This window comes from Salininema proteolyticum (genome assembly GCF_042685645.1).
Lineage (GTDB): Bacteria > Actinomycetota > Actinomycetes > Mycobacteriales > Micromonosporaceae > Salininema > Salininema proteolyticum.
This window is the reverse complement of sequence record NZ_JBHUNX010000001.1, coordinates 2,095,477-2,209,406: the sequence shown is the minus strand read 5'-3', so window position 1 is coordinate 2,209,406 and position 113,930 is coordinate 2,095,477. Positions and strand designations below refer to the sequence as shown.

Genomic DNA, 113,930 nt, shown 5'->3' with positions numbered 1-113,930 from the left:
CTTGGAGAGCGCCGGCAGGGTCTCCATCATGGCGGTGAGGCTGTCCTGCTGGCTGGCGATCAGGTTGTACAGCGCGGACTTGGGGCTGCGCGGGTGGAGCCGCCCGTCGCGGACCTCGATCAGCTCGACCGATGCGAGGTGGGCGACGGCGGCCGCGAACTCCTCGGGGTCCATCTCCGCCGTCTGGCAGGCCTCGTCGGCGTCGACGGGCGCGGGGAGGTGGACGAGTGTCCCGTAGAGCTGCTCGGCGGCGGGCGGCAGTGCAGGACTGTGCGACATGGGTGACCTCTCGACAGGGCGGACGGCGAGGGGGAGTCGAGGGGCGGGTGGGGGAGGTGAGAAGTCATCCCATACTAGACTGCTGCTCAGGGGAAACGGAAGTCGACTCCAACACTGTGAAATTTCTGGATATCATGGCGCGTCCCGGAGGCGGCGAAAGCGGAGTCTGGCAGGCGTCCGGACGTGCGGCGCGACGGTGCGTCCCCCCTGATCTTGACGGGAGGATCCGGGGCATGTGTCCGGACGTGCGGCGCGTCGAGCGGCCCTGGGACTCGCCACCGTCCCCCGCCTCCGCGCGTCCGGACGCGCGGCGAACCGATCGTGTGTCACTTGGCGTGTCGTCCTGCGCGCCGTCCTCCGGGGCCGAATAATGTCCGGTATGGACTACACAAGGATCCGACGTTCCATCCTGGCCGCGCTGGCCGCGGCCTCCATCGCCCTGGTCGCCTCCGCCTGCGGCGGCGACGGCGACAGCGACTCCGGCAGCGGCTACGGCGCGCCCTCCACTCCGAAGGAGACGGACAGCCCCGACGAGACCGCCCCGGACTCCACCGCGGGCGCGGCGAGCCTGGAGGTCGCCGACTCCGACTACGGCCCCATCCTCACCGACGGGGAGGGCATGACCCTGTACCTCTTCACCCAGGACACGGGTGAGGAGTCCACCTGCTACGACCAGTGCGCCGAGAACTGGCCGCCGCTGCTGTCCGACGAGGACGCCGAGGCCGGGGGCGACCTGGACGGGGAACTCGTCGGCGACACCGAGCGGACCGACGGTTCCGAGCAGGTCACCTACAACGGCCACCCGCTTTACTACTGGCAGGGCGACGAGGAGCCCGGCGACGTGAACGGCCAGGGGGTCAACGACGTCTGGTACGTCCTCAACGCCGACGGCGACGCGGTCGAAGAGAAGATGTAGACGACGGCGACGCGTGGGGGCGGGCTCTGCCCGCCCCCACGCCCGCTCATGCCCCGGGCGTGGAAGTCCGGACGATCATCTTGCCGATGTTCGCTCCGCGCATCATGTCGAGGAAGGCGTCGAGGGTGTTCTCCAGCCCGTCGACGACCGTCTCGTCGTAGGCGACCTTCCCCTCGGAGAACCATCCGGTCATGAGCTCCTGGAACTCTCCCGCCAGGTTGAGGTGCGAACCGACCGTGAAGCCCTCCAGAGTCAGGCTCTTCTTGATGAGCTGGACCATGTTGTCCGGTCCGGGTTCGGTGCCGGTGGAGTTGTAGACCGAGATCGCCCCGCAGAGGGCCGCCCGGCCGCCGTCGTTGAACGCGTCGAGGGCGGCCTCCAGGTGGTCCCCTCCGACGTTGTCGAAGTACACGTCGATGCCGTCGGGAGCGGCGGCGGCCAGCTGCTCGCGCACCGGCCCGTTCTTGTAGTTGAAGGCCGCGTCGTAACCGTACTTCGAGGTCAGCAGCTCGACCTTCTCGTCGGAGCCGGCCGAGCCGATGACGCGGCCGGCGCCCAGGAGCTTCGCGATCTGCCCCACGGCGGTGCCGACGGCCCCGGCGGCGCCGGAGACGAACACCGTGTCGCCCTCCTCGAGCCGGGCGATCCGGGTCAGGCCGGCGTAGGCGGTCAGCCCGGTCATGCCGAGCATGCCCAGGTACAGCGACAGCGGAAGGCCCGGGACCTCGGGAACGGCCTTGAACCCGGAGGCGTCCTCCTGGACGACGTCCCTCCACCCGTACTGGTGCAGGACGACGGTGCCCTCCGGAAGATCATCCGAGGCGGACTCGACGACGCGGCCGATGGCCCCGCCCGTCATCGTCTCGCCCAGGACGAAGGGCGGGACGTAGCTCTTCTCGTCGCGCATGCGCCCGCGCATGTACGGGTCGACCGACAGGAACTCGTTCTCGACTCGCACCTGTCCGGGTTCGAGGTCGCCGTACTCGACGGACACGGTGCGGAAGTCGGAGGGCTCGGGCCAGCCGTGCGGCCGGGCGACCAGCTGGATCTGGGTGCTGAGAGCGGTGGACATGGGATCCTCCCTGGGCGGCGGACGCTCGGAGTGGCCGAGGCGCGCCGCTGCGGCTATTGTAGTGAACTGACCGGTCCACAATAATTCTGGATCGGTCAGTCCGCAAATCCGCAGGAGTGAGGAGAGCGCCACATGGGCCGGAGCCAGCAATTCGACACGGACGAGGCCGTCCGCGCCGCCCGTGCCCTTTTCTGGGAGCGCGGCTTCGAGGCCGCCTCGCTTCCCGAGCTGCAAGAGGCCACCGGACTGAGCCGGTCGAGCATCTACCACGCCTTCGGCAGCAAGCGCGGCCTCTTCGACGCCGCCGTGGAGAACTATCTCGACGAGGTCATCCGCCCCCGCCTGCGGCCCATGGCAGGGGACGAGCCCGACCCGGAGGCCGTCCGCGACTACTTCGAGGGCCTGCGAGCGGCCGTGCAAGAGGCCCACGCCGACCGGGCCGGCAACGGATGCCTGCTCGTCAACGCCGCCTGCGCGCCCGTGTCCCATGACCCCGCCCTCCGGGAGAAGGTCGCCGAGTACCGCGCCGAGCTCCACGCCGCGATCGCCTCCGGCGTGGACGCCCGCCTCCCGGGCAGGAGCGCCGCCGAGCGGGCCAGGACGGCCGAGGTCGCCACGGCGCTCAATATCGCCGCGCTCGTCATGACCCGCATCGACGTCGACGAGGCGCTGCGGATGGTCGACGCCGCGATCGCCATGCTCGATTGAGCCGGGGCCTCCGGCCCGCTGGTCCCGGCCCGACAGGCCCGGCCCGACGGCCCCGAACGGCGGAGAGGGGTCCGGGGCGGCGCCCCGGACCCCTCGTTCCCCCTGGGTGTTCGGATCAGTGCTTGAGCGATCCGGCGACGTAGTCGCCGCCGGGGTTGTGGACCACCGCGTTGATGCGGTTGAAGGCGTTGATGAGGGCGATCTGGGAGATGATCGCGGCCAGCTCCTCGTCGGAGAAGTGCGCGCGCGCCTCGGCCCAGGTCTCGTCGCTGACGCCCTCGTAGGCGTCGGCCAGGCGGGTGGCCTCCTCGGTGACGGCGAGGACGGCCCGCTCGGCGTCGGTGAAGCAGTTCGCCTCCTTCCAGGCGGCGATCATGGCGAGCCGAACCGGCGTCTCGCCGGCGAGGGCGGCGTCCTTGACGTGCATGTCCACGCACACCGAGCAACCGTTGATCTGGCTGGCGCGGATCATGGCGAGGAAGGCGAGCCCCTCGTCGAATCCGGAGGCCTTGGCGATGGTCCCGGCGACGTTCACCAGCGCGCCGACGGCGGCCTTGCCGGTGGAGGTGGCGTAGAAGTCCATACGAGCTTCAGGTTGCATCGTTCTGCCTTTCGTTGTGTGTTCGCTGTGTTCGGGTGTCGGGTGTTCACTTCTCCGGTCTGGGGCGCAGGCCGTGGAACTTCGAGGGGTTGCGCACCGCGTCGACGGTGGCGATCCGGCCGTCGGCGATGCCGAGGTGGAAGACCGTGTTGTTCTCGCCCCCTTGGACGACGGCCAGGGCGGGTTCGCCGTTGATCAGGGTGAGGCGGTTCTCGCCCCCGGGGTACTTCGCGGCGACGCCGGCGAGGAAGCGGGCGATGTTCGCGGCGCCCTCGATCGGATTGAGGGCGGCCCGGACCACGCCGCCGCCGTCGGTGGTGAGCACGGCGTCGGGGGCGAGCAGGTCCATGAGCGCGTCGAGGTCGCCCTCCCCGGCGGCCCGCGCGAAGGCCTCGGTGATCCGGCGGTGCTCGCCGGGGTCGACGTCGAAGCGCGTCCGGCGCTCCCGCACGTGGGCCCGGGCCCGCGCGGCCAGTTTGCGGCAGGACTCGGTGGACCGGCCGAGCGCCTTGCCGACCTCGGGGAACGACAGGGAGAAGACGTCGTGGAGGACGAACGCCGCCCGCTCGGCGGGGCTGAGGGTCTCGAGGACCACCAGCATCGCCCAGGAGAGCGAGTCGGCGAGGCTCAGGGAGTCGGCCGGGTCGGGGGCGGTCTCCACCGGCTCGGGGAGCCAGGGACCCACGTAGGACTCGCGCTTGCGGCGGACGGATCGGAGCATGTCGAGGGCGAGGCGCGAGGTCGTGGTGACCAGCCAGGCCGTCACGTCCTCGATCCGCTCGGCGTCGCTGTTCTGCAGGCGGATCCAGGCCTCCTGGACGGCGTCCTCGGCCTCGGTGACGGTGCCGAGCAGGCCGTAGGCGACTCCGACGAGGCGGGGCCTCAGGCTCTGGTACGTCTCGGCCAGTTCGGCTTTCGCGTCATGCTTCTGTTCGTTCACACAAGGAGGACGGGACAGCGCCGCGAAACGTGACACTCGGGGCCGAAAAGTGTCCGCTGTCACCAAACGGGGGCGGGGCGCGAATGTGCCGTTCGCGCCCCGCCCCGGGGTGTTGTGCGGAAAGTACTCGGCCGGTCTACCGGACGCCGACCGGCTGTCGCTCCGGTTCGGCCTCGGGCTCCCTCTCGACGGTCACGTGCGGCAGCACGCGGTCGAGCCCCTTGGGCAGCCACCAGGCGGCGCGTCCCATGAGCCGCATGAGGGCCGGCATGGCGAACGAGCGGATCACGAAGGCGTCCAAGAAGATCGCCACGGCCATCCCGATGCCGAACTGCTGCATCATCCGCACGTCGGAGAGGATGAAGGAGGCGAACACCGCGATCATGATCGCGGCGGCGGCCGTGACGACCGAACCGGTGGACGCCAGCCCCTTGCGGACGGCGTGCGCCGCGTCGCCGGTGCGCGCCCACTCCTCCCTCATGCGGGAGACGAGGAAGACCTCGTAGTCCATCGACAGGCCGAAGATGATGGCGAACAGCATGATCGGCACGAACGCCTCGACCGGGCCCGGCTCGATCCCGAACAGCCCCTCCTGGAACACGAGCGTGACCACGCCGAGGGAGGCGCCGATCATGAGGACGTTGAGCACGGCGGCCTTGAACGGGATCAGGATCGAGCGGAAGACCACCAGCAGGATCAGGAACGACAGGCCCACGACGAACAGCAGGAACAGGCCCATGGAGTCGGCGATGGCCTCGCTGAAGTCGAGCGCCGCCGCCGTCTGGCCGCCCAGCAGGTGCTCGCCCGGCTGGTCCGGCAGGACGTCCTCGCGAAGGAGGTGCACCAGGTCGATCGTCGACTGCGAGTTGGGGCCCTCCTCGGGGAAGACCGTCGACATCCACAGGCCCTCCTCGACCGGGAAGGCGGGCGTCACCTCTTCCACCCCGGGCGTCCCGGACAGCGCCTCGGCGGTCTCCGCCGCGTCGGCCTCGGTCCCGTCGGTGGAGACCAGCAGGGGGCTCAGGGACCCCTCGCCGAAGCCCTCGACCATGAGGTCGTGGGTCTGGCGGGTGGGCAGGTTCGGGGAGTCCGAGCCCGCGTCGGCGAAGCCCAGGCGCATGGAGAGCACCGGGTAGGCCATGGCCGCCAGGATCGCCCCGACGAGGACCACCGACACCACCGCGTGGCGTTCGACGAACCGCGACCAGCCCCACCAGCGGGACCTCTCCTCGCCTCCGCGCTTGGCGGCGCGTTTCAGGATCGTCTTCTCTAGGCGCCGTCCGAACAGGGCGATCAGCGAAGGCAGCAGGGTCACGGCGGCGGCCATGGTGAACAGCACCGTCACCGCGACGCCGAGCGCCATCGCCTGCAGAGAGGAGAGCCCGGTCGCGTACAGGCCGAGCAGGGCCACCACGACGACCGACCCGGCGAAGAGGACCGAGCGGCCGGCGGTGTCGATCGCCCTGTCCTCGGCCTCGGCGCGCGAGGCGCCGGAACGGATCTCGGAGCGGAACCGGGCGAAGATCAGCAGCGCGTAGTCGATGCCCACGCCGAGCCCGACGAGGAACATGACCGCCGACTGGTAGGTGGGCAGGGTGACGAGGTTGGACAGCAGGGCCACGACGCCGAACGCCCCGCCCACGGCGAACACGGCGGTGATCAGCGGCAGGGACGCGGCCAGGAAGGAGCCGAACATGAACACGAGGATCACCAGAGCGGCGAGCATGCCCACGCCCTCGGCCGCGCCTCCGGCGTCGTTCTCCTGCACCTCGCTGACGACCGAGCCGCCGGCGGCGGTCTCGAGCGAGTCGGCGCGGTGCTCCTCGACGATGTCGAGCACGGCCTTCGCCTCGTCGTCGCCGCCGTCGAAGGAGACCGTCGCGAAGGCGATCCGGCCGTCCTCGGAGATCTGGTAGGGGTTGTCCAGGGGGGAGTCGACCCCGGTGACGCCGTCGGCGGCCTCCAAGTCGGACACCAGGTCGTCCACCGCCGCGGACTGGGACTCGATCCCGTCGGGGGCCTTGAGGGCGACGTCGATCGACGGCTCGTTGAGGGAGGGGTCGACCTCGGCGAGGCGGTCGGCCAGTTCCTGGGACTCCGATCCGGGCAGGGAGTGGTCGTCCTCGAAGGCCGACCCCACCGCGGCCATGGAGCCCAGCAGGCCGACCAGGAGGACCGCCCACAGGGCCAGCGCGAGCCAGGGGCGGCGGCGGGTCCAGGCCGAGAGGCGGACCATGACCGAGCCCGGGCGCTTTGCGGGAGCTGAATTCTTCATGCCCACAACTGTCCTGGCCGGGGAGGGTCGGGCGCATCGGCCGAGGGCCGACACTTGCGCCGGGACCGGCGGAGTAGCCTGTGACGCCGGAGTACTCCCACGGGAGTACGCGAGTGCCCCGGAGGGGGCGGGGAACGCTGTCTCAGCCCTCGCCGTTGGCCCAGCCGGGCAGCACCATCCCCGACTCGTAGGCCGTCACCACCAGCTGGGCGCGGTCGCGGGCGCCGAGCTTTTGCATGATCCGCGAGACGTGCGTCTTGGCCGTGGCGGGGGAGATGTACAGGCTCCGGCCGATCTCGTCATTGGAGAGGCCGGCGGCCACGAGCCGCAGCACCTCGTTCTCGCGCTCTGTCAGGGACCCCAGTTCCGGACTCGGCTTGGGCTGGCGCACCTGGGCGGCGAACTCGGCGATGACCTTGCGGGTCACGGAGGGGGAGATGAGCGCGTCCCCGGCGGCGACGACTCGGACGGCCTCGACGAGGTCGTCGGGGTCGATGTCCTTGAGGAGGAAACCGCTCGCCCCGGCGCGCAGGGCGCGGTAGATGTACTCGTCCTCGGTGAACGTGGTGAGGATGATGACTCGCGATCGGGAGAGGACGGAGTCGCCCTTGATCGCCTCGGTGGCCTCCAGCCCGTCCATGCCGGGCATCCGCACGTCCATGAGGACGATGTCGGGTTCCAGTTCCCGCACCTTCCGCAGCGCGTCGGCGCCGTCGCCGGCCTGTCCCACGACGGCCAGGTCGTCCTCGTCGTCGAGGATCGAGGAGAACCCCGCCCGCACCAGCCGCTGGTCGTCGGCGATCACTATCCTGACGGTCACTTCTTCACCGGCCACGTCGCCTCCACCACGGTTCCCCCGCCCTCTCGGTTCCTGATGGACACTCTACCGCCCCGCTTGGCGGCGCGTTCGCGCATGCCCTTGAGCCCGTTGCCTTCCTGCCCCACTCCGCCGACCCCGTCGTCGAGGACGGTGACGCTCAGGTCGCCGTCCTTGAAGGCCAGGTCCACCGAGAGGAGGCTGGCGTGGGCGTGGCGGACGACGTTGGTCACCGCCTCCTGCACCACGCGGTGGACATCGGCCTCCAACTCCGGTTCCAGCGGCGGGAGGTCGCCCTTCTCGAAGCCGACGGTGAGCCCGGCGCCCTCGGCGGCGGTGAGGAGGCCCGGCAGGTCCGCCAGGCCGCCGCCGGCGGCCGGTCCGCCGGACGAGCGGAGCACGCCCACGATGGAGCGCAGCTCTTTCAGCGCCGTCTGCCCCGTGTCGGCGATGACGTCGAGCGTCTCCGAGGAGTCGAAGCCGGGGTCCTTTCTCTGCTTGCGCCGTGCGGCGACGGCCTGCACGCGGATCACCGAGAGGTGGTGGCCGACGGCGTCGTGCAGCTCCCGGGCGATGCGGATGCGCTCCTCGTCGACGGCCCTGTCGCGGACGGCGGTCATGCGGGCGTCGGCCTCCGCGCGGTACTGGCGGTTCTTGTGCACCCAGGCGCCGAAGAAGACCACCGCGGCCATCCATCCGACGAAGAGCATCAGCGTCGAGGGCGCGACGTGCGCCCAGCCGGTGACCACCTCGCCGGTGACCATGAGCGCCAGGGGGACGCTGCAGATGAGCGCCGCCGCGAGGGTGCGCCCGGAGGCGGCGACGGTGTATATCGCGGCGACGAAGGCGAGGAGGACCGGTCCGTCCACTCCGGAGAGCGGATAGTAGCCCAGGGAGGCCGCCGCCGTCACGATCCCCACGGTGACGGGGAAGGCGCTGCGGAAGTAGAGGGCGAGGCAGGACACCGCCAGGAGGATCCAGCTGACCGGTTCGTTGATGCCTCCCGGTTCGCCCGGGCCGGGGTACTGGACGGCGATCAGGGTCCAGACCACGATGAGGACGGTGAGCCCGGTGGCGATGAGGAAGTTCCCCATGCCGTCCTCGGGCGTCCGGGCCGCGGCGGTGTCCCGCTCCATGGCGCTTCCTAGGCCAGTCCCGCGCGGCGCAGCGCGTCGGCCATGGCGCCCTTGGGCTCCTCGCCGCGGCGTCCGTCGCGCTGGCGTCCCTTGGGCTGTCCGCCCTTGCCGCCCTGGCCTTTGCCGCCTTGGCCCTTGCCGCGGCCCTGCCCGCCGGCCTTGCCCCCGGCCCCGCCGGAGGGCGCGGCGTCGGCGTCGGAGCGCATGGACAGCGAGATCCGCTGCCTGTCCAGGTCGACGCCGGTGACCTTGACCTTCACGATGTCGCCGGACTTGACGACCTCGCGCGGGTCGGAGACGTAGCGGTCGGCCAGCTGCGAGATGTGCACCAGCCCGTCCTGGTGGACGCCGATGTCGACGAAGGCACCGAAGGCGGCCACATTGGTCACCTGGCCCTCGAGGACCATGCCGGGCTTGACGTCGGCGACGGTCTCGACGCCCTCCTTGAAGGCGGCGGCCTTGAACTCCGGACGCGGGTCGCGGCCGGGCTTGTCGAGCTCGGCGAGGATGTCGGCGACGGTCGGGACGCCGAAGGCGTCGGTCGCGAAGTCCCGCGGCCGCAGCGACTTGAGGGTCGCGGTGTCGCCGATCAGGTCGGCGACGGACTTCCCGGTGGCCTCCGCTATCGCCTCGACGACCGGGTAGGCCTCCGGGTGCACGGCCGAGGCGTCCAGCGGGTTGGCGCCGCCCCGGACGCGGAGGAATCCGGCGGCCTGCTCGTAGGCCTTGGGCCCCAGGCGGGGCACCTCCAGCAGCTGGCGGCGGTCGTTGAGGGGGCCGTTCTCGTCGCGCCACGAAACGACGTTGGCCGCCACCGTGGAGCTGAGCCCGGAGACCTGCGCCAGCAGGGGGGCCGAGGCCGTGTTGACCTCAACGCCCACGCCGTTCACCGCGTCCTCGACGACGCCCTCCAGCGAGCGCGACAGTTTCGACTCGGTGATGTCGTGCTGGTACTGGCCCACGCCGATGTGCTTGGGCTCGATCTTGACCAGTTCGGCCAGGGGGTCCTGGAGGCGCCGGGCGATGGAGACGGCGCCGCGCAGCGACACGTCGAGGTCCGGAAGCTCTTTGGTGGCGTAGGCGGAGGCGGAGTAGACCGACGCCCCGGCCTCGCTGACGACGAGTTTGGCGACGGTCCGCTTCGCGGCGAGGGCCTTGACCAGTTCTCCGGCGAGGCGGTCGGTCTCGCGGGAGGCGGTGCCGTTGCCGATGGCGATGAGTTCGACCTCGTGCTGGTCGGCCATGGCGGCGAGGGCGGCCAGGGCCTGGTCCCAGCGGTTCTGCGGCTGGTGCGGGTAGACGGCGGTGGTGTCGAGGACGGCGCCGGTGGGGGAGACGACGGCGACCTTGACGCCGGTGCGGTAGGCCGGGTCGAGCCCCATGACGGCCTTCTGCCCGGCCGGAGCGGCCAGGAGGAGGTCCTTGAGATTGGAGCCGAACACGGTCACGGCCTCGTCCTCGGCCTTCTGCCACAGGCGCATCCGCATGTCCACGCCCAGCTTGACGAGCAGGCGCGTGCGCCAGGCCCAGGAGACGCAGCCGGCGAGCCACTTGTCGGCGGCCCGGCCCTGGTCGCGGATGTCGAAGCGCTTGGCGATGGCGCCGAGGAAGACCGAGGCCTCCGCGTCCTCGGAGTCGGGGACGAGCTCGATGGAGAGGACCTCTTCCTTCTCGCCGCGCATGAGGGCCAGCACGCGGTGCGAGGGGAGGGTCGCGAACTCCTCGGCGAACTCGAAGTAGTCGGAGTACTTGGCGCCCTTCTGGTCGGCTCCCTCGCGCACAGTGGACGCGAGTTTTCCGCGCGACCACATCATCTCGCGCAGTTCGCCGACGAGGTCGGCGTCCTCGCTGAAGCGCTCGGTGAGGATCGACCTGGCCCCGTTCAGTGCGGCGGCGGTGTCGTTGATCTCGGCCTCGGGGTTGAGGAACTCGGCCGCGGCGGTCTGCGGGTCCCGGGTCGGGTCCTCCAGGAGGGCGTCGGCCAGCGGCTCCAGACCGGCCTCGCGCGCGATCTGAGCCTTGGTGCGGCGCTTCTTCTTGTAGGGGGCGTAGAGGTCCTCCAGGCGCGCCTTGGTGTCGGCGGCGTTGATCTGGGCGGCGAGTTCGTCGGTCAGCTTGCCCTGCTCGCGGATCGACTCGAGCACCGCTTCGCGGCGCCCGTCGAGTTCTCTCAGGTACTCGAGGCGTTCGGCCAGGGTCCTCAGCTGTTCGTCGCTGAGGCCGCCGGTGGCCTCCTTGCGGTAGCGGGCGATGAAGGGGACGGTCGAACCCTCGTCGAGGAGGGACACGGCCGCCTTCACCTGGTGCGCACCGACTGACAGCTCTTCGGCGATGCGGCGGTCTACAGATCCGTGGTTTGATTCGGTCACGTGAAGATTCTGCCAGAGGGGGCCGACTGTGACCCACCCGAACCCGAAACCCGACCCCGGTGTGGACGCCCGGATCGGGGCAGGGTAAGGTTTTTCCTGTCGCCGCGAACGGAGACGGTCACAGACCGGGTCCGGGAGGGTGAATGCGGATGTAGCGCAGTTGGTAGCGCGACACCTTGCCAAGGTGTAGGTCGCCGGTTCGAGCCCGGTCATCCGCTCTGGAACTCCTCGGAGTTCCTCCGGTCCGGGATTGACCTCCGGATCTGGGGCGATTAGCTCAGCGGTAGAGCACTACCTCGACACGGTAGGGGTCACTGGTTCGATCCCAGTATCGCCCACCACCGGCCTACACGGTGGAGTGGCCGAGAGGATAGGCAGCGGCCTGCAAAGCCGTCTACACGGGTTCGAATCCCGTCTCCACCTCCAATTCTTCGGTGAAGAAGGAAAGCGCGCTTCGGCGCGCTTTTTTCTTGCCCTCATCCGGCCCCGCCGTCCTCCTCGCATTTCTTCGCTCGCTCTTTTCCCGTTCACCCTTTCCTCGCCCCCCCCTTTCTCCTTCCCGGATTCCGCTCCCCGCCGCGCTCCGGTCGTCACCCGCCTCCTCCCCGGCGGCGGCGCCCCGGGAATAGAATGGATAATGGAAATCGTTTTCAAACTGTTCCGGACAACGGCGAACCACCCGAAGGGGGAGACATGCGAGAGGGCATCCACCCGCAGTACGACTACGTGGTCTTCCGCGACGCGAGCGCGGACTTCCAGTTCCTGACCAGGTCCACCATGACCTCCGAGAAGACCGTCGTCTGGGAGGACGGCGCGTCCTATCCGGTGGTCGACGTGCAGATCTCGTCGGCCTCGCACCCGTTCTGGACGGGCAAGAGCAGGACCTACGAGGAGCAGAGCCGCGTGGCCAAGTTCATGCGGAAGTACGGGAGGGAGCCGAAGTAGGCGACCGCCCGTCGGGGGCCGGGGCGTTTCCGCGTTCCGGCCCCGAAGCTCTCCGGGCCACTTCTCAGAACGGGTGTGCGAAACGGACATTTGCGCGTTCGGCGCCCGCACCCGCCCGATTCTGGAAAAATCCGGTGCAGGCACACCCGACCGCAGCCGAGGAGCAGAGCGATGACCGACCCGACGCGCCGATTCCAGCAGCCCGAGGACCACTACGAGGTCGGTCGCTATTCCGGCGACGGCGGCTCCAAGAGCGTCAACGCCGGACGCCTGTGGGCCGGGGGAGCGGCCGCTGCCGTCGTCGCGGCCCTGGTCGCGCTCGTGGGGATCCTCCTCATCCGCGGGGTCCTCTCCGTCGACATCCTCGCTCCGGCCGAGGCCGGCGCCTACGGCACCGCCACGACCACCACCTACGTGGTCGTCTCCGCCGCCGCGGCCCTCGCCGCGACCGCCCTGCTGCACCTGCTGCTGATCTCGGTGCCCGACCCGCGCAGCTTCTTCAACTGGATCGTCGTCCTGGCCACGCTCGCCGCCGCGATCGTGCCGTGGACCGTCTACGCGGGCTACCCGCCGAAGATCGCTACCAGCCTCCTCAACCTCGTCATCGGGCTGAGCATCCTCTCCATCCTCAACTCCGTGGGATCCTCCGCGGCGAGGGCCTTTCAAGGCAACGGGTGACGAGTGGGCCGAAACGGTCCGAATGAGGGCCGGATCATAGTCCCCGGGGTGCCTGCGAACGCCCGGAGAACGGTCCCCTAATATTGTTCTCGTTGCTCGGGGCGATCCGAAAAGGGCAGAACCGAGTACGCGGACGTAGCGCAGTTGGTAGCGCGACACCTTGCCAAGGTGTAGGTCGCCGGTTCGAGCCCGGTCGTCCGCTCCAAGGATCCCCGCCAGGGGGTTCGCAGCGATTCCGGAGGGTACGCCCTTGGGATTCGTCCCCGGACGATTAGCTCAGGGGGAGAGCGCTACCTTGACACGGTAGAGGTCACTGGTTCGATCCCAGTATCGTCCACCGATGGAAACCGGTCCTTTTGCGAGGGCCGGTTTTCTTTTCGTCCGATTTCCCCGTGCGCTTTCCCGGCAGTTCCTGCGGGCACCGACTCGGACTTCCGGTGCCGGTTCCCGACTGCGCCGGACGTCACCCCGGCCTCCACTTGCCGTCCGGCCAGTTAAGTCCGGATCATGGACTGGTGGCCCAGATCTTCGACTACTCGCGCTTCCGGAGCGTGCTCGCGATCCCCCGGTTCAAGCCGCTCGTGCTCGGCGGCTTCTTCCTCCGCCTGCCCTACTCGGCGGCGAGCATCACCCTGACCCTCTTCGTCCGATTCGGCCTGGGGGAGAGCTACTTCGCCGCCGGGCTCGTCGCGACGCTGTTCGTCCTCGGCCAGGCCGCCGGGTCCACGCTCATGGGCCGCATCTCCGACCACTTCGGACTCCGCGCCGTCCTGGCGGTCACGACCCTCTCCAGCACCGCGCTCTGGGCCGTCTTCCCGTCCCTCGGCCTCCCCCTGCTGTTCGCCGTCGCCTTCCCCGCCGGGCTCCTGTCCATACCCGTCTTCGTGGTCGTGCGCCAGCCTATCGCGGCCATGGTGCCCGAGAACCTCCGCCGCACCGCCTACGCCGCCGACGCCGTCAGCGTCGAACTGGCCTTCGCCATCGCCCCGGCCACCGCCACCGTCCTCGTCACGGCCCTCGATCCGCAGCTGGCTCCCCGCGTCATCGCCGCCGCCGTGCTCCTGTCGGGGACGCTCATCTGGCTGCTGAACCCGCCGACGGGCCTGCCCGAGAAGAAGGCGGTCGAGCCCGCCGCGCCCGAACCGCCCCTGCCTCCGCTGCGCCAGTGGTTCACCGTCCGCCTCGCCGCGCTCATGGTCATGGCCTTCGGGATGGCCTTCTGCTTCTCCGGCACCGACATCTCGATCGTCTCGCACCTGGAGGCAAAGGACCAGATCGGCATGGCCTGGGTGCCACTCGCCCTGTGGGCCCTCTACTCCCTTTTCGGCGCGCTCATGCTCGCCGGCTCCCACCGCCGGGTCTCGCCGCTGGTGCTGCTGTTCATCCTCGGAGTGTGCACCGCTCCGCTGGGGCTCAGCGGGTCGTGGTGGATCCTCGCCCTGGTCATCATTCCCTCGGGGTTCTTCACCGCCATGTCGGTGGCCGCGGCGACCGACCAGGTCTCCCGGATCGCCGAACCGCGCGTCCAGGGCACGGCGATGGGGATGCAGGGCTCCGCCATGACCATGGGAGCGGCCCTCGGCGCCCCGGTCGTCGGCTGGGTCGTGGAGACCTTCGGCGCACAGTGGAGCTTCACCGCCACCGGCTTCGGGGTGCTGTGCGCCGCCCTGGCCGCCGCGGCCCTGACCGGCGTCGGCCGGATGCGCGCCCAGCCCCGGCGCGAGCTGCAACCGGAGGCGGCCTGACCAATCGGGGACGCGATAACGCCCCCTCAGGGGGGCGAGCTATTCCGGAGGCGCCCGGGCGGAACGGCGGTCCGCCTAGACGGACTCCCGAACCCATTCGGTGCCCTCGGAGTCGGTGAGCACGTCGCCGACCTGCGGTTCCGGAGCGGACGAGCCCGGCTCCACCGTGAAGTCGACCGTCACGGCCTCCCGGTCCGGCACCGGGTACTCCAGTTCCGCGACGAAGTGCCACACCTCGTCGGTCGAGTCGTCCTGGAGCCGGACGGTTCCCTCCGGAAGCTCGGCGGCGCCCTCCGAAATGCGCACCACCGAGCCGTCCGCGTCGAACTCGAGCACCGGGTCGAAGGGGCCGTTGCCGTACTGGCCGCGCCACCGGCCCTCCAGGAAGGAGACCTCGGAACCGGAAGGCTCGGCGGCGAATATCGCCAGCGCGTTGGCCACCTCCCTCTGGTTGCCGAGGAACCACGGGTCGGTGGGAGTGTTGCGGACCTCTATCGAGCCGTCCTCGTCGGCGGTTCCCAGCAGGCTGGATCCGCCGCCGTCCAGGTTGAGCGCGTCCACCGCGTCCTTCTCCATCATCAGCGCGCCCAGCTCCCTGAGCGAGAGACCCGCGCCCTGCTCTTCGCCGACCGTCAGCATGTAGAGCTCGTCGGCGGCCTTGTTGTAGCCCACGGCGGACCTCACCGCCGTGTTCTCCGGCCGTCCGTCGTCACCGATCTCGTCCTCGGAGAGCCCTTCGACCAGGCTGCCGTCGCGCACGATGGGCATTCCCCCCACGGCCGTTTCGATGTCGCCGTCGGGGGAGACGAGCCTCCAATCCGTGGTGATGTCGTCGCCCGGCTCCAGCCCGCGGAGGAAGTCGGCGCCCGCGTCCCTGCCGAAGAGGGCGTACTCGCCCTCCCCGCCGCCCACGGCCGGCACCGTCGACTCGCCGAGGACCTTCCCGTCGCGGACCAGGAGCGTATAGGTGTTGTCGCTGCAGGGGGCGTCGCGCGCCTCTTCGTTGCCGCAACCGGCCCGCGAGAAGTGCGTGCCGCCCCACTGGTGGTCGAAGTACCCGATGCCGTCGGTCGGCAGCCCGTACTGGTTGGCCCCGTCCAGTTTCCGCTCCCCGCCGTCGGTGACGACCTTCCCGTCGAGGTCGAGGGTCGTCATGATCGGGGTCCCGTCGCGGAAACCCAGGACGCTCTCGTAGGGCGAGCTCTCGGGGCGCGTCGGCCCCATACGCTGGCCGGCCGGAACGGCTGCCTTGACGAACGACTCCCCGCCGGAACCGTCCTGCCGGGACCCGTTGTGGGCGATCATCGGCCCGGACGGCGCGTTGGTGCCGATCCAGTCATCCTCGCGGTTGTTGAAGAAGTCTCCGTTGATCACCGCGGCGGCTCCGGCGTCCTCCGCCATGTTCGACGGCTCGTCGGTCGCCGCGATGGCATCCGGAACGAGCACGTCCGCCGAGACGTGGTTCTCGCCGATGGCCACTGTTACCATGTGCACCGGCTCCCCGTTGTAGGAGAACGACTCGTACACCAAGCCCGGAGCGACCTCTTCCGTCACGTCCGGGGGAGTGGAGCCCTCGGTGAACCCGCCGCCGTCGCCCCCGTCCTCGTCGCCGAACTCGCAGGCGGCCAGGGCCAGAACGGCGGCGATGGCCGACGCCGTCCCCAGGGCCGTTCGTTTACCGTTGTGTCGCAAGGAAGTGCCTCTCGTAGCCGATGGTCCGCTCCACCATAGGAGGCCCCGTCCACCGCACGAGGCGCTACGGTGGCCGCGGCAACTGCGACGGCCCGCCTCTATTCTGGGGCCGTGGACTCTTTCTGGAACACGGTGGCCGGAGCCGTCGCGGCGATCCTCGCACTGTGGGTGCTCTTCGCCGCCGCCCTCCTCCTCTACGGCAGGCGGTACGGCGTCCCCGGACTGAAGAGCCTGCTGCGCCTCCTGCCCGACGTCCTCACCCTCCTGCGACGCCTCGCCACGGAGAAGGACGTGCCCCTGCGCACCCGCATCGGCCTGTGGGCGCTGCTCGGATACCTCCTCCTGCCCTTCGACCTGATTCCCGACTTCCTCCCCGTGATCGGCTGGGCCGACGACGTCGTCATCGCGGTCCTGGCGCTGCGCCTCATCTTCCGGAGCCTCGAGCCCGAGGGCGTGCGACGCCATTGGCGCGGCTCGGAGGACTCGCTGGCCGTGCTCCTGCGCCTAACCGGCACCGCCTGAAGGCACATCCCCAAAGCCGAACCTTCTCCAACGAAAACGAACACTCGGCATGATCCGCGATCACCCTGACACCACTATGGAAGCAGCCATGGATATTGACGCATGGGACATCATCGTGCAACAATCTCACATATTCACCCAAAATTACACAAAAACCATCATGAGAGGGAGTATCAATGTCGATGTCCCGACGCACCTTCATGGCCGCGGGCGGCGCGCTCGCGGGAGGAGCCGCCTTCGCCGATCAGAAACGGGCCTTCGCGCAGGAGGTAGGCTCGGGCCCCTCCGACGGTTTCGACGGCGACGAGTGGCGCAACGCTCCGCAGCTGTTCGAAGTGGGCCGCGAAGACCCGCGCGCCAGGCTCGTTCCCCACCGCAACCTCGGCCATGCCCGCTCCCCGATGTCCGCCACCCGCGAGCGCCCCGCGCCCCACCGCGACGAGTCCGACTCGCCGTACTTCCTCTCCCTCAACGGCGAGTGGCGCTTCCACTGGGCCGAGAACCCCGACCACCGTCCCGAGGGATTCGAGGCCGTCGAGTTCGACGACGGCGGGTGGGACACCGTCCCCGTCCCCTCCAACTGGGAGATCGAGGGCTACCGCGAGCCGATCTACTTCAACATCCACTACCCGTGGTACGGCTACGAACAGCCGGACGCCCCCGACGTCCCCCTGGCTTTCAACCCCGTCGGCTCCTACCGCCGCGTCTTCACCGTTCCCAACCGCTGGAAGGGGCGCCGGGTCCTGCTGTCCTTCCAAGGCGTGAAGTCCAACTGCTTCGTGTGGGTCAACGGACGGAAGGTCGGCTACAGCGAGGACTCCTTCACACCCTCCGAGTTCGACGTGACCGACGCCCTGACCGACGGCGAGAACACCCTGGCCGTCCAGGTGTTCCGGTGGTCGGACGGTTCCTGGCTGGAGGACCAGGACATGATCGACCTCTCCGGCATCTTCCGCGACGTGTTCCTCTACGCCGTCCCGGAGGTCGGACTCCACGACGTCTTCGCCCGGGCCGAGATGACCGGCGAGCTGAGCGCCGCCGTGGCGGTCCGCAACCGGGCCGGGGGCGAGGCTTCCGGCTACCGCGTGGACGCCGAGCTCTTCGACGCCGCCGGCGATCCGGTCTTCGGCGAGCCGCTTTCGGCGCCAGTCGACTTCGCCGGGGGAGCGGACGCGACGGTGGACCTCGCCGCCGCCGTCGAATCGCCGCGCCTGTGGTCGGCCGAGGACCCGAACCTCTACACCCTCGTCCTCTCCCTCCACGGCCCCGGCGGGCCCGCCGACGTCCACAGCGTCCGCGTCGGTTTCCGGACCGTCTCCTGGGGCCCGGGCGAGTTCACCGTCAACAGCGCACCGATCGTCCTGCGCGGCGTCAACCGCCACGAGACCGATCCCGACACCGGCCAGGCCATGACCGAGGAGCGCATGCTGGAGGACCTGCGTATCCTCAAGCGGCACAACGTCAACGCCGTCAGGACCTCGCACTATCCCAACGATCCGCTCTGGCTCGACCTGTGCGACGAGTACGGGATCTACGTCGTCGACGAGGCCAACGTCGAGACCCACGCAGTCCGAGACTGGCTGCCCGCGGGCCTTCCGGAGTGGACGGACAACTGCGTCGACCGCATGCGATCCATGGTGGAGCGGGACAAGAACCACCCCTCGGTGATCGTCTGGTCCCTGGGAAACGAGGCCGGCGGCGGCGACAATTTCGCCGCCATGGCCGACTGGGCGCGCGAGCGCGACCCCTCCCGGCCGATCCACTACGAGCAGATGAACTCCGTGGCCGACATCGAGAGCCGCATGTACGCCTCGCCGGGCTGGGTCGAGGACTACGGGAAGTCGGGAAACCCCAAGCCGTTCCTGCTATGCGAGTACTCGCACGCCATGGGCAACAGCTCGGGGAACCTCCCGGAGTACTGGGAGGTCATCGAGCGCTACGACAATCTCCACGGCGGTTTCATCTGGGACTTCGTCGACCAGGCGATCCGACTGCCCGTTCCCGGCGGCGAGGGCACCTTCCTCTCCTACGGGGGCGACTGGGGCGAGGACTACCCGACCGACGAGGTCTTCTGCTGCAACGGCCTCATAGCCGCCGACCGCGCCCTGGAACCGGAGATCCTGGAGGTCAAGAAGGTCTACCAGGCTATCGGAGTGAGCGACCGGGACGCGGGCGCCGGGCGGGTCCTCGTGGCGAACAAGAACCTCTTCACCGACCTCTCCGCCTATGAACTGCGGTGGGAGGTCCTGCGGGACGGCGAGACCCTTGAGGAGGGGGCCTTTGACGCCCCCGCCGTCGCTCCGGGCGGGGAGGCCGAGGCGTCCGTGCCGCTGAGTCCTCCGGCTGCCCCCGAACCAGGGGCGGAGTACCACTTGACGGTCCGCTTCGCTTTGAAGGAGGACGCGCCGTGGGCCGATGCGGGGCACGTCGTCGCCGCCGAGCAGCTGGCCCTGCCCTGGTCCGCGCCCTCGCCGGCCGATCCGGACGTTCCGGCGCTCGACTGGGAGGAGACAGACGCGGCCGTCACGGTCGCCGGCCCCGCTTTCCGGCTCGTCCTCGACAAGGCCTCCGGAACCATCGCCTCCTACGAGTACGAGGGCCGGGCGCTGCTGTCGTCGGGGCCGGAGCCGAACTTCTGGAGGGCGCCGCTCGACAACGACCGGGGCCGGGGCGCTCACGATTCGCTCGCCACGTGGCGGAGCGCCGGAGCCGACCGCACTGTCACCGAGGTCTCGGCCGAGGGGGTCTCCGAGGGCGAAGTGGCCGTCGACGTCGCCGCGACGCTCCCGACCGCCCCGTCGGAGTCGGTGTGGCGGACCCGGTTCACGATCCGCGGCGACGGCGAGGTCCGCGTCCGCCAGGTCCTCGAACCCGGCTCCGGTCTTCCCGAACTGCCGCTCGTGGGAACCCTGCTGACCCTTCCGGAGGGCTTCGAGTCCTTTTCCTGGTTCGGTCGGGGCCCTCACGAGAACTACCGGGACCGCCGGTCCAGCGCGTTCTTCGGCCGATACGAGTCCAGCGTGGAGGAGCAGTTCTTCGGCTACGTCCGGCCCCAGGGGGCCGGCAACGTCACCGACGTTCGCCGGGCCTGGGTCACCGACGGAACGGTCGGACTGCTCATAGAGGCCGAACGCGGCGAGGACGGCTTCCGGCCCCTTGAAGTGAGCGCACTGCATTACCGGCCCACGGATCTGGAGGACGTGCGCCACCCGCACGAGCTCGCTCCCCGCCGGGAGACGGTCGTCGGCGTCAACTACGCGCAGATGGGTGTCGGCGGCATCAACTCGTGGGGTGCCGCGCCGCTGGACCGGTACCGGCTGTGGGCCGACCGCACCTACACGCACGTGTGGCGGTTCCGCCCGACTGGGTCCTGACGCGCCGCGCCCGGGCCCTTCCCGCGGACACCGTTTCCCGCGCGGGCCTTCGGTTCTGGACACGATCCGAATCGAGGGCCCGCGCCGGGCCATCCCGAGGGGAAAATTCGGTACCATCTATGGACCAGATCCGACCGAAGTGAGGCGACATGGCGTTGACAGTGGACATGGCCGTCATCGGGGCGGGGCCCACGGGCCTCTTCTGCGCGTACTACGCGGGGTTCCGCGGCCTGAGCGTCGCCGTGATCGACTCCCTGCCCGAACCCGGCGGCCAGATCACCGCCATGTACCCCGAGAAGATGATCTACGACGTCGCGGGATTCCCCGAGGTCAAGGGCCGGGACCTGGTCGACAACCTGGTGCGCCAGGCCGCGCCGTTCGACCCGCACTACCTGCTGGGCCGGAGCGCCCGAGAACTGGAGCACGTCGACGGCCGACCGGTCCTCACCCTCGACGACGGCACCGAAGTGGCCGCCGGCGCGCTCGTCATCACCGCCGGGATGGGGAACTTCAGCCCCCGGCCTCTGCCCGCCGCCTCCGGGTTCGAGGGCGACGGGCTGGTCTACTTCGTGCCTGAGCTGGACGCCCACCGGGACAAGGACGTCGTCATCGTCGGAGGCGGCGACTCCGCCTTCGACTGGGCACTGGCGCTGCACCCGATCGCGCGCAGCGTCACCATGGTCCACCGCCGCGCGAAGTTCCGCGCGCATCACGCCACAGTGGAGAAGGTGCGCGGCCTGGGCATCCCCATACACGTCAACACGGAGATCAAGGAGATCCTCGGGAACGGATCGGTGCGGGGAGTCCGCGCCTACTCGGCCGACGACGAGACCGAACGGGAATTCGAGGCGCACACCCTGGTCGCCGCGCTCGGCTTCATCGCCGACCTGGGACCCATCAAGAAGTGGAACCTGGAGCTGGAGGGGCGTCACATCCTGGTGGACTCGACCATGTGCACCAACCAGCCGCGCGTCTTCGCCGCGGGCGACATTGCCGAGTACACGGGCAAGGTCCGCCTGATCGCCACCGGATTCGGCGAAGCGGCGACGGCGGTGAACAACGCCGCGACGGTGATCCGTCCCGGCGCGTCGGTCTTCCCGGGCCACTCCAGCGACGAGGGGTGACGCCCGCGTCAGCGGCCGGGGACGGCCTTCTCCTCCGGAGACAGGGGCCACCGATGCCGTGACGCCCGCGTCAACTGCCGGGGCGGGCCGTTGACGTCGGAGTGTCCTCCTGCGGAGCGGCCTGGTCCTCTTCGGGGACGTCGGGATCGTACGGGTGCTCGGCGACGCACTCGGCGGACTCGGCCTCGAAGTCGGGTATCGCCTCCCCCTTGAGGAACCACCGGCTCTCGAAGCCGTACCGATCGATCTCTTCGAAGTAGCGGAAGGCCCAACCGTGCCGTCCGCTCAGGCAGTCCATTTGTTCCTGAGTGTAGGGATGGCGATCCCGCTCGGCGGGGAGCAGATGGTGGATCTGGGTGTTCTGCGATATGGCCGGAGGGGGCTGGGGATCGTCCGCGACCGGTTGGTCCGGCTCGGGCGCCTTCGTGTTCGCCGTGGCCACCCAGCCGACGACGAGGACGAACGGGACGGCGATGGCGACGAGCACCTTCCCCGCTTGGCGGAATCCGCCGAAGAACGACGCGGTGATGGCGAGGAACGCGCCCGCGACGGCTACCAGCAGAGTGAGGTTCCACAGGTCCTCGGCCCGTTGAAGTTCCCCTGCGGCAGGCGGGCCCGCAAAGCCGAGGAGCGCGGTGCCGATGAACGCCTGGCCGCCGATCATGATGAAGACCGGCGGCCAGACCGCCGCCGTGATAAGGAGAACGGCCACCGCCGTGCGACGGCGCGCGGGGCTGGGAGGTTCCGGATCGGTCATGGGGAGCCTTTCTTGGGGGAGGGGATTCAGCTCGCCCCTCCAGGGTAGCGATGATATTCCATATCTACTTGTGGAAGCCCCATCCAGTTCGTGGGACGGCGCCCGTGGGCAGATCGGGCTCCGTCGAGTCCGCCGGGCCGGGGCCGACCACGCGCCGTATGCCGGAACCGACTGTGACCGGTCCGGCGCCACCGGACACCACTGGCGGAAATGGCGAAGAACGCCATGGGATAAATGGTAGGCAGCACGCTGTCGATTCGCTCTCTGAGTTCTCTTCTTTTCTCTCAACCGGCTCATCGGCTGTCATTTTTAACGGGTTCCACCGCCTTTCTAGTGCCCAGGTCAATTCGGCCCGAACGGAAAGCCGATTAATGCCCGCTTTCGGTGAACCGCCGATCGGGCGAGGATGTTCAGTGAGGCCCGAACATGCCGACGCTCAGGCGGCCGGCGGGGACCATCTACGAGAGAGGAACCACTCGACCAGGCGAAGCACACCCTTCATCGCGGCGGACCGACCGCGGTGCCCGAGAACCGAAGCCCGTCGCCGCACGCCCGGTGCCGACACCGCCGAACCCGGCGCGCAGTCGGCATCCGGCCGGTCGACCCCTGCTCCTCTGTCCCGTTCTCGCACCCGACATGCCCGGCGATCCTCCGCCCGCTCCCGTATCCATCCTCAGTCGCGCATTCTCCTCACGGCGGGCGCGACCGAGAACTCTACACCCTGAGCACACGGCATTAGCAGTCCTTTATGGATTTGTGATTCCGCGCTGCGATTCAGAAGAAACGAAAGGAAATCCGCATGAGAAGAACGTCCATAGCGCTTCTCGCGGCGATCACACTGGCGGCCCAGATACTCGGGCTCGCCGTGTCCGCCACGCCGGCCGCGGCCGCGGACCGCGACGGCACCTGCGAAAGCGGCGAGTTCTGTTACTACTTCAACAGCGACAATCAGGGGTCCGTTTCGGACTTCACCGACTCCGTCAGCGATTATGGTACGTCGCAGCCGTCCTGTTACGACTTCAAGGGCGCGGGCAGCGGTCAGGGGGAGTGCATCAAGAACAATGCCGCCTCGGTCTGGAACCGGTCCAGCACGACAGTCCGGGTCTACTACAACACAGGCCACGGCGGCTCGTACCAGGATGTCGCGCCCGGATACAAGGGGCAGCTGAACAGCACGCTCTACAACAACAACGCCTCTCACCGGTTCCTTCCGGACTCCGAAGGAGGCAACGCTCGCGACGGTTCCTGCGACCGCGGCGAGTTCTGTTACTACTTCAACAGTTATAACGAGGGTTCGGTCTCGGACTTCACCGACTCGGTCAGTGATTACGGTACGTCGCAGCCGTCCTGTTACGACTTCAAGGGGGCCGGTAGCGGTCAGGGGGAGTGCATCAAGAACAATGCCGCCTCCGTGTGGAACCGGTCCGACAAGACCGTCCGCGTCTACTACAACACCGGCCACGGGGGCACCTATCAGTCGCTCAGCCCCGGTTACAAGGGACAGTTGAACAGCACCCTGTACAACAACAACGCCTCCCACAAGTTCACGACTGCTCCGGACGGTTCCGGCGGCGCTCGCGACGGTTCGTGTGGAGACGGCGAGTTCTGTTACCACTTCAACAGTTACAACGAGGGTTCGGTCTCGGACTTCACCGACTCGGTCGGCAATTACGGCACGTCGCAGCCGTCCTGCTACGAGTACAAAGGGTCCGGCAATGGCCAGGGGGAGTGCATCAAGAACAATGCCGCCTCCGTGTGGAACCGATCCGACAAGACCGTCCGCGTGTACTTCAACAGCTACTTCGAAGGCACGTACCAGGACATAGCGCCCGGTTACAAGGGCCAGCTGAACGGTACCCTCTACAACAACAACGCCGGGCACCGGTTCCTTACGGACTCCGACGACGGCAGCGGGGACACCGGCGGAATCGGCGCTCGCAACGGCTCGTGCGAGGACGGCGAGTTCTGTTACCACTTTAACAGCGAAAACCAGGGGTCCGTTTCCGACTTCGTCAAGTCGGTCGGCGACTACGGTACGTCGCAGCCCTCCTGTTACGAGTACAAGGGATCCGGCAATGGCCAGGGGGAGTGCATCAAGAACAACGCCGCCTCGGTCTGGAACCGGTCCGACAAGACGGTCGGAGTGTACTTCAACAGCTACTACGGAGGATCCTGCCAGGAAGTGGCGCCCGGCTACAAGGGACAGCTGACCGGTTCCCTGTACAACGGCAACGCCTCGCACCAGTTCCTCTCGGGATCCGACGGCTGCGAGAGCACCGGAGGCGGCGGCGGGGACACGGGCGGTTCCGGCTCCGAGAAGATCGAGCGGGTCATCGACGCCGCCCTCTCGCAGACCGGCAAGGGGCTGACCTACTCCTGGGGCGCCGGCGGCAAGTCGGGTCCGTCCTATGGAATCTGCTGCAGCCCCAGCGGGTACGACGACCGAAACCGTTACGGCTACGACTGCTCCGGCCTGACGCAGTACGCGTTCTGGCAGGGCGCGGGTATCGACATCGGCGGTTACACCGGTTCGCAGCAGTACAGCGGAACGGTGGTCTCGATGGGCAACATCAAACGCGGTGACATGATCTTCTGGGGCACGCCCGGCGGTGGCACCACGCATGTCGCGATCTACCTGGGCAACGGCCAAATGGTCGAGTCCTCCTGGCCCCGGACTTCGACCAGCGTGCACGTGACCAACGTGTACGGCGGCGATTTCGCGGTGCGGGTGTTCTGAAGGAAGACCAGCACGTGATGAGGTGAGACGGTGTCGCCGGGCGGGCCCGATCGAGGTCCGCCCGGCGACACCGTTCCGACTCAGCGGCCGACGCGCCCCAGCCACTCCCTCATGAGCGCCCCGAACAGTTCGGGCTGTTCGATCTGGGCGTTGTGGCCCGCCATGTCGAGGACGGCGAAAGTCGGGCCCATTCCGTCCCTGTGGACAGGCGCTCCCAGTGCATCAGACACAGCCGAACGCCATGAAGTCCGCATGCTCTTGCCCTACGCTGCGGTGCCCGCCCATCATTGACCGACGCCAGACGGACACCGATCAACTCTGTCGGCTAGAAGGGCCAGGTCGCGTTCTTTCCCTGTTCCAACAGGCTGATCATGGCGAACGCCTTGTCCGAGAGGCCGCCGAACGTGTGCCGGTTCCGCTCACCGGACGGAGCATGCCCGACGCGATGCCCTGCGAGGTTCCACGTGTACACCGGTACCCTGGCCGGAACGGCAGCGGTCACGTCACCCGCGTGCGACCAGTGGGCCTGCTCGTCGGTGAGGATCACGACGCGATCGTGGCCGTTGTAGTGGCGTTTCACCGCCCCGGCCGTGTCGGTCCCGCCGTTGAGGAAGTAACCGTCCGAGGTCCAACGTTCGACGCCGGCAAGGACGGATTCCCCGGCCTTGTGCGGGAAGACCAGCGAATCAGGACCGCGATGCCACCCCGAAGAGAACGACACCACGTCGGCCGTGTCGCATCGGGTCGCGAGCGCGAGCGCGAAGACGACGGCTGCGTCCCATCGCATGAGCGATCCGTCGCGGGAGAACGGAGAGTTCATCGACCCTGACGTGTCCACGAGGACGAGCGTCCGGCCGGATAGGGCGGGGATGTTCGCCACGGAGGCGTCGAGGGCTTGCTCCAGCGGCCAAGACCAGCGGAGGCTGGGTGCGGCGCGGTAGGCCGATAGGAACCGCATCGGCATGAGTCTGGATCGGCGTACTTGCTCTGAGTCGGTCAGGCGTTCGGCGGCGGTTTCGGCGGTGGTGTCGCTGACTCCGGCCTCGTCGAAGTTCCTCAGGTTGCGCAGGAGTGCGAACAGACCCATTGACGGGATGGCCGCTTCCCACAGGCGTGCCTTGTCGAGCCGGTCTCCCGCTAGTGAGAGCGTGTCCTCCCAGGTGAATCCGGCTTCTTTCAACCGGTCGGCGTTGAGGAGGACACTCGGGTCGCTTTCGGCTTCCTGGCGCAGTCGCGCGTTCGCGGCGACCATGGCCAGGTTGGCGGGGGTCGCGGCGACGTTCCCGAATCGTCGGTCGAGGGCGTGCTCGAACAGGGATTTCTGCCAGTCCTCGTCCGTGGCCGGGTGGGTCAGGTTGAGGACGTCGCCGAACCGGAACGCCTTGGAGGCCGTGTCGTACTTGAGAAGCGAGTACTCGCTGTAGAGCCGCTTGGCGGCATCGGCGATACCGCGCTTGACCGGCTTCGGCATTTTACGGCCGTAGCGGTGAGTCCAGTAGGCGAGCGCTTCGCCGGGCTCGTCGGCGCGTTTCAACGCGTCGGCGACGATCTGGCGGCCGCCGGGAACATCGGCCTCGACCATGGCACGGGCGGCCTCTAGAGCCGCGACGACGGAGGCCGACCGCATGCCGGCCTCCGACCGGAGCCATGCGGTGAACCGTGCCGTCCAGTCCGGATCGGCCACGGCGACGGCGGCGATGAGGTCGCGGTAGCGTTCGTCGCGTTCCCCTGCGGCCTCGTAGAACGTGTCCTCGCCGACCATGTTGGTCACGGCGAGGAGGAACAGTTCGGACTTCGCGTCGCGGGTGTGGCCGGCGCCGCCTTCGTGTGTGGTGGCGGACGGGTCGGCCTTCGAGCGAACGGGCGAGGTCTTTCCGGTCGGGAGCTTCTTGTTGAATTTCGCCATCGGGGGTGTCTTTCTCTTGGGTCGCACCGGAGGTCGCAGGCAGAGAGAATGGAGCGCCCGAGATCAGGGTGAGACGGCTTTTATCGCTCTGAAACGAGCGATCTGTCCGCAAGGACAGTGCAGGACTTGAACCTGCTGACCTAAGGGTCGTTGCCGAAGAAATCCGTCTCTTCGCACCGGGCGCTCCATCTACGATGGTGCGACCTCCCGAGATCAAGTCGACGCGGCGTCACGATGCTCTAGGCCGCTGAGCTAACCGCCTGAGGCGGTGCGGGATTTGAACCCGCGTCTTTCAGTTAACAGCTGAAGAACTCCGCGTCTGCGCACTGGGAGGTACGACTCCATTGTACGGCAACGAGAGACAGGCGGCATCTGATTTGTGTTCGTAGATTTCACCTGCGGCCGATGAATGCTGAGGCTGGTCGTCTGTTGTCGGCAAACGGTGTCGTCACCATGGGCGCCGTGGCCGCACGCGCGGCGACACCGACCCCGGTCGAGCGGACCGGCCGTCGACGCCGGTCCGCTCGACCGGGGCCGTCCGCCTCAGCTCCGCAGGATCATTGCGATGCCCTGTCCGCCAGCGGCGCAGACGGAGATCAGGCCCAGCCGCCCCTTCTCGCCGGTCCCGTGCAGCATCTTGGCGAGCGTGGCGACGAGGCGCGCGCCGGTGGCCGCGAAGGGGTGTCCGGTGGCCAGAGAGGAGCCGTTCACGTTGAGCCTGTCGCGGTCGACAGTTCCCAGGGCCCCGTCCAGCCCTATCCTCTTGCGGCAGAATTCTTCGTCTTCCCAGGCCTTCAGCGTCGCTAGGACCTGGGAGGCGAAGGCCTCGTGGATCTCGACGAAGTCGAAGTCGTCGAAGGTGAGGCCGTTGCGCTCCAAGAGCTTCGGCACGGCGTAGACGGGGGCGGTGAGCAGTCCGTCGGGCCCGTCGACGTAGTCGACGGAGGCGGACTGGACATCGTGGACGTAGGCGAGGACCGGGTGCCCGTTCGCCTTGGCCCACTCCTCGGACGACAGCAGCGCGGTGGCGGCGCCGTCGGAGAGCGCCGTGGAGTTCCCGGCCGTCATGGTCCCCTCGGCACCGCCGAACACGGGCTTGAGGCGGGCGAGCTTCTCCAACGTGGAGTCCGGGCGGAGGAACTGGTCGCGTTTCTGGCCCTTGAAGGGCGTCAGGAGGTCGTCGAAGAAGCCCGCCTCGTAGGCGGCGGCGAGCTTCCGGTGACTGGCGAGCGTGAAGGCGTCCTGCTCTTCGCGGGAGACGCCCCACTCCTTCGCCGTGAGGGCGGCGTGTTCGCCCATTGAGAGGCCGGTACGAGGCTCGGCATTTCGGGGGATGTCGGGAACGAGGTGGCCCGGCCGGAGCCGGAGGACGGTGCCGAGGCGCTTGCCGACCGTTTTCGCGTTGCGGGCCTTGATGAGGAGCCGGCGGGCCTTGTCGTTGACTCCGAGCGGCGCGTCCGAGGTGGTGTCGCTCCCGCCGGCGACGCCGACCTCGATCTGGCCCAGTGCGATCTTGTTGGCGACGCCGACGGCGGTCTCCAGGCTGGTGGTGCAGGCCTTCTGGACGTCGTAGGCGGGCGTGGCCGAGTCGAGCCCGGAGCCGAGCACGGTCTCGCGGGCGAGGTTGAAGTCCCTGGAGTGCTTGAGGACCGCTCCGGCCGCGAACTCGTCGAGGCGGCGTCCCTTCAGGTCGAAGCGCTCGACTAGGCCGTCGAGAGCGGCGGTGAGCATCTCCTGGTTCGAGCTCTCGGCGTAGGGGCCGGCCTCCTTGCCGAAGGGGATGCGGTTGCCGCCCAGGACGGCGACCGGCCGGACGGTTCGGGTGGATGTCAGTTCCATGGTTGTTCTCCCTTTGAAGGGGCCTGAGCAGTGTCTTCGTCAGGGGCGAACCCCTGCTTCGCCCCTATCTTACTTGCGCGTAAGATTACTTCAAAGTAATGTTACATTGATACTGAAGCATCTCCCACTCGGGAGGATACCCTTGACAGACGCGGGAGGGGACATGGCCGACCGATACGTACGCTTTGTGAACTCGAAGACGGGCAAGGGCCTGGCCAAACGCCTCGGCCTGCCGCCCGCGGCGCCGCTGCGGCGGTTCCGCCCCGGCGAGGACGAGTTCATAGCCACCGCCGCGATCGGCGGCGACGGCCGCGCCCGGGCCGCGATCGAGAAGAGCCTCAAAGGCCGCGGCATCGCCGTCCCGGAGACCGGAGACGGGCGCCTCGGAGGCCTGGTCTTCGACGCCACCGGTCTTCGAAACGGCGCCGACCTGGACGAACTGTACGACTTCTTCCACGGGCGGCTGTCCCGTCTGGAGAAGTGCGGGCGCGTCCTCATCCTCGCGGCCGGCCTGGAGGACTCGGACGACACGGACTTCCAGGTCGCCCAGACTGCGTTGGAGGGCTTCACGCGCTCGCTGGGCAAAGAGGTCGTCCCCGGCGCCACCGCGCAGCTGGCGCGGATCCCGCGCGGCGCAGAGGCGCACGTGGACGCGGTCGTCGGCTTCTTCCTTTCACGACGCAGTGCCTTCGTGTCCGGTCAGATCCTCGCGCTGGAGGCCCGTGAAGAGACCGCCGGCGGCGGCCTCGAAGGGCAGACGGCCGTGGTGACCGGCGCGGCCGGCGGCATCGGGAGGGAGACGGTCAAAGTCCTGTCGAACTACGGCGCCAGGGTCGTCTGCGTGGACATTCCCGCGGCCGAGGCGGGTTTGAAGGCCGTGGCCGAGGAGCACGGCGGAATCGCCCTCCCGCTGGACATCACCGACGGCGAGGCGGGGGACAGGATCGCCGCGGCGGCGCCCGACGGCATCGACGCCCTGATCCACAATGCCGGAGTCACCCGCGACAAGACCCTCGCGCGCATGGACGAGAAGCGCTGGGACTCCGTCCTCGCCATCAACCTGAAAGGCCCGCAGGCGATCACGCAGAAGTTCCTCGACGACGGAGTGCTCAACGACGGCGCCCGAGTCGTCGTGCTCTCCTCGGTGTCGGGCATCGCCGGCAACCGGGGCCAGACCAACTACGGCGCCTCCAAGGCGGGCCTCGTGGGCCTGACCAGGGCGCTCGCCCCGACAATGCGCGAGCGGGGCGGATCGTTCAACGCCGTGGCCCCCGGGCTGATCGAGACCCCGATGACGGCGGCCATGCCCGCCATGACGAGGGCCGTGGCCCGGCGCCTCTCATCGCTCGGGCAGGGCGGGCAGCCGGTCGACGTGGCCGAGGCCGTCTCCTGGCTGGCACTGCCCGGGACCGCCGCGGTCAATGGCCAGGTCCTGCGCGTCTGCGGACAGAACCTGATGGGAGCCTAGGAGGGACCATGGTCGAAGCGACGGCGCCGTCCAAGGCGTGGATGCTCTGGAAGGGCGCGCGGGACCTCGCGCGCCGCTACCCCGACCCCATGGACGCGGGCCTGCCGGGGGAACGGCTCACGCTCAGGGATGTCACGGTCAACCGAAGCGCGCTGCGGGACTACAACGCCGTCTGCGGCTTCGCCGACTCCGAACGGCTCCCCTTCACCTATCCTCACATCCTCGGATTCAAGAGCCAGATGGCGATCATGATGGACCGCGCCTTCCCCATGCCCGTGACGGGCATGCTGCACGTGTCCAACGAGTGCCGCCAGTACAAGGCCATAGGGCTCGCCGAGCACTTCGACCTGGAGGTGTGGGCCGAGAACCTGCGCCCCCACCACAAGGGCGTCGTCGTCGACCTGCGGACCGAGGCCCACGTTGCCGGAGAGGCGGTGTGGAGCGAGACGAGCACCTATCTGCGCCTGATGAAGCGTCCGGGTCCGCGTCCGCCCAAGGAGAACGGCGAGGAGGACCCGGTCGAGGGCGAGGTGGCGGAGTGGTTCGTCCCGCCCCGGCTGGGGCGGGACTACGCCGCGGTCTCGGGGGACTACAACCCCATCCACGTCTCCAAGGCCATGTCGAAGGCCATGGGCAACAAGGACGTCATCGCCCAGGGCATGTGGGGCCTGTCCCGCGCGGCCGCCGAGCTGGTGCCCGACGGCGCCGCCGACGGCATGAGGGTGGCCGTCGACTTCCGCCGCCCGATCCAGCTGCGGCAGAAGATAGGCTTCCACTCCCGCGACGGCGACGGGCCGCGGGAGTTCGCGCTGGTGCGCCTCAGGGACCGCAAGAGGTACGTCCGGGGAACGGTCTCGTTCGACCTCTGAGCGCCCCGTTCAGGACGCCTTGCGGGGCGCCTCCTCGCGGTCGGCCCTGAACAGGTGCGCCAGGCCGGGCCACATGATGGCCGTGAACTGGTCGCCGATCTCGTCCACGGAGATCTCGGGCCGGTCGATCAGCCAGTCCGACAGGGACTCGCAGGCTCCCACGAGGGTGTGCGCGGCGACGCTGATATCGGTCCCCTCGGTCTCCTCGCCGTGGCTGAGAAGCGAGGTGACGAGGCCGATCATGTTCTCGCGCAGGTGGCTCACCTCGGTGGAGACGGGGTCGCCGAGGTAGCGGGCGCGCCGGTACAGGACCGACCAGGCCCCCCGGTTGGCGTCGACGAACTCCAGGAATGCCCGCAGGCCGTTCCACAGCTGGTCCTTGGGCTCCTCGTGCCCGGAGACGGCCTCGCTGATCCGGGTGGCGAGCCTTTCGGACTCGCGCTTGATGCAGGCGATGAACAACCCCTCCTTCGACTCGAAGTAGAGGTACAGCATGGGTTTGGAGACGCCGCAGCGGACGGCTATCTCCTCCATGCCGGCGGCGTGGAACCCGTCCCGTGCGAAGACGGCCACGGCCGCGTCCATCATCTGCTGTTCGCGTTCGGCGCGCGGTACGCGCTTCCTCTGTTTCACCACAAAACTTTCTCCCGATAGGCTCTTGCACACTATCTTACCCTAGGGTAAGGTTACGCCCAAGTAAGAAAGATATTGCCGTTCGGCAATATTCAGAACTGGAGATTACCATGAGTGACAATCCGATCGCCGAGGTGGACTTCGCCTCGATCTCCCCCAAGGACTTCGCCCAGTTGGTCAAGAGCACTCCCAAGGACCAGATCCGAGAGCTCATGGCCGACACCGAGATCCGCACCGCGGTGCTCGACGCCGTCTTCGACCGCATGGGTAGCCAGTATAAGGGCTCCCGCAAGACCGAGGCCGTCATCCACTGGAAGATCCTCGACCGGCCCGACGGCGGGTACGACCTCTACGAGACGACCCTCTCCGGCGGAGACTGCGGCGTCACCAAAGAGCCCGAGGTCGACGAGCCGCGGGTGACCATCAAGCTCGACGCCGAGCAGTTCCTCAACCTGGCCAGCGGCAACGGATCCCCGCCGATGATGTTCTTCAGCGGCAAGATCAAGCTCCAGGGCGACATCGGCTTCGCCGCCTCCCTCGGCGGGCTCTTCAACATCCCCAAGGCCTAGGCCCCTTCCCGGGCCCCGGACCGGACGCCCGGCGCCCGCCGCCGGGTCGGGGTACAGTGCGATCTAAGAAATAGGAATGTGGAAATTCTATAATGTCTGATTCGTTCAATCTCGAGCTCTCCGAAGAGCAGGAGGATGTGCGCGACTGGGTCCACGGCTTCGCCGCCGACGTCATCCGCCCCGCCGCCGCCGAATGGGACGAGCGCGAGGAGACGCCCTGGCCGATCATCCAGGAGGCCGCCAAGATCGGCCTCTACGGACTAGAGGCCCTCGTCCAGTTCTGGGGCGACGACTCCGGCCTCCAGCTGCAGCTGGTCAACGAGGAGCTGTTCTGGGGCGACGCCGGCATTGGCATGGCCCTCTTCGGCACGACCCTGGCCGCCGCCGGCATCTACGCCAACGGCACCCCCGAGCAGATCGTCGAGTGGATCCCCCAGTGCTTCGGTGACGAGGCCACGCCCCAGGTCGGCGCGTTCTGCTCCTCCGAGCCCGAGGCCGGCTCCGACGTCTCCGCCATGCGCACCCGGGCCCGCTACAACGAGGCCGACGACACCTGGACCCTCTCGGGTCAAAAGGCCTGGATCACCAACGGCGGCATCGCCAACGTCCACGTGGTCATGGCCGTCGTCGACCCGGACCTGGGCACCAAGGGCCACGCCGCCTTCGTCGTCCCGCCCGGCACCGCCGGAGTCGAGAGCCCCGGCAAGATCAAGAAGCACGGCCTCCGCGCCTCGCACACCGCCGACGTCTTCTTCGACGACGTCGTGATCCCCGGCTCCTGCCTGCTCGGCGGCAAGGAGAAGCTCGACGCGCGGCTCGCCCGCGCCCACGAGCGCAAGGCGAACCCGGAGAAGGGCAAGGTCAAGAACCCGTCCATGTCGACCTTCGAGGTCTCCCGCCCGACGGTCGGCGCGCAGGCCCTCGGCATCGCCCGGGCTGCCTACGAGCACTCGCTGGAGTACGCCAAGGACCGCGTCCAGTTCGGACGGCCCATCATCGCCAACCAGGGCATCAGCTTCGCCCTGGCCGACATGAAGACCGAGATCGACGCCGCGAGGCTCCTGGTGTGGCGCGCCGCCTGGATGGCCCGCACCGGACAGCCCTTCGCCGCTGGCGAGGGCTCCATGGCCAAGCTCAAGGCCTCCGAAGTGGCGGTGAGGGCCACCGAGAAGGCGATTCAGATCCACGGAGGCGCCGGCTACAGCCGCGAGTACCCGGTCGAGCGCCTCTCCCGCGACTCCAAGATCTACACGATCTTCGAGGGCACCAGCGAGATCCAGCGCCTGGTGATCGCGCGGGCGATATCGGGGATGGAACTGCGATGAGCCGCAGCGGTCTGGTCCGAGCCCTCGGTGTGGGGCTGCACGTCCCCTATACGCTCGTCAAGAGCCGCGTCCTCCTGCCGGGACGCCCGGTCCGCATGGCCAGGCAGCTGTACTCGCTGGCCCGCTGGGGCATCTCCCCGGCGGGCGCCTTCCGGGCCAACGCCGCACGGGTGCCCCACCACACCGCTGTCATCGACCCCAGGGGGCACCTGACCTACCGGGAGTTCCAGGACCGCGCCACCCGCCTGGCGCACGCGCTCCCCAAACTTCACCGCCGCCCCCGTGTCGGGCTGCTGTGCCGCAACCACCGGGGGTTCCTCGAAACGGTCGTCGCCTGCTCCCAGCTCGGAGCCGACCTGGTCCTCCTCAACACCGGCGCCTCCGGCGCGCAGCTGAAGAGCGTGGTCGAACAGCAGCGGATCTCGATCGTCGTCGCCGACGCCGAGTTCGCGCCCGACCTGCACCTGCCCGACGACGTCCGCCTGCTGGTCGCCGACGAGTCCGACGAGCACCTGACCATCGACGAGGTCATCGCCCCGGAGAGGGCCGCCGTGATTCCGCCGCCGGCCGAGAAGGGGCGGACGGTCGTCCTCACCTCCGGCACGACCGGCACGCCGAAGGGAGCCAAGCGCCCCCACCCGAAGATGCGCTCCCTGACCGCGATGCTCTCGCGCATCCCCATGAAGACCGGATACCGGGTCCACATCCCTGCCCCGCTGTTCCACACCTGGGGCTACGCCGCCATGCAGCTGACCATGGCCGTGCGCGGGACCTTCGTCTTCACCGGGCGGTTCGACCCCGCCTCGTCGCTGCGGGCGATCGCCCGGCACGACTGCGACGCGGCCTTCGCGGTCCCGGTGATGCTGCAGCGCATCCTGGAACTGGACGAGTCCGAACTGGACCGCCACGCGCCGGAACGCCTGAAGGCCGTCGCCGTCTCCGGATCACGCCTGCCCGGCGAGCTGGCCACCCGCTTCATGGACCGCTTCGGGGATGTCCTCTACAACCTCTACGGCTCCACGGAGGTCTCCTGGGCCGCCATCGCCGCGCCCGGCGACCTGCGCCGCTCTCCCGACTGCGCCGGACGGCCGCCCTTCGGCACCGACCTGGCGCTCCTGGGCCCCGACGGCCACCCCGTCGCCGACGGCGAGCGCGGACGGATCTTCGTGTCCAATGAGATGCTGTTCGAGGGCTACACCTCGGGAGGCGGGCCGACCTCGCACGAGGGCATGTTCCAGACCGGCGACTACGGCCATTTCGACGCGCACGGCTCGCTCGTCGTCGAGGGCCGCACCGACGACATGATCGTCTCCGGCGGGGAGAACGTCATGCCCCGCGAGGTGGAAGACTGCGTCTGCGACATGGACGAGGTGGCCGAGGCCGCCGCAATCGGCGTCGACGACGAGCAGTTCGGGCAGCGCCTGGTCGCCTTCGTCGTCCTCAACCCCGGCTGGGACCTCGACGAGGCCACCCTCAAGCACCGAGTGAAGACCCGCCTCGCGGCGCACAGCGTGCCCCGCGAGGTCCATTTCATCGAAGGCCTGCCCCGCAACGCGACGGGGAAGGTCGTGCCCGGGGAATTGAGGCGGCTCCTGTCCGAAGCCGCGTGAGGAGAACAAACGAATATGAGCGACAAAGACGTCGCCCACTACGACGTCGTCGTAGTGGGATCGGGGTTCGGGGGCTCGGTGTCGGCCCTCCGCCTGACGGAGAAGGGGTACAAGGTCGCCGTCCTGGAGGCCGGCGACCGCTTCGACGACCCCTCCGAACCCGATCCGGCCAAGCGCCACGACAAGCTGCCCAAAACGTCCTGGCGTCTGCGCCGCTACCTCTGGGCCCCGTGGATGGGGTGCAAAGGGATCCAACGCCTGCATCTGCTGCGCGGCAAGAAGGGCAGCCGCGTTCTCGTCCTCGCCGGAGCCGGCGTCGGCGGAGGCTCGCTCGTCTACGCCAACACCCTCTACCGGCCGTTCCCCTCCTTCTACCGCGACCGGCAGTGGGCGGACATCACCGACTGGGAAGCGGAGCTCTCACCGCACTATGACACCGCCGAACGGATGCTCGGCGTCGTCGACAACCCGGTCCGCACCGAGGCGGACGCCGCGATGAAGCGCGTCGCGAAGCAGATGGGCGCCGAGGACACCTTCCGGTACACCCGCGTCGGCGTCACCTTCGGCAGGAAACCGGGAGAGTCGCTCGGCGACCCGCACTTCGGCGGGGAAGGGCCGCAGCGGCGCTCGTGCACCGAGTGCGGAGCGTGTATGACCGGCTGCCGCGAGGGCGCGAAGAACATGCTGACGGAGAACTACCTGCACCTCGCCGAGAAGGCCGGTGCCGAGATCCACCATCTGACCACGGTGCGGGACCTGCGCCGCGTGGACGGCCGGTGGGAGGTCCACACCCGCAAGACCGGGCCGTTCCGGCGCTCGCGCCCCTCGTTCACCGCCGATCACGTCATCCTGGCGGCCGGCACCTGGGGCACGCAGAGCCTCCTGCACAAGGTCCGATCCGAGGGTGGCCTGCCTAAGCTGTCGAAGGCGCTGGGCAGGCTGACGCGGACCAACTCCGAGGCGCTCCTCGGTGCCGAGCGGTTCCGACTCAAAGGGGAGGACCATTCCAAGGGGCTGGCGATCACCTCGTCGTTCTACCCCGACGAGCACACCCATATCGAGCCGGTGCGCTACGGCAAGGGCTCCAACGCCATGGGGCTCATTCGCACGCTCCTGGTGGAAGGCCCGACGCCGGGGGACAAGCGGCCGCGCGCGGTCAAACTCCTGATGCAGCTGGTGCGCCGACCATGGCTCCTGGCTCTCGTGCCCAAGATCCGCCGCTGGTCCGAGCGCGCTGTCATCACCCTCGTCATGCAGCACCGGGACAATTCCATCACCGTCGACGGCGCCAAGGGGAAGATGCGGGCGGAACCCGGGCACGGCGAGCCCAACCCGGTCTGGATACCGACCGGATACGAGGCCACTCGGCGCCTGGCCGACGAACTGGGCGGCGTCGCCGGGGGAACCTGGCTGGACCTGGCGAACATCCCGACGACGGCGCACTTCCTCGGCGGTTGCGCCATAGGCGACGATCCGGAGTCGAGCGTCATCGACCCCTACCACCGGGCTTGGGGGTATCCGAGCCTGCACATCGTGGACGGCTCGGCCGTCAGCGCGAACCTGGGGGTGAACCCGTCGCTGACGATCACCGCGCAAGCGGAGCGGGCGATGAGCATGTGGCCCAACAAGGGCGGGGCCGACCCCCGGCCGGAGCCGGGGGAGGGCTACCGCAGGACCGATCCCGTTGCGGCGGCGAATCCCGTCCTGCGGTGAGTCCGGGTCACTTTCCCGCGAGGATGTTGCGGAAGACCTCGGCCTTCTGCTTGGGGTCGTAGCCGTCGGGGACGCCGTCCACGAGGAACACTTCGCCGTCGATGTGGTCGGTGCGGTAGCGAAGGATGGCCTGGTAGGCGTCGGAGTAGTACCAGCCTTCGGCCTTCTCCTGGTCGGCGAACTCGATGACGACGACGTCCTTCGTCCACTCCTCGCCCTCGATGGTGCTGGTCTTGCCGCCGTGGATGAGCATCTTGCCGCCGTAGGGGGCGAGGGTCTCGCCCAGTTTGTCGAGGTACTCGACCATGTCGGGGTGCATCTCCCGCATGGTGAAGAGGCCGATTCCGTAGACTGCCATAGTCTGCCGCCTTTCCGCGATGTTACTTACGGGTAAGTGTAGACCTCCGGTCCCCTCCCATGCCAAGGTGGCGCGACCCAGTACTGGTATCTATAGGTTTTTACTGGTTGTACCGGTTACCGGTGGACGGGTGAGAAATCTTGAAAAATCTCCGAGCGGACCGTAACCCGGGCCGCGTCCCGATCGTTGAACCCAGATAAGCGTAGTCGGGTGGCGCGGCGGAACCTCCCCGCCGCGCTCCCACAGATCCGGACGTGACACTCTCGCGTCATCCGGCTCCTGCAACACCGGTCAGCGTGCCATTCTCGTCACCCAACGCCAATGCTCGAAATAGGCGGGGTACTCCTCGACGACTTGACACCAGCGGCGGATAAACCGCTTCCAGCTCCGAAACCGTCGATACTTTTTCCTCACCCACTTCGCCAGCATCGCGTTCAACTGTCCCAGAAGCGGATAGAGCTCGGAGCGACCGAATGACCCGTAATAGTTCATCCAGCCCCGAACGATCGGGTTGACCAACCGGGCGATCTCATCGAACCCCCGATCGGTTCGCCTGCCGATCCGCCAAGACCGCATCACCTGCGACATCCGTTTACGCGCCGCTCTACTGACAGCAGGCGAAAACGTCGTCATCCGCTCCCCGTCCCGGCGCCATCCTCCCGGCCTGCACCGGAAATCGAACCCCAGGAAAGTAAACGACCGCGGGCCACTCCATCGAACGTCGCGGTCATTTCCGCAGTAGACGATACGAGTCTTCTCCGGATGGAGCCGCAAACCCACCTCGGTCATCCTCACCTCCAGCGAAGCCAGGACTTTCTCCGCCTGACGCTGCGAAACGCAGTGAATCACCACGTCATCGGCGTAACGCTCGAACATGACCATCGGATGGGCACGTTCCAGCCAGGAATCCAGCGCCCAGTGCAGGAACAGGTTCGCCAACACCGGCGAGACCGGTCCCCCTTGCGCCAGCCCCCGTTCACGCGGTGCAACATCCCCGTCGGCATCGATGACCTCGCAGGCCAGCCAGCGGCGCACATAAAGCACCACCCAAGACGGAAGCCCAAGGGCCTCCACCGCCTTCACCAGCAGGTTCCAGTCCACCTCGTCGAAGAACGAGGCGATATCAACATCGACCACCCAAGACCGTGACCAGCACCGATCCCGGCAAACCTTCACGGCCTCCTTCGCTGAACGGCCCGGTCGAAACCCGTAGGAGTCGGAGTGAAACAGAGGTTCCACCACCTCCTCAACACGCTTCGCCACCACCGTCTGAGCGATCCTGTCGGCCACAACAGGTATGCCGAGAACCCGCCGACCACTGCCTGCGGGCTTCGGTATGGACACCGACCGAACCGGCTTAGGGAAATACGATCCCGACGCCATGCGATTCCAGATCTTGTACAGGCCTCCCTGCAGTGTCTTCGCATCACGACCGAAATCGTCGATCCCCACGCCGTCGGCTCCGGCGGCTCCGCCGTTACGGGCCACCGCCAACCAGGCGGCCCATACCTCCTCCCGGGACACGTCAAAAGGCTTCCCGGTCGCTGACCGTGATTCACTCACGGGGTTCCTCCCATCGCTGGTTGACCCAGTAATCTGAATCTGTATTGCCGGTCCCCTTCGCTCCACTCCCACCGCGCCAGCAAGAGGTTCGCCACTACTACGAGACCGTCCGCAATCCCCTGCCCGCATCGGTACTCGATTCCTCGCCGGCTAAGGCTCGGAACACTCCCTTCGCATCGAGCGAGGATCTTCCCACGTTCCATGCAGCCGCAGCAGACTGCGTTCACGCCCCCTTTACGCCGGATGCCGCCTGGCCAGTAAACGGGTTTCTGCCAGACTCCTCCCAGCCTCTTTTCGACAGGCCGGTTTTGACATCAGTTCAACGCTTTTCGACGCTTCAAACAGGGCCCCAGCCAGAGTCTCTGACACTGGATTTCACGCAACGTCTCCGCAGTCCCCACCTGACAGCTCAACGCTGCCTTCTAAACGTATCGCTCACCACAGTCCCGTTACCGGTCATGCAGCATACGCCGGTTTGAGACCCCCTCCCGAAAGGCGATCTCGGAGGGCCAACCTCCATCAGCTACACAGCACCTCGAAAACAGTTACATCACCACCTTCGAGTCCGTGGCACACCGAAAAAGGGCGCCCAGGCTCCTGTCGCCAAACTAGATCCTGGACGCCCACAAACACCTATCACCGCACCGAAGTGCGGTAAAGGAGGTTCCAGGCTACCATGAACTCCCAGCTCATCGCCGCATGCCGTGATCATGTCCTGAAGTCCCGCGAGAAGGTCGTCCTGCTGGTCCTCGCGACCTTCGCCGACGAGAACGGGGCTGTTGCCAAGGTCTTCGTCAACAACCTCGTCGAACTCACCGGCGCTTCCCGGCGCACCGTTCAGCGGGCCCTTCGCACGCTCGAAGACGCGGGTCTCGTCCAGCGCCACCGTCATCCGGGCGGCCCAAGCAGTTTCACCATTTCGATCGACACTCCAGCCGCCGCACCCGCACCCGCACCCGCACCCGCACCGTCACTCTCACCCGCTCCTGCTCCCACACCCGAGCCCGCACCGGCGCCCGAGCCGGAACCGGAGCCCGAAGTCGATTCCGACGCCCTCGAAGAAGCCTTGCTCACCGTCGGGAACTACTGGCGGATCTACAACGGCGGCCTGAAGTACATCCGCGATCATGTCGCCCGCCTCGTCGCCAAGGGCTGGGACGGGGATCAGATCTGCCAGGGACTCGGGCCGCGCACTGACGATCTCAAATCGCCGTTCGGCGTCATCAAACACCGCATGGACAACCTCATGCACTGGCATCCGCCGACCGGCGGTAAAGCCGCTCCGAAACGCCATTACCGTTGCTGGGCCTGCCAGACGCCGACCGACAACGAAAGCCGCTATTGCGATGCCTGCACGGCTCGCAAGGCGGAACCGCGAACGGTCACGAGCTGGAGAATGCTGCAAAAGTCAGAATCTTGACTGGACACCGGCGCGCCGACTCGGCGTGTCGCCGTTGACTCCCGGCGAGTCCCTACGCGACACTGAGCACTGGTCGAGCAGTCCCTATGGTTGTTCGAGGCCCACGCGGACCTCCAGTTCGCGCTGGTGTAGCGGCTCGCCAGACGAAGTTTGGCGACTGTGGCTGGCGAGCCGCCCTGTTAAACAAACGATCTCCCCGAAAGGAGAACCGCGTTCTCACACATCGTAGTTCATCCGCCTGCGCTCAGCCAGCCGAGAACACGCCGATGGAGGACGCCGGCTCTCGCGATGAGGGGAGGGAACGGTGAAAAGTCATGCCGATAATTCTCGACACCCTCATGTGGGATTCCTCTGTCGTCACGATCGTCAAAAGCTCCGGGCGCCAGACATTGTGGGTGCACGTGGACGGCGAGCGGGCCGCACTTGTGCACATCGGCGGGCGGTTCCTTCTTCCGCACCGGGGCTGGCAGCTCCCCGGCCTCGTCCGCGACTGGATGCTCGACGTCGCCCTGCGCGCCCACGCGATCGCCAACCTGATCGGCGGCGCCGACCACTACCTTGAGCGCCGCCCGATGGAGATGGTGGCCGGCGCATGAGCATCCTCTACATGCCCCGCGAGGCGATCCAGCTCCAGCCGCTCCACGTCGACGGAACCGAATTGGAGGCCTACCTCGATAAACGGACCAGCAATGTTTACCTTTTCGTCCCGGATAGGAACGAAGCGCCGCCCCATGAACGCCCTCCGGGTATCATCGCCAACTGCCACCGCTGGGCATGGCCAAGATTCGTGATCTATGACGAGGTTCTGTTCATGCGCTCACGGTCCGTTCCGGACTGGAAGCGGGAACTGAGCGACGCCATATCCCTGGCGGTAAGGCCGCTCCTCAACAGTGGCGAAGGAGGGCAGGGCTGGTGCAAGGAATGAAATTGGGCCGTGCCGACTCACGTCCTGCACGGCCCCTATCCCACCTTTGGAAGCGTTTTGCGCACCCGATCGGTGGAACTGGCCGCCGATGGTGGGGAAATCCTTGACAGGATCTCCCCACCAGGCTTAACATACTTGCGGTTTTTGTTTTTAGCGAGCCCGTGGGCTCGCCATGATGGCCTCGGCCGTCTGGATCGTTCCCGTCCCGCGCGGTTCCGATCGTCGGCCGGGCAATTTCCACCGGCCAAACCCACTCGCGTAAGCTGCGGCTGGTGTTCTACATGTCGGCGCAGAAAGCCATGGTGCGCCCGCCCCAATCAGCCGTTCTACCAGAAGAAGCGCAGCGAAGGCTGTAGGCATGTCCAGCGGGTCGACGTTTTTTGGGATCTGCTACGCGACAACAGTGCTTTCGCTTCCAAACCGCCGTGCGCCGCAACGTGGCCCGAAGGTGGCTATGGTACTGGATCTGGGCTTGACTTCCTCATTGAGACTCCTTGCAGCAGGCGCGCATTGAACACCTGTATGTTCACAAGGGGCCTTCCTGATGTCTGCCGAGATCTCTCGTAGCCCTTCGTAATATGGGAAGGAATAGATATCGACGATCATCTAGTCAGATGAAACGAGCTCATTCATTTAACATCGCGTACGGGAAATGATTGGTTCCTGGGTTCCTGCCGGTATTCCGTCCCGTAGGTAGGGGCACAATAGCAGGGCATTCAGTCGTGGTTTCATCTCCGCTACTGCCTTCGACGCCGGAAGTAACCGCTTCCCAAGGTCGGCTATCGTGAAGGGGCACATCCCGCCTCGCCTCAAGAGGGAAGGACCGACCTTGATCGCCAACCACACAGGACTTCGGATTCAACCATCATATCTCCTGACGATGGTCGTGGTTTCAGCGCTGCTTGTCTTTGCTTTCCCTAAAGCCACGATGGCTCAGAACGAGGAGTTCGCAAGTGGCAACTCCTGGGTTGTCGACCAGATCAAGGCTGGCAGCGCATGGTCCCAGACGAAAGGCAATGACGTGACGGTTGCCGTCCTAGATACTGGCATCATGGAGCACCCGTTTTTCGAAGGGAAGGATGTGCTCCCCGGCCATGACGTCTCGGGCGCTAGTGAAGATGGAACGGCTTATAGCCCCGTGGCGGACCACGGCACTCAGGTAGCAGGTGGCGTTCTCGCCATCGCGCCAGATGCGACGATCATGCCGGTTCTAGTGTGGAACTCATTGTCCGAGGACAACGAGATCTCAGCCAACCCACAGCGGGAGGCCGATGCGATCAGGTACGCGGTCGACAACGGCGCTGACATTATCAACTTCTCGATCACCGGGTCTCCCAGTGAAGTGGTTACGGAGGCGCTGCAGTACGCGATCGACAAGGGAGTGGTTGTTGTCGCCGGCGCTGGGAATGATCCGGGATCAGAGGTCGGGGCTCCTGCCAACGTCGCGGGCGTAGTTGCCGTGGCTGGCGCAGGCAAGGACGGCCGTCCGTGGAAGGACTCGACGGTGGGACCTGAGATTGCGGTGGCGGCTCCCGCTGCGGACCGTACATGTCTGGTTGGGCAGCCGCAGGAGGAGGTCTCCTGGGCGCCGGATTCTAGCAAGAGCGACGAATTGTACGAAGATTGCGAAGGCACTTCCCTCGCTGCGGCCAATGTCTCTGGAGTGGCCGCGCTGGTCAAGGCGGCGAATCCTAAACTAACAGGAAACGACATTGTCCAACGGCTGATCTCGACTGCGTCGGGGGATGGAACACGCGACAGTGAACTGGGCTATGGAATCGTTGACGCTGAAGCAGCCGTGAACAGCGACATCAGCGGAATCGAGGAAAACCCACTTGGCTACCCACTTGGTGGACCTGGTGAAAGCGGCAGTAATGCTCCTGAGGGTTCTGCTGAAGAGGGAAAGCAGGACGAGCAGGCTTCTGCCGACGCGGAAGACGCCAATTCGTTCGCCACGTCGTTCTTGCCATGGGCTTTCGGTGGGGTCGTCCTCTTGGCAGTCGCTGCCGTTGTGATCGTAGTAGTTGTCAGAAAGCGCACACAGTCAACCGGTCTCCTTTAATCGTCGTACTCCTCGGGGTCCAGGTACACGCCGAACGAGAACTGGTCCTCGAACATGCGCCGGCGCTTTTTCTGCTCACCGTCCTCGTCCTCCGGATCGGTGTGTGGTCGGCGGCCTGACGCTGGCGCGCTTCTTGAGGGGGCCGCTTGACTGGAATTTCGGCTGGGCCCTGCATTTCGATCATTCCTGGCAGCGGCTTGGGGATTGCGACCACCAGGTTGCCCTTGCCCACCGGCTTGAGTGCCCACTGACGGCCTCAAGTTGTTCGTGGCAGTATTTCCGGTTGCAAACGAACCTTCGACTGGACCTGGAATTGTTGGGGCACCGCCAGCAGGGTTCGGAGTAACGATGTTCCCGAAAAGCCCCATTTTCGGCGGGGCCGGCGTCGCACTCGCTAGACCGGCCGAAGGGTCGGTGTCCAGGTCGTCGTATGTGGTGAAGTCCCACGCTTGAGGCATATCGTCGTCTTCGTCGTTTCGGTCGTCCGTTTGGCTGGAATCAGCGGTGGGAGTCTCATCGCTTTGAACGGGTTCATCACGATTAGTCTCCTGATTGGGTCGCCGATCGTCTGTGACGAGGCCAGAACCCGGTCGCTCATAGGGATTGCGAGACGCCAGACCAGTCGGCTTTACATCGTCCTCTACTCGTTCTTGGGAGATTGTAAACTTGTACTCTGCATAGACCGATCCCAAGTCGGCTACGATCTGGGCCACCCGATCATGGCGGTCGCTCTTGTAGGCTTCCCACTCGCCAAGGGCCTTTGATTCCTTGAACTGCTTCTTCTTCTGGTAGTCGTCCCCATATACGCCGGTGCAGAAGTCGTGGAAGCCAAGGTTATACGCCGGGTTCAGACTGAACTCTCCGTAATCGCCCTGTTCTTTTGCTTTGGAATGCGCCTCGGTGATCGCGGATTGGATGCGGTCGAATTTGTCGGTTTCCACCCCCTTGAAGTACCTAGCCTTCCGGCCCAGGTAGTCGTAGAACTCGAGCATGGCCTCTGCGAACGAGTCAGACGCGGTGCCGGTCCAGAACTCACGAAGCGTGGCCATGTTCTGGTTCAACTCGTTCGCGAATCCTTCGATGCCTTCTCCCGCACGCCGCCACATGAGGCCGGTATGAGCGATCGCTTCAGAGTTGGCGGACATGAGTTGGTCCCATAGCTCTTCGTGGGAGTAATTCTCGCGGTAGTGGTCAAAGCCGTAGCCGGATCCTGAGCTTTGCTCTATAGTCATCGCTGTCGTGCTCTCTCGCGGGGGTCGTCAGTCAAATTCGTTGAACAGCTTTGAGAAGTCGGCAGAGATCGCCTCATCCGTCTCGACGTATCGGTCTCGAGCCTCCGCCGCCGCGTTCGCCGCTTCGGTCCCGTAATGCCGGATCTCGTCCAGTTCCTGTGTTCTCGGCTGGTACAGGTCGTCAAAGTAGGTTGTGCGAAGGTCCATGGCATCGTCAAACGAGCCGAGTTCCGGATCATCGCCCTGATACGTGACCGTTTGGCCCAGAAGTCCGTTTCCATTTTCATCGAACCGAGGACCCTCGTAAGCGATCCCTGTAGCCAGCTCATTGACGACTTCGACGAACTCATCTACTGAACGGCCGGTTTTTCGGCAGAACTCGTCTATGGCGTCTTCATCGACTTCCACGACCCGCTGGTCCCCGAGGTAAATGGCAACGCCGGAAGACGTCTCAGCTTCTTCGGTACGAAAGATGGTGGGGACATCGAATTCATCGTGGTCTTCAGATTCGCTGCTATCGTATCGATCGGTCATGGGGGAAATGTCCTATTGCTGGTAGAGCGCAACTTGCATTAGTCGTCGTAGGGGTCGTCCTTCTTGAAACCCCACATGTCGCGAGCGTCCGGATCTACCCATGGCTCGTCATGTTCAAAATCGAACTCTTCGTCGTAGTCAGGGTCCCGAGGCCTCCAGAACGAGTCCGACTTGGCTTGGGAGTCCGGCACCTCGACGGTATGTTGAGCGCTGGTGAGCACTTGCTGTCCCCCGTACTCCTCGCCGGCCAGACCCCAGTCATCTGGCTTCTCTACCGGTTTGGCGGTGGGAGCGGCATGCTGAGCAATGATTCGCAAAACTTCGATCGTGGTCGGGTCACGGTTATCGAAACCGGCTCGCACTTCCACATCCAATGGCACGTCCCAGAAAGAGATGGTGCCGGATTCGAGTTCATTGCCGATTCTGCGCCACATCTCATCGTGGTGGGTGCGCAGGAGGGTAATCAGGCCCCAGTGAACTTGGGTTCCATCGTCGTCAGCACTCCGTTTGAGCAGGTACGCATGAAGAGCTCGCGGGGTGAAATTCTTCTTGAAATCGAAGGTCTCAGGTTCTCGCTGGTGGCGGAGAGATTGATCGACCTGGTGAGCCGGGTCGAAGTCAGGGTGGTTTTCTCGTTCCCGAGAGAGGACTGTCGGCTCGCCGGCCACATGGCTGTAGATCAAGGCAAGGATGTCTTGAGTGTCTTCGCAGTACAGCCGGAGGCTGCGCTTAACAAATGTACGGTTCTCCTCGGAGGCCAGGACTTCCCACAAGTCCATCCGGCCATCTTGCAGCTTCTGGCCGATCTCCTGCCACCACGGGTCAGGGTGATCGACAAGAACTCGTATCAGAGCCCAGTGGCGGTCAGGGTCGGCCGACACAGAAAGATCGGTGTGGTGTCGCTTCAGTAGCTCAGCGAGACCGTCCACCGACATGGCTTCCGAGCCGTTTGAGGTACCGGCCACCATGTACCTCCTCTCCGCGCTGTCGAACGGTCATTGATCATTCTGAGGGAGTGTCTGACGGAATTCCCTCGGGGAACCATTTCGACACCGCATCTTGGTCTTCTGGAACGTCTCCCACAGGCGGGACGTAGGTCAGTTCATCGCTTTCCGTCACGCATTTCGATTGGAACCGGAACCCGGCAGCTCCACCGACTGCGTACCAGACGTTGAAGTCTCCCTTGTCCGCTTGCAGGTTGTGGAACTTTCCTGACTTGGATGGCTCGTCCCAGGTGATCTGGTATCCGTTCTCATCGAAATAACCGCGCAGAACATCCAGGTACTGCTTCTGTACGAGATCAGACTCCCACGTTCCTTCTGGGAAATCGTAGGCTATTTCCATCTGGACGAGTCCGGCGCCTGGTTCGCATTCACCTGTGTCCGACCAGGACCGAGTCCCAAAACCGGGAAAATCTGGAAGCTCACTGGCGATGTCGGAAGCTATTTTCTCCATCTCGAGGATGGATTCAGCCTGGGTAAACTCACTGTCCGGATCTGCTGTCGAGCTCTGTGTGTTTGAACTGTCGTCATCCATGGGCTCTCCGTTTGTGGTGCAACCGGCAACGGCGAGCACTGAAATCAAGGCCAATCGCGCTGATTTCGTTGCCCACGTTGATGGTTGCATCTGTTGCGTTCTCATAGTTCCCTACCCACTGACCTCGTCGGACTGTCCAGTCATGATCATGGCCATGTTGAACCGAGCCGGATTACCATCGTCCCAATATGTGCTGTGGTTATCCGTTCTGGTCTCGCCGGGAGCAGACGATTCGAATGTCTGCCCGCCGAACCCGTCTGTTGTGGGGTCAGTGCCGTGGATCATCTCGTCGCCCACCAAGCCTTGTAGGATGCTCAGGCGGAAATCATCGGTTGGTATCTCGTTGAGAACTCCGCCTCCGGCCAATCCGATGATGTCCTCGTCATTGCGTGTCGACCACACATTGTCCGGGTCGATTCCGAGTTCCGAAGCATTGTCTACTCCGGTGCCAGGCGAAGCGACCATAATCATATTGTCCACATCCAGGCCCTCTTCTTTGGCCGCCGTACCCACTACGGTCGTACCGTAGGAGTGCCCTGTGGCAGTGACATTCGCTGGGTCCCCTTCGCTCGTCGCCCGCAGGCCGTCAAAGAAGCCGCTAAGGTCGGCAGTCGCGTCTTCTGCGTATGAAGCGGACATCGCATTGGTAACTTCATCGGGCGCATCGTAGTCGAGCCACATAATTGATGCGGTGGATTCGTCCGGCGCATACCGATCCGCGTCTGCTGCCATTTTTTCTGTTCGGTCCATGAGCGTATCGAAGGTATCCGTGCTCACGTCGGAGCTGGTTCCCGGGACGTAGACGTTCACGTTGTCGGCAGTATCCGGGTTGCCGACTGAAACTATCGCCTTTCCGTCGTCTTGGGAGTCGAATCCAAGCAGGAAATATTCTCCCTCAACGCTGTTCTGGGGGCCGCCTTCCAGGCGTCCGGTGAGGGTGTTCAAGTTTTCCTTGCGATTCTCGAGCGCAACGATCTGCTCGTACAAATCCTGAGCTTCAGGATTGGGAATGTCGATGTTCTGGTCGGTCCCATGGTTGTAGATGGACATGTCAGAGTCCTCCATGCTCGCCAGTTCGGCCGAGAGTTGCTCGATCTCCTGATCGATTTGCTCCGTCTCCTTCGCCAGCATGTCCCGATTGGCCTGATCTCGAATTTCAGCTGGTACCCCATCGACTTGGGCAACCAGCTCAGGTTGATTTTCGAGAACATCCTGTCGCTCGTCGTACCCGAGCGAGTCCCACCACTCTTTGGCTTCTGCCGGAGAGGAATTCTCGTCAATCCCGTCAGCCAGTTGCGCGCGTTGGGCGGGTGGAAGCTCACGGACCCAGTAGGACGGAGCTTGCTCGACCGGCAACGTAAGGTAAACGCCTCCAGGTCCTTTTGTTCCCTGAGAGCTGGTTGTGTCGGTCCCACCGGGCGTTCAGATGTCACTCATCGAGGATCCTTTGACGTTGTTCTCAAGGTCTTCGAGAACCGACAGGATCTTCTCTTTGGTGTTGTCCCTCACTTCGGCGATGTCGTTGGGCGTGAACGGGCTCTGGCTTCCCCAGGTATCGCTGTGGGGCTTTGCTTCCTGCTTGAAGTCGTAGAAGGACTGCAAGATTTCAATGGTGGCCTCCTTCGCATTCACGGTGAACGTGGCACAGGCGAGGACACCGACTCCCATGGACTCGAAGTCGTCGGCGATCTGCGACAGTGACTCGTGGGCTGCTGTGGGTTCGGTGTACCGATCCCACCACGTGTCGATCTGGTCGTGTTCCGATTCGTCCCATACGGAGCGGGAATCGCTCTTCAGATCGCCCAGTTTGTCCCGCAGGGACTCAGCCTTCTCCTTCCAGTTCTCTGATAGCTTCTCGAGCTCGTCCTCGTCCAGGTCGATCCAGTCGACGCCCAGGCTTTTGAGCGTCGTTTGCAAATGGTCAGGGCATTCGATCGGCATCGGGGGCTCCTGCTGTCTCGGGAGGGTATTCAGTCCATGATAGGGACGAGCTCGTTGAGGTTCTGAGCCGCATTTTCGTCGGCTTCCACGATGTTCTTCACATGGATGTCTAGGCCGGCGGCGTAGTCTGAGACTGCTTCTGCGTTCAGCATGACGGACACTGAGATCGCGTCGATCGCGTTGTCGCTGATCTCGTTGAAGATCGTGCTGAAAGTACCACCGGTCGATGCTTGCTCGTCGTGATCCTTGTAGTCGGCATCGATGTCGTCGGCGTGGGCACGGATCTTATTCGCCTGTTCTGCTACGAATTCCGGGTCGATCTTCATGATGGGGATCCTTATCGCGCGTTGAGCCGCCTGATGGCATCGGTGACCGACTCGTTCAGTTCACGGGACCGGCGCCGAGCGAGTTCAACGCTCTCGTTCGTTCGTTCGATTGAAGAACGTGCTTTGGCTTCATCTTCTTCTGGAGGCTCGGGGACCGTGGACAGGACACGGTAGGTGTCGTTGACGACAGCGACGAGTTCGGTCGACAAGCCGACTGCGTCGCGTGTGGAGAAGACAGCAGGGTTGACATCGATCGCGGCTATCTCTCCGCGGGAGTGTGCGGTAATCGTGACGTACTGGCCGGGGGAAGTAAAGGTCTTCGGCCATTGTGCCGGTGGGGGCGCCGTCGAGGCGACAGCGAAAGAGACGTCGGCCGGTCCGCCGGTCTCGAACTCGGCCCAGCCGTCGTCCTCGTCGTAATCGTTGCCAGTGTGCATATCAACACGATACCGAATAGCCGCAACAGCTTCGAAGCCTGTGAGCGTTCGACCTGGCGTGTTTACCGTTGACCACCGGTCTCGATTTCAACAACGCTACTCACGAGTCAGCCCGCTCTGCCAAGGGAACGTTTCAATAGCTGAGCTCCCTTGTCCTGGTTCATGCGGGCCGTCACCCCCTGATCCCATCACCAGGCGTATGCCTTCGGCCCGGAGCTGTTCTACGGCTTCCCGGTAAGGCAGGCGAGTTGCCAAGGCTCTATTGACGAAGGGGATGACGGTGGTCGGAACTCCGGCGCCGATGGACTCGGAGACGACATCGAGGGCGTAGTTGTCGGCGATTCCGGTGGCGAGCTTGCAGACGGTGTTCGCTGTCGCCGGAGCGACGACGATGAGGCCGGCCGGTGGTCGCCCGCGGCGTGGTTCTCCTGGGGAGCGATGTTCGGATACGACCGGGTTCCCGGTGAGTTGTTCGAGGTCAGCGGTATCGATGAAGTCTCGGGCAGAGGGTGTGGTGATGATGTGGACGTCGGCGTCATGCTGGTGGGCGAGATGCACGAATGTGGCGGCTTCTGGAGCCGGTCCTGCGGCGCAGATGACGAGGTAAATGACTTTGGCGGTCATGTGTTTCCGTTCTGGGACCTGAGTCGGCCGATGGCCGGTTTCATCGTTTTCGGCGCAGTCTGCTGCAGGTGGGTGATGAGCTGTTCGACATCTTTGCGCACGGAGAATTCTTCTGGTGCGAGCTGTTTGGTGAAGAGCAGGGTGTCGATTGCTTTCTCGGTCTTGCCCCACTGTGCGAATGCCGTCGCCACGTCGATGGAGAGGCCGGCTTTGCGTTCGGTGAGCGGGATCCGATTCAAGTCAATGCTGCGGGCCTGTTCGACGGCTTTGCCCGCATTGCCGGCTCGGAGGTGGAAGTGGACGGCGTGAACGGAGGTGTTCGTCTGATTGAATCCGGTTCCTCGCACGTTATTGTCAGGGGCGACATGTTTCGCAATTGCAGTCGCGTTGTCGAGGAGATGGAATGCTGCGGAGAAGGCGCCTGTCTCGACCTCTGCGACTGCAGCTCGGAGGAGCAGCGCGCCTTGTACGGAGTGGCGATCCGTACTTTCGGGTTCCTGGTCGAGTTCGGCGGCATGCCTCTGAGCGAAGTCGGAGGCGGTCGTGGCGTGCCCTGAACGCATGAGCACATGGGTCATTGATCGGGCGCTCGACCCGATGACGAGGTGGTCTCCGGTCTGATCGGCGTGCTGGAAACTGCGTTCTGCCGCGATCGTCGCAAGTGCGCTCTCGCCGTGCTTGAGGAGGATGCCCGAGAGAATCTGGTAAACGTCGGCCAGGAGGAAGTCGCGAGTCTCGATTCCGTCCTGGCTTCTAAGGCTGGTGAGAACCCTGGCGATCGTTCGTTGGGCGCTGTGAAGGCGACACGATTGATAGTCGGTCTTGGCGCGGGAGACCAGGCTCCTCAATTCGTGAGGGTGGACCGCACGATCCTCTACGTCGCCTCTGAGATCGGCGAACAAGAGCTCTGACAGCGGTATCCCGCCGGGACGGGTCCCGGTAGCGAACAGAGCTCCCCAACCTGTTGCCCCGGTCAGTAGAGTCCGGCGGTTCATTGCGATCCCTGCTTCGTCATCTTCACCAAGGTATTCCGGCTGCGGCACTTCGGACGCGGACTTCGCCTCAGCGCGTCCGGACTCCCCAGAATTGTCCGGATGAGCTCGAACGAGCGGTAGCGCTCGGCTTAGAACACCTCCGGTGTCGAGCGCCTGGTCAAGACTTCTGGCGAGCGCTTCGGTGCAGGAGCGTTCGCCTTTTTCGATCTTGCCGATCAATGACTCGGAGACATAGATCAGGCGGGCGAGCTGGGCTTGGGAGAGGCCTGCAGCTGATCGATGATAGCGCAGCTCAGCGCCGAACCAGGCGCGAGGCCCCTGTTCCGGGTGCAGGTCTTTCGGCGGGTTGGCCATGGCTCCCTCAGTTCGCGTTCAACCGGACAACGGTGGTGTGTACGGTTCTATTCCCTTGAATGCCGGTTGGCCGTATTCGACCCTGGAATCAGGGACACCGGCAGCGCTGGGTTGTTCAGGTCTAACTGTCGGCTACGGCGGTAATACCTGAATATGAGCTCCCAGACGCAGCTTGGTGGGCCAGTGGCGTTCCGTGGAAGTCCAGTCGTCCAGCGCGGGCGACACTTCCCACCTTAGACAGCGCTCATTGGGGCGCGCAAGCACGCCGCACCGGTTCGAGTCCCACCGATGCAGGGCTGTAGCCCGGAATGGAGACGAGGATGATGGCGCGAGCCGAAATGACATCACTTGGCTGGATGTCAACGGTCTTGCGAACTTCCCCACTGGCGGACTCGTAAGGTCCCTGCTGGCGGACATCTAAGTTCCCCAGAACACGACTGAACGTTTCCGTTTAGCTACTGAAAGAAACGACTCCTTTGCCAGTAGTCGCTTCGTTCAACCGGTGGCTCTCGCCTGAGGTGACGGCGATGTGCGCGTGGTGCAGCAGCCGATCGACAGTGGCCGTGGCCAGTGTTTTCGGCATAATCTCATCGAACCCGCTGGGGTGGAGGTTGGACGAGACGGCCAGGGAGCGTTTCTCATAGGCGCTGTCGACCAGGCGGTAGAACCCTTCGGCAGCGTCGTCGGAGACTGGAAGCAGGCCGATGTCGTCGACGATGATCAGGTCAGCCCGGGCGATTCTGTTGAACGCCTTGTTGACCGTGTCGTCAACGCGGTGGCGTCGGACGATCGCTCCGAGGTCTTCGATCGTGAACCAGGAGACGGCCAGGCCGGCGTCAACGGCTGTCTGTCCGATGGCTTCGCTGAAGTGCGACTTGCCTGTTCCTGAAGGACCACAGATGCAGAGGTTCTCCCTGCGACCGATCCATTCGAGCGTGCGCAGCGCCTGCTGAGTCGGGGCGGGGATCGACGAGGCGGTCTCGTCCCAGACATGGAAGGTCTTCCCCGTGGGGAACCCTGCCCGTTTGCGTCTGGTGCGCAGGTTGGAAGACTCCCGGCCGGCGACTTCCTCGGCCAGCAAGACGCGGACGATCTCGGCCGGGTCCCAACGCTGGGCCTTGGCGGTCGGGACGACCTCCTCCAACGCTCGCCGGAAATAGGGCATCTTCAGCCGTTTGGTGAGGGCGATGGCCTCCTCGTAAGCCTGCCCGGTCGCGGCGGCGACGGCAGATGCGGGCGCCGCCATTCGAGGTGGGACCGGGGCGGAGGTGGTGTCGGTCAATGGTTTACCTTTCACTCATCATATTTGTTTGGCCTCGAACCCGGCATAGCCCAGGTTCGGGGCTTTTCTAGTTCGGTCCGAAGGACGCCCAAGCGCCAGTGCCCGGCTGTAGGGAGTGGTCCTCCGAAGCGCGTGTGACCTCGGCGCGGGCGCGGTATTGCTGGTAGGCGAGGATGTCGTCGAACGAAGCGGTGTCGAACCGCTCTGCGGTGCAGGCGGTGGCCAACGCTCGGATGACAGCGGGCCTGCCGTGGTCGCAGACAGCTTCGAGCGCTCGGGTCATGGTCTGGGAGATCCTCGAGGCGCCTGCGGCTGCGGCGGCGATCAGCCATTCCTCCGCCTCGTGCCCGAGGGCGAGGAACTGGGATTCGATCTTGTTGCCGGGTTTCGGGCGCCGGTTCCCGCGGGTCGAAGGCGGGTAGTGGTCGTCGTTGATCGATGGTTGGCCTGGTGTGGAACGCGTGTGGCGGGCGACCTCGCGGGCTCCGGCCTCGCTTGCAGCGACGATGACGACCTCGTCGCCATCATGGCGAACCCAGACAGTCTGATCGGTAAGCTGGTGCGGGACGGAATAGACGACCCGGTTGAGCGTGACCGTCGCGTCCCTCCTGACCCGCCGAGTCTCCCCGAACGCTGCCGAGAACGGTTCCTCTGGGACCAGGTGCAGACGGGTCTGTTCCTCCATCAGGGCCTCTGCCGGGACGCGTTGAGTGGCGGTATGGACGCGGAAGTTCACTTCTTCGGACCAGGCCTCGCAAGCCTCTTCCAGGGCGGAGAACGCCCCGTACTGGGCCCGCAGGTTGACGGCGGTGGGGACGAGGTCGCGCTTGGCGATCTTCACCGTGTTCTCCGACCCGCCCTTGGACTCTGGATCGGCTGGGAGACAGGTGCGGACGGTCGTGCCGTAGAACCGTCCGACCTGCGCCATGGTTGGATGGCGGACTGGGATGCCGGCGACGTGGTCGAGCGTGACGGTCTTTTCGTTGTCGGTCAAGACGTAGGTCGGGACGCCCCCGATGATGCGGAACGTCCGGTCTAGGCAGGCGGCGACGGTCGGCAACGTCTTGTCCCAGATGGGGAACACGACGCGGAAGCGTGACCAGGCCAGCCAAGCACACCACAAGTGCGTGCGCTGCCCGTCGACCTTCGGGCCTTCGCCGTAGTCGTATTGCAGCCACATGCCCGGCTCAGGGATCCAGGGACGGTAAACGCGCCGGTTCCCCGACCGCCAGGCGTGCTTCGCCGCGGCCACGGCCCGCCGTGTCGTCCGGTCAGTGCCCGTGAATCCCAGCGCGGTCAGCTTGCGGTGTACGACATCAGCGCCGATCTTGCCCTTGGAACGCTCGACGAGCTCCTCGATTTTAGGCAGGTAGGTGTCGATCATCTTCGCCCGCGGCTTGCGCGCGGTGGGGTCGACGCCCTGGCCGCGCAGCGCGACGTAGTGGGCGACAGTGTGGTGGTCGCAGCCGGCGAGTTCAGCGGCTTTGCGGTACGAGCCGGTCAGGTCGTAGGCCTCGAGGATTTCCATGATCTCCCTATCCGATTTCACAACCGGTAATCATCCAGAACACGATTCGATAACAGTGGGGAATTTTCGTGTCCGTGAGTGGGGACCCAGTCCTGTCCGCCAGCGGGGACTCTAACTGGCCACCATTGGGGAGTTTGGCACGTCCACTAACAGCTGGATAACGTCCAGCTCCGCAGCCAGGGGGCTCTCGTGAGCTACTCTTGCATGCTTTTTGGCGGAGCGCTCGGTTTTTCCGCCGGTACCGCTATTTGGACGTGGCGGTATCTCGACTTCAAGGCAGCGCTGAGGCGCGGAGCACTGACACTTGCCGTGCTCGCTGTACTGACTATTGGGTTCCAGGCTGCTTCAAGTGGGTGGCAGGCTTGACCCTCGTTGTTGCCGGCGTTATCTCGCTAGTCTGTATTCTCGCGCTCGTTGTGCTTGTCCTGGTGTTCGCGGCCCCTGATCGTCGACGCAGCGGTTCAGGGGCGACCATGGGGCCCAGGGCTCACGTAGTGGCCGGACATCGTGACTCGGTCAATTCCAGTCTTCCCGACCCGAACTGGACGGGCCTTGCTTCGCTGCTGCGCTCCGACTCGGGAGACCGATCCGGTAAAGGCCGGCCGTCAACGCGTGAGAGCGCGCCGCCATTGGACTGTCCGGTAGGCCATCGCTTGGCATTTGTGGACTTCAGCGCCCGATCGTTCGAGGTTCGGACTGTCGAGGCGGACCGTGCTCGTGTCAAGGTGATCGAGCCTGGCGGCGTCGAGGGGTTGATCGGCTTTCTCGCCTGGGACGACTTGGGTGTCGGCGCGATCGATTGGGCGGATTCCACTGTTCGGTGGAGTCTCTTTCCGACAGGGTCGCGACTTGCCGGCGCGTTGGAGTTCAAACTTCGCGCCTATGCGTCAGCGGCTTTGTTCGGGACGAAGCTCCCTGCCGAACACCGCGATGGCTGCTCGTCATTTGAAGCACCAGCTCCGTAGCCTTACCGCCCTGCTTAACGCCCGCGCCTCGTGGCGTAAAGCCCCTGTCTGGCGGGCGGGCTCTTCTCTCGCGCCCTGTCCGCATCTCCGCGCCGATTTGATTCAGCGTCGACAGTGAGGAGACCAGCAACAAGATGCCAATTGACCTTCACCTTATCGGAATTCACCAGGTTCCCGACCGGTCCCATACGGCGGATCAAGCGGAGAGAAACGGCGCCTGCCATGGCGAGTCTTGACTTCGAATTCACCGACCGCGCTGTACGGTTCACAGCAACGGCAGCGGTTCCCGTGATCTGCATCCTTCGACTGTTCCACTCGCAATCAGCGTGGCGAGCAGTCTCCCGAGTCGGCCACGTCGCTCATGCAGACACCGACCATCCAACTCTGTGGGTCTCTCCGAACCACTACGACTGGCTCACCGACGATGCCGATCGCATCGACCTGCGCAATTCGGCGGTCCGATGGTGGCGCGGCTTGAACTCGGAGGACCGATGCTAATGGGCATCGTCGACCCGTATAACGGCGACCGGGTTCTCGCCGCGCTCGATCTCGAGTACGGCGGCAGCTTCCATGTCGTCGTCCCCGACGGAGAATCCCGCGATCGGGCGGTCATAGTACTCGTGGCGCCTCCACCGACCAGCGTCGTCGGCATCGTAGACGGGTTGGATTCGTCGGCGCTGCTGACCTTTCTCGATCCGATGCCGGTCAGTGATGCCGACCGGCGCCGCCTGCTCGCCGATACCCTGCACGCCTGGCGTACACAGAGACCGCAACGATTATGAATAGAGGTGATGAAGTTGGTTGCCGACGTCGGCGACTACGATGAGACGCAGCTGGATGTATTCAACTACGACGGTGTGGCATACGAAGCGAGGCTACATAACCGCATCATGCTGTCGTTGACGCCGATCTCCGCTGGGGAGGAGCAACCAGGTGTGGCGGTGGTGGCGCAGTGCCTGCTCTGGCACTCACCACAGGTGCACCTAAATAACCCAGCACTGCAGGCGAAGGCGAATTCCGAATGGCTGGGCGATTTGAGGGACGCCATCGGGCACTTCGTCCGTCCCTACCGGGACCCCGAATGGACCATCAAGGATTGATCGGTCGGGTTCCAGACGGCGATCCACGTCGAAGACGGGGACGCTACCGGACGACGAAACCTCGTATACCTACGGAATCACTAGGGCACCTCAGTCCGGTCTTCCAACGACGGCAGCGGACGGAGGACGGCGAGCGCGTCGAGGAGGCCGCTCTCGGTTTGGAGCTTGTGTAGATTGGCCAGGCGGCCGGGGCGGGTCAGTGTCAAGAGGAGGACTTGGCGCCCCTGAGGGCCGGGGAACATTTCAGTCGCATAGCGCCTAAATTTGTCGGCGACGATGCCGGCGGCTTCAGTGCCTTGGTCGTGTTCGAGCCAGAATCGCAGGCTTCGCCCATCAAGGGCGAACGTGCCGGAGGCGTCAGGGCGTACCTGATACAGGAAGAAGCCCTGCGGTTCAGCGGCGTCCCATTCGAGAACGGATCCCCCGGACTGTGTCAGGGCGTAGGTCCAGGCCGCCAACGAAGCATTGATCGCTTCGTGGTTGCCGCGTTGGGACGAAGAGCCGATCCGGTAGAGGTTTCAGCGTGCCGCGGACTTGGTGGGCGGCTTCTTGTTGTATTGGATGAGGATAAGACCATAGTCGTTCAGCTGAGGAGTCAGGCAGACAGGTTCCGAATGAACTGACTAATAAGGCACGCCTGAGAAGCGCTTTTCGGACCGGAGCCACACCCTCAGCGCCGATGACGAGCTCCAATCGGTCGGCGACGGCAGCGACTTGTTCGGCCGGGACGTACTCCTGACGGAGGTCGTTCTCGTTCGGAGCGGCGACCATTGTCAGAAGTTCTATCAAGTCCCCGTGGAGCGCTTCGCAGTCCACGAGCTCGTGGAAGACCGGCTGCAGGTTGTCCCAGGTGGCGATCGCGGCCAGGTCGAGAACCCGTCTGCAGCGGCGCAGCACCCGCTCGTCGAGCCGTGCTGAGTTCTTGCCACGCAGTGCCGGCACATCGTTCAAGAGGAGATGTCGAAGTACCTCCGGCGCTCGATCCGGAAACTCCATCCAATCGACTGCCAGAGTGTAATCGACAGGCCATCTCAGTCGAGGAGCTTCGAGGAAACCCCGGAGGCGGTCCCACGCGAATTCGATGGCGTCGCTGTCCTCTGAGCGGAGAACAGCATATCGCAGTACATCTGATGCTCCTTGATACCTGTTCGTGAGTGCCTGCAGGCCAGAGAAACAGCGAGCACGATCAACGAGAGCGGCCCCGCGGTGGTCGAAGCTCTCCGACCACAAGTTGAAGTAGATGTCGTCCACGTCCAGGGGATTCGGATATTCCTCCAAGTCTGCCGGATCGGCCCAGAACCCGCCGTTCATCGGCGTGTATCTCTGATCGGCGAGATACCCCAGGGCGAACTCCACATCCGACTCCGATGACCGCCAGGCCCCGAAATCCCGTTGGGCGACCGGAGTCAGCGCCGCCATCGACTGGTCTTGCAGTTCGGGGGTCCATTGAGAAGAGGGGTCCATGTTGGAGAAGTGTGAAGGGATCTCGTTATCCCAGATCACCCCGAACATGGCACGCACGGAGTCGAATCGCTCACTGATCGCCTTTCTGCCCATCTCGTCCAGGACCGGTTCGAGGCGTGGCAGGACTTCTCTTGACACGAGGATCCCTGCTCCATGACAGGTGAGGCCGAACATGATGCGGACGGCGAGTTCCGATCCGGGGAGGCTGCCGTCGTCCAAAGCTCGGAGGAACACACCGACCATGTCATCGGCTACGTAAGGCTCCGCCGGATCGTTCGGATTGGTCCACATTCCGTCGTTACCAGGTTGTATACCCTGCTTTGCGAGCCAAAGAAGAGTGATGTCGAGATCGGATCCGACTGCGGGGTATGAATCAGGGGAAGGGTTCACGGGCTAAGTCTAGCGTCGGCGGCCGAGGTGGAACCCGGAGGCGGAGCCGCTCGCACTCCAAGGAATCTCGGCAGGCGGTTTTGTAAGCGTTCCGAGCTTTTGGCCCATCGGAGGTTCAAGTCAGTCCGTTATCTCGAACGGATAGCGGATCTTGGCTCCGTCCAGGGCGAACAGCGCCGCTCGGAGGGCTCCGTCGCTGACGCCCCCGAAGGTGTGAGTCCGCTTCTTGGTATGGCTAACACCCAGCGCGTGACCGCCGAAGTTCCAGACCACCAAGGACACATCCTCGCCGAGTACGTGCCTCACCGTTCCAGCGCAGTCGTACCGCTGCTGTTCATCCGTGATGAGGACGACGCCGTCGTGCCCGTCGAAGTTCTCCTGCACCGCCCGGGTCGGGTGCGAGCGCCGGTACCGGGGGAACCGTTTCCAACTCTCCCAGAGCTCTTCCCCGGGCACCTGGTCGATCCGCTCCGACCTCTCGCCGAAGGCGACGACGTCGGCCTGGACGCGCCGTTGGAACAGCAGGCCCGTCAGCGCCGCGACGCTGCCGTCGGGCAAGGTGCCGAATCCTCCGCCCCGGCCGTACATGGAGGCAGACTGGTCGACGAGGACGAGGTACCTGCCCCACGGACGGGGCAGGTTGCCGACCGACAGCTCCAAGGCCTGCTGCAAGGGCCGGGACCAGCGCTCGGCGCCCGAGTGGGTGAGGGCGGACAGGAACCGGTAGGGGAACTGCCGTGAGCCGGCCACCCGGTGCGGGTCGGTGAGGATCCGCACCACGTCCCCCCTCGCGGCAGGGGACAGGTTCGCGCGGTCGAAGTTCCGCAGATTGCGCAGAATCGCCATGTATCCCATGGTGGGGATGAGCTTCTCCCAGAGCTTCGCGCGCCTGATCGAGTCGCCCGCCAGCGAGAGCGCCTGTTCCCACGTGAAGGCGGCCTCTTCCAGGCTCCTTCGGTTGAGCAGCAGCATGGTGTTGGACCTCGCGCGCCGCTGAAGCGCATAGTGCGCCTTCAAGGTCGTCAGTGCGTCGGGAACCGGTACGCCTCGGTTCTTCCGGGCCTTGACCAGATATCGGAACAGCTCGCTCTGGCGCTCGTCCTTCGGCTTGGGGTGCACGTGGGTGATGACGTCGGCGAAACGCCAGTTCCGGTTGCGCTTGTCGTACTTGAGGACCGACCGCTCACCGTAGAGACGGACGACCGCGTCGGCGATGCCTCGTTTGACCGGTTTGGGAAGGGCGCGACCGTAGTTCTTCTGCCAATAGGCGACGGCCTCGCCGGGTTCGTCAGCGCGCTGGAGGACGCCGTCCACGAGCTGCCTTCCGCCGGTCTGGTTGGTCGCCCACAGCCCGAAGGCGGCTTCCAGCCCGCCGATCAGGGACACGGTGCGCATATTGGCGGAGTCACGCAACCAAGGGAGGAAGTGCCTGATCCATTTGGCGTCCTTGACCGTCACTGCGTAGAGGAGGTCCAGAAACCGGGCGAAGCGCTCGTCCGACTTCTCGTATGCGGTGTCCTTGCCCGAAGCGAAGTTGAGGGCGAGGACGAACAGCTCTTCCTTCGCGTCGCGAATGAAACCCATCCCGCCTTCGGGATTGGCCATGGCGGTGGGCTGCCGGGTGCGGACGCGGGTTTCGGCCTCGTTGAGTCGGGTCATGGTCTGCCTGGGATAGGTGCTCGGTCGGGAGGTGGAGATGCCGAGTAGTTGTTCGGTGAGCGCTGTGGACGGGACTTCCCGCCTCCGAGGTAAGCGAAGTAAGCGCGGCCGGCGCACCGGCACCCCCTTCCACCCGAGAATTTCGGCGCCGTGGAGGCCTTCACGGAGGAAGCGCGTCCATTGGCCCTCGCACCGGGCGGACCCGTCCATCATAGTCGGTCGCCGCACGGGCGGACGACCTGTTGCTCTTAGGGTTCCCGATGGTGAAGGGGGCGAGAAGTCTCCGGGCCGCCGGTTCCTCCTTTGAGGAAGGAACCGGCGGCCCGGAGACGACATTATGTGTTGCGTATCGGGGTTAGGCGTTGACCGTCCTCGTCACCGAGCCGGTGGCGCCCTGGTCGTCGGTGACGGTCAGGGTGACCTCGTAGGTGCCGGCCGAGGAGTAGAAGTGGTAGGTCGAGGCGCCGGTACCGGTGTTCCCGTCGCCGAAGTCCCACTCGTAGGAGACGATCGATCCGTCGGCGTCGGAGGAGGCCGAGCCGTCGAACGAGCAGATGCCGAAGAAGCCCCAGCAGTCATCGGTGAAGGAGGCCTCGGGCGGCGTGTTGCCGTCGCCCTCGCCGACCCGCAGGGCGAACGTCGCCGAGCGGTCGATGGAGCCGGAGGCGGTCACGGTGACGGTGTAGTCCCCTTCGGCGGCGTCGGCCGAGGCGCTGAGCGTCAGGGCGGAGGTGCCGCCGGTGGTGACGTTCTCCGGGTCGAAGGTGGCGGTGACGCCCTCCGGAAGTCCGCTGGCCGACAGGGTCACGTCCTGGTCGGCGCCGCGGGTGGTCTCGGTGGCGACGGTCGCGGAGACCGACTCACCGGGAGCGACCTGTCCCTCGGAGGGGTCGACCGAGACGGAGAAGTCGTCCTCGACCGGGGCCCCGTTGAGGTAGTTGGTGTTCACCAGGAGGTTCGGGCTGCCCGAACCGGGGTTGGAGATCGCGCCGGAGACGGCGTTGTCCTTCAGCGCGGACTCGACCTGGGCCGGGCTGTCACCGGGGAACTCTCCCAGGTGCAGCGTGGCCGCTCCCGCGACGTGCGGGGAGGCCATCGAGGTGCCCGAGATGGTGTTGGTGCCGCCGTTGAGCCACGTGGAGGTGATGCTGCTTCCCGGACCGAAGATGTCGGTGCAGGTGCCGTAGTTGGAGAACGACGAGCGGCCGTCGCTGCTGGTCGACGAGTTGGTGGTCAGGGCCTCCGGGGTGGAGGCCGGCGAGTAGTTGCAGGCGTCGGAGTTGTCGTTGCCCGAGGCCACGGCGTAGGTCACGCCGGAGGCGATGGAGGCGCTGACGGCGTCGTTGACCGCCTGGCTGAAGCCGCCGCCGAGGCTCATGTTGGCGGTGGCGGGCTGGACGGCGTTCTGGGTGACCCAGTCGATGCCGGCGATGACGCCCTCGTAGGTGCCCGACCCGCCGCAGTCGAGGACGCGCACGCCCACCAGGTCAGAGGACTTGGCCAGGCCGTAGGAGTCCGAGCCGACGGTGCCGGCGACGTGGGTGCCGTGGCCGTTGCAGTCGGTGGCGTCGCCGTCGTTGTCCACGAAGTCGTAGCCGTGCGAGGCGCGGCCGCCGAAGTCGGAGTGGGCGATGTCGATGCCGGTGTCGATGATGTAGGAGGTCACTCCGGCTCCGCCGGAATCGGGGTAGGTGTAGGAGTCGTCCAGGGGCAGCGAGTCCTGGTCGAGCCGGTCCAGGCCCCACGAGGGCGGGTTGGTCTGGGTGCCGGTGGCCCGCATGGTGCGGTTGGCCTCGACGTAGTCGACGGCGGGGTCGGCGGCGAGGGCCTTGGCGTCCTTCTCGCTCATGGAGACGGAGTAGCCGTTGATGGTGGAGAAGGTGCGGTCGACCGACGCGTCGTAGGTGGAGAAGGCGTTCTCGGCGGACTGCGTGGAGAGGCCGTCCTCCATGACGACGATGTAGCTGTCGGCGATGGCGTCGGAGGCCTCGGCACCGCGGATCTCGCCCTCGGCCGCGGAGGCGGAGGGTGCGAAGGCCGCGGAAGCGGCGGCGGCCGTGGCCGCCGCGGCGAAGACGGAGAGGGTCCGTCTGGCCCTATGGCGTTTCACCATGTGTTGTCGCTCGCTTTCATGACGGGGCGGGCGGTCCGGTGGGCCGTCCTGCCCGATATGTGTCCTGTTGCGACTCCGTAGGCCGTGGGCCTACGGGGTCTGCGAGCGAGTGTATTCACAGGATTTATTCATGTCAATATGTGGGATCTGTTTTACGGGAGTATCGTCGCCGTCCTGTGCGGATGCCGACAAACTCCTTCCCCCGCAAGGGATTTTGCTGGTACGGTGGAAGGTTCAAAGGTGGTCTCGACGATCGCCCTCCACGTCGGCGCGGAGCCGTGAGGCGGCCTCCAGGAGCGCCTCCCGCAGGTCCGGGCGCCCCAGGCCGAAGCCCCCGATCCAGAAGGGGGCGGGGTCGTCGCGCGCGAGGTCCAGGCTCAGCACCGGCCGGTCGTCCAGGACCGCCCGCACACGCGGAGAACCGGTCCGGACGTCCTCTCTTATGTACTGCAGCACGAACTCGACTCCGCCGTGGGCGAAGGTGGTCACTTTGTCCGGGGCCATGGGTCACCGCCGAGGTGGTCGGGCCCGCGCCGGGCGGCGCGGAGCGTGGGAGTGCGTCCTCTCCTCCGACGCTAGAGGATCGGCGCGCTCGGCGAAAGGGCCCCTTCGGGGAGCATTTTTATCCCTTTCGGACGCTCGGGGCCGATCCGCGTGACACGATGAGGCCATGCCGGACCGACCCGTCCTCGAACAGCATTGGCTCGCTCGGACCCCGCCCCTGCGAGCGGGATTCCTCGCCGCGCTCGGCGCGGCGGTCGTCGTGGTGCTCTGGATCGGAGTGGGCGAACTGGCCTCGCTCATCACCGCCCTGATCGTCGCGGGCTTCTTCGCCACGGGACTCGACCAGGCCGTCCAGGTGCTCACCCGCAGGGGACTGAAGCGCGGAGCGGCGGTCGGCATCGTCATCGGGGTGATCCTCCTGGTCGCCTGCGGCGCTCTGGCGGCCATCATCCCCACCGCCGTCACCCAGCTGGCCGGGCTCGTCGAGAAGGCCCCGGACTACTTCAACACCGTCATCCACTCCGACCTCGTCCGGCGCTTCGGCACCCTCTCCGAGATCCTGGACAAGATCCAGGCCGGCCTGAGCCCCGGCGCGATCGCCGGCGCCCTGGGCGGCATCCTCGGAGGGGCGGCCTCCGTGGCGACCGGGCTGGGCTGGTTCCTCACCACGGTCCTGCTCTCCCTGTTCATCCTCGCCGGCTACGACCGCCTCAAGGACGGGGCCATGGCCCTCATCCCCGGCTCGAAGCGGCGGGAGTACGGCGGATACGTCGACCAGATCCTGCAGCAGGTCGGCTACTACCTCATCGGCGCGATCATCATCGCCCTCATCGCGGGGACTTCGGCGTGGATCTTCATGGCCGTCGCGGGGATCCCCTACGCCGCCCTGCTCGCCATGTTCGTGGCCGTCACCGACCTCATCCCGAACATCGGCGCGACCATCGGGGCGATCGGCGTCGTGGGGGTGGCCCTGAGCGTCTCGCTCTGGACGGCCGTCGCGGCCCTCATCTTCGTCGTGCTCTACCAGCAGATCGAGAACTGGTTCATCTACCCCAAGGTCATGGGGCGCGCGGTCCAGATCTCCAACCTCGCCGCCATCGTCTGGGTCCTCATCGGAGGCGCCCTCTTCGGCCTGGTCGGCATCGTCCTGGCCGTGCCCGCCTACGCGGGGATCCGCCTGGTGTTCAAGCAGGCCCTCCAGCCCAAGATCGACGCCGCCTGAGCGGCCGCGGGGTTCCGACCGCCGCCGACGGCTAGCCCTGGTCCTGAGGCCCTTGGAACATGCGCAGGAACTCCATGGGCAGCGGGAAGATCAGCGTGGAGTTCTTCTCCGCGGCGACCTCCGACATGGTCGAGAGGATCCTCAGCTGCATGGCTCCGGAGCGCTGCTCCAGTATCCGCGCCGCCTCCTGGAGGTTCTCGGCCGCCTCCATCTCACCGATCGCGTGGATGACCTTCGCGCGCCGCTCCCTCTCCGACTCCGCCTGGCGGGCCATCGCCCGCCGCATGGTCTCGGGCAGTTCGACGTCCTTGACCTCCACGACCGTCACCTTGACCCCCCAGGGGTCGGTGACGTCGTCGATGATCTGCTGCAGGTGCTGGTTCACCTCGTCGCGCTGCGCCAGCAGCTCGTCGAGGTCGGTGCCTCCCAGCACGCGCCGCAGGGTCGTCTGCGCGATCTGCGAGGTGCCCTTGAGGTGGTCCTCGATCTGGACGATCGACCGCACCGGGTCGACGACGTGGAAGTACGCCACGGCGTTGACCCTGATGGTCACGTTGTCCTTCGTGATCACGTCCTGCGGCTTGATGTCCATGGTGACCGTCCTCAGGCTCACCCGCACCAGCCGGTCGACGATCGGGATGATGAGGACCAGGCCCGGTCCCTTCGCCCCGATGACGCGCCCCAGCCGGAACACCACGCCGCGCTCGTACTCGGGAATGATGCGGATCGCCGCGGCCAGCAGCAGTATCACCGCCACCGCCGCGATGATCCATCCTATGACGCTCTCAACCATGGTCCTCCTCCTCGTCTTCCGGCCGCACCACCAGCGTCAGCCCGTCGACGTCGGAGACCGCGACCCTCTGTCCGTCGGTCAGCGGCCCGGACTCGGACCGCACCGTCCACCACGCTCCTTCGAAGAACACCCTCGGGGGACCGCCCGCGACAGCCTCCACGACGGCCGTCCGGCCGATCATGGACGCGCGGCCCGACGAGGGCGGCAGCTTCTTGGCCTTCCACGCCAGGCGCCCGGCGAGAACGGACCCGCCCCCGACGACGGCCGCCGTCGGCAGCAGCACTCCCAGCGAGACCTGAGCCGGCCCCTCGAACAGGAAGAGCCCGGCGATGACGAGTGATATGGCTCCGCCGGTGGCGAATACGCCCATCTCCGGGGTGGCCGCCTCGGCCGCGAAGAGGGCGGCGGCCAGGATGAGCAGCAGGACTCCGGCGAGCGTCACCGGCAGCACGCTCAGTGCGAAGAACCCCAGGATCAGCAGGATCGCCCCGGCCGTGCCGCCGAGCCCCATGCCGGGGGTGGCCAGTTCGTAGATCACCGCGAGCGTTCCGATGGAGATGAAGAGGAAGGCGAGGTTGGGGTGGGCGATGACCTCCAGCAGGCCCTGCACCCAGCCGGGGTCGTACTCCTCCACCGCCGCTCCGGCAGTGGCGAGCGGGCGCGGTCCCACGGCGGTGTCGACCTCGGTGCCGTCGACGGCCTCGAGCAGGTCGGACCGGTCGCCGGCGACGAGGTCGACCGCTCCTATCTCCACCGCCTGCTCGGCGTCGACGGCCGTGCCCTCGCGGACGGCGTCGCCGGCGAACTCGGCGCTGCGGCCGCGGAGATCGGCTATGGACTCGGCGTAGGCGGCGGCGTCGTTGACCACCTTGTCGCTCGCCGCCTCCCCGGATTCCAGGTCGACGGGGGTGGCCGCTCCGATCGTCGTGCCCGGGGCCATGGCGGCGACGTTGGCGGACATGGTGATCAGCGTTCCCGCGGAGGCGGCGCGCCCGCCCGGGGGAGAGACGTAGACGATGACGGGGACCTCGGAGGACAGGAAGGACTGGACGATGTCGCGCATGGAGGTGTCGAGCCCGCCGGGGGTGTCCATCTCGACCAGCAGGGCCTCGGCGCCGGAGTCGGACGCCTCTTCCAGGGCGCCTTCCAGCAGCCGGACGGTGACGGGGGTGATCGGGCCCTCGACGGTGGCGACGAGGACGGTCTCCTGCGCGGCCTGTCCGGGGGACGCGAGGCACAGCCAGGCCAGCGCGCCCAGGAGAAGGGCGCGGAAAAGGGACGCGGCGCGGCGGACCATGGCCGTCGCCTCCCAACCGGACGAAGTTGCCTCTTCTCTCCATCCTCCGCCCGTCGCGCCCTTTTCGCAGGGGCGCGGAGCTATGGGCCCTTTGTCGGGTTCACCGGCTCATGGCCCGGGACGCCGTGTTCTCCGCAGCCGGGGCGGGAGCCCGGGCCGCCGTTTCGGCAGGAGTCGTTGCTGCGCGCTCATTCCGCCGGGGTGCGGCGGCCTCACAGCGAGCGCGGCGAGAGGCCCAGCAGGTCCGTGGTGCGCCGCGAGTCGAGCCGGACGTCCAGGGGCGAACCGGGGATCGCCTCGGCCTTGAGCCCCGTGGGCAGGGCGTCGGGGTCCTTGCCGAAACGCACGGCGAGCCGCCGTCCGAGCTCGTGGCGCGAGAGCGCGTCCGGGCCGCCGAGGTGCAGCGTTCCCTCGACCTCGCGGTCGACGGCGGACAGGACTCCCTCGGAGAGGTCGTCGACGTGGATGGGGCACCGGAAGTCGTCGGTGAACAGGGCCTTGCGTCCGGCCAGGGCGTCGTCGACCAGGCGGCGGTAGGGGCTCTCGGTGTCGTATCCGACGATCCATGACGTGCGGACCACCGTAGAGCGGGGGACCAGCCGCGCGGCGGTCTCGGCGGCGGCCTTGGCCGCTCCGTACGGGGTGACGGGGTCGGGCTCGGCCTCCTCCGCGTAGGAGGGTTCGCGGCCGGAGAAGACGGCGTCGGAGGAGATCTGGACGAACCGCGTGTCGGTGCCCAGGCACGCCAGTGCGACATGGGCCGCGCCGTCGGCCGTCACCTTCCAGCTGCTCTGGACGTAGGCGGCGTTGACCACGGCGTCGGGTCTGACGCGCGCGACGGTGTCGGCCACGGCCGAGCGGTCGGTGATGTCGACCCGGACCTCGCCGTGGTTGCGGGAGGCGGAGACGGCCTTCCAGCCGAGCGCCGCAGCGCGGCGCGTCAGGGCGGAGCCGAGGTGACCCCCGGCTCCGAACACGAGGATGGTGAAGCCGCTCAAGGGATCAGGACCACTTTGCCGGTGGTCTTGCGGGCCTCGAGGTCGTTGTGGGCGCGGGCGGCGTCCTTGAGCGGGTAGCGGTGGTTGATCCGCACGATGAGGTCGTTGCCCTCGATCATGGAGAACAGGTCGGCCGCCCGGGCGCGGTACTCCTCGGCGGTGGCGGTGAAGTCGGCGAGCTTGGGGCGCCACAGGGAGACCGATCCGGCGGCGTTGAGCCGCTGCGGGTCGAACGGCGGGACCGCGCCGCTGGCCTGGCCGAACAGCGCCATCGTGCCGCGGCGGCGCAGGGACTCCAGGGAGCCGTCGAAGGTGTCGCGGCCGACGCCGTCGAACACGGCGTGGACGCCCTCTCCTCCGGTCAGCTCGCGGGCCTTGTCCTTGAAACCCTCGTAGCCGATGACGTGGTCGCAGCCGTTGGAGCGGGCCAGCTCGGCCTTGGCGTCGGTGGAGACCGTCCCGATGACGGTGGCGCCCTTGAGCTTGGCCATCTGCGTCAGGAGCAGGCCCACTCCGCCGGAGGCGGCGTGGACCAGGACGGTCTGCCCCTCCCGCAGCGGGTGGACGTCGTTGCAGAGGTAGTGGGCGGTCAGGCCCTGGAGCATGGCCGCGGCGGCGGTCTCGGGGGCGACGCGGTCGGGGACCGGCACGAACTTCTCCGCCGGGCCCACCACCACGTCGGCGTAGGAGCCGGGCACGTGGGACCAGGCGACCTGGTCGCCCGGGGTGAAGTCGGTGACGCCCTCCCCGACGGCGGCGACGACGCCGGCGCCCTCCAAGCCGGGGGTGAAGGGCGTGGGGATGGGGTACTGGCCGGAGCGGTGGTAGACGTCGATGAAGTTGACGCCCGCCGCCTGGACGCGCACGCTCACCTGGCCGGGAGGCGGACCGGGGTCCTCGCCCTCGTGCAGCTTCATGGCCTCGGCCGTGCCGGTCTGGTGAACGACGATGGCGCGCATGTCCGTCCTCCTCGTTTCTGTCTGTGCGGATCGATTCCAGTTTGGCACATGGAAAGGGCCCGGCGGTCTCCCGCCGGGCCCCGTTCAAGCGGAGGTCATTCCTCTCCGCCGGGCTTGCGGCCCTTCTTGCCGATTCCCATGCGGATCTTGCCGCGGTTCCACTTGACCGACTCGTGCTCCTCCTGGGCGTGGAGCTGGACCTCTTCGCCGACCATGCGGCGGATGGTCTCTCGGAAGCCCATGGAGCGCAGCTGGCGCCGCAGCGGGTGCGAGGCCGGGTCGGTCCGCAGCTCCTTCATGAGCGCCACGCACAGCAGCAGCATGACGACGACGAAGGGCAGTGCCACGATGATGGTGGCCTGCTTCAGCGCGTCCAGGCCGCCCGAGATGAGCAGCACGGCGGCGACGCCGCCGATGGCCAGGCCCCAGAAGACCACCAGGGGCTTCTTCGGGGTGAGCGAGCCGTTGGAGGACAGCGATCCGAGCACCAGGGAGGCGGAGTCGGCGCCGGTGACGAAGTAGATGCCGATCAGCACCATGCACACGCCCGCGACGAGGCCGTAGGCCGGCAGGTTCTGCAGCATGGCGAACAGCGCGTACTCCTCGCCCTGGCCCATGGCCGCGGTGAAGTCGTCCACGCCGTTCTGCTGCATCCAGATGGCCGTGCCGCCCATGACGGCGAACCAGGTGAGCGAGCCCATCGACGGGATCAGCAGGACGCCGACGACGAACTGGCGGACGGTGCGGCCGCGCGAGATGCGGGCGATGAAGGTGCCGACGAACGGCGCCCACGACAGCCACCAGGCCCAGTAGAAGACCGTCCAGGTGCCCATCCAGTCCTGGTCGGTGAACGCGCCGGTCTTGAAGGAGGTGCCGACGAGGTTCTGCAGGTAGGTGCCGGCCGAGGACGGCAGGGCGTCGAGGATGAACTGGGTGGGGCCCAGGATGAACACGAACAGCATGACGAACAGCGCCAGCAGCACGTTGGTCGTCGACAGCCACTTGACGCCGCGGTGCACGCCGGAGAAGGCGGACGCGACGAACGCGAGGGTCAGGGCCCCGATGACGATCAGCTCGATCCACTCGTTGGTGTCGATGCCGACGACGATGTCGAGGCCGACCGACACCTGCAGGGCCCCCAGGCCCAGCGAGGCGGCGGTGCCGAAGACGGTCGCGAAGATGGCCAGCAGGTCGATCGCGCGCCCGGCGGGCTTCTCGTAGCGCTTGCCCCCGATGAGCGGGTGGAAGGCCTCGGCGAGGTTGTTGCCGCGGCCCTTGCGGAAGGTGGAGTAGGCCAAGGCCAGGCCGGTGATCGCGTAGATGGCCCAGGGGTGGAGGGCCCAGTGGAAGTAGGAGTACATCATCGCGCCGGCCTCGCGCTCTTCGGAGTAGGCCGGGTTCGCGGGGTTCAGCTCGAGGGGCGGGGGCACTTCGAAGTAGTGCGACAGCGGCTCGGCCACGCCGAAGAACATCAGGCCGATGCCCATGCCGGCGGCGAACATCATCGCGATCCAGGGCAGGTTGCCGAACTCGGGCTCCTCGTTGCCCCGTCCCAGGCGGATATTGCCGTAACGGCTGACGGCTATGAAGATCGCCAGCACGAGGAACACGGTCGCCGAGACGATGAAGAACCAGCCGAAGTTGCTCAGGACCCAGCTGAGAGCCTCCCCGGAGAGGCGGTCGAAGTTCTCGGGGGCGAAGAAGCCCCATCCGACCACGGCGAAGATCACGACAGCCGCGATACCGAACACGACCCAGTCGACCGGCAGGGTGGCCGGTCGCGTCGGGCGGTCGGACTCGGTGGCGGGCGGCTTCTCGGGCGGGGCTGCGGGCGGGGAATTATCCGGGTCGCTCATGGTCTCCTCAAGTTGCGGTTTTTCGGACAATCGGACATTACGACTACTTACCCTATATGTGCAAACCTGGCTGTTGTGGGGGGAACGGGAACATCATGATCGTCGTTACCGCCGCGTGACCTGAGCAGGGACCCCGTCTCAGCATGTAACGCTGAGCGAACCCGCCGATGCCGTCCGGCGGCGTCACAGGCACAATGGATCCGTGGAGGAAAGCGAAGAGCAGACCATAGCCGGACTGTCGTTCAACGCCGACGACCTCATCCCGGTCGTCGTCCAGGAGCACCGGACCCGTGCGGTGCTCATGCTCGCCTGGGCCGACGCCGAGGCGCTGCGCCGCACGCTCGACACCGGCCGGGCCACCTACTGGTCCCGCAGCCGGGGGGAGTACTGGGTCAAGGGCGAGACCTCGGGCAACACCCAGAAGGTCGTCTCCGTCAACGCCGACTGCGACGCCGACACCGTCCTGTACGAGGTCGAACAGCACGGCCCGGCCTGCCACACCGGCACCGAGACCTGCTTCACCGGCCGCTCGCTGACGGCGGGGTCGGACCGGTGAGCCCCGGGCGCGCCAAGGGCATATCGGTCCTCGCCGGCCTCGCCTTCAACGGCGCCGCCGCGCTCATCGCCGGACAGGACTGGACCAGCGAGATGGTCACCGACGACTTCGGCCTGGCCGAGAAGACGGCCTCCACCGGCACCGACTACGCCCCCTGGATCATGCCCGCCGCGCTCGTCGCCGGAGCGGCGTTCCTCGTCCTCCTGACGCTCAAGGGCACCGCGAGCCGCCGGGCCGCGGCCCTCCTCGCCGCCGCCATGTCCGCCGCCGCGGGAGCCGGGGCCGCCCTGCACCTCGACGCCGGACTGTGGTCCGCCCTGACCCTGGCCTGCGCCGTGATCGCGGTCGCCGCCGCGGTGCTGGCCTGGACCAGCGCCCCCTCCTGGCCCGCCGGGGGGTCGCGCTACGACCGCTCCGAGGCGGCCGGGGCCGGGGAACCCTCGGCCCTCTGGGACGCCCTCGATTCAGGGCAGGACCCCACATCCCCTAATATCGCAGCTAAAGCCGATCCCACCGACTCGGATGAGAAGGGGACCACACCGTGAACGTGCTTCATGAAATCGTCGAGAGTGTCCAGGCCCGACTGGAGAAGCGGCGCGAGTCCCTTCCCCTGGAACAGGTCCAGGAGGCCGTCTCCCACGTGCCCGCCGCGCTGGACGGCTACGGGGCGCTCAACGCCCCCGGAGTCTCCGTGATCGCCGAGATCAAGCGCCAGTCCCCCTCCAAAGGGGCGCTCGCCGACGTCCCCGAACCCGCCGACCTCGCCGCGGACTACGCCCGGGGCGGGGCGGCCGCCATCAGCGTGCTGACCGAGCCCGACTACTTCAAGGGCAGCCTGGCCGACCTCGACACGGTCCGCTCCTCGGTCTCCGTCCCCCTCCTGCGCAAGGACTTCATCGTCGACCCCTACCAGGTCTGGGAGGCCCGCGCCCACGGCGCCGACCTCTGCCTGCTCATCGTCGCCGCCCTCAAGCAGGAGCGCCTGGTCCAACTCCACGACCTCGTCGAGGAGCTGGGCATGACCGCCCTGGTGGAGGTGCACGACGAGATCGAGGCCGACCGCGCCATGCAGGCCGGGGCCAAGGTCATCGGCGTCAACGCCCGGGACCTGACCACCCTCGAGGTGGACCGCTCCACCTTCGAGCGCATCGCGCCGGGGCTGCCCGCCTCGGTCGTCAAGGTCGCCGAGTCCGGAGTCCGCTCCACCCGCGACCTCATCCGCTACGCCTCCTCCGGGGCCGACGCCGTCCTCGTCGGCGAGGGCGTAGTCAAGCACGGCGCCCCGAGCGACGCCGTCGCCGCACTGGTAACGGCCGGGAAGCACCCGGCCACACCTAGGAGCTGAAAGGCAGAACAGCCATGACCGAACCGGACCGACTGGGGCACTGGGGGCCCTTCGGGGGGCGCTTCGTCCCCGAGGCCCTCATCGCCGCCCTCGAAGAGCTGGAGGACGCCCACGCCAAGGCGATGGACGACCCGGCCTTCACCGCCGAGCTGGAGAGGATGAACCGCGAGTACGCGAACCTCCCCTCCCCGCTGTACAAAGCGGAGCGGCTCTCGGCGGAGGCCGGTGCGGACCTCTGGCTGAAGCGCGAGGACCTCAACCACACCGGCGCGCACAAGATCCGCAACGTGCTGGGCCAGGCGCTGCTGACCAGGCGGATGGGCAAGAAGCGCGTCATCGCCGAGACGGGGGCGGGCCAGCACGGCGTCGCCACGGCGACCGCGGCGGCCTACTTCGGCCTCGAGTGCACCGTCTACATGGGCTCCGAGGACACCCGCCGCCAGGCGCTCAACGTGGCCCGCATGCGCATGCTCGGCGCCGAGGTCGTCCCGGTCGAGTCCGGCTCGCGGACCCTCAAGGACGCCATGAACGAGGCGCTGCGCGAGTGGGTCGCCACCGTCGACGACACCCACTACCTCATCGGCTCGGTCGGCGGACCGCACCCGTTCCCGAAGCTCGTGCGCGACTACTGCCGCGGCATCGGCGACGAGGCCCGCGCCCAGATCCTGGAGGCCACCGGGTCCCTGCCCGACGCCGCCGTCGCCTGCGTCGGAGGCGGCTCCAACGCCATGGGCCTGTTCACCGCTTTCCTCGACGACGACGTGGCCCTCTACGGCTACGAGGCGGGAGGCGACGGGTACGAGACCGGCCGCCACGCCGCGACCATCACCGCCGGAGAGGTCGGCGTCCTCCACGGCGCCCGCACCTACGTCCTCCAGGACGAGGACGGACAGACGATCGAGTCGCACTCCATCTCCGCCGGACTGGACTACCCGGGCGTCGGACCCGAGCACGCCCACCTGGCCCGGACCGGGCGGGCGGTCTACGAGCCGGTCACCGACGCCGAGGCCATGGAGGCGCTCGAACGCCTCGCCAAGACCGAGGGGATCATCTGCGCCGTCGAGTCCGCCCACGCCGTCGCCGGTGCCCTGCGCCTGGCCGAGAAGAGCCCCGGGTCGACGATCCTGGTCAACCTCTCCGGCCGCGGCGACAAGGACATGGAGACCGCCGCCACCTACTTCGGACTGGCCTAGGGAGAGAAGCATGACCGTAGAGAAAGCCTTCGCCCGCGCCGCGGAGGAGAACCGCGGCGTCCTGGTCGGCTACCTGCCGGCGGGATTCCCCACTTTCGAGGATTCTAAAGAGGCCCTTCGGGTCCTCGTCGACTCCGGAATCGACCTCATCGAGGTCGGACTGCCCTACTCCGACCCGGTCATGGACGGCCCCGCCATCCAGCGCGCCGCCGTCGACGCCCTCGCGGGAGGATTCCGCACCAAGGACGTCTTCGACCTGGTGGAGACCGTGTCCGACCGGGTTCCCGTGGCCGTCATGACCTACTGGAACCTCGTGGAGCGCTACGGGGTCGGCGCCTTCGCCGCCGACTTCGCCGGAGTCGGGGGAGCGGGGCTGATCACTCCCGACCTCATCCCCGAAGAGGCCGGGGAATGGGTAGCCGCCTCCGACGAGCAGGGGTTGGACAGGATCTTCCTCGTCGCTCCCTCCTCGACCGACCAGCGCGTCCGGGAGACGGTCGAGCTCTGTCGCGGCTTCGTCTACGCGCAGTCGGTCATGGGCGTCACCGGCGCCCGCGACCAGGTCTCCAGCGTGGCGCCCGCGCTCGTCGAGCGCACCCGCAAGCACACCGACCTGCCCATCGGCGTCGGCCTGGGCGTCAAGGAGCGCTCCCAGGCGACCGAGATCGCCTCCTACGCCGACGCGGTCATCGTCGGTTCGGCCATGGTCAACTGCTACCTGCGGTCCGACTCCACGGCCGAGGGGCACCGCGCCCTGGCGAAGCTGACCGAGGAACTCGCCGCCGGAGTCCGCGACAAGTAGGACACCTGGCCCGGCCGATCGCGATGGCGGGCGCTACGATACGTCCCAGACCCGCGATCACCGACCGAGAAAGTCCTTTATCCGTGGACCTGGCATTCATTCCCAGCCCGAGCGTGTCCGAGTGGCAGCTCGGGCCTTTCACTCTGCGCGCCTACGCCCTGAGCATCATGGTCGGCATCGTCGCGGCCGTGTGGATCACCGAGGCCCGCCTGCGCTCCCGCGGCGCCCCCAAGTGGGCCACGCTCGACGTCGCGGTGTGGGCCGTCCCCTTCGGCATCATCGGCGCCCGCCTCTACCACGTCTTCACCACGCCCCAGCCCTATTTCGGCGAGAACGGCGACCCCGCCAAGATCATCGCCATCTGGGAGGGCGGACTCGGCATCCCCGGCGCCGTCCTGGTCGGAGCCCTCGGCGCCTACATCGCCTGCCGCAAGATGAACCTGCCCTTCCCCATGCTCGCCGACGCCATCGCCCCCGGGCTCCCCGTCGCGCAAGCCCTGGGCCGCTTCGGAAACTGGTTCAACCAGGAGCTGTACGGAAAACCCACCGAGGTCTGGTGGGCCCTGGAGATCGACGAGGCCTACCGCGAGCCGGGCTACTTCCAGTACGCCACCTACCACCCGACCTTCCTCTACGAGGCGCTCTGGAACGTCGGCGTGGCCGTGGCCGTCTGGGCCGCCGACCGCCGCTTCAAGTTCGGCGCCGGACGCGCCTTCGCCCTCTACGTCCTCCTCTACGGCGTGGGCCGCTACTGGGTCGAAGGCCTGCGCATCGACCACGCCGAAGTCTTCCTCGGGCTGCGGCTCAACCAGTGGACCAGCATCCTGATCGTCCTCGGAGCCCTCGTCTACCTGTGGTTCAAGCGGGGCGACGAGCGCCGCGTGTTCACCGCCGTGGACGGCAGGCGCGTCCTGACCGACTGGAACTCGGCCGACGCGAAGGAGTGCGGCTACGTCTCCGGGCGACTGCCCCGCGGCGTCCACCTGCCGCTCGACGACGAGGCCCCGGCGCACAAGCCGGAGGACGCGGAGGAGTCCGGCGAGAAGACCGCCGAGCCGGAGACCAAACCCGCCGAGAAGCGAGACCGAGACCGGAAACGCGACCGGGGTCTGGACTACTGAGGGCCCGGACCCCGAGGAAGAGCCCGCCGACGACTCTTCCGACGAGATAGAGGATAATGGCGGAAAATCGAACGATTCGGTTAAATCAGACAAAGACGGGGAGTAACGCCCCGCACGCGAAACGAACAGTCCGCTCCCTGCTCCGGGGACGCCCGCGATGGCGCCTCCGGGGTAGGGTGAGGCGGCGGCCGCGGACAGTCCCGCGGTCCAGGAGTCCTCTCCCCGAGCAGGTGTGAACAAGTGCGCCAGAGACGTGCCGTCGTAGTAGGAGCCGGCGTCGCCGGGCTCGCCAGCGCGCTCGCCTTGTCCAAGGTCGGATGGCGGGTGGCCGTACTGGAGTCCCGCGAACGCCTCCAGAAGCGACCCGTCCTCCTCTTCCTCTGGGAATCAGGCGTCAAGGCCCTGCGCCAACTGGGCATCGACGCGCGCCTCGACCTCGGCGCCCGGGCCCCCGACCGCGTCACCATCCGCGACCAGGCCGGCGCCGACGTCGGCAGCCTCGCGCTCGCCCCCGCCGACCCCGAGTCCGTCCGGCCGGTCTACGTCCGCCAGGACCGCCTGTTCGAGGCGCTGGTCGCCAAGCTCGGACCCTCGGTGGACCTCGTCCACTCCACCACCGTCAGCCGCGTCGACCTCGTCCGCCTGGCCGCAGGCGACCGGACCCGCCGCTGGGACGCCGACTTCGTCGTCGCCGCCGACGGCACCGGATCGACCATCCGCTCCCTCCTCGAACCGCGCTCCAAAGCCGTCGACGCCGGAGCGGTGGCCTTCAACGCCGTCCTCCCGCCCCACCGCGCGCCGCGCCGCGAGGGCGACTCCGCCGAGATCCACGGCGCGCACGGACGCCGCTTCTCCTACGCCGACCTCGGCGAGAACGGCGCCGCCTGGATGGCCATCGTGCCCGGGGGACTGCGCCCCGAATCCGCCCAGATCCAGCACGAACTGCTCAACCGGTGGTTCAGCGGCTGGCCCGACCCCGTCGCCGCCTACCTCGGCGCCACCCGCCCCGAGGACCTCGTCCAGAGCCTCGTGCGGACCGTCGACCCCCTCCCCACCGGCCTCCACCACAAGTCCGGCGACGGCGGCCACCTCCTCATGGTCGGCGACAGCGCCTCCGGCACCGCGCCGGTCTTCCCCGTCGGGGCGACCGTCGCCCTCGAGGACGCCGCGACCCTCGGATGGGCCCTGCACCAGGCGCCCGAGGACATGGACGCCGCCATGGACCACTACCGGATGCAGCGGCGCGGACGCCTGCAGGCCCTGCACCGCTTCGGGCGGCGCCACCTCAAGCTCTCCAGCCGCAAGAGGAACCTCATCACCTCCCTCGTCCGCGCCACCCCCGACGCGTGGCTGGAACGCTACGTCCGCAACCTCAGCCGATGGGAGCTGCCCGACGACATGTGGTGGGTCGACTATGCCTGAGCCGACGGGCGAACCCCGGATCCCCCGCCAGCGCGAGCCGGCCGCCGAACCGCGGCCCAGGGGCGCAAGACCCGCTCGAGAACCCGACCCGCTGACCGTCATGGCCATGGACTCCGTCCTCTCGCGGCTCGACGACCCCGAGCCCTACCGCGGCGACCCCCGCCTGCCGCTCCACGCGATAGGGGAGTGGGTCCTGGGCAAGCTGTGCGGACCGGACTTCCTCGACCTCGCCGACGCCCGCTTCGCCTCGTACACCGGGACCGAGCCCTCCGCGGTCGACCTCCACGTCCTCCAACTGCTGGCCGTGCGCCCCCGGCTCGGCTTCGAGATCGAGCGCACCGGCCCCCACGCCAAGGAAGAGGTGCGCGCCTCCCTCCGCGCGCTCGCCGAGGCCGGCGCCGTCTCCCCGCTGCCCAACCCCGCGTGGCGGGAGGAGCCCTCGTGGCGCCTCGCCGACCCGATCCTCGCCTACCGCTACGGATTCCTGGCCGAGAACTTCGACCGCTGGCGCCGCGGCCGCGTCAACCGGCTGCTGTGGCTCAAGACCCGGGCCCGCCTCCACCGCGCGGTGTTCCGGCCGCATTTCTACGGGCTCGCGCGCGACTGGCTGGTCGGACGCGGCTCCGGCGCCGCTCCCGCCCGGGTGGTCCTCCCCGACAGCGAACAGCGCAAACTCCTCGTCCTCGACATCGCCACAGCGGGAGACTCCGGGGAGGCCGCCGCCCTCGGCACCGGCCGGTGGCAGCTGCCGCTGCGCCCGCACCAGCGGGGCCGCATGGCCTACATCGCCGAACGGCTCGGGCATTCGGGGCCGGCCTACGCCTTCCACTGCGTTCCGCCCCCCGAACCCTCCTCGAACGACATCCCCGCCGCCGCCCTCCTGTGACCGCCCGAGTGCGCCGCGACGGCGGGGGAGTGCTGTCTCTCGACACGCATTCCCAGGTGGTTCGCCCCCGGACAGAGGAGGTAAGCTAGTGGCTCCCATACACCTATAGTGCAGAACAGTCAAGGAGTGACAATGGCGACAGGCGTTGACGCGGTGGTGGCCGGAGCCGGCGGCTTCATCGGGGGTCACCTGGTGAAGAGCCTTCTCGACGAGGGCAAGACCGTCCGTGCGGTCGACATCAAGCCCTTCGACGAGTGGTACCAGGTCCACGAGCCGGCCGATAACCACTCGCGCGACCTCTCCTTGCTGGAGGCCGCGCAGGAGTCCGTCGCCGGCGGCGTCGGAGAGTACTACAACCTGGCCTGCAACATGGGTGGCATGGGCTTCATCGAGAACAACAAGGCCGCCTGCATGCTCTCGGTCCTGCCTTCCACGCACACGCTCATGGCCGCCCGCGACGCCGGCGCCGAGCGTTTCTTCTACTCCTCCTCGGCCTGCGTCTACGCCGGGTACAAGCAGACCGACCCGAACCTGACGGCCCTCAAGGAAGAGGACGCCTACCCCGCCGACGCCGAGGACGGCTACGGCTGGGAGAAGCTGTTCAGCGAGCGCATGTGCCGCCACTTCCGCGAGGACTTCGGCCTGCAGACCCGTGTGGCCCGCTACCACAACATCTACGGCCCGGAGGGCACCTGGGACGGCGGCCGCGAGAAGGCCCCCGCCGCCGCGTGCCGCAAGGTCGCCCTGGCCGCCCTGACCGGGAACAACGAGATCGAGATGTGGGGCGACGGCGAGCAGACCCGCTCGTTCACCTACATCGACGACTGCGTCAAGGGCACCAAGATGATCACGCGCGGCGACTTCACCGAGCCGATCAACCTGGGCTCCTCCGAGATGGTCTCCATCAACCAGCTCTTCGAGCTGGTCGCCGAGGTCGCGGAGACCGAGATCAAGATCAAGCACATCGACGGACCGCTGGGCGTGCGCGGCCGCAACTCGGACAACACCCTCATCCAGAAGGTGTACGGCTGGGAGCCGTCCATCAGCCTGCGCGAGGGCATCACCCAGACGTACCGCTGGGTCTACGACCAGGCCAAGAAGTCCTACAACCTCTAGGGACATGGCCGAACCGCAACTTCGCCGCGTCGACGTCCTGGGCGTCGGCGTGTCCACCGTCAACCAGGACATGGCCCTGGACGAGGTCACCCGCTGGGTCGACCAGCGCGAGCGGCACTACGTGTGCGTCACCGGCGTGCACGGCGTCATGGAGTCGCAGCGCGACGAGGAGCTCAAGGCGATCCACAACGCCTCGGGCCTGACCACTCCCGACGGCATGCCCATGGTGTGGGCGGGCCGCGAGGCCGGCGCCGAGTGGATGGACCGCGTCTACGGCCCGGACCTGATGCTCAACGTGCTCCGCCGCTCCGCCGAGCGCGGCTGGTCGTCGTTCCTCTACGGAGGCAAGGAGGGCGTTCCGGAGCTTCTGTCCGAGAAGCTCGCCGAGCGCATCCCCGGGGTGAAGATCGCCGGGCACTACTCGCCGCCGTTCCGCCCGCTCACCGAGCAGGAGGACGAGGACATCTGCAAGCGCATCAACGACTCCGGCGCCGACCTGGTCTGGGTCGGGCTCTCCACGCCCAAGCAAGAGCGTTGGATGGCCTCGCACCGCGACAAGTTGACCGCACCGGCGCTCTTCGGCGTCGGCGCTGCGTTCGACTTCCACGCCGGACTGGTGCCCCAGGCCCCGCCGTGGCTGCAGCAGCGGGGGCTGGAGTGGGCCTACCGGCTCACCAAGGAGCCCAAGCGGCTGTGGAAGCGGTACTTCCGCAACAACCCGGCCTACCTGTGGAAGATCCGCAGGAACCCGCCTTACCTGCGCGACTGAGTCATCCGGTCCACGACGTCTAGGGCCCGCCGGGAGTTCGCTCCCCGCGGGCCCTTTCCATGTCCGCTCCCCTCGCGGAGACTTCCGGGGCCGCCTCGACCGGGCCTAGGGCGTCGTCTTCCGCCTCCGGCGCCTTCTACGGTTTCGGGTCCAGCATGCCCGACAGGAGGTCCGCGAGGTCCTTGCGCAGCCGTTCGGGCTCGGGTGCCCCGCCCGCGCCGGCGACGGCTTCGAAGGTGACCCCCTCTATATGGGCGATGATCATGAGCCCGTGGCGGACGGGCTCGCGCGAGCCGGACGCCTCCATGAGCCTGATCGCCAAGTTTCTTATGTCCCCGCCCATTCGGTCGTACACCGCTCTCAACTCCGGGCGCCTGTTGGACTCCAGCGCCATCTCGAACCTCGCCAGGGTCTGCTCGCGGTGGGCCGTGTACTGGTACTCGAGGGCGCCGGCGATGAACTCGACGAGGGCCTCCCGCGGCAGGGGCCGGATCTCGCCCGCGTGGGAGTGGGCCTCCTGCAGTTCGTAGAGGCGGTCGAGGACCAGTTCCAGCAGGGCCTCCCGCGAACGCGCGATGTTGGAGGTGGAGCCGGTGGGGAGTCCGGCCCGTTCGTCGACCGCCCGGTGTGTCAAACCTCGCATTCCGCTGTTAACCAGCAGTTCTATGGCCGCGTCGGCCACCTGTTCGGATCGAGTTCTCGCCATGGGGTTATACTACACCTGTAGTCGTACTACATCTGTAGTGAAAGGGGATTCCCATGCGTCGCGCCATAGTGGTCGGGGGAGGCATCGGAGGACTGACCGCCGCCCTGAGCCTGCGCTCCAAGGGATGGCGGGTCGAGGTCCACGAGCGGGCCGAGGCCCTGGAGAACGTCGGGTCCGGGCTCGCCGTGGCCTCCAACGCCCTGCGGGCACTGGACACCATCGGCCTGGGGGAGCGGGTCCGGGACCTCGAGGCCTTCCAGGGGTACGCCGCGGGCGTGCGCACCTGGGACGGCCGATGGCTCATGCGGACCGACCAGGAGGCGGCCGTCGAGCTGTTCGGCGACACCACCGTCGTCCTGAAGCGGCCCCGCCTCGTCTCCCTCCTCGCGGGCGAGCTCGACGACGGAGAACTGCTCCTGGGCAGCCGCGTGCGAAGCGTGGACGCCGAGAAGGGACTCGTGGCCACCGACTCCGGTGAACGCGAGGCCGACCTCGTCGTCGCGGCCGACGGCATCCGCTCCTCCCTCCGCCGGAGCCTCCTGCCCGAGCACCCCGGGCCCGTCTACTCCGGGCAGGTCACCTGGCGGACGGTCGTTCCGCACCTGCCGGAGAACCTCACCGCCACCGAGTTCTGGGGACGAGGGCGCCTCGTCGCGACCATGCCTCTATCCTCGCGCGAGACCTATGTCTACGCCTCGGCCCTCCTCCCCGAGAGAGGCAAGGCCCCCGACGAGAAGCGGCTCCTGCTCGACATGTTCGACGGCTGGGCCGAGCCGGTGGGCGAGCTGCTGGAGAAGGCCGAACCGGAGAAGGTGCTTCGCAACGACGTCTACTTCATGGAGACGCCGATTCCGCGCATGAGCGTGGGCAAGGTGGCCTTCCTCGGCGACGCCGCGCACGGCATGACCCCCAACCTCGGGCAGGGGGCGTGCCAGGCGATCGAGGACGCCGTCGTGCTCGCCCACCATCTCGACAAGGGAACCGGCCTCGACGGCTACGACCGCGACCGCAGGCCGCGCACCGCCATGGTCGTCAAACGCTCCAAGAGGACGCAGGACATGGCCCTCCAGTCCAACCCCGCCGCGGTCGCGATCCGCAACGCCGGCGTCAGGCTGGTATCCCGCTTCGCCGCCCGCTCCTCGTTCAAGAGCCTGGCGCCCGTGCTGGGATGGAGACCGCCGGCGGATTGAGGAGCGCTCGCGGGCGACGTCGAATAGTCCTCCGTCCGACATCGCCCTCCCGGGAAGGAAGGGGCCGTTCCGAATCGCTTCCCTTCCGTCTCGGCGCCGACAGGGAAGGGGCGGCCCCTCGGGGCAGGGCCCCTCCCGTAGCCGATCCGACTGTAACCCCCGCCACCGCCGCTGGACGGCCCGCTTGCCCCGCCCCCGCTGTGCTGCGATCATGGGTCGGTGCCGAGTATGACTGCCGCCCTTGCTGATCGCGGACATCCTCTGGCGCGGTGGATGCACTCTACGTTCCCTTACTACTACCGGATCACCCGCCCGGTTGGCCGGATCCTGGGCAAGGCCGCGGTCGACCCGCCGAGCGGTACCGACCACGAACTGCAGGAGTCCTCCATAGACTGGTGGATGCGGTTCCTCGTCGACGTCTCACCGGACATGAGCGCGCTCGACCGGGTCGCCGACTCCAGCGCCGCGGACCGCCCCGACATGGCCTTCCCCTCCTACTACCGGTCGTGGTCCTTCGCCGACGAGGACACCGGGGAGCGGCGGGTCTTCCAACGCTCCACCGAGGACGAACAGGCGAGGATGTGCCGGCTGCTGGCCGCGATGACGGCGGTGGACCGCACAGGCGCGATCCCCTCCGTCCTCGCCACGTCCGACCCCGGACGGCTCGAACACCTCGCCGCCCCGGCCGAGCTCACCGACCTGATCGCCCTGAAGGACCTGGCCGTGCGGGACTGGCTCCCCGTGGCGCTCACCGCCGGGGACCAGGTCGCCACCGGTCCGGCCTTCGAGGGAGCGCACTACTTGACGGCCGCGGACGACCTGATCACCGGGGACGTGCTCTGGAGGGTCAAGGGTGATCCAGGAGCTCCGCGCATGAACGGGCACCGGTTCGTCTTCTCCCGGGAGGACCTTTTCCGGCTCCTCGGCAGCTTCCTCCTCGACTTCTCCGACGCCTACGCCGTCAGGCGGATCGGTCTCTGGCCCGCCCGCTTCGGCAGGGCGGTCACCTGGGACGTCCAGGCCGTCGTGAACGCGGCCACGGGGAGGAAAGTCGACATCGCCTACCTCAGAGCGCAAGTGGCCGAACTGTTGAAGGACATCGGCCGGCCTCCGGAACCTCATATAGAAGAGGCAGGAGTCGATAGCGGATGATTCGAGGCCGTGTTCCAGGCCGGAGATCACTACTCGTCCTGTTATGAACGGGGCCTGTTCGTCAGTGTGCCGCACCGAGCGTTCCGGTGCGGCTTCCTCACCGCGCATGCGATTCCTGTATGAATTGCGGTGAGGAAGCCGTCATCTGAAGGCCTTCGCGGGCCCGGTGTATGAATGCCAGGAAGGCAAATAAGTCGAGGTAGTTCTTCACGGTGTTCCGCAGTGTGTCGGCATGCGAGTAAATGTCGGCGATCGTCTCGATGGGGTGCCTGGTCTCAGCCTTGTTCGAGTCAAGGGTGCCGAGGTGCTTGCGCCTCTTCGAGTTGAAATGAAGTCGGGCGATCGTCTTCCTGTTGTTGTCGTCTAGGAGGACGGCGAAGTAGGTTTTCGAGTCGCGGTAGGTGATGCGTTCGAGGGGGACCTCGGAGCAGACGATCGCCTTGATGACTTGGAAACCGGCTAGCTCTTCTTCTGTCGTCACGATACCGGACCCGTCGTCCTCGTCCGTGGATTCTCCGTTGTCCTGGTCGATGTCCGTCTTGTTTTCAGGGGAACTAGTGCCGGACTCCAATGCCGTTTTGAGGCGGTCATTGACCCGCTCGTTCATGTACTGGCCGGCGGCCTTCAGAACTAGGGGTGTGAACTGCTCTTTCACCTTCTTGGTGAAGGGGCCGTCGTAGACCTGCGTGGTGAAGAACCGGATCCAGTCGTCGGCGGGATTCGTGAACTGAGCGGCGAAAAGCCTTTTGATCTGCCCCAGATATTTCAGTTCTTCCGCGGCACTCACTACCGAATCCAGGTTGAAGAACTCTTTCGACAGTTTCGCGAGTTCGGGGATCAGTGTCTCATCGGTGTCCAGGAGGTCTAGGACGAGGAAGGGTTTGGCATCCATTCGGTTGGGGGCGTCGAGGTCTGTATAGAAATGATAAATGACCCCGTTCGTAAGGATTGCTATACGCGCATGCGTAGCTGCAAAATACCGAAAAAGCTGGGAGGCGTGTTCCAGGGTCAAGGGTCCATTGGACTTCTTGCACTCGACCAGAATCTGCACGTCGCCTTCGTGGAAGATGGCGTAGTCGATCTTCTCGCCCTTCTTCACCCCTACATCGGCCGTGAACTCGGGAACGACCTCTTTCGGATCGAACACATCGTAGCCGAGGACGTTGGATATGAAGGGCATGATGAAGGCGTTCTTCGCCGCCTCCTCTGTGGTCACGGAGTCGACTTGATTCTTGACCTTGTCGGAGAGTGCGGAGAGCTTTTCGGAAAAGTCCACGAAGTCTTCCTTTCGAGAGTGGGTACAGCAGTGCCTCTATGGCAATATCACTGAGCGCCAAGGTGACAGGTTGCGGCGGGGATATCGTATCAAGATATTGCGCCATTTAGAAGTCCACTGAGCTGCTTCGTAAGGTAGACAGTGTTCGAGGCGGACGTTGAGCTAGACCGTGTCGTCCGGGTAGGCGGAGCTTCGCTCTACGTTGTTCCAGAAGTCCGGGACTCCGTCACTGCCGGGCTGGGATTCATGGCCTGTCACCGATAATGCTCAACAGCAGCCTGTGGGCCTCCGCGTCGGCCGCGGCCACGAGTCCGAGACCGCCCACGCCGACGGGACCGCCGTCGAGCGCGGTCACCGTTGCCCCCGCCGCCCGGCACAGCGCGATGCCCGCGGCGAAGTGGACGCTGCTGGCGAAGTCCTCCCCGTCGGTCACATAGGCCGCGCGCTTGCCCGCCGCGACCCAGGCGAGCGCGAGCGAGGTGGAGACGACCCGGGGACGGAACAGGGCCCGGAAGTCGGGATGCCCCAGCATGCCGAGCACGCTGAAGCGCGGGGCGCCGGGGAAGGGCGGATCGAGGTTGACGTCCACGAGGCGGCTTTCGGCGGTGGGGGAGAGTCGTGAGTCCCGGCCGTCCGCGTGGCTCCAGGCGCCCGTGCCGTCGGTGAAGTAGAGGTCGCCGTCCATGGGATCGGCGACGGCGGCGGGACCGCCTCGCAGGGCGACGTTGACCGCGGCCGGTCCGGTGCCGGCGGCGTAGTTCAGCGTGCCGCAGAGCGGATCGACCAGCCACTGGCGTTCGGACTCGGCGGCGCCCTGCCGGCCGCCCTCCTCACCGAGGACGGCGTCGCCGGGGCGGTGCGCTCGCAGGACGCGGAGGATCGCCCGCTCGGCCGCGATGTCGGCGTCGGTGGCGAAATCACCGCCGCCCTTGTCCACGCGGGAGAGGCTCGCGCCGGCCATGCGGCGTACGACGTCGGCTCCGGCGCGTGCGGCGGCCACGGCCACGGCGGTGTCGGAGAGCGGGGGCGCCTCGGCAGAAGCGGGTTCCGGGGCTGCCATGAGCCCTAGGCCATCTCGGCCTGGAACATCCAGCTCTGCTTCTCGAGCTCGGCGGTGATGCCGATGAGGAGGTCCTGGCTGACGGAGTCGGTGGAGCCGAGGGCCTCGATGCGGTGGCGCATGTTGGCGATGGTCGTCGTGTAGGCCTCGACCATGAAGGTCACGACCGTGGTGTCGGGGAGCGAGCCCTCCTCGAGGGCGGGGAGGCCGGACTCGGCGGCGACGGTGGAGGCGCGTCCGTCGGCGTTCGCCCCGATGGCGACCAGCCGCTCGGCGACGGTGTCGGCCGACTGCCGCGCGAACTCGACGACGTCGTCGAGCTGCTGGTGGAGGGCGCGGAAGTTCTTGCCGTAGACGTTCCAGTGCGCCTGCTTTCCCAGCAGGGACAGGTCGATCAGCTCGGCCAGGGACTCCTGGAGCGCCGGGGCGGCGGAGGGGCGCTCCCCGTCCGACGGGGCGGTGCTGGTGGTGGACATGGGCCGTTCCTACTTTCTCAGGCCTGGGGTCTGGACTCCGGGCGTCCCGGAAGGGGCGCCTCGCCCCACTCTAGTATCGACCGCTGTCAGGTAGCTGGGAACGTACGGGGTGTGCGGCTCAGGACTCTCGGGGCACGAGAAGGGGGCCGCCGCGAGTGCGACGGCCCCCGGGTGGGACGGGGTTGAGGTCTGTCAGACGTCGACGCCCTTGCCGCGGAACCACGCGGTGGGCTCGGTGGGCTCACCGTTGACGTGGACTTCGAGGTGGATGTGCGGACCGGTCGAGTCGCCGGTGGAGCCGACCTGGGCGATGACGTCGCCGCGCGAGACCTTGTCGCCGACGGAGACGTTGATCGCCGAGTTGTGGCCGTAGTAGCTCTCGATGCCGTTGCCGTGGTCGATGATGACCAGGTTGCCGAAGCCGCCGTTGACGCCGGCGAAGGTGACGGTGCCGCCGCCGATCGCGTTCACGTCGGAGCCCATGTCGGCGGCGAAGTCGAGGCCGTTGTGCATGGCGCCCCAGCGCATGCCGTAACCGGAGGAAATGGAGGCGGAGGAGGGGAGCTGCCAATTCGGCTCTGCTGCCTTCTTCTTCTCCTCTTCGGCCTTGCGCTTTTCTTCTTCGGCTTTCTTTTTGGCCTCTTCGGCCTTTCTCTTCTTTTCTTCCTCGGCCTTTTTCTTCTCCGCGGCGGCCTTCTCGGCGGCCTTTTCCTTCTGGATGCGCTCCTCGAGGATGGACTGGGCCTCGGAGAGCTCGTCCTCCTCCGTCTGGCGGTCCTGGAGCTTGTGGGAGGCGAAGTAGGCCTCGGTGGCCTGCGGGTCCTTCTGGTCGACCCGCGCGGTGTTGGCGTACGCGACGCTTCCTCCGGTCAGGACGACGGCGGTGAGGGCCGCGGCGACGATGCGCCAGGCGTGGCGGTCGCGGCGCATGTGGCGGCGGCGAAGAATCGCACGGATCCGGAGGTTCTGCGTGTCTTCCGGCTTCGGCTCGGAATTTTCTCGGTGATTAGCCATGATGCGGGCGAGCCTAACGAACCCGATTCGGACAACAATTCTACTAACGTGCGATAGCACGTCCAATCTGGAACGCGCGATATCGAACTGTCCCTCTTCGGGCGAGCGGGGTCGTCCGAACGGCGGAAACGCCGGTCACGGTGAGTGGCCGCCTCGACGCGATGCGCCTCACTGAGGGGTGAAAAGCGTTCGACCGAGCGGCCCGGTTGCCCCTACACTTGACACTTGGCCTCGCGGCGCGAGACTTGCTATCTACCAGGAGGAATTAGTGATACAGGCCACCGATTTGCAGCTGCGTGCGGGCTCTCGCATCCTGTTGGACGGAGCGAACCTGCGCGTACAGGCCGGCGACCGCGTCGGTCTCGTCGGCCGCAACGGGGCGGGCAAGACCTCCACCATGAACGTGCTGGCGGGCCACGCCGAACCCTACACGGGGAAGGTGGACCAGTCGGGGCCGTTCGGCTACCTCCCGCAGGACCCCCGCTTCGCCGACCTGACCCAGATCGCGCGCGACAGGGTCCTCTCGGCCCGCGGCCTGGACGACATCGCGATGCGGATGAAGAAGATAGAGACGGAGCTGGCCGAGACCGCCGACGAGGTCCGCCGCGACAAGCTAGTCGACAAGTACTCGCGCCTGGAGGAGCAGTTCTCCACCCGGGGCGGCTACCAGGCCGAGTCCGAGGCCGCGCGCATCACCGCCAACCTGGGCCTGGAGGAGCGGATCCTCGAGCAGCCGCTCGAGACGCTCTCGGGAGGACAGCGCCGCCGCGTGGAGCTGGCGCGCATCCTCTTCGCCGACGACGGCGACAGTGTCCTCCTGCTCGACGAGCCCACCAACCACCTGGACGCCGACTCCATCAACTGGCTGCGCGGCTTCCTCGCGGGTCACAAGGGCGGACTGGTCCTCATCACCCACGACGTCGACCTGCTCGACGAGGTCGTCAACAAGGTCTGGTTCCTCGACCCGACCCGCTCGGAGATCGACGTCTACAACCTCGGCTGGTCGGCCTACCAGCGCCAGCGGGCCGAGGACGCCGAGCGGCGCCGCCGCGAGCGCCAGAACGCCGAGAAGAAGGCCGCCCAGCTGCACCGCCAGGCCGACAAGCTCGGCGCCAAGGCCACCAAGGCGACGGCCGCGAAGGTCATGGCCCGGCGCGCCGACGCGATGCTCGACGAGCTGGAGGACGAGGCCATCGAGGAGAAGGTAGCCGACGTGCGCCTCCCCCGCCCCGCGTCCTGCGGAAAGGTCCCGCTCACCGCGGAGGGGCTGTCCAAGCACTACGGCTCCCTGGAGGTCTTCAGCGGTGTCGACCTGGCCATCGACCGCGGTTCCCGGGTGGTCATCCTCGGGCTCAACGGCGCCGGCAAGACCACGCTGCTGCGCATGCTCGCCGGAACCCTGGAACCCGACACGGGCGAGGTCCTCCCCGGCCACGGCCTGCGCATCGGCTACTTCGCCCAGGAGCACGACACCCTCGACCACGAGGGCACCCTCCTGGACCAGATGCGCAGCGCCTCCTCTCAGGCCGGCTCGGACCTGAACGACACCGAGCTGCGCAAGATCCTCGGAGCGTTCCTCTTCAGCGGGGACGACGTCCACAAGCCGGTCAAGGTGCTCTCCGGCGGTGAGAAGACCCGTCTGGCCCTGGCCTCGCTGGTCACCTCGGGCGCCAACGTCCTCCTGCTGGACGAGCCGACGAACAACCTGGACCCGGCCAGCCGCCGCCAGGTGCTGGACGCCGTCGACGCCTTCGAGGGCTCGATCATCATGGTCACGCACGACCCGGGCGCGGTGGAGGCGCTGCGCCCCGAGCGGGCCATCCTGCTTCCCGACGGCGACGAGGACCTGTGGTCCGACGAGCTCATGGAACTGGTCGAACTGGCCTGACCGCCGTCAGACCGCGTAGACGACGAGGATCGCGCCGACGGCCGCGACCGCGGTGGAGACCAGCGGCGCGGGCGACACCGGGCTGCGCCGGCCCTCGCGGTTGGCCGTCGCCGCTATGACCAGCCACGGCGTGAGCGCGATCCAGGCCAGTCCCGCGCGGGGCACCGCCCCCGCCACCAGCGGTGTGAAGACCATCGCGGCCAGGGGGCCGACCATGAGCGGCCAGGTCGGCGCGCCCATGCGACGCAGCGACGCCACGGCGGCGGGTCCGGCGGCGGCGAAGGCGAGCGCCGGCGTGGCGGCCAGCGACCAGAGGTGGGCGGGGTGCTCCTTCAAGGCGCCCCAGGCCCCCGCGTAGGTTCCCACGAGCTCGGCCGGCCAGGAGTGGTCGAAGGCGGAGAGGGTCCCGAGCACGGCGACGCCCGCCGCCGCGCTCCACCAGATGGCGGTCGCCCGGCGGCGCTGGTAGTACACGCACAAGAGAGTCAGCCCGAACCAGGCGGCACTGTAGGACAGCAGTACCGCGGCCGCCAGCAGTGCCCCGGCCGAGGCGGCGCACGCCCGCGCCGTCCACAGGGGGACCCGCCGCTCGGAGGCCTTGGCGGCGCAGGCGACCGCGGCGGCGATCGCGGCCACCGCGATCCCGTCCATGCCCACGCTCACCCAGATCGCCCAGGGGCCGAGGATCAGCACGGGCGCCACGGTGCGGGCGGTCAGCGGGCCGGCCAGGGACTTGACGGCCACGAGGATCAGGGGAGTGGTCAGCGACCCCAGCGCGCACAGGATGAGCGCTATGCCGAACCGCGAGGCCGAGACCTGGTCTATGAACGCCAGTCCCCACCGGGCGGCGGCCGTCGAGTTGGACGGGGGCGTCGTGTCCACCTGCGTGTGGAGGGCCGCCGTCCAGGCGAAGGACCCCATGTAGGACAGGGCCAGGACCGAGTGCCAGGGCCAACGGGCCGTGCGCGGCAGCATGGCGAAGCCGAGGACGGCCACGAGGATCGCCGGGGCCGCCACCGTGCCCACCGTCGGGAACGGAGAGGCGCCCGAGGGCCACCAGCCGAGCAGGCGGCCGGACGGCGAATCGGAGGACAGCGCCGCCGCGGCGGAAACGGACATGGCCGCGGCGAGGAGGCCCAGCCACCACGCTACGTCGCGCAGTTGCCGTCGTCGGTCCTCCTCTGCCGGAATGGATTGCGCTGTGGCGGGCATGGTCTCGGCGGCGGTAGGCGGTTCTCTCACTCTGCGGGTCCTGACAGGGCACGGGCGTTACGTCTGAGACTGTCGTTCAGGCGTCCTCGGACCAGCATACGCCAAAACGGTCGAACGACCTGCGACACACGCGAATGTGACGGACCACCGGAAAACGTGAAGGCCGCGCGGTGGCCGAGATAGTCTGGACGGGTGCCCGGAATAGACGTCGCCCACCGCCCCGACCTCGTGGAAGTGACGCTCCCTGAGCACCTCTCCCGCACGGTCCTGGCCGAGCTGGCCGAGTTCGGGCGCACCCTCACCCCCCTGGACCGCACCGTGGTCCTCCGCCTCGGGGCCCCGGGCCATTGGAGCGGTCCCGCCGGCGACGACCTCGCCGCCGCCTGGACCCAGGCGACACAGTGGACCGCCAGCCCCAGCCACACCGTCATCGCCCTGCTCCCCGGAGCGGTCCTGCGAGGAATGGCCGCCAACCTGGCCTCCTGCGCCGACCTGCGCCTCGCCGACCCAGACGCCGCCCTCACGCTGGGCGACCCCGGCCTCGACGGCCGCCTCTGGCCGATCGACTCGCGCGAACTCCTCGAACGCGCGGGCGCCGCCGCCCACCTCCAGATCCTCGACGCCGACCGCCTGGCGGCCCTGGGCTACGTCCACCACGTCGGCCCCGAACCGGCGGCGGTCGCCCGAGCCACCGCCGCCGCCCACACCCCGGCGAGAGTCGAGAACAAGGCCCTCACCCGCAGGCTCGCCGCCCCCGGGCGCGAAGCCCGCCTCGCCGAAACCGAGGCCGCCGGAGCCCTCGACCTCCGGCCGGCCGACGAGTCAGGATAGGTCCCCGCCGTGTCCATGGGAATGGAGGCCCGCGAAGCGATGCGGGCCATGCGCCGCAACGACGGCGACGTAGAGTCGGTCACCATCGACGCGAGGACCCGCAAGAGGATCCTCTCCTTCGCCGCCCCCTACCGGCGCGAGATCGCCGTCTTCCTCCTGACCGTCGTCGTCGCCGCAGCGATCTCCGTGGCCGTCCCCGTCATCGCCGGACGCGTCGTCAACGAGCTGACCCTCCCCGGCGGCACCCGCTCGGGAGTCCTCGTCCTGGCCGGGATCATCGTCGGCCTGGCCGTCCTGGAAGCCGGGACCTCGCTGCTGCAGCGCTGGTACTCCGCGCGCCTCGGCGAGGGCATCATCTACGACCTGCGCCGCGGCGTGTTCAGCCACGTCCAGGCGATGCCCGTCGCCTTCTTCACCCGCACCCAGACCGGCGCGCTCATCTCGCGCCTCAACAACGACGTCATGGGCGCCCAGCGCGCCTTCACCACGACCCTGTCCGGACTGGTCTCCAACGGCATCTCCGTGGCCCTCACCCTGGCGGTCATGTTCACCCAGTCGTGGCTGATCACCCTCTTCTCCCTCGTGCTCGTGCCGCTCTTCCTCCTGCCCGCCAAGAGGGTCGGCCGCAAACTCGCGGGCCTCACCCGGGAGTCCTACGACCTCAACGCCGACATGGGCGCCCAGATGAACGAGCGCTTCACGGTCGGCGGAGCCACCCTCGTCAAGCTCTTCGGCCGCCCCGAGGAGGAACAGGGCACCTTCTCAGAGAAGGCCGGGCGCGTACGCACCATCGGCGTCACGACCGCCATGTACGCGCGCACCTTCATCGTCGCGCTCGCCCTCGTCGCGGGGCTCTCCCAGGCCCTCGCCTACGGCATCGGCGGCTGGCTGGTCTTCGACGGCCAACTCGACCCCGGAACGGTCGTCACCCTCGCCCTGCTCCTGACCCGCCTCTACGGCCCCCTGACGGCGCTGTCCAACGTGCGCGTCGACGTCATGAGCGCCATGGTCAGCTTCCAGCGGGTCTTCGAGATCCTAGACCTGCGGCCCATCATCCGCGAGAAGGACGACGCGCGGGAACTGCCCGCCGAGGCCTCCTCCGTCTCCTTCGACCACGTCTCCTTCCACTACCCGAGCGCCGACGAGGTGTCCCTGGCCTCCCTCGAAGTGGTCGCCCGCCCCGAGAGCGGCGACGGAGGGGAGGTCCTCCACGGCATCGACTTCAGTGTCGAACCCGGGCAGCTGGTCGCCCTCGTCGGGCCCTCCGGCGCGGGCAAGACCACCATCGCCAAGCTCATCCCGCGCCTCTACGACGCGACCGAGGGGGCCGTCCGCCTCGGCGGGCAGGACGTCCGCGACCTCACCTTCGCCACCATCGCCGACCACGTCGGCATGGTCGCCCAGGACGCCCACCTCTTCCACGACACGGTGCGCGCCAACATGGCCTACGCCAAGCCCGGCGCCACCGACGCCGAGATCTGGGCCGCCCTGGAGTCCGCGCAGATCGCCGAGGTCGTGCGCCGCATAGACTCCGGTCTCGACACCGTCGTCGGCGAACGGGGCCACCGCTTCTCCGGCGGCGAGCAGCAGCGCCTCGCCATCGCGCGGGTGATGCTCAAGGCCCCGCCCATCGTCATCCTCGACGAGGCCACCGCGCACCTCGACGGCGAGTCCGAGGCCGCCGTGCAGCGGGCCCTCAACACCGTCCTGGAAGGGCGGACGGCCATCGTCATCGCCCACCGGCTGTCGACGATCCGCAAGGCCGACAAGATCCTCGTCGTCGACGACGGCCGCGTCACCCAGAGCGGCACGCACCGCGAACTGCTCGACCAGGGCGGACTGTACGCCGACCTCCACCGCACCCAGAGCTGGGACGACGCCTAAAACAGTTGCGGGGGTGGCGGGTCCGCCGCATTCTTATCCCATGGAGATCAGCTATATAGAACCCGGCGACACCGCCTCCCTCGACGCCCTGTACGACGTCTACATCGCCGCCTTCGACCACGACGTGCCCCGCGGAATGAGCTTGAGCCGCGACCAGGTCCACGTCGAGTACGAACGCGGCTGGCCGATGCGCGAAGTCCGCCACTACCTCCTGCGCGACGGCAATGGGGCCGCGGTCGCGGGCGGCAGCATCTCACTGTTCCGCAATACGAACACCGAGTCGGCGGGCCTCGACATCGTCACCGACCCCGGGCACCGCCGCAAGGGGTACGGCACCGCCGTGTACGAACACCTGCTCGGAGTGGCCCGCGCGGAGGGCCGCGGCCACCTCTTGGCCGGAACCCACGCGCCATTGAACGACGCCGACGACGGCCACGACGACGCGGGGCGCCTGTTCGCCGAGAAGCTCGGATTCGACCTCGCCCTCACCGTGGTCAACCGGGTCTTCGCCGTCGACTCCCTCTCCCCGGAGCGCGAGGCCGAACTGTTCGACCGGGCCGACGCCAAGGCCTCGGCCGACTACGAACTGCGCACCTGGACCGGGCCGGCCCCCGAGGAGCTCCAGGAGGGCCTCGCCCGCATCGACTCCTCCATCATGGCCGAGGTCCCCCTGGGGGACATCGACCTCGAACCGGCCAAGATCGACGTCGACCAGCGCAAGTACACCAACGAGACCCGCAGGCTCGGCGGTTACGACCACGTCCAGACCGTCGCGATCCACCGCGGGACCGGCGACCTGGTCGCCAACACCGTCCTCCTGGCCGACCGCGAACGCCCCCTGGCCTACCAGGGCATCACGATCGTCAACCCCGGCCACCGCGGGCACCGGCTCGGACAGTGGCTCAAGATCGCCAACCTCCGCGCCCTCAAGGAGACGAAGCCGCACGTCGCGGAGGTCTACACCGACAACGCCGACGTCAACGCCCACATGAACGCCATCAACGAGGCCATGGGCTTCCGCCCGCTCGACCTGGCCCTCGAGTACCAGAAGAAGCTGTCCTGACACCCGCGGGGGAGGGGCGCGCCCCTCCCCCGAAAGGGCGGACGAAACGCCCCGAAGGGGTGTCAATACCCACACCCTGCGCATCGAACGCCCCTGCTAACACAGGCGTCCTGTAGGGTAGTCAGAAGGCCCAGCACAGAAGCCCGGCCTCATAAAGACCGCCGACCATACCCTCGGCGGCATCGACAGAGAGTTCAGGCGCGTCCCGCCCTCCACCTCAGACCCTGGTGAGAAAATCGCGGAACGTGCGTTGCGCATCCGCGAAAGGCATTACCACCGTATGACCATCGAAAACACCCTCGACGACGCTGCCCGCACACCGGAGTCCGGCTCCGAGCAGCACATCGACACCCCCGAATCCGCCGACGACGCGCCGGCCCCGCAGCCGGAGGCCGCCGCCGAAGAGGCGCAGCCCGAGACCGTCGAGGTCCCGGAGCAGGCCCCCGCCGAGGAGGAGGCCCCCGTGGCCGAGGCCCCGGCCGAAGAGGCCCCGAAGCAGGAGGACGCCCCCGCCGAGGAGGCCCCGGAGAAGCCGGAGAAGAAGGCCCTCGGATTCGACGACCTCGGCCTGCCCGACACCATCGTCGCCGCGCTCGCCTCCAAGGGCATCACCGAGCCCTTCCCGATCCAGACGGCCACGATCCCCGACGCCCTCAACGGGCGCGACGTCCTCGGACGCGGCCGCACCGGCTCGGGCAAGACCATGGCCTTCGGCCTGCCGGCCCTGACCCGCCTGGCCGAGGACGGCGTCCGCACCGCCCCCGGCCGCCCGCGCGCCGTCCTGCTGACCCCGACCCGCGAACTGGCCATGCAGGTCGCCGAGTCCCTCGAGCCTTACGGCGACGCCATCGGCATCTCCATGAAGGTCGTCTGCGGAGGCACCGCGTTCTCCCGCCAGATCGAGGCCCTGCGCCGCGGCGTCGACGTCCTCGTCGCCACGCCCGGCCGCCTGCGCGACCTCATCTCGCGCGGCGAGGCCAGCCTGGCCGACGTCGACATCGCCGTCCTCGACGAGGCCGACCAGATGGCCGACATGGGCTTCCTGCCCGAGGTCGAGGAGCTGTTCGACCAGCTTCCCGACGACGGACAGCGCATGCTCTTCTCCGCCACCCTCGAGCAGGAGATCGGCGTCCTCGTCCGCAAGTACCTCACCGAGCCGGTCGAGCACTCGGTCGACCCGTCGGCCGGCGCCGTCACCACGATGACGCACCACCTGCTGCTGATCGGCCCCCCGCGACAAGCGCGACATGACCGCCGCGATCGCCGGGCGCCCCGGCAACACGATGGTCTTCGTCCGCACACAGCTGGCCGTCGACCGCATCGCCGAGGAACTGGTCGAGTCCGGCGTCAACGCCGCGGGCCTGCACGGCGGCATGAGCCAGGCCGACCGCAGCCGCACCCTCGACCGCTTCAAGGACGGCAAGCTCGACGCCCTGGTCGCCACGGACGTGGCCGCCCGAGGCATCCACGTCGACGGCGTCGACTTCGTGCTGCACGTCGACCCGCCCAAGAACCACAAGGACTACCTCCACCGCGCCGGGCGCACCGCCCGTGCCGGAGAGTCCGGAACGGTCGCCACCCTGGTGCTGCCGCACCAGAACCGCCAGATGTTCCAGCTCATCGAGCGTGCCGGAGTAGAGGCCCAGCGCCACTACGTCCGCGACAACTTCGAGGCGCCGACCGTCGAGCTGCTGGGCGCCCGCAACTTCACCGAACTGCGCGCCGCCAAGGCTGAGCGCCAGATCACCGTCAACGACCGCGAGGTCAAGCGCCTGGAGCGCCAGATCGAGCGCCTCAAGGAGGACAACGAGGGCCTCCGCGTCAAGGGCGCCGAGCTGCGCGAGCGCGCCGAGCGCGAGATCATCGAGGGTCCGAGCGAGCGTCGCGGCGGCGGCAAGGGCCGCGGCAAGCGCGACCACGGCGACCGCGGAGGACGCCGCGACTACTCCGACCGCGGCGGCGACCGTCGCGGCGGCGGTCGCGGGGACAAGCGCGGCGGCTACGGCCGCGGACGCGACCGCGACTTCGGAGACCGCCGCGGAGGCCGCGACTTCGGCGGCGACCGCAGGGGCGGAAGGGACTTCGGCGGCGACCGCCGCCGGGGCCGCGACTTCGACGACCGCGGCGGCAAGTTCGGCGGACGCAAGAACGACCGCGGTTTCGACCGCGGTGACGACCGGCGCGGAGGCGGCTTCGACCGGGGCGACGACCGGCGCGGGGGCGGCGGCTTCGACCGTCGCGACGACCGGGGCGACGACCGCCGCGGCGGCGGTCGCTTCTCCGGCAAGAGCGACCGCGGCAACTGGCGCGAGTTCGACGACCGCGGCGACGACCGCAGGGGCGGCAAGCGCCACGGCGGTGGCGGAAAGCGCCGCTGGTAGAACCCGCATGACATGAGAAAAGGGGCCCCGAGGGGCCCCTTTTCGCGTCGGTGCGTCTCCGTGCCCGGTCTTCAGGCCGCCGCCGTCCCCTGCAGGACGGCCGTACGCGTTCCTGCCCGGTCAGTGCTTGCGGACGGAGTCCTCGACCAGCCGCAGCACGCTCTCCAACTCGATCTCGTCGCGGCCGGTCGCGAGGTAGCGCGACAGGCCGTCGTAGAAAAGCTGCAGGAAGCCGGCCAAAACCTCGATCGGGACGTCCTCCCGCAGGTGCCCCAGGTCGCGCTGCTTCCTGAGACGGGCGACGGAGGCCTCCCTGAGCGTCTCCCAGCGGGCGCCCCACTCCTCGGCGAACTCGGGGTCGGTCCGCAGTCGGCGCGCGACCTCCAGCTGCGTTCCCAGCCAGCCGCGCGTCTCCGACTGCTTCGCCTCGGCGACGAGGTCCTGCATGACGCCCACCAGGCCCCGCTCGGCCACCGTCTCCACCATCTCCGAGGCGTCCTCGCTGGCCACGGCCAGGAAGAGGGCGTCCTTGTCGCGGAAGTGGTGGAAGATCGCACCGCGCGACAGGCCCGTGGCCTCCTCCAGCCTGCGCACGGTGGCGCCCTCGTAGCCGAACTTGGCGAAAGTCGAGCGCGCGCCGTCGAGGATCTGCTGGCGACGCGAATCGAGATGTTCCTGGCTGACACGTGGCACTGTGCGAACCCTTCTTACGCCGAAAGTGGGACGCCGGTAATTTTCCCATCCTCCGTTCGGGAACGGGCCACCGCGTCGCCTATTCTGGTCGGTGATGCAGTTCAGTGACTTCTGGGACCGGATGGACTCCACCTTCGGCTCCTCCTACGCGCGGTCGATCGCGCTCGACCACAGCCTCTCCGACCTCGGGGGACAGACCATCGACCAGGCGTTCGAGCAGGGTGAGAACGCCAAGCGCATCTGGATGGCCGTCTGCCGGGAGTTCGGGGACCGAGTCCCCCGCCACCTGCGGCGGTAGAGATCACGGGCCCGTCCGGGCCGTTCGAAATGCTCATCCGCGACAATGTCGGACCCAGGTACTACGGTAGGTGACATGGCTAAGCAAACAGGTTCACGATACAGCGCCGCCGGAAGCGCGCAGGACAAGGCGAAGGCGCTCGATCTCGCGCTGGCGCAGATCGACAAGCAGTTCGGCAAGGGATCGGTGATGAAGCTGGGCGACAAGCCCAAGCAGAACATCAAGGTGATCCAGACCGGCTCGATCGCGCTGGACATCGCGCTGGGCGTGGGCGGCCTGCCCCGGGGCCGCGTCGTCGAGGTCTTCGGCCCGGAGAGCTCCGGTAAGACTTCCATCGCCCTGCACGCCATTGCGAACGTGCAGGCCGAGGGCGGCGTGGCGGCGATGATCGACGCCGAGCACGCGCTGGACCCGGTCTACGCCGAGGCGATCGGCGTCAACATCGACGAACTCCTGGTCAGCCAGCCCGACACGGGCGAGCAGGCCCTGGAGATCGCCGACATGCTGGTGCGCTCCTCCGCGGTGGACCTCATCGTCATCGACTCCGTCGCCGCGCTCGTGCCGCGCGCCGAGATCGAGGGCGAGATGGGCGACTCCCACGTCGGCCTCCAGGCCCGCTTGATGAGCCAGGCGCTGCGCAAGATCACCGGTGGCCTGAACCAGACGGGCACCACCGCGATCTTCATCAACCAGTTGCGCGAGAAGGTCGGTGTGATGTTCGGTTCGCCTGAGACGACCACGGGCGGCAAGGCGCTCAAGTTCTACGCCTCGGTGCGCCTGGACATCCGCCGTATCGAGACGCTCAAGGACGGCACCGACGCGGTCGGCAACCGCACCCGCGTCAAGGTCGTGAAGAACAAGGTCGGCTCCCCGTTCCGGCAGGCCGAGTTCGACATCATCTACGGCCTGGGCATCTCCAAGGAGGGCTCGCTGATCGACATGGGCGTCGAGCACGGCATCGTCAAGAAGTCGGGTGCCTGGTACACCTACGAGGGCGACCAGCTCGGGCAGGGCAAGGAGAAGGCCCGGACCAACCTCAAGGAGAACCCGGACCTGGCTCTGGAGATCGAGAAGAAGATCAAGGAGAAGCTGGGCGTCGACGGAGATGCCGAGGAGGCCCCCGAGGCCGCCGCGGAGGAACCGCCGGTCGACTTCTAACCGCGACTCCGGCGCCCGGTCGCGCCGCTCTGCGAAAGGGGCGGCGCCGAGGTCCCGCGCGTTGAGGGCCCGCGGAATCGGTCGCCCCGGTCCCTGACCGAGCGGTTTCGGAGATCCGTGTCCGGGAGGCGCCGACGCGGCGCTCCGGCCGGCCTGTGAACGACACTCCACAGCGAAGGAGAAGGCGGATGGCGGGAAAGATGCGCCCGACCAAGAAGCCCGACGATCCCGAGGCCGCCCGACAGTACGCCACCTGGCTGCTGTCGGGCCGTCCCCGGACTGCGCGGGAACTGCGCGACGCGATGGTCCGCAAGGGATTCGACGTGGAGATGGTCGACGAGATCGTGGACCGCTATGCGAACGTGGGCATGATCGACGACGCCCTGTTCGCCAAGATGTGGGTGGACTCCCGGCACCGCGGACGCGGCCTGTCTCGCAGCGCGCTGCGGTCGGAGCTGCGACGGAAGGGCGTGGAGGACGAGCACATCCAGGAAGCGGTCGACAGCGTCACGGCCGAGTCCGAAAGGGAGGCCGCCAAGGCCATCGCACAGCGCAAGTTCCGATCCGTGGCGCGGTTGGAGGAACCGGTGATCGTGCGTCGGCTCGTCGGTGCGCTCGCGCGGCGCGGCTACGGGCCCGGGGTGGCCATCCCCGTGGTCAAGGAGGTCTTGGCCGAAGCCGAACTGGAAGCGGCCGAGGAACTGCGGGAAGAGGACTTCGAAACCCCGCACGATTGAGGCGCCGGCGGATCTCGGCCTCGGCAAGCGGTTTCCGGTCGCCCCGGCGGCAGGGCACCGGTTGAGAGAACGTCGGCGACAGGCCACCGTTCGGGTGGACGTCGGCGGCGGGCTGGTACCGGTCGAGAAGACGCCGAATGCCCTGTTCGGCCAGCTATGGGAGCGCCCCTCCACTGCGGCCCGGGTGCCGCGGCCGCGTTTACCGGGGCGTGTTGGCCGGCCACCGGCCGGATTCGCTCGGGAGCGCTGAACGGCCACCGGCCGGGAGTGTCTTCGGCAGCGGGACCGCTGCCAGTCCAAGGCCGCTTACGCTCGGTCCGGCCTTCGATGATCCGGTGCCATAATGCGACAGTCCCCGTCGGAGAATATTCACGTTTCCACCGCCGTGCTCTGGTTCGATGGTCCCGAATGTCAGTCGACAGATAGGGGCACCAGATGAGACACCTCGCCAGGGCAATCCTGAGCGTCGGCGCCGGGTCGGCGATCGCCGTATCCGCAACCGGCGCCGCTTTCGCCTCCTCGTCCGCGACGCCGGTCGCGGACGAGGCACTACTGGGGTGCGGCGTCGTCGAGCAGAACTACGCGGCGAGCTTCACCGGTGAGAACGGCAGCCTCGTGCTGCGGGCGGACGGCGGCGGCACCTATCGGTCCGCTGTCGGCGGTGACGAGGTCGAGCTCAGGTGGGAACTGGAGGACGGCAGCCTCACGGCCGAGTCGGCAACGGAAGAGCCCGAACCTCTGTTCCGCATGGCCCCGGTCTGCGCCGGAGGCTCCGGGCATCCGACGATGCTCATGGTGGAGGACGCCGAGACCGGCACGACCTCGGCGTACTGGCGCCGTTGAGACCCGGCGCCGCCTCGGCGATCCCCGCCGTGAATCGGCCTTCCGGGGACGGCTCGGAGGAGCCTGTCGGGAAACGGGTCAACGGGGGCGCCTGCCGGAGCGAGTCGCGAACGCGCATGCCGGACCGACGCGATCGGTCCGGCAGCCAACGGCCATGTCGGGGGCCGCTCACTGGACCCTCTCTCAGCCCGACCGGCGGGGCCCGCTGTGCCGACCCGATCGGTCCGGCAGCCACCGGCCATGTCGGGGCCGCTCACCGGGCCCACTCGCGTACCGGATCCGCTCGCGAACCGGTCGGCGGGCCCGACCGCTCAAACCGCCCTCTTCCTCGCCTCGATGAGCGTCCGGCTGGAGTGCGCGACGAACGGCCCTTCGCTCTGGATCTTCTCGTGCAGCTCGCGCAGCCGGTCCCGATGGCCCTCCACAGTGAACCCGGGAACCATCCAGACGACCTTCCGCAGGAAGTACACGACGGCGCCGATGTCGAAGAACTCCACCCTCAGCCTCTCGGTGCGCAGGTCGACGACGTCCAGCCCGGCCTCTTCCGCCTCGGCGGCCTCCACCTCGGGCCGCCGTCCGAGCCGCGCTTCGGGCTGCGGTCCGAGAAAGTACTCCACCAGTTCGAACACGCTCGCGGGACCGACGTGCTGGGCGAGGTAGCTCCCGCCGGGACGCAGCACCCGAGCGATGTCCTCCCACCAGGGCGACACCGGATGGCGGCTCGTCACCAGGTCGAAGGAGCCCTCGGCGAAGGGCAGCGGAGGCCGGTCCTCGGCGGCCACGACCGCCACACCCAGCGGGTGCAGCAGGCGGGCGGCCCTCTCGACGTTCGGGGGCCAGGCCTCGGTGGCCACCATGAGAGGGGGATAGGCGCCCATCTCGGCCAGGACCTCTCCGCCTCCCGTCTGCAGGTCCAGGGCCGCCTGGGCGCGGGGGACCCTCTCCCTCAGCAGCCGGTGGTAGCCCCACGAAGGGCGCTGCTCGGTGGCCCGCCCCTCCAGCCATGAGAAGTCCCAGCCCTCGACAGGGGCCGCCGCCGCTTCGGATACGAGTGAGTCGAAAGTGTCCACACCGGGATTCTGGCAGCCCTCCACGCCGCGCGCACTCGAATTCCCCTCCGGGATGAGGCTGAACAGGGCCCGCGCCGATTTCTCACCATCGGGAGCCCCGTGTCCCCGGTGGCGGAGATTCCGGTCATATTACGATCCCGTTTCCGCAGATGGCGCCGCGTTCCAGAATCTGGACGGCGCGCGGCGCGGGTGTCGGGCGGCATCGGGAGCACGTACCATGGGGATTTCAACGACGACGCAGTGCCGCGCCCGGTCCGCCGTCTTCTGATGCTTTCAGCGAGGTAATTCCCCATGGTTGACACTCAACCTGTCGTAGTGATCGCAGACCCGCTAGCCGAATCCGCCGTCGAGGTCATCTCCCGGGACTTCACCGTCCGCGAGATCGACGGCACCGACGTGGCGTCTCTGCACGAGGCGCTCGCCGACGCCGAAGCGGTCATCGTGCGTTCCGCCACCACCATCGACGCGGCCGCCCTGGAGGCCGCACCCAAGCTCAAGGTAGTCGCCCGCGCCGGCGTGGGACTCGACAACGTCGCCGTTCCCGCCGCCACCGAGCGCGGCGTCATGGTCGTCAACGCGCCGACCTCCAATATCGTCTCCGCCGCCGAACAGGCGATCAACCTGCTGCTGGCCAGCGCCCGCCACACCGCGCGCGCCGACCAGTCGCTGCGCGAGGGCCGCTGGGACCGCAAGAAGTTCACCGGCGTCGAGGTCCGGGGCAAGACAGTCGGCGTCATCGGGCTGGGCAAGATCGGCCAGCTCGTCGCCGCGCGCATGAAGGCCTTCGAGACCGAGATCGTCGCCTACGACCCGTTCGTGCAGCCTTCGCGCGCCGCGCAGCTGGGCATCAAGCTGCTGAGCCTCGAGGACCTCCTGGCGGTGTCGGACTTCGTCACGATCCACCTTCCCAAGACTCCCGAGACCGCGGGCCTCATCGGCGCCGAGCAGCTGGCCAAGGCCAAGCCCGGCGTCCGCGTCGTCAACGCCGCCCGCGGCGGGCTGATCGACGAGGACGCGCTCTACGAGGCCCTCAAGTCCGGCCGGGTGGCCGCGGCGGGCCTCGACGTGTTCGTCTCCGAGCCGTGCACCGACTCTCCCCTGTTCACCCTCGACAACGTCGTGGCCGCCCCGCACCTGGGCGCCTCGACCCGCGAGGCGCAGGACAACGCGGGCCTGGCCGTCGCCAAGAGCGTCGCGCTGGCCCTGGCGGGCGAGTTCGTCGCCGACGCGGTCAACGTGCAGGCCGGCGGCATCGTCGCCGAGGAGGTGCGCCCGTACCTGCCGCTCGCCGAGCGTCTGGGACGCACTCTCACCGCCCTGGCCGACGGCGCGGTGCAGTCGGTGACCGTCGAGGTCAAGGGGACCATCGCCGAAGAGGACGTCTCGATCCTCCAGCTGGCCGCCTCCAAGGGCCTGTTCGCCTCGGTGGCCGACTCGGTCACCTACGTCAACGCCCCGCTCGTGGCCAAGCAGCGCGGTGTGGACGTGGGCATCCACGTCTCCGCCGGCGGCGACCAGAACACGGTCACGCTGCGGGGAGCGCTGGTCGACGGCCGCACCATCACCGTGTCCGGCACGGTCGCGGGCCTCACCGGCGAGACGCTCAAGCTCGTCGAGATCAACGGCTTCGACCTGGACATCGACGCGGACGGCGCGCTGCTCATGCTCGGCTACGCCGACCACCCCGGCGTCATCGGCCTCATCGGCGGAACGCTCGGCGACCTGTCGATCAACATCGCCTCCATGCAGGTGGCCCGCAAGGCCGCCGGCGGCGAGGCCTTCATGGTCATGGGCACCGACGCCGAGGTTCCCGGCGAGGTCGCGGCGCAGGTGCGCGAGACGATCGGCGCGAACGCGGTCGCCACGGTGACCCTCGAAGACTAGCGAGCACCGGGACCCGGGGCGCTGAGTCCCGGGGGCGCGGGCGGGGCCCGGAGAGGCGAGTCCTCTTCGGGCCCTTCGTCTTGCCGGGGGCGAACCGGAGGGAAAATTCTGTCCCGCTGGTCGGGATGCGAATGCCGGAATACGGGACGGTCGGGTTAATCTGAATACCACCTAACGTGTCCCGTTTCCTTTTCGCATCCGAAAGGCAGTAAATGAGCTCAATCGCGGTCATCCCCGGGGATGGCATCGGTAAAGAGGTTGTCGACCAGGCGCTCAAGGTCGTGCGCGTGGTCCGTCCCGACTGGGAGCCCGTTCCCTACGACCTCGGGGCGTCGCGGTACAACGCGACCGGCGAGATTCTCCCCGATTCCGTGCTGGACGAGCTCGACCGGCACGACGCGATCCTCCTCGGCGCCATCGGCGACCCGAGCGTCCCGCCCGGAGTCCTCGAGCGGGGCCTCCTGCTGCGCCTGCGCTTCGAGTTCGACCAGTACGTCAACCTGCGTCCCTCGCGCCTCTACCCCGGCGTCAAGAGCCCCCTGGCCGACGCGAAGCCCGGAGAGGTCGACTTCGTCGTCGTCCGCGAGGGCACCGAGGGCCTCTACGCCGGCGCCGGCGGCAGCCTCCACAAGGGAACCGCCGCGGAGATCGCCACCGAGGAGAGCCTCAACACCCGCTACGGCGTCGAGCGCGTCATCCGCGACGCCTTCGAGCGCGCCCGCTCCCGCCGCGGCAAGCTGACCCTCGTGCACAAGACCAATGTGCTCACCCACGCCGGAGGGCTGTGGAAGCAGGCCTTCGACGAGGTCTCCGAGGACTACCGCGACATCGCCACCGACTACCAGCACGTGGACGCCGCGGCGATGTTCATGGTCACCAAGCCCTCGGACTACGACGTGGTGGTCACCGACAACCTGTTCGGCGACATCATCACCGACATCGCGGCCGCCGTCACGGGAGGCATCGGACTGGCCTCCTCCGGCTGCGTCAACCCCGACCGCTCCCACCCCTCCATGTTCGAGCCCGTCCACGGCTCGGCGCCCGACATCGCCGGCCAGGGTGTCGCCGACCCGCTCGCGGCGATCGGCTCGGTCTCCCTGCTCCTGGAGCACCTGGGAGAGCCGAAGTCCGCCGCCGTCGTCCAGGAGGCCGTCGAGCGCGAGCTGTCCACGCGGGTACCCGGTGCCCCCGTCGCCACCGCCGAGGTGGGCGACCGGGTAGCGCAGGACGTGGAGCAGCACCTCTAGCCTGAGAGACCATCAAGGCCTTGCAGAAAAGGGCTCCGCGGGAACCTCCCGGGGAGCCCTTTCTCCGTGCCGTCCCCGACCGGGAACGGCTTGTGTCCGATTACTCGAAATACAGTACGGCGCTCTCGGCCGTAGACTGAACGAGCGCTAAGTTAGTTGTAGAGACTTTCCCTGTCTGTCGCGAAGGAAAACCATGGCTGACGAGAACCTGCCCGATCTCGAGATCCTCGAGAACCCGAACGCCCGAAGCGCCGAAGAGCGCGCCGCGCTGCTGGCCGACCCGGGCTTCGGCACCGTCTTCACCGATCACATGTTCACCATGCGCTGGTCCGAGGGCCGCGGATGGCACTCGGCCCGCGTCGAGCCCTTCGGTCCGCTGACCCTGTCGCCGGCCACGGCCGTCCTCCACTACGCCCAGGAGATCTTCGAGGGACTCAAGGCCTACCACCGCGCCGACGGCGAGATCGGCCTGTTCCGCCCGGAGGCGAACGCGCACCGCTTCAACACCTCCGCCGAGCGCCTGGCGATGCCGCAGCTGCCGGAGAAGATGTTCCTGGCCTCCATCCGCGAGATCCTCAAGGCCGACGGCGCCTGGGTCCCGACCGAGGGCGAGTCCAGCCTCTACCTGAGGCCGTTCATGATAGCCACGGAGCAGTTCCTGGGCGTGCGCCCCGCCAAGGAGTACCTCTACAGCGTCATCGCCTCCCCGGCCGGCGCCTACTTCAAGACAGGCCCCAAGCCGGTGACCCTGTGGGTCAGCGAGGAGTACACGCGCGCGGCTCCGGGCGGCACCGGAGCGGCCAAGTGCGGCGGCAACTACGCCTCCAGCCTCGCCCCGCAGACCGAGGCCATCGAGCACGGCTGCGACCAGGTCGTCTTCCTCGACGCCGCCGAGCACAAGTACGTCGAGGAGCTGGGCGGCATGAACCTCTTCTTCGTCTACGCCGACGAGAAGAAGGTCGTCACGCCCAAACTCAGCGGAACGATCCTCCCGGGCATCACCCGCGACGCGATCATCCAGCTGCTGACGGAGGAGGGCTACGACGTCCGCGAGTCCGACTACCCGATCGACCGCTGGCGCGAGGACGCCCTCGCCGGGCGCCTCACCGAGACCTTCGCCTGCGGCACCGCCGCCGTCGTCACTCCGGTGGGCACGATCCGGGACCGCTCCGGCGACTTCACCATCAACCACGCGCAGACCGGCGACCTGACCCGCCGCCTGCGCGCCAAGCTGCTCGACATCCAGCACGGCCGCGCGGAGGACCCGCACGGCTGGACGCAGACCGCCGGATGACCCGCGACTGACAGTCTCCACCGGAAGGGGCACGGCGCCGCCGTGCCCCTTCTCCGTGCCCGCGGTGCCCCGTCTTTCCCGGAATCGCCCCTTCCTCCCTGTTCAGCGGCCACAATCGATGGGACGATATCCAGACTCGCGCGATACGGGAAGGACACCCCTCTTGGGAGACGCCACCATCCGACTCAGCAGACTCGGGTTCGAGAAGGGGACCATGCTGCCCGCCGTCGCCATGGCGGTCCTACTCGCCCTCCCCATAGGATTCTGGACGGGAGCCGAGGCTCTCCTCGGGGACTCCAGCGCCACGGTGTCCGAAGGGGAGGAGGTCACCCTCGTGTCCATACCCGGGAAGACCGCCACGCTCACCGTGCGGGTCCCCTCCGGCACGTGGAAGTCCAGCCCCGCCCTCAACGGCGGCGCCGTGACGCTGCGCCAAGGCGCCACGACCATCTCCATCACGGTGGACGGGCAGGTGCAGAGCCTCGGCAACCTCCTCGAACGGCGCGCCGAGGCCGTCACCCGCGGACACAGCGACCTCGTCGCCACCTCCTTCCGGCAGTACGAGCCCGAGGGCGCGAAGCGGCCGGGCGAACAGGCGACCCTGGTCGGACGCGACCAGGGCGGCGCCATCGTCGTGACGGGCAACGGCAAGGGAGCGGCGGCCACCGTCGTGGCGCTCGCCCCCGCCTCCCAGCCGGCCGAGCGGACGCTCGCCCTGGTGGACTCGTTCACCGGACTGTTCGGGCTGGAGGGCAAGTGAAGACCATGACCCGCACGACCGGACAGGTCGTCCTGGAGAAGCAGGGGGCTTTCGTCCGCGTCCGCCGCCCCTCCTACTGGCTGTTCGTCGGATGCCTGGCCTTCGGCCTGGTCCGCCTCGGCACGACCATAGGCGGCGAGTACGAGGGCATCGCCGGGGCCCTGTGGATGGCGCTGATCGTCAACGGCATCATAGCCGTCCTCTTCAGCTGGATCATCGGAAAGCTCGACCTGTTCGAGAAGGAGCCCGCCTCCGTCCGCGCCGCCGCCCTCTGCTGGGGCGGGCTGGCCGCGGTGGCCTTCTCCATCATCTCCAACAACGCCGCCCTGCGCGTCATCGCCGACGTCGAAGGGCTCGACTGGGCCCGCCGCTGGGGACCGGCCATCGCCGGCCCGCTCAACGAGGAGTGGTTCAAGGCCCTCGGCATAGTCCTGCTGGTCCTCATCGTCCGCGAGCACTTCCACCGGCCCATCGACGGACTCATCTACGGCGCCATGGTCGGCGTCGGATTCCAGGTCGTCGAGAACGTCACCTACGCGGTCAACTTCGCGCTCGCCAACCCCAACAACGAATGGGTCGGCTCCATCGGCGTGACCGTCACCCGCCTGCTCGTCGCCGGACCCTGGTCGCATCCGCTGTACACGGCCGTTGCGGGACTGGGGATCTCTTACTTCGTCACGCAGCGGAACAAGACGTGGGCCCGCCGCGCGACCGTGGTAGCCGTGGCCTACGTGGTGGCCGTGTGCATGCACGGATTGTGGAACATGCCCCTGCCCCAGGGACTCAACCCCGGGCTGGGCATCCTCGCCACCTACGCCAAGGGCCTCCTCATCCTCGGGCTCTTCGCCGTCCTCTACCTCGCGGCGGCCGGCATCGAGTTCCGCTGGTTCCTCTCCACCATGAAGGGACAGCCCGAGGAGGTCATCACCGTCGAAGAGTTCCAGGACATGCGTTCGCTGCGCGCCAGGCGCCGCGCCCGCAAGCGCTTCGCCCGCCGCTATGGCAAACAGGGGGAGACCCTCCTGCGGCGGCTCCAGAACGCGCAAGTCAGCCTGGGCGAGTCGCTGGCTCGCGAACAGCGCAGGGGCGGCGACCCGGAGGCCGCGCCCGACGTGGTGGCCTCCAAGAGGGCCATCGCCGAGGCCCGGTCGCAGATGGAGGACCTCGTTCCCGAGCCGGGAGGGACCGAATCCGGGAAAGGGGACGGGAAGGGGAAGAGACGCCTCTTCCGCCGCTGAGGGCTCAGCCCTCGCCGTCCTTTTCGGTGGGAGGAACCTCGTCGGGGTCCTCCGAAGGCGACCCGGTGTCCGTCGGCGAGGGGCTCTCGGAGGGAGAAGGGGACAGCGACGGGCTGGGAGAGGGCGACCCGTTCTCGGGAGGACGGCTGTCGGACGGCGGGTCGACCGGGGTGAGCTCGCCGCTCTCGGCCGGCTCGGAGTCCTCCGGTTCGGCGGTGGGGGACTGCTCCCCGTCCTCGTCCGCGCCCTCGGTCTCCGGAATCCACAGGGGAGAGGTCTCGCCCTCGCCCTCCTGCCCGCGCGTGTCGGCGCCGGGGGAGCTCCAGCCGGGGGTGACCGTCGCGGGGTCGGGATCGGCGGCGCCGTCCCAGTAGGCGGGCACGGGGCCGAACACCGCCCAGCCGGCGGCCGCGGCCCCCAGAGCGGCGGCGGGGACGGACAAGTACATGGCGAGGCGCCGGGGACGGCTACTCCTCCGGCGGGGATTCTCGGCGCTCGGCACTGCGGCTCCTCGGATAGACCTGGCGTTTACCCGTATAACGAGCCACCCGTCGCCGCGGTCGTCACCCGCCGGAGTGAGTGCGCCACAGACCCGCCTCCGGGGCCGGCGTCGGACCCCGGTGCGGCGCGCCCGGTCAGCCTCCCGGCCCGCCCGAGGCCTCCTCCGCCTCTTCGGCCAACCGGGGCCATGCCGCCTGCGAGGCCACGATGGCGGTCACCTCCGACCCGGTGCACAGCTCGAAACGGTCCTCACAGGACTTCGGGACCACCCACAGCTCCAAGAAGAGCTCGTCGCGGGTGAAACAGCCGTCGACGGCGTCCCCTCCGGGACAGCGGGTCCTCTCCACCGGGACCCACCGGTCCCGCATCAGCGCCTCCCAGTACTCGACGCCCGTCTCCTCGACCTTCCCCTCGGAGTTCCAGGTCCGCACCCTCACCCGGCACTCGTCGAGGCACCAGCGGCTGCCGTACGTGTCGTCGCCGGGGTCGTGCGCGGCCCAGGCCGGCGGCGAGACCTCGTCCAGGGCGCGCCGGGTCGGGTCGATGCTCAGCGAGCGCCCGCCCCACAGCATGAGCCCGACGAGCATTCCGCCGACGGCCAGCACGGCGACGGTGAGGTGGCGGATCTGCTCGATGCGCGACCCGGAATTGGCCAGCTGCTGGCGCAGGCGCTTGCCGCCGCGCTCGCTGCGCCGGGCCGGGGCGGGCGGGGTCCTGCCGGGAAGCGGTTCCACGTCAGCCTCCCCGGATGATCCGCCGCAGCTTGTCCAGTCTGTCGGCTATCGCGGCCTCGGCCCCGTGGCGTTTGGGCCGGTAGTAGTCCTTTCCCCGTACGGCGTCGGGCGCGTAGCGCTGCTCCACGACGCCCTTGGGGTCGCTGTGGGGGTACTTGTACCCGGTGCCGTGCCCCAGCTTCTTCGACCCCGAGTAGTGGCTGTCGCGCAGGTCGGAGGGGACGGGCCCGATCTTTCCGGCGCGCACGTCCGCGAGCGCGGCGAAGATGCCCTCGCACGCGGCGTTCGACTTCGGCGCGGTGGCCATGTGGACGACGGCGTGGCCGAGGTTGATCTGTGCCTCGGGCAGGCCTACCCGCTCCACCGCAGTGGAGGCCGCCACCGCCGTCTGCAGCGCGGTCGGGTCGGCCATGCCGATGTCCTCCGAGGCGAAGATGATCAACCGCCGCGCGATGAAGCGGGGGTCCTCACCGGCCACGATCATGCGGGCCAGGTAGTGCAGCGAGGCGTCCACGTCGGAGCCGCGCATGCTCTTGATGAAGGCGCTGGCCACGTCGTAGTGGCTGTCGCCGTCGCGGTCGTAGCGGACCGCGGCGGTGTCCAGCGCCGCCTCGACCAGCTCCAGGGAGATCTCCTCGCGTCCCTCTGCGGAGGCCGAGGCGGCGGCGGCCTCGAGCGCGGTCAGCGCCTTGCGGGCGTCGCCGGAGGCCATGCGGACCAGGTGCTCGAGCGCCTCCTCGGACAGCCCGTGCTCCCCGTCCAGCCCTCGCGGGTCGGCCGCGGCCCGCCGGACGACGCCGGCGATGTCCTCGGCGGTCAGCTCGTGCAGGGTGAGCAGGACGCAGCGGCTCAGCAGCGGGGCGACGACCGAGAAGTACGGGTTCTCCGTGGTGGCCGCCAACAGCGTGATGGTGCGGTCCTCGACGGCGCCGAGAAGGGAGTCCTGCTGGGTCTTGGTGAAGCGGTGGATCTCGTCGATGAACAGGATCGTCTGCGGGCCGCCGGTGCGCCGGTTGCGCCGCGCCTCCTCGATGGCCGACCGCACCTCCTTGACGCCGGAGTTCAGCGCGGACATGGACTGGAACCGGCGGTCGCCGGCCCGGGCGACGAGGTTGGCGATGGTCGTCTTCCCCGAGCCGGGCGGGCCCCACAGGATCACGCTCATCATCTGGCGGCCCTCGACGATCTGCCTCAGCGGGGAACCGGGGCCCAGCAGGTGTCCCTGGCCCACGAGCTCGTCGATCCCCGCCGGCCGCATGCGGACGGCCAAGGGGGCGTCGGGCGACGGCTCCTCGGCTCCGGAAGGGGAGGGGGGCTCTTCGCCGGGAATACTGAACAGGCCTGGTTCGTCCACGAGTCAAGGGTAAGGGATCTGCGGATGCAGATCGCAGCACCATGAGAGGTGTTCACTGGACGCCACGGCGACCGAAATCCACTGTGAACTGAAAACGCGTTCGGAACCAGCGGAAACTCGCGACGATGCCAAACCGGTTCCGTCCGAAAGTGTGACACGGGGCGTCCGCATGTCGAAGGGCCCGGGGGCCCTTCACAAAGCCGTCACCGCGCGTGCATAATGTGTTCGGCGACACGGTCCCGACGCGGAGACCCCGGGAAGGGCCGACGCCCCACGGCCCCGACGGCAAGACCTGTCCACCCACCGCACCGCACCCCACCGCCTACACTCCCGGAGGCTCTCATGCCGGCCATAGTCCTGGCCATCGGAGTCCTGTCGCTGTTCGCGATCGGATTCCTGGGATACTCGCGCTACCTTTCCCAGAAGGTCTTCCGCCTCGATCCCGCCTACACCACTCCCGCACACCGCTACCAAGACGGTGCCGACTTCGTCCCCACCAACAAGCACGTCCTCTTCGGCCACCACTTCACCTCGGTGGCCGGCGCCGCGCCCATCATCGGACCCGCCATCGCCGTCTACTGGGGATGGATGCCCGCCCTGATCTGGGTCGTCGTCGGAACCATCGTCGCCGCCGGCGTCCACGACTTCGGCGCCCTGGTCATGTCCGTCCGCCACCGCGCCCGGTCGGTCGGCACCCTCACCAAGGACGTCGTCAGCCCCCGCGCCGGAATCCTCTTCCTGGTCATCGTCTTCTTCCTCATCACCATGGTCGGCGCCGTCTTCGCCGTCGTCATCGCGAACCTCTTCATGGCCAACCCCGGCAGCGTCCTGCCGATCTTCGCCGAGATCCCCATCGCGATCGCCATCGGCTTCTACATCCGCCGCTCGGGCTCGGCGGCCCTGATCCCCTCGCTGCTCGGCGTCGCCGCGCTCTACCTCTTCATCTGGATCGGCAGCGCCCTGCCCATAGAACTCGACGGCGTGGCCGGACTGCTCGGCATCGAGACGCGGACCCTGTGGATCATCGTCATCCTCGCCTACACCTTCGTCGCCGCGCGCCTCCCGGTGTGGGCCCTCATGCAGCCCAGGGACTACATCAACAGCCACCAGCTGTTCGTCGCGCTCGCCGTCGTCCTGCTGGGAGTCGGCGTCGGGTGGAACACCGTCGTCGCCCCCGCCCTCAACGACGTCCCCGCCGACACGCCCTCGATGTGGCCCTTCCTCTTCATCACCATCGCCTGCGGCGCCATCTCCGGCTTCCACTGCCTCGTCTCCTCGGGCACGACCTCCAAACAGCTGGACAAGGAGACCGACGCGCGCCTGGTCGGCTACGGCGGCGCCGTCGGCGAGGGCTCGCTCGCGCTCTGCTCGATCCTCGCTGTCACGGCCGGACTCGCCGCCACCCGCGCCGACTGGGACGCCGCCTACCCCAGCTGGACGGCCGCCTCCGGCGGAGCGGTCCAGAACTTCGTCGTGGGCGTCGGCAACTTCGCCTCCAACCTGGGCATCCCCACCGACCTCGCCGTCATCTTCGGGGCCGTCGTCGTCATCTCCTTCGCCGCCACCAGCCTGGACACGGGCATCCGGCTGCAGCGCTACGTGATCCAGGAGATCGCCCGCATGGCCGGCTGGCGCCGCCTGTCGGACAACGTGACCCTGCCGGCCGTCATCACCGTGGTCATGGCCGCCGCGCTCGCCCTCACGCCCGGGGGAGGCGACCAGGGCTTCGCGCTCGGCGTCCTCTGGCAGCTGTTCGGCACGACCAACCAGCTGCTGGCAGGGCTGGCGCTGGCCACCCTCGCCGTCTGGCTGCTCAAGCGCAACACCAACCCGTGGATGATCCTGGCGCCCATGGTCTTCCTGGTCGTCATGACCTCGTGGGCCCTCGTCGTGAACATTCAGCTGTACATCGACAACGCCCGGGCCCCCGGCGCCGAGTGGTCCCTGTGGGTCCTGCCGCCGCTCTCGGCCGTCATCTTCGGCCTGGCCCTGTGGGTCCTCTTCGAGGCCGGGGCGGCGCTCGGCAAGGCCTGGGGCAGTCGGGGCAAGGAGTGGAGGCCCTCCGACTCCGAGGAGCCCAACGCGCCCCTCGAGGACGCGAAGACCTGACGCGGGCCGACGCACGGAAAAGGGGCCGCCGGACTTCGCGTCCGGCGGCCCCTCGACGTTCGCGGGGACGGAGAGGGGTCAGGCCTCTTCCTTCTCCCCTTCCTCCTCGGGCTCGTAGTCGATGCCCGCCTCGGAGCGCTGCGCCTCGGTGATGGGCGTCGGTGCGCCCGTCAGCGGGTCGAAGCCGGCACCGGTCTTGGGGAAGGCGATGACCTCGCGGATGGAGGAGGCGCCGGACAGGAGCGTGCAGACGCGGTCCCAGCCGAAGGCGATGCCGCCGTGCGGGGGCGGGCCGAACTTGAACGCCTCCAGGAGGAAGCCGAACTTCTCCTGGGCCTCCTCGGCCGAGATGCCGAGGAAGTCGAAGACGCGCGACTGCAGCTCGCCGTCGTGGATACGGATCGAGCCGCCGCCGATCTCCGAGCCGTTGCAGACGATGTCGTAGGCGTAGGACAGGGCCTCGCCCGGGTCCTGCTCGAACTTGTCGGTCCACTCGGGACTGGGCGAGGTGAACGGGTGGTGGATGGCCGTCCAGCCGTCGTCGGTCTTGTCGAACATGGGGAAGTCCACGACCCAGCAGAAGGCCCAGGCGTCCTCGTCGACCAGGCCGCAGCGCTGGGCGATCTCCTGGCGGGCGGCGCCCAGCAGCTCCTGGGCCTCGCTGCGCCGGTCGGAGGCGGCGAAGAAGATCGCGTCGCCCGGCTTGGCGCCGACGGCGTCGGCGAGGCCGGCCAGGTGCTCCTCGGAGAGGTTCTTGGCGACGGGGCCCTTGGGCTCTCCGGTCTCGGCGTTGAGGGTGACGTAGGCCAGGCCCTTGGCGCCGCGCGCCTTGGCCCAGTCCTGCCAGCCGTCCAGCTCCTTGCGGGTCTGGGAGGCTCCGCCCGGCATGACGACCGCGCCGACGTAGCCGCCGGCCTCGATCGCGCCGGAGAAGACGCGGAAGGAGGTGCCGCGCAGGTAGTCGGTCAGCTCGCTGAGCTCCACGCCGTAGCGGAGGTCCGGACGGTCGGAGCCGAAGCGGTCCATGGCGTCGCGGTAGGTCAGGTGGGGGATGGCGCCTTCGATCTCGTGGCCGGCCAGGTCCTTCCACAGCTGCTTGACGATCTTCTCGCCCAGGGCGATCACGTCGTCCTGCGTCACGAAGCTGGCCTCGATGTCCAGCTGGGTGAACTCGGGCTGGCGGTCGGCGCGGAAGTCCTCGTCGCGGTAGCAGCGCGCGATCTGGTAGTAGCGCTCGAAGCCGGCGACCATGAGCAGCTGCTTGAACAGCTGCGGCGACTGCGGCAGGGCGTACCAGCTGCCGGGCTGGAGGCGCACGGGGACGAGGAAGTCGCGCGCGCCCTCCGGCGTCGAGCGGGTCAGCGTCGGCGTCTCGAGCTCGACGAAGTCCTCCTCGGCGAGGATGTCGCGGGCGATCTTGTTGGCCTTGGAGCGCAGGCGCATCGCCGAGGCGGGGCCGGAGCGGCGCAGGTCCAGGTAGCGGTAGTGCAGGCGCACGTCCTCGCCGACGTCCAGGCTGTCGTCGATCTGGAAGGGCAGCGGCGCGGCCGCCGACAGGACGGTGAGGTCGTCGACGCTCACCTCGATGGAGCCGGTGGGGATCTCGGGGTTCTCGTTGCCGTCGGGACGCACGGCGACGGTACCGGTCACCTGGATGCAGAACTCGTTGCGCAGCCTCTGGGCGGCCTCGGCGGCCTCCGAGTCGCGGAACACGATCTGGACGACCCCCGAGGAGTCCCTGAGATCGACGAACTCCACCCCACCGTGGTCGCGGCGACGGGCCACCCATCCGGCGAGGGTGACTTTCTGGTCGGCGTGCTCGGCACGGAGCGTGCCGGCGAGGTGTGTCCGATACACGGGTTAACTCCTGTTTGTCGGGTTGCTGGTCGTCGGGTCGACATGGCGCGGCCTCGGCCGCGCACTCCTCAGGGCCTCGGCTGCCCTAGGGGAATTCTCTGCGTGCGACTCCGCGCTGTCAATCCTATATCGCCGCTCACGGCGGGCGCGGTCGGCGGCGCCCGTTGCGCCCGGTGCCATAATCCGCGCACCGCGGTCCGGCACCGGGCGCGCCGAACCGACGGGCTCGGCGAGCGGGCCGCCCCGCCTCGACCGCCGTGAAGATTCCTCTCTAGACGTTTTGCGCGCCACCCCCGCGCAACACGCCCGCGACACGCCGCGGAGAGGCCCCCGACTGCTTAGAGTCGCGGTGACCCGTCGTCCGGGCGCCCCTCAGGCGGCCCGCGACACCGACCGACGAGCACAGGGAGACCGAGAATGACAGACGCCCCGGCCCGCACAGAGGCCGTACCGCCGCAGCAGGGCAGCAACGGCGCCGACCCCCAGACCGCCCTGGGTACGGCCGCCGCCCGCAACCTCGCGACCACCACCAAGACCGTCCCCCAGATGCAGGAGATCAGTTCCCGCTGGCTGCTGCGAGCCCTGCCGTGGGTGCAGACGACCGGTGGCACCTACCGCGTCAACCGCCGCCTGACCTACACCGTCGGCGACGGCCGCGTCGAGTTCATCGCCGAGGGCGCCGACGTGCGCGTCATCCCGCAGGAACTGACCGAGATCGCCATCCTGCGCGGCTACGACGACGAAGAGGTCCTGGAGGCCATCGCGTCGCGCTTCACCCAGAGCGAGGTCCGGCCCGGCGAGGCGCTGGTCCGCCGCGGACAGCCCAAGGACACCGTCTACCTCCTCGTCCACGGGCGCGTCGAGCAGTTCGGCACGGGCCCCTACGGCGACGAGGCCAACCTCGGCCTCCTCGTCGACGGCGCCCACTTCGGAGACGAGGGCCTCATCGACCCGGAGGCGTCCTGGGACTGCGACATCGTCGCCGCCACGCCCACGACCCTCCTGTCGATGCCCGCCGACCAGCTGCGCACCCTGGCAGACAACAGCCCCTCGCTCGCGGCGCACTTCGACGCCTACCGCGAGCGCCTGTCCCAGGCCTCCAACGAGCACGGCGAGGCCCACATCGACATCTCGGCGGGCCACGACGGCGAGCCCGTTCTGCCGCAGACGTTCGTCGACTACGACCTCTCGCCGCGCGAGTACGAGCTGTCGGTGGCCCAGACGGTCCTGCGCGTCCACACCCGCGTCGCCGACCTCTACAACCACCCGATGAACCAGCTGGAGCAGCAGCTGCGCCTGACGGTCGAGGCGCTCAAGGAGAAGCAGGAGTACGAGATGGTGAACAACCGCTCGTTCGGCCTGCTGCACAACGCGGCCTTCGAGGAGCGGATCCCGACCCGCAGCGGACCTCCCACGCCCGACGACCTGGACGAGCTGATCTCCCGCCGCCGCGACCCGGAGCTCCTCCTGGCGCACCCGAAGGCCATCGCGGCGTTCGGACGCGAGTGCAACAAGCGCGGCCTGTACCCCGACACCGTCGACATGGGAGGCCACCGCCTTCCCGCGTGGCGCGGCATCCCGCTGCTGCCCTGCAACAAGATCCCGGTCACGCAGGACAGGACCTCCTCGATCATGTGCATGCGCACCGGCGAGGACAACGCCGGCGTCGTGGGGCTCCACCAGAGCGGCCTGCCCGACGAGTACGAGGAGAGCATCTCGGTGCGCTTCATGGGCATCGATGACAAGGCCATCAT

101 protein-coding genes, 5 tRNA genes and 2 pseudogenes (2 of these 108 only partly in view) are annotated in these 113,930 nt (G+C 67.8%); 58 read left to right on the top strand and 50 right to left on the bottom strand.

Translation table 11 applies throughout. From position 1 onward, the window contains the following. Positions 1–279, bottom strand: partial view of a helix-turn-helix transcriptional regulator gene (locus ACFTE1_RS10290; RefSeq protein ID WP_380622170.1) — the start only. It extends 672 nt beyond the left edge of the window; the window shows 279 of its 951 coding nt (coding positions 1–279); it begins with the start codon at positions 277–279; the stop codon falls past the left edge of the window. A 379-nt stretch (positions 280–658) separates the two neighbouring features. Between ACFTE1_RS10290 and ACFTE1_RS10285 the strand changes: the two genes are divergently transcribed. Next, entirely contained in the window at positions 659–1,195 is a 537-nt protein-coding gene (locus ACFTE1_RS10285; protein ID WP_380622172.1) for a COG4315 family predicted lipoprotein, read from the top strand. Between the two features lie 46 nt (positions 1,196–1,241). Here ACFTE1_RS10285 and ACFTE1_RS10280 read toward each other — a convergent pair whose 3' ends face one another. After that, entirely contained in the window at positions 1,242–2,267 is a 1,026-nt protein-coding gene (locus tag ACFTE1_RS10280) for an NADP-dependent oxidoreductase (protein WP_380622174.1), read from the bottom strand. A gap of 132 nt (positions 2,268–2,399) precedes the next feature. Between ACFTE1_RS10280 and ACFTE1_RS10275 the strand changes: the two genes are divergently transcribed. Further along, positions 2,400–2,975 carry a TetR/AcrR family transcriptional regulator gene (locus tag ACFTE1_RS10275; protein WP_380622176.1) on the top strand — a complete coding sequence of 192 codons (576 nt, stop codon included), beginning with the start codon at positions 2,400–2,402 and terminating at the stop codon, positions 2,973–2,975. A 115-nt stretch (positions 2,976–3,090) separates the two neighbouring features. Here ACFTE1_RS10275 and ACFTE1_RS10270 read toward each other — a convergent pair whose 3' ends face one another. From ACFTE1_RS10270 to ACFTE1_RS10245, 6 genes are all read right to left on the bottom strand, one after another. After that, positions 3,091–3,576, bottom strand: a complete 486-nt coding sequence (locus ACFTE1_RS10270) for a carboxymuconolactone decarboxylase family protein (RefSeq protein ID WP_380622178.1) — start codon at positions 3,574–3,576, stop codon at positions 3,091–3,093. 46 nt (positions 3,577–3,622) lie between these two features. Next, positions 3,623–4,516 (bottom strand): RNA polymerase sigma factor SigJ, encoded by an 894-nt coding sequence (gene sigJ / locus ACFTE1_RS10265; protein WP_380622180.1) that lies wholly within the window; start codon positions 4,514–4,516, stop codon positions 3,623–3,625. A gap of 136 nt (positions 4,517–4,652) precedes the next feature. Beyond that, positions 4,653–6,791 (bottom strand): MMPL family transporter, encoded by a 2,139-nt coding sequence (locus ACFTE1_RS10260; RefSeq protein WP_380622182.1) that lies wholly within the window; start codon positions 6,789–6,791, stop codon positions 4,653–4,655. A gap of 142 nt (positions 6,792–6,933) precedes the next feature. Beyond that, positions 6,934–7,626 carry a response regulator gene (locus ACFTE1_RS10255; RefSeq protein WP_380622184.1) on the bottom strand — a complete coding sequence of 231 codons (693 nt, stop codon included), beginning with the start codon at positions 7,624–7,626 and terminating at the stop codon, positions 6,934–6,936. After that, the gene (locus tag ACFTE1_RS10250; RefSeq protein ID WP_380622186.1) at positions 7,608–8,744 is read right to left on the bottom strand and encodes a sensor histidine kinase; all 1,137 of its coding nucleotides are present in this window, start codon (positions 8,742–8,744) and stop codon (positions 7,608–7,610) included. The genes ACFTE1_RS10255 and ACFTE1_RS10250 overlap by 19 nt, the downstream gene beginning before the upstream one ends. A gap of 8 nt (positions 8,745–8,752) precedes the next feature. Continuing rightward, positions 8,753–11,113 (bottom strand): Tex family protein, encoded by a 2,361-nt coding sequence (locus ACFTE1_RS10245; protein WP_380622189.1) that lies wholly within the window; start codon positions 11,111–11,113, stop codon positions 8,753–8,755. Between the two features lie 145 nt (positions 11,114–11,258). Here ACFTE1_RS10245 and ACFTE1_RS10240 point away from each other — a divergent pair. The 8 genes from ACFTE1_RS10240 to ACFTE1_RS10205 all read left to right on the top strand — a co-directional run bounded on the left by ACFTE1_RS10240 (position 11,259) and on the right by ACFTE1_RS10205 (position 14,481). Next, positions 11,259–11,331 (top strand) — tRNA-Gly (locus tag ACFTE1_RS10240). A gap of 48 nt (positions 11,332–11,379) precedes the next feature. After that, positions 11,380–11,454 (top strand) — tRNA-Val (locus ACFTE1_RS10235). An 11-nt stretch (positions 11,455–11,465) separates the two neighbouring features. Beyond that, positions 11,466–11,539, top strand: a tRNA-Cys gene (locus tag ACFTE1_RS10230). 267 nt (positions 11,540–11,806) lie between these two features. Next, on the top strand, positions 11,807–12,058 hold the full coding sequence (locus ACFTE1_RS10225) for a type B 50S ribosomal protein L31 (protein WP_380622192.1): 252 nt from the start codon (positions 11,807–11,809) through the stop codon (positions 12,056–12,058). A gap of 171 nt (positions 12,059–12,229) precedes the next feature. Continuing rightward, the gene (locus ACFTE1_RS10220; protein ID WP_380622194.1) at positions 12,230–12,736 is read left to right on the top strand and encodes a DUF6069 family protein; all 507 of its coding nucleotides are present in this window, start codon (positions 12,230–12,232) and stop codon (positions 12,734–12,736) included. Between the two features lie 129 nt (positions 12,737–12,865). After that, positions 12,866–12,941, top strand: a tRNA-Gly gene (locus ACFTE1_RS10215). A gap of 60 nt (positions 12,942–13,001) precedes the next feature. After that, positions 13,002–13,073 (top strand) — tRNA-Val (locus ACFTE1_RS10210). 178 nt (positions 13,074–13,251) lie between these two features. Beyond that, on the top strand, positions 13,252–14,481 hold the full coding sequence (locus ACFTE1_RS10205) for an MFS transporter (protein ID WP_380622196.1): 1,230 nt from the start codon (positions 13,252–13,254) through the stop codon (positions 14,479–14,481). 75 nt (positions 14,482–14,556) lie between these two features. On the opposite strand, the gene ACFTE1_RS10200 is transcribed toward ACFTE1_RS10205, so the two are convergent. Then, positions 14,557–16,173 carry a phosphodiester glycosidase family protein gene (locus ACFTE1_RS10200; protein ID WP_380622199.1) on the bottom strand — a complete coding sequence of 539 codons (1,617 nt, stop codon included), beginning with the start codon at positions 16,171–16,173 and terminating at the stop codon, positions 14,557–14,559. 111 nt (positions 16,174–16,284) lie between these two features. On the opposite strand from ACFTE1_RS10200, the gene ACFTE1_RS10195 reads away from it, so the two are divergent. The 3 genes from ACFTE1_RS10195 to ACFTE1_RS10185 all read left to right on the top strand — a co-directional run bounded on the left by ACFTE1_RS10195 (position 16,285) and on the right by ACFTE1_RS10185 (position 21,193). Then, positions 16,285–16,695 carry a YkvA family protein gene (locus ACFTE1_RS10195; RefSeq protein ID WP_380622201.1) on the top strand — a complete coding sequence of 137 codons (411 nt, stop codon included), beginning with the start codon at positions 16,285–16,287 and terminating at the stop codon, positions 16,693–16,695. A 176-nt stretch (positions 16,696–16,871) separates the two neighbouring features. Continuing rightward, positions 16,872–20,069, top strand: coding sequence for a glycoside hydrolase family 2 TIM barrel-domain containing protein (locus tag ACFTE1_RS10190; RefSeq protein WP_380622203.1), 3,198 nt, complete (start codon positions 16,872–16,874; stop codon positions 20,067–20,069). 149 nt (positions 20,070–20,218) lie between these two features. After that, a complete protein-coding gene (locus tag ACFTE1_RS10185; RefSeq protein ID WP_380622205.1) occupies positions 20,219–21,193 on the top strand; it encodes an NAD(P)/FAD-dependent oxidoreductase in 975 nt (324 codons plus the stop codon). Positions 21,194–21,263: 70 nt separating this feature from the next. Here the strand turns inward: ACFTE1_RS10185 and ACFTE1_RS10180 are convergent, their stop codons facing one another. Then, positions 21,264–21,950 (bottom strand): hypothetical protein, encoded by a 687-nt coding sequence (locus ACFTE1_RS10180; RefSeq protein ID WP_380622207.1) that lies wholly within the window; start codon positions 21,948–21,950, stop codon positions 21,264–21,266. Positions 21,951–22,749: 799 nt separating this feature from the next. On the opposite strand from ACFTE1_RS10180, the gene ACFTE1_RS10175 reads away from it, so the two are divergent. Next, positions 22,750–24,687, top strand: a complete 1,938-nt coding sequence (locus tag ACFTE1_RS10175; protein ID WP_380622209.1) for a peptidase inhibitor family I36 protein — start codon at positions 22,750–22,752, stop codon at positions 24,685–24,687. A gap of 80 nt (positions 24,688–24,767) precedes the next feature. Here the strand turns inward: ACFTE1_RS10175 and ACFTE1_RS10170 are convergent, their stop codons facing one another. The 3 genes from ACFTE1_RS10170 to ACFTE1_RS10160 all read right to left on the bottom strand — a co-directional run bounded on the left by ACFTE1_RS10170 (position 24,768) and on the right by ACFTE1_RS10160 (position 28,432). Further along, entirely contained in the window at positions 24,768–24,878 is a 111-nt protein-coding gene (locus tag ACFTE1_RS10170) for an alpha/beta fold hydrolase (RefSeq protein WP_380622211.1), read from the bottom strand. Positions 24,879–25,012: 134 nt separating this feature from the next. Beyond that, positions 25,013–26,593 carry a TROVE domain-containing protein gene (locus ACFTE1_RS10165; protein ID WP_380622213.1) on the bottom strand — a complete coding sequence of 527 codons (1,581 nt, stop codon included), beginning with the start codon at positions 26,591–26,593 and terminating at the stop codon, positions 25,013–25,015. Positions 26,594–27,136: 543 nt separating this feature from the next. Beyond that, positions 27,137–28,432 (bottom strand): acetyl-CoA C-acetyltransferase, encoded by a 1,296-nt coding sequence (locus tag ACFTE1_RS10160; RefSeq protein ID WP_380622215.1) that lies wholly within the window; start codon positions 28,430–28,432, stop codon positions 27,137–27,139. Positions 28,433–28,595: 163 nt separating this feature from the next. On the opposite strand from ACFTE1_RS10160, the gene ACFTE1_RS10155 reads away from it, so the two are divergent. Beyond that, positions 28,596–29,900 (top strand): 3-oxoacyl-ACP reductase, encoded by a 1,305-nt coding sequence (locus ACFTE1_RS10155; protein ID WP_380622217.1) that lies wholly within the window; start codon positions 28,596–28,598, stop codon positions 29,898–29,900. Positions 29,901–29,908: 8 nt separating this feature from the next. Then, positions 29,909–30,769, top strand: coding sequence for a MaoC/PaaZ C-terminal domain-containing protein (locus ACFTE1_RS10150; protein ID WP_380622220.1), 861 nt, complete (start codon positions 29,909–29,911; stop codon positions 30,767–30,769). A 9-nt stretch (positions 30,770–30,778) separates the two neighbouring features. Here ACFTE1_RS10150 and ACFTE1_RS10145 read toward each other — a convergent pair whose 3' ends face one another. Further along, complete coding sequence (locus tag ACFTE1_RS10145) at positions 30,779–31,402, bottom strand: TetR/AcrR family transcriptional regulator (protein WP_380622222.1); 624 nt, start codon at positions 31,400–31,402, stop codon at positions 30,779–30,781. Positions 31,403–31,512: 110 nt separating this feature from the next. On the opposite strand from ACFTE1_RS10145, the gene ACFTE1_RS10140 reads away from it, so the two are divergent. From ACFTE1_RS10140 to ACFTE1_RS10125, 4 genes are all read left to right on the top strand, one after another. Beyond that, positions 31,513–31,971 carry an SCP2 sterol-binding domain-containing protein gene (locus tag ACFTE1_RS10140; RefSeq protein ID WP_380622224.1) on the top strand — a complete coding sequence of 153 codons (459 nt, stop codon included), beginning with the start codon at positions 31,513–31,515 and terminating at the stop codon, positions 31,969–31,971. A gap of 92 nt (positions 31,972–32,063) precedes the next feature. Further along, entirely contained in the window at positions 32,064–33,296 is a 1,233-nt protein-coding gene (locus ACFTE1_RS10135) for an acyl-CoA dehydrogenase family protein (protein ID WP_380622226.1), read from the top strand. Further along, the gene (locus tag ACFTE1_RS10130) at positions 33,293–34,906 is read left to right on the top strand and encodes an AMP-binding protein (RefSeq protein ID WP_380622229.1); all 1,614 of its coding nucleotides are present in this window, start codon (positions 33,293–33,295) and stop codon (positions 34,904–34,906) included. The genes ACFTE1_RS10135 and ACFTE1_RS10130 overlap by 4 nt, the downstream gene beginning before the upstream one ends. Before the next feature lie 15 nt (positions 34,907–34,921). Continuing rightward, positions 34,922–36,619 (top strand): FAD-dependent oxidoreductase, encoded by a 1,698-nt coding sequence (locus ACFTE1_RS10125; RefSeq protein WP_380622231.1) that lies wholly within the window; start codon positions 34,922–34,924, stop codon positions 36,617–36,619. Between the two features lie 7 nt (positions 36,620–36,626). Here ACFTE1_RS10125 and ACFTE1_RS10120 read toward each other — a convergent pair whose 3' ends face one another. Beyond that, complete coding sequence (locus ACFTE1_RS10120) at positions 36,627–36,977, bottom strand: DUF1330 domain-containing protein (RefSeq protein ID WP_380622233.1); 351 nt, start codon at positions 36,975–36,977, stop codon at positions 36,627–36,629. Positions 36,978–37,268: 291 nt separating this feature from the next. After that, complete coding sequence (gene ltrA / locus ACFTE1_RS10115; RefSeq protein WP_380618290.1) at positions 37,269–38,501, bottom strand: group II intron reverse transcriptase/maturase; 1,233 nt, start codon at positions 38,499–38,501, stop codon at positions 37,269–37,271. Between the two features lie 715 nt (positions 38,502–39,216). Here ltrA and ACFTE1_RS10110 point away from each other — a divergent pair. From ACFTE1_RS10110 to ACFTE1_RS10095, 5 genes and pseudogenes are all read left to right on the top strand, one after another. Further along, a complete protein-coding gene (locus tag ACFTE1_RS10110; RefSeq protein WP_380624445.1) occupies positions 39,217–39,960 on the top strand; it encodes a helix-turn-helix domain-containing protein in 744 nt (247 codons plus the stop codon). Positions 39,961–40,274: 314 nt separating this feature from the next. Further along, positions 40,275–40,556 (top strand): hypothetical protein, encoded by a 282-nt coding sequence (locus ACFTE1_RS10105; protein ID WP_380624447.1) that lies wholly within the window; start codon positions 40,275–40,277, stop codon positions 40,554–40,556. Further along, positions 40,553–40,885, top strand: coding sequence for a hypothetical protein (locus ACFTE1_RS10100; protein WP_380624449.1), 333 nt, complete (start codon positions 40,553–40,555; stop codon positions 40,883–40,885). Before ACFTE1_RS10105 ends, ACFTE1_RS10100 begins: the two co-directional genes overlap by 4 nt. 175 nt (positions 40,886–41,060) lie before the next feature. Next, a pseudogene (locus ACFTE1_RS23675) lies at positions 41,061–41,317 on the top strand (IS110 family transposase); the annotation flags it as partial. A gap of 397 nt (positions 41,318–41,714) precedes the next feature. Beyond that, the gene (locus tag ACFTE1_RS10095; RefSeq protein WP_380624451.1) at positions 41,715–42,947 is read left to right on the top strand and encodes a S8 family serine peptidase; all 1,233 of its coding nucleotides are present in this window, start codon (positions 41,715–41,717) and stop codon (positions 42,945–42,947) included. On the opposite strand, the gene ACFTE1_RS10090 is transcribed toward ACFTE1_RS10095, so the two are convergent. From ACFTE1_RS10090 to istA, 12 genes are all read right to left on the bottom strand, one after another. Further along, positions 42,944–44,179: a WXG100 family type VII secretion target gene (locus ACFTE1_RS10090; protein WP_380624453.1), complete on the bottom strand. Its 1,236-nt coding sequence runs from the start codon at positions 44,177–44,179 to the stop codon at positions 42,944–42,946. The two genes, ACFTE1_RS10095 and ACFTE1_RS10090, sit on opposite strands and share 4 nt — an antisense overlap. A 27-nt stretch (positions 44,180–44,206) precedes the next feature. Continuing rightward, positions 44,207–44,713: a hypothetical protein gene (locus ACFTE1_RS10085; protein WP_380624455.1), complete on the bottom strand. Its 507-nt coding sequence runs from the start codon at positions 44,711–44,713 to the stop codon at positions 44,207–44,209. A 38-nt stretch (positions 44,714–44,751) separates the two neighbouring features. After that, positions 44,752–45,681: a hypothetical protein gene (locus tag ACFTE1_RS10080; RefSeq protein WP_380624457.1), complete on the bottom strand. Its 930-nt coding sequence runs from the start codon at positions 45,679–45,681 to the stop codon at positions 44,752–44,754. A 34-nt stretch (positions 45,682–45,715) separates the two neighbouring features. Continuing rightward, on the bottom strand, positions 45,716–46,249 hold the full coding sequence (locus ACFTE1_RS10075; RefSeq protein ID WP_380624459.1) for a hypothetical protein: 534 nt from the start codon (positions 46,247–46,249) through the stop codon (positions 45,716–45,718). Positions 46,250–46,360: 111 nt separating this feature from the next. Further along, positions 46,361–47,605 (bottom strand): alpha/beta hydrolase, encoded by a 1,245-nt coding sequence (locus tag ACFTE1_RS10070; RefSeq protein WP_380624461.1) that lies wholly within the window; start codon positions 47,603–47,605, stop codon positions 46,361–46,363. Positions 47,606–47,671: 66 nt separating this feature from the next. After that, positions 47,672–48,190 carry a hypothetical protein gene (locus tag ACFTE1_RS10065; RefSeq protein WP_380624463.1) on the bottom strand — a complete coding sequence of 173 codons (519 nt, stop codon included), beginning with the start codon at positions 48,188–48,190 and terminating at the stop codon, positions 47,672–47,674. Positions 48,191–48,219: 29 nt separating this feature from the next. After that, the gene (locus tag ACFTE1_RS10060; protein ID WP_380624465.1) at positions 48,220–48,516 is read right to left on the bottom strand and encodes a hypothetical protein; all 297 of its coding nucleotides are present in this window, start codon (positions 48,514–48,516) and stop codon (positions 48,220–48,222) included. A gap of 11 nt (positions 48,517–48,527) precedes the next feature. Further along, positions 48,528–48,953, bottom strand: coding sequence for a YbaB/EbfC family nucleoid-associated protein (locus tag ACFTE1_RS10055; protein ID WP_380624467.1), 426 nt, complete (start codon positions 48,951–48,953; stop codon positions 48,528–48,530). Positions 48,954–49,049: 96 nt separating this feature from the next. After that, positions 49,050–49,577 (bottom strand): flavoprotein, encoded by a 528-nt coding sequence (locus ACFTE1_RS10050; RefSeq protein ID WP_380624469.1) that lies wholly within the window; start codon positions 49,575–49,577, stop codon positions 49,050–49,052. Then, positions 49,574–50,926 carry a helix-turn-helix domain-containing protein gene (locus ACFTE1_RS10045; protein ID WP_380624471.1) on the bottom strand — a complete coding sequence of 451 codons (1,353 nt, stop codon included), beginning with the start codon at positions 50,924–50,926 and terminating at the stop codon, positions 49,574–49,576. Before ACFTE1_RS10045 ends, ACFTE1_RS10050 begins: the two co-directional genes overlap by 4 nt. Before the next feature lie 451 nt (positions 50,927–51,377). Beyond that, entirely contained in the window at positions 51,378–52,172 is a 795-nt protein-coding gene (istB, locus tag ACFTE1_RS10040; protein WP_380624786.1) for an IS21-like element helper ATPase IstB, read from the bottom strand. 103 nt (positions 52,173–52,275) lie between these two features. Beyond that, positions 52,276–53,757, bottom strand: a complete 1,482-nt coding sequence (gene istA, locus ACFTE1_RS10035; protein WP_380624784.1) for an IS21 family transposase — start codon at positions 53,755–53,757, stop codon at positions 52,276–52,278. Positions 53,758–54,389: 632 nt separating this feature from the next. Here istA and ACFTE1_RS10030 point away from each other — a divergent pair. From ACFTE1_RS10030 to ACFTE1_RS10020, 3 genes are all read left to right on the top strand, one after another. Next, positions 54,390–54,701, top strand: coding sequence for a hypothetical protein (locus tag ACFTE1_RS10030; protein ID WP_380620524.1), 312 nt, complete (start codon positions 54,390–54,392; stop codon positions 54,699–54,701). A 497-nt stretch (positions 54,702–55,198) separates the two neighbouring features. Further along, the gene (locus tag ACFTE1_RS10025; RefSeq protein ID WP_380620526.1) at positions 55,199–55,483 is read left to right on the top strand and encodes a hypothetical protein; all 285 of its coding nucleotides are present in this window, start codon (positions 55,199–55,201) and stop codon (positions 55,481–55,483) included. 9 nt (positions 55,484–55,492) lie between these two features. Further along, positions 55,493–55,801 carry a hypothetical protein gene (locus tag ACFTE1_RS10020; protein ID WP_380620528.1) on the top strand — a complete coding sequence of 103 codons (309 nt, stop codon included), beginning with the start codon at positions 55,493–55,495 and terminating at the stop codon, positions 55,799–55,801. Positions 55,802–55,881: 80 nt separating this feature from the next. On the opposite strand, the gene ACFTE1_RS10015 is transcribed toward ACFTE1_RS10020, so the two are convergent. From ACFTE1_RS10015 to ACFTE1_RS09995, 5 genes are all read right to left on the bottom strand, one after another. Further along, positions 55,882–56,259, bottom strand: coding sequence for a replication-relaxation family protein (locus tag ACFTE1_RS10015; protein WP_380620530.1), 378 nt, complete (start codon positions 56,257–56,259; stop codon positions 55,882–55,884). Beyond that, entirely contained in the window at positions 56,195–57,655 is a 1,461-nt protein-coding gene (locus ACFTE1_RS10010) for a hypothetical protein (protein WP_380620532.1), read from the bottom strand. The genes ACFTE1_RS10015 and ACFTE1_RS10010 overlap by 65 nt, the downstream gene beginning before the upstream one ends. A 120-nt stretch (positions 57,656–57,775) precedes the next feature. After that, complete coding sequence (locus ACFTE1_RS10005; protein WP_380620534.1) at positions 57,776–59,314, bottom strand: TROVE domain-containing protein; 1,539 nt, start codon at positions 59,312–59,314, stop codon at positions 57,776–57,778. A gap of 355 nt (positions 59,315–59,669) precedes the next feature. Further along, positions 59,670–61,427, bottom strand: a complete 1,758-nt coding sequence (locus ACFTE1_RS10000; RefSeq protein WP_380620536.1) for a S8 family serine peptidase — start codon at positions 61,425–61,427, stop codon at positions 59,670–59,672. A 234-nt stretch (positions 61,428–61,661) separates the two neighbouring features. Further along, on the bottom strand, positions 61,662–61,931 hold the full coding sequence (locus ACFTE1_RS09995) for a hypothetical protein (protein ID WP_380620538.1): 270 nt from the start codon (positions 61,929–61,931) through the stop codon (positions 61,662–61,664). A 166-nt stretch (positions 61,932–62,097) separates the two neighbouring features. Here ACFTE1_RS09995 and ACFTE1_RS09990 point away from each other — a divergent pair, with 166 nt between their 5' ends. Next, positions 62,098–63,153 (top strand): AI-2E family transporter, encoded by a 1,056-nt coding sequence (locus ACFTE1_RS09990; RefSeq protein WP_380620540.1) that lies wholly within the window; start codon positions 62,098–62,100, stop codon positions 63,151–63,153. Positions 63,154–63,184: 31 nt separating this feature from the next. Here the strand turns inward: ACFTE1_RS09990 and ACFTE1_RS09985 are convergent, their stop codons facing one another. The 5 genes from ACFTE1_RS09985 to ACFTE1_RS09965 all read right to left on the bottom strand — a co-directional run bounded on the left by ACFTE1_RS09985 (position 63,185) and on the right by ACFTE1_RS09965 (position 69,056). Further along, positions 63,185–63,946 (bottom strand): slipin family protein, encoded by a 762-nt coding sequence (locus tag ACFTE1_RS09985; protein ID WP_380620542.1) that lies wholly within the window; start codon positions 63,944–63,946, stop codon positions 63,185–63,187. Next, positions 63,939–65,243, bottom strand: coding sequence for an NfeD family protein (locus ACFTE1_RS09980; protein WP_380620544.1), 1,305 nt, complete (start codon positions 65,241–65,243; stop codon positions 63,939–63,941). Before ACFTE1_RS09980 ends, ACFTE1_RS09985 begins: the two co-directional genes overlap by 8 nt. 212 nt (positions 65,244–65,455) lie before the next feature. Next, a complete protein-coding gene (locus ACFTE1_RS09975; RefSeq protein ID WP_380620546.1) occupies positions 65,456–66,241 on the bottom strand; it encodes an SDR family oxidoreductase in 786 nt (261 codons plus the stop codon). Further along, positions 66,238–67,200 (bottom strand): quinone oxidoreductase family protein, encoded by a 963-nt coding sequence (locus ACFTE1_RS09970; RefSeq protein WP_380620548.1) that lies wholly within the window; start codon positions 67,198–67,200, stop codon positions 66,238–66,240. Before ACFTE1_RS09970 ends, ACFTE1_RS09975 begins: the two co-directional genes overlap by 4 nt. 95 nt (positions 67,201–67,295) lie before the next feature. Continuing rightward, positions 67,296–69,056 carry a BCCT family transporter gene (locus tag ACFTE1_RS09965; protein ID WP_380620550.1) on the bottom strand — a complete coding sequence of 587 codons (1,761 nt, stop codon included), beginning with the start codon at positions 69,054–69,056 and terminating at the stop codon, positions 67,296–67,298. Positions 69,057–69,258: 202 nt separating this feature from the next. Here ACFTE1_RS09965 and hisI point away from each other — a divergent pair, with 202 nt between their 5' ends. The 10 genes from hisI to ACFTE1_RS09915 all read left to right on the top strand — a co-directional run bounded on the left by hisI (position 69,259) and on the right by ACFTE1_RS09915 (position 78,266). Then, positions 69,259–69,612, top strand: coding sequence for a phosphoribosyl-AMP cyclohydrolase (hisI, locus tag ACFTE1_RS09960; protein ID WP_380620552.1), 354 nt, complete (start codon positions 69,259–69,261; stop codon positions 69,610–69,612). Continuing rightward, entirely contained in the window at positions 69,609–70,157 is a 549-nt protein-coding gene (locus tag ACFTE1_RS09955) for a Trp biosynthesis-associated membrane protein (RefSeq protein ID WP_380620554.1), read from the top strand. The genes hisI and ACFTE1_RS09955 overlap by 4 nt, the downstream gene beginning before the upstream one ends. 2 nt (positions 70,158–70,159) lie before the next feature. Next, positions 70,160–70,957, top strand: coding sequence for an indole-3-glycerol phosphate synthase TrpC (gene trpC, locus ACFTE1_RS09950; protein ID WP_380620638.1), 798 nt, complete (start codon positions 70,160–70,162; stop codon positions 70,955–70,957). 14 nt (positions 70,958–70,971) lie between these two features. Further along, on the top strand, positions 70,972–72,150 hold the full coding sequence (gene trpB / locus ACFTE1_RS09945; RefSeq protein WP_380620556.1) for a tryptophan synthase subunit beta: 1,179 nt from the start codon (positions 70,972–70,974) through the stop codon (positions 72,148–72,150). A 10-nt stretch (positions 72,151–72,160) separates the two neighbouring features. Continuing rightward, entirely contained in the window at positions 72,161–72,952 is a 792-nt protein-coding gene (gene trpA, locus ACFTE1_RS09940) for a tryptophan synthase subunit alpha (protein WP_380620558.1), read from the top strand. Between the two features lie 83 nt (positions 72,953–73,035). Further along, positions 73,036–74,073 (top strand): prolipoprotein diacylglyceryl transferase, encoded by a 1,038-nt coding sequence (lgt, locus tag ACFTE1_RS09935; RefSeq protein WP_380620560.1) that lies wholly within the window; start codon positions 73,036–73,038, stop codon positions 74,071–74,073. Between the two features lie 240 nt (positions 74,074–74,313). Then, entirely contained in the window at positions 74,314–75,495 is a 1,182-nt protein-coding gene (locus ACFTE1_RS09930) for an FAD-dependent oxidoreductase (protein WP_380620562.1), read from the top strand. After that, entirely contained in the window at positions 75,488–76,381 is an 894-nt protein-coding gene (locus ACFTE1_RS09925; RefSeq protein WP_380620564.1) for a hypothetical protein, read from the top strand. The genes ACFTE1_RS09930 and ACFTE1_RS09925 overlap by 8 nt, the downstream gene beginning before the upstream one ends. 132 nt (positions 76,382–76,513) lie before the next feature. Continuing rightward, positions 76,514–77,497 (top strand): NAD-dependent epimerase/dehydratase family protein, encoded by a 984-nt coding sequence (locus ACFTE1_RS09920; RefSeq protein ID WP_380620566.1) that lies wholly within the window; start codon positions 76,514–76,516, stop codon positions 77,495–77,497. 4 nt (positions 77,498–77,501) lie between these two features. Next, positions 77,502–78,266 (top strand): WecB/TagA/CpsF family glycosyltransferase, encoded by a 765-nt coding sequence (locus ACFTE1_RS09915; protein ID WP_380620568.1) that lies wholly within the window; start codon positions 77,502–77,504, stop codon positions 78,264–78,266. A gap of 136 nt (positions 78,267–78,402) precedes the next feature. Here the strand turns inward: ACFTE1_RS09915 and ACFTE1_RS09910 are convergent, their stop codons facing one another. Continuing rightward, positions 78,403–78,972, bottom strand: coding sequence for a TetR/AcrR family transcriptional regulator (locus ACFTE1_RS09910; protein ID WP_380620570.1), 570 nt, complete (start codon positions 78,970–78,972; stop codon positions 78,403–78,405). A gap of 53 nt (positions 78,973–79,025) precedes the next feature. Between ACFTE1_RS09910 and ACFTE1_RS09905 the strand changes: the two genes are divergently transcribed. After that, entirely contained in the window at positions 79,026–80,162 is a 1,137-nt protein-coding gene (locus ACFTE1_RS09905; RefSeq protein WP_380620572.1) for an FAD-dependent monooxygenase, read from the top strand. A 273-nt stretch (positions 80,163–80,435) separates the two neighbouring features. Then, the gene (locus ACFTE1_RS09900; protein WP_380620574.1) at positions 80,436–81,314 is read left to right on the top strand and encodes a hypothetical protein; all 879 of its coding nucleotides are present in this window, start codon (positions 80,436–80,438) and stop codon (positions 81,312–81,314) included. Between the two features lie 97 nt (positions 81,315–81,411). Here the strand turns inward: ACFTE1_RS09900 and ACFTE1_RS09895 are convergent, their stop codons facing one another. The 4 genes from ACFTE1_RS09895 to ACFTE1_RS09880 form a co-directional block, all read right to left on the bottom strand. Continuing rightward, positions 81,412–82,590 (bottom strand): type I restriction endonuclease, encoded by a 1,179-nt coding sequence (locus ACFTE1_RS09895; protein ID WP_380620576.1) that lies wholly within the window; start codon positions 82,588–82,590, stop codon positions 81,412–81,414. 244 nt (positions 82,591–82,834) lie between these two features. Then, positions 82,835–83,650, bottom strand: coding sequence for an inositol monophosphatase family protein (locus tag ACFTE1_RS09890; RefSeq protein WP_380620578.1), 816 nt, complete (start codon positions 83,648–83,650; stop codon positions 82,835–82,837). A 5-nt stretch (positions 83,651–83,655) separates the two neighbouring features. Beyond that, positions 83,656–84,126 carry a Dps family protein gene (locus ACFTE1_RS09885; protein WP_380620580.1) on the bottom strand — a complete coding sequence of 157 codons (471 nt, stop codon included), beginning with the start codon at positions 84,124–84,126 and terminating at the stop codon, positions 83,656–83,658. 192 nt (positions 84,127–84,318) lie between these two features. Beyond that, the gene (locus ACFTE1_RS09880; RefSeq protein ID WP_380620582.1) at positions 84,319–85,140 is read right to left on the bottom strand and encodes a M23 family metallopeptidase; all 822 of its coding nucleotides are present in this window, start codon (positions 85,138–85,140) and stop codon (positions 84,319–84,321) included. 268 nt (positions 85,141–85,408) lie between these two features. Between ACFTE1_RS09880 and ACFTE1_RS09875 the strand changes: the two genes are divergently transcribed. Then, positions 85,409–87,028, top strand: a complete 1,620-nt coding sequence (locus ACFTE1_RS09875; RefSeq protein WP_380620584.1) for an ABC-F family ATP-binding cassette domain-containing protein — start codon at positions 85,409–85,411, stop codon at positions 87,026–87,028. 6 nt (positions 87,029–87,034) lie between these two features. Here the strand turns inward: ACFTE1_RS09875 and ACFTE1_RS09870 are convergent, their stop codons facing one another. Beyond that, positions 87,035–88,270 (bottom strand): hypothetical protein, encoded by a 1,236-nt coding sequence (locus tag ACFTE1_RS09870; protein WP_380620586.1) that lies wholly within the window; start codon positions 88,268–88,270, stop codon positions 87,035–87,037. A gap of 162 nt (positions 88,271–88,432) precedes the next feature. Here ACFTE1_RS09870 and ACFTE1_RS09865 point away from each other — a divergent pair, with 162 nt between their 5' ends. From ACFTE1_RS09865 to ACFTE1_RS09845, 5 genes and pseudogenes are all read left to right on the top strand, one after another. Then, positions 88,433–89,071, top strand: coding sequence for a hypothetical protein (locus ACFTE1_RS09865; protein WP_380620588.1), 639 nt, complete (start codon positions 88,433–88,435; stop codon positions 89,069–89,071). 15 nt (positions 89,072–89,086) lie between these two features. Continuing rightward, entirely contained in the window at positions 89,087–90,955 is a 1,869-nt protein-coding gene (locus tag ACFTE1_RS09860; protein ID WP_380620640.1) for an ABC transporter ATP-binding protein, read from the top strand. Positions 90,956–90,995: 40 nt separating this feature from the next. Beyond that, positions 90,996–92,018: a GNAT family N-acetyltransferase gene (locus ACFTE1_RS09855; RefSeq protein ID WP_380620590.1), complete on the top strand. Its 1,023-nt coding sequence runs from the start codon at positions 90,996–90,998 to the stop codon at positions 92,016–92,018. Positions 92,019–92,298: 280 nt separating this feature from the next. Next, positions 92,299–93,081 (top strand): annotated as a pseudogene (locus ACFTE1_RS09850) (DEAD/DEAH box helicase); the annotation flags it as partial. A gap of 184 nt (positions 93,082–93,265) precedes the next feature. After that, positions 93,266–94,399, top strand: coding sequence for a helicase-related protein (locus ACFTE1_RS09845; protein WP_380762691.1), 1,134 nt, complete (start codon positions 93,266–93,268; stop codon positions 94,397–94,399). Between the two features lie 120 nt (positions 94,400–94,519). On the opposite strand, the gene ACFTE1_RS09840 is transcribed toward ACFTE1_RS09845, so the two are convergent. Beyond that, the gene (locus ACFTE1_RS09840) at positions 94,520–95,092 is read right to left on the bottom strand and encodes a TetR/AcrR family transcriptional regulator (RefSeq protein WP_380620594.1); all 573 of its coding nucleotides are present in this window, start codon (positions 95,090–95,092) and stop codon (positions 94,520–94,522) included. A 94-nt stretch (positions 95,093–95,186) separates the two neighbouring features. On the opposite strand from ACFTE1_RS09840, the gene ACFTE1_RS09835 reads away from it, so the two are divergent. The 4 genes from ACFTE1_RS09835 (at position 95,187) to ACFTE1_RS09820 (ending at position 98,128) form a co-directional block, all read left to right on the top strand. Then, on the top strand, positions 95,187–95,390 hold the full coding sequence (locus ACFTE1_RS09835; RefSeq protein ID WP_380620596.1) for a DUF3046 domain-containing protein: 204 nt from the start codon (positions 95,187–95,189) through the stop codon (positions 95,388–95,390). 75 nt (positions 95,391–95,465) lie between these two features. Further along, positions 95,466–96,548, top strand: a complete 1,083-nt coding sequence (gene recA, locus ACFTE1_RS09830) for a recombinase RecA (protein WP_380620598.1) — start codon at positions 95,466–95,468, stop codon at positions 96,546–96,548. Positions 96,549–96,736: 188 nt separating this feature from the next. Next, a complete protein-coding gene (locus ACFTE1_RS09825; protein WP_380620600.1) occupies positions 96,737–97,285 on the top strand; it encodes a regulatory protein RecX in 549 nt (182 codons plus the stop codon). 435 nt (positions 97,286–97,720) lie between these two features. Further along, on the top strand, positions 97,721–98,128 hold the full coding sequence (locus tag ACFTE1_RS09820; RefSeq protein ID WP_380620602.1) for a hypothetical protein: 408 nt from the start codon (positions 97,721–97,723) through the stop codon (positions 98,126–98,128). Between the two features lie 311 nt (positions 98,129–98,439). Here the strand turns inward: ACFTE1_RS09820 and ACFTE1_RS09815 are convergent, their stop codons facing one another. Next, complete coding sequence (locus ACFTE1_RS09815; RefSeq protein WP_380620604.1) at positions 98,440–99,198, bottom strand: class I SAM-dependent methyltransferase; 759 nt, start codon at positions 99,196–99,198, stop codon at positions 98,440–98,442. Between the two features lie 291 nt (positions 99,199–99,489). Between ACFTE1_RS09815 and serA the strand changes: the two genes are divergently transcribed. The 5 genes from serA (at position 99,490) to ACFTE1_RS09790 (ending at position 105,621) form a co-directional block, all read left to right on the top strand. After that, positions 99,490–101,082 carry a phosphoglycerate dehydrogenase gene (gene serA / locus ACFTE1_RS09810; protein WP_380620606.1) on the top strand — a complete coding sequence of 531 codons (1,593 nt, stop codon included), beginning with the start codon at positions 99,490–99,492 and terminating at the stop codon, positions 101,080–101,082. Between the two features lie 212 nt (positions 101,083–101,294). Then, the gene (locus tag ACFTE1_RS09805) at positions 101,295–102,329 is read left to right on the top strand and encodes a 3-isopropylmalate dehydrogenase (RefSeq protein WP_380620608.1); all 1,035 of its coding nucleotides are present in this window, start codon (positions 101,295–101,297) and stop codon (positions 102,327–102,329) included. Between the two features lie 193 nt (positions 102,330–102,522). Further along, positions 102,523–103,623 carry a branched-chain amino acid aminotransferase gene (locus ACFTE1_RS09800; RefSeq protein ID WP_380620610.1) on the top strand — a complete coding sequence of 367 codons (1,101 nt, stop codon included), beginning with the start codon at positions 102,523–102,525 and terminating at the stop codon, positions 103,621–103,623. Between the two features lie 163 nt (positions 103,624–103,786). Beyond that, the gene (locus ACFTE1_RS09795) at positions 103,787–104,383 is read left to right on the top strand and encodes a hypothetical protein (protein ID WP_380620612.1); all 597 of its coding nucleotides are present in this window, start codon (positions 103,787–103,789) and stop codon (positions 104,381–104,383) included. Positions 104,384–104,388: 5 nt separating this feature from the next. Next, complete coding sequence (locus ACFTE1_RS09790) at positions 104,389–105,621, top strand: PrsW family intramembrane metalloprotease (protein ID WP_380620646.1); 1,233 nt, start codon at positions 104,389–104,391, stop codon at positions 105,619–105,621. A 4-nt stretch (positions 105,622–105,625) separates the two neighbouring features. Here ACFTE1_RS09790 and ACFTE1_RS09785 read toward each other — a convergent pair whose 3' ends face one another. The 3 genes from ACFTE1_RS09785 to ACFTE1_RS09775 all read right to left on the bottom strand — a co-directional run bounded on the left by ACFTE1_RS09785 (position 105,626) and on the right by ACFTE1_RS09775 (position 108,195). After that, positions 105,626–106,123, bottom strand: coding sequence for a hypothetical protein (locus ACFTE1_RS09785; protein ID WP_380620614.1), 498 nt, complete (start codon positions 106,121–106,123; stop codon positions 105,626–105,628). Between the two features lie 133 nt (positions 106,124–106,256). Beyond that, positions 106,257–106,856: a hypothetical protein gene (locus tag ACFTE1_RS09780; protein WP_380620616.1), complete on the bottom strand. Its 600-nt coding sequence runs from the start codon at positions 106,854–106,856 to the stop codon at positions 106,257–106,259. Between the two features lies 1 nt (position 106,857). Continuing rightward, positions 106,858–108,195 (bottom strand): replication-associated recombination protein A, encoded by a 1,338-nt coding sequence (locus tag ACFTE1_RS09775; RefSeq protein WP_449329521.1) that lies wholly within the window; start codon positions 108,193–108,195, stop codon positions 106,858–106,860. A 357-nt stretch (positions 108,196–108,552) separates the two neighbouring features. Here ACFTE1_RS09775 and ACFTE1_RS09770 point away from each other — a divergent pair, with 357 nt between their 5' ends. Continuing rightward, on the top strand, positions 108,553–110,319 hold the full coding sequence (locus ACFTE1_RS09770) for a carbon starvation CstA family protein (protein ID WP_380620618.1): 1,767 nt from the start codon (positions 108,553–108,555) through the stop codon (positions 110,317–110,319). A gap of 78 nt (positions 110,320–110,397) precedes the next feature. Here ACFTE1_RS09770 and aspS read toward each other — a convergent pair whose 3' ends face one another. After that, positions 110,398–112,176, bottom strand: coding sequence for an aspartate--tRNA ligase (gene aspS, locus ACFTE1_RS09765; protein WP_380620620.1), 1,779 nt, complete (start codon positions 112,174–112,176; stop codon positions 110,398–110,400). Between the two features lie 417 nt (positions 112,177–112,593). Between aspS and ACFTE1_RS09760 the strand changes: the two genes are divergently transcribed. Continuing rightward, positions 112,594–113,930: the 5' portion of a family 2B encapsulin nanocompartment shell protein gene (locus tag ACFTE1_RS09760; protein ID WP_380620622.1), read on the top strand. Its footprint extends 88 nt past the window's final position; only the first 1,337 of its 1,425 coding nucleotides appear in the window; its start codon is at positions 112,594–112,596; its stop codon lies off the right edge, out of view.

What these genes read in the sequence shown, in the direction of transcription:
- ACFTE1_RS10185 (WP_380622205.1), top strand. Translation starts at nt 20,219, where the DNA reads ATGGCGTTGACAGTGGACATGGCCGTCATCGGGGCGGGGCCCACGGGC.
- ACFTE1_RS09915 (WP_380620568.1), top strand. Translation starts at nt 77,502, where the DNA reads ATGGCCGAACCGCAACTTCGCCGCGTCGACGTCCTGGGCGTCGGCGTG.
- ACFTE1_RS09925 (WP_380620564.1), top strand. Translation starts at nt 75,488, where the DNA reads ATGCCTGAGCCGACGGGCGAACCCCGGATCCCCCGCCAGCGCGAGCCG.
- ACFTE1_RS10105 (WP_380624447.1), top strand. Translation starts at nt 40,275, where the DNA reads ATGCCGATAATTCTCGACACCCTCATGTGGGATTCCTCTGTCGTCACG.
- ACFTE1_RS10130 (WP_380622229.1), top strand. Translation starts at nt 33,293, where the DNA reads ATGAGCCGCAGCGGTCTGGTCCGAGCCCTCGGTGTGGGGCTGCACGTC.
- ACFTE1_RS10060 (WP_380624465.1), bottom strand. Translation starts at nt 48,516, where the DNA reads ATGAAGATCGACCCGGAATTCGTAGCAGAACAGGCGAATAAGATCCGT.
- ACFTE1_RS09970 (WP_380620548.1), bottom strand. Translation starts at nt 67,200, where the DNA reads ATGCGCGCCATCGTCGTTCACCAGACCGGCACGGCCGAGGCCATGAAG.
- ACFTE1_RS10000 (WP_380620536.1), bottom strand. Translation starts at nt 61,427, where the DNA reads ATGGTGAAACGCCATAGGGCCAGACGGACCCTCTCCGTCTTCGCCGCG.
- ACFTE1_RS10170 (WP_380622211.1), bottom strand. Translation starts at nt 24,878, where the DNA reads ATGGGCCCGACTTTCGCCGTCCTCGACATGGCGGGCCACAACGCCCAG.
- ACFTE1_RS10075 (WP_380624459.1), bottom strand. Translation starts at nt 46,249, where the DNA reads ATGGATGACGACAGTTCAAACACACAGAGCTCGACAGCAGATCCGGAC.
- ACFTE1_RS09990 (WP_380620540.1), top strand. Translation starts at nt 62,098, where the DNA reads ATGCCGGACCGACCCGTCCTCGAACAGCATTGGCTCGCTCGGACCCCG.
- ACFTE1_RS10285 (WP_380622172.1), top strand. Translation starts at nt 659, where the DNA reads ATGGACTACACAAGGATCCGACGTTCCATCCTGGCCGCGCTGGCCGCG.
- ACFTE1_RS10150 (WP_380622220.1), top strand. Translation starts at nt 29,909, where the DNA reads ATGGTCGAAGCGACGGCGCCGTCCAAGGCGTGGATGCTCTGGAAGGGC.
- ACFTE1_RS09790 (WP_380620646.1), top strand. Translation starts at nt 104,389, where the DNA reads ATGACCCGCACGACCGGACAGGTCGTCCTGGAGAAGCAGGGGGCTTTC.
- ACFTE1_RS10005 (WP_380620534.1), bottom strand. Translation starts at nt 59,314, where the DNA reads ATGACCCGACTCAACGAGGCCGAAACCCGCGTCCGCACCCGGCAGCCC.
- ACFTE1_RS10190 (WP_380622203.1), top strand. Translation starts at nt 16,872, where the DNA reads ATGTCGATGTCCCGACGCACCTTCATGGCCGCGGGCGGCGCGCTCGCG.
- trpB (WP_380620556.1), top strand. Translation starts at nt 70,972, where the DNA reads ATGACCGAACCGGACCGACTGGGGCACTGGGGGCCCTTCGGGGGGCGC.
- ACFTE1_RS10120 (WP_380622233.1), bottom strand. Translation starts at nt 36,977, where the DNA reads ATGGCAGTCTACGGAATCGGCCTCTTCACCATGCGGGAGATGCACCCC.
- ACFTE1_RS10025 (WP_380620526.1), top strand. Translation starts at nt 55,199, where the DNA reads ATGGGCATCGTCGACCCGTATAACGGCGACCGGGTTCTCGCCGCGCTC.
- ACFTE1_RS09965 (WP_380620550.1), bottom strand. Translation starts at nt 69,056, where the DNA reads ATGAGCGACCCGGATAATTCCCCGCCCGCAGCCCCGCCCGAGAAGCCG.
- ACFTE1_RS10160 (WP_380622215.1), bottom strand. Translation starts at nt 28,432, where the DNA reads ATGGAACTGACATCCACCCGAACCGTCCGGCCGGTCGCCGTCCTGGGC.
- ACFTE1_RS10280 (WP_380622174.1), bottom strand. Translation starts at nt 2,267, where the DNA reads ATGTCCACCGCTCTCAGCACCCAGATCCAGCTGGTCGCCCGGCCGCAC.
- ACFTE1_RS10125 (WP_380622231.1), top strand. Translation starts at nt 34,922, where the DNA reads ATGAGCGACAAAGACGTCGCCCACTACGACGTCGTCGTAGTGGGATCG.
- serA (WP_380620606.1), top strand. Translation starts at nt 99,490, where the DNA reads ATGGTTGACACTCAACCTGTCGTAGTGATCGCAGACCCGCTAGCCGAA.
- ACFTE1_RS09800 (WP_380620610.1), top strand. Translation starts at nt 102,523, where the DNA reads ATGGCTGACGAGAACCTGCCCGATCTCGAGATCCTCGAGAACCCGAAC.
- ACFTE1_RS10055 (WP_380624467.1), bottom strand. Translation starts at nt 48,953, where the DNA reads ATGCACACTGGCAACGATTACGACGAGGACGACGGCTGGGCCGAGTTC.
- ACFTE1_RS09995 (WP_380620538.1), bottom strand. Translation starts at nt 61,931, where the DNA reads ATGGCCCCGGACAAAGTGACCACCTTCGCCCACGGCGGAGTCGAGTTC.
- ACFTE1_RS09920 (WP_380620566.1), top strand. Translation starts at nt 76,514, where the DNA reads ATGGCGACAGGCGTTGACGCGGTGGTGGCCGGAGCCGGCGGCTTCATC.
- ACFTE1_RS10090 (WP_380624453.1), bottom strand. Translation starts at nt 44,179, where the DNA reads ATGACTATAGAGCAAAGCTCAGGATCCGGCTACGGCTTTGACCACTAC.
- ACFTE1_RS09770 (WP_380620618.1), top strand. Translation starts at nt 108,553, where the DNA reads ATGCCGGCCATAGTCCTGGCCATCGGAGTCCTGTCGCTGTTCGCGATC.
- ACFTE1_RS10270 (WP_380622178.1), bottom strand. Translation starts at nt 3,576, where the DNA reads ATGCAACCTGAAGCTCGTATGGACTTCTACGCCACCTCCACCGGCAAG.
- ACFTE1_RS10140 (WP_380622224.1), top strand. Translation starts at nt 31,513, where the DNA reads ATGAGTGACAATCCGATCGCCGAGGTGGACTTCGCCTCGATCTCCCCC.
- ACFTE1_RS09845 (WP_380762691.1), top strand. Translation starts at nt 93,266, where the DNA reads ATGACCGCCGCGATCGCCGGGCGCCCCGGCAACACGATGGTCTTCGTC.
- ACFTE1_RS10045 (WP_380624471.1), bottom strand. Translation starts at nt 50,926, where the DNA reads ATGGCCAACCCGCCGAAAGACCTGCACCCGGAACAGGGGCCTCGCGCC.
- recA (WP_380620598.1), top strand. Translation starts at nt 95,466, where the DNA reads ATGGCTAAGCAAACAGGTTCACGATACAGCGCCGCCGGAAGCGCGCAG.
- ACFTE1_RS10085 (WP_380624455.1), bottom strand. Translation starts at nt 44,713, where the DNA reads ATGACCGATCGATACGATAGCAGCGAATCTGAAGACCACGATGAATTC.
- ACFTE1_RS10250 (WP_380622186.1), bottom strand. Translation starts at nt 8,744, where the DNA reads ATGGAGCGGGACACCGCCGCGGCCCGGACGCCCGAGGACGGCATGGGG.
- ACFTE1_RS09985 (WP_380620542.1), bottom strand. Translation starts at nt 63,946, where the DNA reads ATGGTTGAGAGCGTCATAGGATGGATCATCGCGGCGGTGGCGGTGATA.
- ACFTE1_RS10020 (WP_380620528.1), top strand. Translation starts at nt 55,493, where the DNA reads ATGAAGTTGGTTGCCGACGTCGGCGACTACGATGAGACGCAGCTGGAT.
- ACFTE1_RS10100 (WP_380624449.1), top strand. Translation starts at nt 40,553, where the DNA reads ATGAGCATCCTCTACATGCCCCGCGAGGCGATCCAGCTCCAGCCGCTC.
- ACFTE1_RS10220 (WP_380622194.1), top strand. Translation starts at nt 12,230, where the DNA reads ATGACCGACCCGACGCGCCGATTCCAGCAGCCCGAGGACCACTACGAG.
- ACFTE1_RS10180 (WP_380622207.1), bottom strand. Translation starts at nt 21,950, where the DNA reads ATGACCGATCCGGAACCTCCCAGCCCCGCGCGCCGTCGCACGGCGGTG.
- ACFTE1_RS09905 (WP_380620572.1), top strand. Translation starts at nt 79,026, where the DNA reads ATGCGTCGCGCCATAGTGGTCGGGGGAGGCATCGGAGGACTGACCGCC.
- ACFTE1_RS10225 (WP_380622192.1), top strand. Translation starts at nt 11,807, where the DNA reads ATGCGAGAGGGCATCCACCCGCAGTACGACTACGTGGTCTTCCGCGAC.
- istB (WP_380624786.1), bottom strand. Translation starts at nt 52,172, where the DNA reads ATGGCGGCGCCCGCATCTGCCGTCGCCGCCGCGACCGGGCAGGCTTAC.
- ACFTE1_RS10165 (WP_380622213.1), bottom strand. Translation starts at nt 26,593, where the DNA reads ATGGCGAAATTCAACAAGAAGCTCCCGACCGGAAAGACCTCGCCCGTT.
- ACFTE1_RS09910 (WP_380620570.1), bottom strand. Translation starts at nt 78,972, where the DNA reads ATGGCGAGAACTCGATCCGAACAGGTGGCCGACGCGGCCATAGAACTG.
- ACFTE1_RS10065 (WP_380624463.1), bottom strand. Translation starts at nt 48,190, where the DNA reads ATGCCGATCGAATGCCCTGACCATTTGCAAACGACGCTCAAAAGCCTG.
- ACFTE1_RS09820 (WP_380620602.1), top strand. Translation starts at nt 97,721, where the DNA reads ATGAGACACCTCGCCAGGGCAATCCTGAGCGTCGGCGCCGGGTCGGCG.
- ACFTE1_RS09855 (WP_380620590.1), top strand. Translation starts at nt 90,996, where the DNA reads ATGGAGATCAGCTATATAGAACCCGGCGACACCGCCTCCCTCGACGCC.
- ACFTE1_RS10260 (WP_380622182.1), bottom strand. Translation starts at nt 6,791, where the DNA reads ATGAAGAATTCAGCTCCCGCAAAGCGCCCGGGCTCGGTCATGGTCCGC.
- ACFTE1_RS10050 (WP_380624469.1), bottom strand. Translation starts at nt 49,577, where the DNA reads ATGACCGCCAAAGTCATTTACCTCGTCATCTGCGCCGCAGGACCGGCT.
- ACFTE1_RS09900 (WP_380620574.1), top strand. Translation starts at nt 80,436, where the DNA reads ATGCACTCTACGTTCCCTTACTACTACCGGATCACCCGCCCGGTTGGC.
- ACFTE1_RS09880 (WP_380620582.1), bottom strand. Translation starts at nt 85,140, where the DNA reads ATGGCTAATCACCGAGAAAATTCCGAGCCGAAGCCGGAAGACACGCAG.
- ACFTE1_RS10155 (WP_380622217.1), top strand. Translation starts at nt 28,596, where the DNA reads ATGGCCGACCGATACGTACGCTTTGTGAACTCGAAGACGGGCAAGGGC.
- ACFTE1_RS10080 (WP_380624457.1), bottom strand. Translation starts at nt 45,681, where the DNA reads ATGGTGGCCGGTACCTCAAACGGCTCGGAAGCCATGTCGGTGGACGGT.
- ACFTE1_RS10275 (WP_380622176.1), top strand. Translation starts at nt 2,400, where the DNA reads ATGGGCCGGAGCCAGCAATTCGACACGGACGAGGCCGTCCGCGCCGCC.
- ACFTE1_RS09980 (WP_380620544.1), bottom strand. Translation starts at nt 65,243, where the DNA reads ATGGTCCGCCGCGCCGCGTCCCTTTTCCGCGCCCTTCTCCTGGGCGCG.
- ACFTE1_RS10175 (WP_380622209.1), top strand. Translation starts at nt 22,750, where the DNA reads ATGAGAAGAACGTCCATAGCGCTTCTCGCGGCGATCACACTGGCGGCC.
- ACFTE1_RS09885 (WP_380620580.1), bottom strand. Translation starts at nt 84,126, where the DNA reads ATGTCCACCACCAGCACCGCCCCGTCGGACGGGGAGCGCCCCTCCGCC.
- ACFTE1_RS10135 (WP_380622226.1), top strand. Translation starts at nt 32,064, where the DNA reads ATGTCTGATTCGTTCAATCTCGAGCTCTCCGAAGAGCAGGAGGATGTG.
- ACFTE1_RS09825 (WP_380620600.1), top strand. Translation starts at nt 96,737, where the DNA reads ATGGCGGGAAAGATGCGCCCGACCAAGAAGCCCGACGATCCCGAGGCC.
- ACFTE1_RS09835 (WP_380620596.1), top strand. Translation starts at nt 95,187, where the DNA reads ATGCAGTTCAGTGACTTCTGGGACCGGATGGACTCCACCTTCGGCTCC.
- ACFTE1_RS10110 (WP_380624445.1), top strand. Translation starts at nt 39,217, where the DNA reads ATGAACTCCCAGCTCATCGCCGCATGCCGTGATCATGTCCTGAAGTCC.
- ACFTE1_RS09805 (WP_380620608.1), top strand. Translation starts at nt 101,295, where the DNA reads ATGAGCTCAATCGCGGTCATCCCCGGGGATGGCATCGGTAAAGAGGTT.
- trpA (WP_380620558.1), top strand. Translation starts at nt 72,161, where the DNA reads ATGACCGTAGAGAAAGCCTTCGCCCGCGCCGCGGAGGAGAACCGCGGC.
- ACFTE1_RS09860 (WP_380620640.1), top strand. Translation starts at nt 89,087, where the DNA reads ATGGGAATGGAGGCCCGCGAAGCGATGCGGGCCATGCGCCGCAACGAC.
- ACFTE1_RS09890 (WP_380620578.1), bottom strand. Translation starts at nt 83,650, where the DNA reads ATGGCAGCCCCGGAACCCGCTTCTGCCGAGGCGCCCCCGCTCTCCGAC.